At 58.6% G+C, this 112720-nt stretch carries 109 protein-coding genes and 4 tRNA genes (2 of these 113 only partly in view); 57 read left to right on the forward strand and 56 right to left on the reverse strand.

Going from position 1 to position 112720, the window contains the following annotated elements:
* The 4 genes from BM069_RS01645 to BM069_RS01660 form a co-directional block, all read left to right on the forward strand.
* Nucleotides 1-742, forward strand: partial view of an SDR family oxidoreductase gene (locus tag BM069_RS01645; protein WP_093319449.1) — the 3' portion only. Its footprint begins 38 nt before the window's first position; the window shows 742 of its 780 coding nt (coding positions 39-780); its start codon lies beyond the left edge, outside the window; its stop codon occupies nucleotides 740-742.
* Nucleotides 743-752: 10 nt separating this feature from the next.
* Complete coding sequence (locus tag BM069_RS01650) at nucleotides 753-1907, forward strand: DNA alkylation repair protein (protein WP_244503495.1); 1155 nt, start codon at nucleotides 753-755, stop codon at nucleotides 1905-1907.
* A gap of 93 nt (nucleotides 1908-2000) precedes the next feature.
* Nucleotides 2001-3383 carry an SLC5/6 family protein gene (locus tag BM069_RS01655; protein WP_093319454.1) on the forward strand — a complete coding sequence of 461 codons (1383 nt, stop codon included), beginning with the start codon at nucleotides 2001-2003 and terminating at the stop codon, nucleotides 3381-3383.
* Between the two features lie 50 nt (nucleotides 3384-3433).
* On the forward strand, nucleotides 3434-4531 hold the full coding sequence (locus BM069_RS01660; RefSeq protein ID WP_244503496.1) for an ABC transporter ATP-binding protein: 1098 nt from the start codon (nucleotides 3434-3436) through the stop codon (nucleotides 4529-4531).
* Here BM069_RS01660 and BM069_RS01665 read toward each other — a convergent pair.
* Complete coding sequence (locus tag BM069_RS01665) at nucleotides 4528-5202, reverse strand: helix-turn-helix transcriptional regulator (RefSeq protein WP_093319456.1); 675 nt, start codon at nucleotides 5200-5202, stop codon at nucleotides 4528-4530. The genes BM069_RS01660 and BM069_RS01665 overlap by 4 nt on opposite strands.
* A gap of 181 nt (nucleotides 5203-5383) precedes the next feature.
* On the opposite strand from BM069_RS01665, the gene BM069_RS01670 reads away from it, so the two are divergent.
* The 4 genes from BM069_RS01670 to BM069_RS01685 all read left to right on the forward strand — a co-directional run bounded on the left by BM069_RS01670 (nucleotide 5384) and on the right by BM069_RS01685 (nucleotide 8038).
* On the forward strand, nucleotides 5384-5602 hold the full coding sequence (locus tag BM069_RS01670; protein ID WP_093319459.1) for a twin-arginine translocase TatA/TatE family subunit: 219 nt from the start codon (nucleotides 5384-5386) through the stop codon (nucleotides 5600-5602).
* Nucleotides 5603-5618: 16 nt separating this feature from the next.
* Nucleotides 5619-6122, forward strand: coding sequence for a Sec-independent protein translocase protein TatB (gene tatB / locus BM069_RS01675; protein WP_093319461.1), 504 nt, complete (start codon nucleotides 5619-5621; stop codon nucleotides 6120-6122).
* Nucleotides 6119-7069, forward strand: a complete 951-nt coding sequence (tatC, locus tag BM069_RS01680) for a twin-arginine translocase subunit TatC (RefSeq protein ID WP_093319464.1) — start codon at nucleotides 6119-6121, stop codon at nucleotides 7067-7069. The genes tatB and tatC overlap by 4 nt, the downstream gene beginning before the upstream one ends.
* A gap of 123 nt (nucleotides 7070-7192) precedes the next feature.
* On the forward strand, nucleotides 7193-8038 hold the full coding sequence (locus BM069_RS01685; protein WP_093319466.1) for an ATP-binding protein: 846 nt from the start codon (nucleotides 7193-7195) through the stop codon (nucleotides 8036-8038).
* Between the two features lie 10 nt (nucleotides 8039-8048).
* On the opposite strand, the gene BM069_RS01690 is transcribed toward BM069_RS01685, so the two are convergent.
* The 21 genes from BM069_RS01690 to BM069_RS01790 form a co-directional block, all read right to left on the reverse strand.
* A complete protein-coding gene (locus BM069_RS01690) occupies nucleotides 8049-9197 on the reverse strand; it encodes a LysM peptidoglycan-binding domain-containing protein (RefSeq protein WP_244503497.1) in 1149 nt (382 codons plus the stop codon).
* A 154-nt stretch (nucleotides 9198-9351) separates the two neighbouring features.
* The gene (locus BM069_RS01695) at nucleotides 9352-10008 is read right to left on the reverse strand and encodes a protein-L-isoaspartate(D-aspartate) O-methyltransferase (RefSeq protein ID WP_093319469.1); all 657 of its coding nucleotides are present in this window, start codon (nucleotides 10006-10008) and stop codon (nucleotides 9352-9354) included.
* Complete coding sequence (surE, locus tag BM069_RS01700; protein WP_093319471.1) at nucleotides 10005-10787, reverse strand: 5'/3'-nucleotidase SurE; 783 nt, start codon at nucleotides 10785-10787, stop codon at nucleotides 10005-10007. The genes BM069_RS01695 and surE overlap by 4 nt, the downstream gene beginning before the upstream one ends.
* A gap of 80 nt (nucleotides 10788-10867) precedes the next feature.
* Complete coding sequence (locus BM069_RS01705) at nucleotides 10868-11827, reverse strand: hypothetical protein (RefSeq protein ID WP_139216116.1); 960 nt, start codon at nucleotides 11825-11827, stop codon at nucleotides 10868-10870.
* A gap of 67 nt (nucleotides 11828-11894) precedes the next feature.
* Nucleotides 11895-12539 (reverse strand): SDR family NAD(P)-dependent oxidoreductase, encoded by a 645-nt coding sequence (locus BM069_RS01710; RefSeq protein WP_093321206.1) that lies wholly within the window; start codon nucleotides 12537-12539, stop codon nucleotides 11895-11897.
* A 57-nt stretch (nucleotides 12540-12596) separates the two neighbouring features.
* A complete protein-coding gene (locus BM069_RS01715; RefSeq protein ID WP_093319476.1) occupies nucleotides 12597-12857 on the reverse strand; it encodes a hypothetical protein in 261 nt (86 codons plus the stop codon).
* A gap of 131 nt (nucleotides 12858-12988) precedes the next feature.
* Nucleotides 12989-13552 carry a DUF2199 domain-containing protein gene (locus BM069_RS01720; protein WP_093319478.1) on the reverse strand — a complete coding sequence of 188 codons (564 nt, stop codon included), beginning with the start codon at nucleotides 13550-13552 and terminating at the stop codon, nucleotides 12989-12991.
* A gap of 2 nt (nucleotides 13553-13554) precedes the next feature.
* Nucleotides 13555-15084 carry an amidophosphoribosyltransferase gene (gene purF / locus BM069_RS01725; RefSeq protein WP_093319481.1) on the reverse strand — a complete coding sequence of 510 codons (1530 nt, stop codon included), beginning with the start codon at nucleotides 15082-15084 and terminating at the stop codon, nucleotides 13555-13557.
* Between the two features lie 378 nt (nucleotides 15085-15462).
* The gene (locus BM069_RS01730) at nucleotides 15463-15732 is read right to left on the reverse strand and encodes a GlsB/YeaQ/YmgE family stress response membrane protein (protein ID WP_093319485.1); all 270 of its coding nucleotides are present in this window, start codon (nucleotides 15730-15732) and stop codon (nucleotides 15463-15465) included.
* Between the two features lie 42 nt (nucleotides 15733-15774).
* Nucleotides 15775-17037 (reverse strand): TAXI family TRAP transporter solute-binding subunit, encoded by a 1263-nt coding sequence (locus BM069_RS01735; RefSeq protein WP_093319487.1) that lies wholly within the window; start codon nucleotides 17035-17037, stop codon nucleotides 15775-15777.
* A 118-nt stretch (nucleotides 17038-17155) separates the two neighbouring features.
* Nucleotides 17156-17710, reverse strand: a complete 555-nt coding sequence (locus BM069_RS01740) for a CvpA family protein (protein WP_093319489.1) — start codon at nucleotides 17708-17710, stop codon at nucleotides 17156-17158.
* A 42-nt stretch (nucleotides 17711-17752) separates the two neighbouring features.
* The gene (radA, locus tag BM069_RS01745; protein WP_093321209.1) at nucleotides 17753-19123 is read right to left on the reverse strand and encodes a DNA repair protein RadA; all 1371 of its coding nucleotides are present in this window, start codon (nucleotides 19121-19123) and stop codon (nucleotides 17753-17755) included.
* Nucleotides 19124-19140: 17 nt separating this feature from the next.
* Nucleotides 19141-19566: a paraquat-inducible protein A gene (locus tag BM069_RS01750; RefSeq protein WP_093321211.1), complete on the reverse strand. Its 426-nt coding sequence runs from the start codon at nucleotides 19564-19566 to the stop codon at nucleotides 19141-19143.
* A 189-nt stretch (nucleotides 19567-19755) separates the two neighbouring features.
* Complete coding sequence (locus BM069_RS01755; protein ID WP_093319491.1) at nucleotides 19756-20145, reverse strand: hypothetical protein; 390 nt, start codon at nucleotides 20143-20145, stop codon at nucleotides 19756-19758.
* 86 nt (nucleotides 20146-20231) lie between these two features.
* Nucleotides 20232-20978 (reverse strand): ABC transporter ATP-binding protein, encoded by a 747-nt coding sequence (locus tag BM069_RS01760; protein WP_093319494.1) that lies wholly within the window; start codon nucleotides 20976-20978, stop codon nucleotides 20232-20234.
* Nucleotides 20975-21760 (reverse strand): MlaE family ABC transporter permease, encoded by a 786-nt coding sequence (locus BM069_RS01765; RefSeq protein ID WP_093319496.1) that lies wholly within the window; start codon nucleotides 21758-21760, stop codon nucleotides 20975-20977. The genes BM069_RS01760 and BM069_RS01765 overlap by 4 nt, the downstream gene beginning before the upstream one ends.
* Nucleotides 21757-22794, reverse strand: a complete 1038-nt coding sequence (gene alr, locus BM069_RS01770) for an alanine racemase (protein ID WP_093319499.1) — start codon at nucleotides 22792-22794, stop codon at nucleotides 21757-21759. Before alr ends, BM069_RS01765 begins: the two co-directional genes overlap by 4 nt.
* Nucleotides 22795-22923: 129 nt before the next feature.
* Nucleotides 22924-24414, reverse strand: a complete 1491-nt coding sequence (locus BM069_RS01775) for a replicative DNA helicase (protein ID WP_093319501.1) — start codon at nucleotides 24412-24414, stop codon at nucleotides 22924-22926.
* A 240-nt stretch (nucleotides 24415-24654) separates the two neighbouring features.
* Nucleotides 24655-25335, reverse strand: a complete 681-nt coding sequence (locus tag BM069_RS01780; RefSeq protein ID WP_093319504.1) for an orotate phosphoribosyltransferase — start codon at nucleotides 25333-25335, stop codon at nucleotides 24655-24657.
* A gap of 25 nt (nucleotides 25336-25360) precedes the next feature.
* Nucleotides 25361-26404: a dihydroorotase gene (gene pyrC / locus BM069_RS01785; protein WP_093319507.1), complete on the reverse strand. Its 1044-nt coding sequence runs from the start codon at nucleotides 26402-26404 to the stop codon at nucleotides 25361-25363.
* Nucleotides 26405-26463: 59 nt separating this feature from the next.
* On the reverse strand, nucleotides 26464-27408 hold the full coding sequence (locus BM069_RS01790; protein ID WP_093319509.1) for a phosphoadenosine phosphosulfate reductase: 945 nt from the start codon (nucleotides 27406-27408) through the stop codon (nucleotides 26464-26466).
* Between the two features lie 191 nt (nucleotides 27409-27599).
* On the opposite strand from BM069_RS01790, the gene BM069_RS01795 reads away from it, so the two are divergent.
* The 7 genes from BM069_RS01795 (at nucleotide 27600) to BM069_RS01825 (ending at nucleotide 35797) form a co-directional block, all read left to right on the forward strand.
* Nucleotides 27600-28508: an AAA family ATPase gene (locus BM069_RS01795; protein WP_093321214.1), complete on the forward strand. Its 909-nt coding sequence runs from the start codon at nucleotides 27600-27602 to the stop codon at nucleotides 28506-28508.
* Between the two features lie 60 nt (nucleotides 28509-28568).
* Nucleotides 28569-29828, forward strand: coding sequence for a vWA domain-containing protein (locus tag BM069_RS01800; RefSeq protein WP_093319513.1), 1260 nt, complete (start codon nucleotides 28569-28571; stop codon nucleotides 29826-29828).
* A 62-nt stretch (nucleotides 29829-29890) separates the two neighbouring features.
* Nucleotides 29891-30859: an XdhC family protein gene (locus BM069_RS01805; protein WP_093319515.1), complete on the forward strand. Its 969-nt coding sequence runs from the start codon at nucleotides 29891-29893 to the stop codon at nucleotides 30857-30859.
* Entirely contained in the window at nucleotides 30856-31869 is a 1014-nt protein-coding gene (locus tag BM069_RS01810; RefSeq protein ID WP_093319517.1) for a molybdopterin-binding protein, read from the forward strand. The genes BM069_RS01805 and BM069_RS01810 overlap by 4 nt, the downstream gene beginning before the upstream one ends.
* A gap of 168 nt (nucleotides 31870-32037) precedes the next feature.
* Complete coding sequence (locus BM069_RS01815; protein ID WP_093319520.1) at nucleotides 32038-32523, forward strand: (2Fe-2S)-binding protein; 486 nt, start codon at nucleotides 32038-32040, stop codon at nucleotides 32521-32523.
* Between the two features lie 111 nt (nucleotides 32524-32634).
* Entirely contained in the window at nucleotides 32635-34998 is a 2364-nt protein-coding gene (locus BM069_RS01820; protein WP_093319523.1) for a xanthine dehydrogenase family protein molybdopterin-binding subunit, read from the forward strand.
* Nucleotides 34999-35011: 13 nt separating this feature from the next.
* On the forward strand, nucleotides 35012-35797 hold the full coding sequence (locus tag BM069_RS01825) for an FAD binding domain-containing protein (RefSeq protein WP_093319526.1): 786 nt from the start codon (nucleotides 35012-35014) through the stop codon (nucleotides 35795-35797).
* 99 nt (nucleotides 35798-35896) lie between these two features.
* On the opposite strand, the gene BM069_RS01830 is transcribed toward BM069_RS01825, so the two are convergent.
* From BM069_RS01830 to infC, 4 genes are all read right to left on the reverse strand, one after another.
* Entirely contained in the window at nucleotides 35897-36433 is a 537-nt protein-coding gene (locus tag BM069_RS01830; RefSeq protein WP_093319529.1) for a hypothetical protein, read from the reverse strand.
* Nucleotides 36434-36496: 63 nt separating this feature from the next.
* Complete coding sequence (locus BM069_RS01835; protein ID WP_139216117.1) at nucleotides 36497-37033, reverse strand: hypothetical protein; 537 nt, start codon at nucleotides 37031-37033, stop codon at nucleotides 36497-36499.
* Nucleotides 37034-37162: 129 nt separating this feature from the next.
* Nucleotides 37163-37762 (reverse strand): SAM-dependent methyltransferase, encoded by a 600-nt coding sequence (locus tag BM069_RS01840; protein WP_093319534.1) that lies wholly within the window; start codon nucleotides 37760-37762, stop codon nucleotides 37163-37165.
* Nucleotides 37763-37829: 67 nt separating this feature from the next.
* Nucleotides 37830-38375 carry a translation initiation factor IF-3 gene (infC, locus tag BM069_RS01845; RefSeq protein ID WP_093319537.1) on the reverse strand — a complete coding sequence of 182 codons (546 nt, stop codon included), beginning with the start codon at nucleotides 38373-38375 and terminating at the stop codon, nucleotides 37830-37832.
* Nucleotides 38376-38573: 198 nt separating this feature from the next.
* Here infC and BM069_RS19605 point away from each other — a divergent pair, with 198 nt between their 5' ends.
* Complete coding sequence (locus tag BM069_RS19605) at nucleotides 38574-39206, forward strand: hypothetical protein (RefSeq protein ID WP_139216118.1); 633 nt, start codon at nucleotides 38574-38576, stop codon at nucleotides 39204-39206.
* A 118-nt stretch (nucleotides 39207-39324) separates the two neighbouring features.
* On the opposite strand, the gene BM069_RS01850 is transcribed toward BM069_RS19605, so the two are convergent.
* From BM069_RS01850 to BM069_RS01880, 6 genes are all read right to left on the reverse strand, one after another.
* A complete protein-coding gene (locus tag BM069_RS01850; protein WP_244503498.1) occupies nucleotides 39325-41208 on the reverse strand; it encodes a DUF3604 domain-containing protein in 1884 nt (627 codons plus the stop codon).
* 255 nt (nucleotides 41209-41463) lie between these two features.
* Complete coding sequence (locus BM069_RS01860; RefSeq protein ID WP_093319544.1) at nucleotides 41464-42312, reverse strand: ferredoxin--NADP reductase; 849 nt, start codon at nucleotides 42310-42312, stop codon at nucleotides 41464-41466.
* A 120-nt stretch (nucleotides 42313-42432) separates the two neighbouring features.
* Nucleotides 42433-42840, reverse strand: coding sequence for a DUF934 domain-containing protein (locus BM069_RS01865; protein ID WP_093319547.1), 408 nt, complete (start codon nucleotides 42838-42840; stop codon nucleotides 42433-42435).
* Nucleotides 42837-43634: a phosphoadenylyl-sulfate reductase gene (locus BM069_RS01870; RefSeq protein WP_093319549.1), complete on the reverse strand. Its 798-nt coding sequence runs from the start codon at nucleotides 43632-43634 to the stop codon at nucleotides 42837-42839. Before BM069_RS01870 ends, BM069_RS01865 begins: the two co-directional genes overlap by 4 nt.
* On the reverse strand, nucleotides 43624-45291 hold the full coding sequence (locus tag BM069_RS01875; RefSeq protein WP_093319552.1) for a nitrite/sulfite reductase: 1668 nt from the start codon (nucleotides 45289-45291) through the stop codon (nucleotides 43624-43626). The genes BM069_RS01870 and BM069_RS01875 overlap by 11 nt, the downstream gene beginning before the upstream one ends.
* Before the next feature lie 21 nt (nucleotides 45292-45312).
* Complete coding sequence (locus BM069_RS01880; RefSeq protein WP_093319555.1) at nucleotides 45313-45615, reverse strand: DUF2849 domain-containing protein; 303 nt, start codon at nucleotides 45613-45615, stop codon at nucleotides 45313-45315.
* Nucleotides 45616-45754: 139 nt separating this feature from the next.
* On the opposite strand from BM069_RS01880, the gene BM069_RS01885 reads away from it, so the two are divergent.
* Complete coding sequence (locus tag BM069_RS01885) at nucleotides 45755-46216, forward strand: Lrp/AsnC family transcriptional regulator (protein ID WP_093321216.1); 462 nt, start codon at nucleotides 45755-45757, stop codon at nucleotides 46214-46216.
* A gap of 19 nt (nucleotides 46217-46235) precedes the next feature.
* On the opposite strand, the gene BM069_RS01890 is transcribed toward BM069_RS01885, so the two are convergent.
* On the reverse strand, nucleotides 46236-47417 hold the full coding sequence (locus tag BM069_RS01890; RefSeq protein WP_093319557.1) for a cytochrome P450: 1182 nt from the start codon (nucleotides 47415-47417) through the stop codon (nucleotides 46236-46238).
* A gap of 111 nt (nucleotides 47418-47528) precedes the next feature.
* Here BM069_RS01890 and BM069_RS01895 point away from each other — a divergent pair, with 111 nt between their 5' ends.
* From BM069_RS01895 to BM069_RS01910, 4 genes are all read left to right on the forward strand, one after another.
* The gene (locus BM069_RS01895; protein WP_093319560.1) at nucleotides 47529-49292 is read left to right on the forward strand and encodes a sensor histidine kinase; all 1764 of its coding nucleotides are present in this window, start codon (nucleotides 47529-47531) and stop codon (nucleotides 49290-49292) included.
* The gene (locus BM069_RS01900; RefSeq protein WP_093319563.1) at nucleotides 49289-50515 is read left to right on the forward strand and encodes a sigma-54-dependent transcriptional regulator; all 1227 of its coding nucleotides are present in this window, start codon (nucleotides 49289-49291) and stop codon (nucleotides 50513-50515) included. Before BM069_RS01895 ends, BM069_RS01900 begins: the two co-directional genes overlap by 4 nt.
* A 7-nt stretch (nucleotides 50516-50522) precedes the next feature.
* Nucleotides 50523-50939: an ACT domain-containing protein gene (locus BM069_RS01905; protein WP_093319565.1), complete on the forward strand. Its 417-nt coding sequence runs from the start codon at nucleotides 50523-50525 to the stop codon at nucleotides 50937-50939.
* Nucleotides 50940-51031: 92 nt separating this feature from the next.
* Nucleotides 51032-52195 (forward strand): MFS transporter, encoded by a 1164-nt coding sequence (locus BM069_RS01910; protein WP_244503499.1) that lies wholly within the window; start codon nucleotides 51032-51034, stop codon nucleotides 52193-52195.
* Nucleotides 52196-52225: 30 nt separating this feature from the next.
* On the opposite strand, the gene BM069_RS01915 is transcribed toward BM069_RS01910, so the two are convergent.
* Nucleotides 52226-53311 carry a fatty acid desaturase gene (locus tag BM069_RS01915; RefSeq protein ID WP_093319568.1) on the reverse strand — a complete coding sequence of 362 codons (1086 nt, stop codon included), beginning with the start codon at nucleotides 53309-53311 and terminating at the stop codon, nucleotides 52226-52228.
* Nucleotides 53312-53664: 353 nt separating this feature from the next.
* Between BM069_RS01915 and BM069_RS01920 the strand changes: the two genes are divergently transcribed.
* From BM069_RS01920 to BM069_RS01930, 3 genes are all read left to right on the forward strand, one after another.
* Nucleotides 53665-54669 (forward strand): DctP family TRAP transporter solute-binding subunit, encoded by a 1005-nt coding sequence (locus BM069_RS01920; RefSeq protein WP_093319570.1) that lies wholly within the window; start codon nucleotides 53665-53667, stop codon nucleotides 54667-54669.
* A 97-nt stretch (nucleotides 54670-54766) separates the two neighbouring features.
* Nucleotides 54767-55432, forward strand: a complete 666-nt coding sequence (locus BM069_RS01925; protein ID WP_093321221.1) for a TRAP transporter small permease — start codon at nucleotides 54767-54769, stop codon at nucleotides 55430-55432.
* Nucleotides 55432-56811: a TRAP transporter large permease gene (locus BM069_RS01930; protein WP_093319574.1), complete on the forward strand. Its 1380-nt coding sequence runs from the start codon at nucleotides 55432-55434 to the stop codon at nucleotides 56809-56811. Before BM069_RS01925 ends, BM069_RS01930 begins: the two co-directional genes overlap by 1 nt.
* 128 nt (nucleotides 56812-56939) lie before the next feature.
* Here the strand turns inward: BM069_RS01930 and tpiA are convergent, their stop codons facing one another.
* Nucleotides 56940-57689 carry a triose-phosphate isomerase gene (gene tpiA, locus BM069_RS01935; RefSeq protein ID WP_093319576.1) on the reverse strand — a complete coding sequence of 250 codons (750 nt, stop codon included), beginning with the start codon at nucleotides 57687-57689 and terminating at the stop codon, nucleotides 56940-56942.
* A gap of 120 nt (nucleotides 57690-57809) precedes the next feature.
* Here tpiA and BM069_RS01940 point away from each other — a divergent pair, with 120 nt between their 5' ends.
* Nucleotides 57810-58727, forward strand: coding sequence for an isopenicillin N synthase family dioxygenase (locus BM069_RS01940; protein ID WP_093319579.1), 918 nt, complete (start codon nucleotides 57810-57812; stop codon nucleotides 58725-58727).
* Here the strand turns inward: BM069_RS01940 and BM069_RS01945 are convergent.
* The 5 genes from BM069_RS01945 to BM069_RS01965 form a co-directional block, all read right to left on the reverse strand.
* A complete protein-coding gene (locus BM069_RS01945; RefSeq protein WP_093319581.1) occupies nucleotides 58724-59119 on the reverse strand; it encodes a HesB/IscA family protein in 396 nt (131 codons plus the stop codon). The genes BM069_RS01940 and BM069_RS01945 overlap by 4 nt on opposite strands.
* Before the next feature lie 108 nt (nucleotides 59120-59227).
* Nucleotides 59228-60436, reverse strand: a complete 1209-nt coding sequence (locus BM069_RS01950; RefSeq protein WP_093319584.1) for a glycerophosphodiester phosphodiesterase family protein — start codon at nucleotides 60434-60436, stop codon at nucleotides 59228-59230.
* A gap of 101 nt (nucleotides 60437-60537) precedes the next feature.
* Nucleotides 60538-60906 carry an SUF system Fe-S cluster assembly protein gene (locus BM069_RS01955; RefSeq protein ID WP_093319587.1) on the reverse strand — a complete coding sequence of 123 codons (369 nt, stop codon included), beginning with the start codon at nucleotides 60904-60906 and terminating at the stop codon, nucleotides 60538-60540.
* 188 nt (nucleotides 60907-61094) lie between these two features.
* Nucleotides 61095-61370, reverse strand: a complete 276-nt coding sequence (locus tag BM069_RS01960) for an NfeD family protein (RefSeq protein ID WP_093319589.1) — start codon at nucleotides 61368-61370, stop codon at nucleotides 61095-61097.
* A complete protein-coding gene (locus BM069_RS01965; protein WP_093319593.1) occupies nucleotides 61370-62257 on the reverse strand; it encodes an SPFH domain-containing protein in 888 nt (295 codons plus the stop codon). Before BM069_RS01965 ends, BM069_RS01960 begins: the two co-directional genes overlap by 1 nt.
* Before the next feature lie 176 nt (nucleotides 62258-62433).
* Between BM069_RS01965 and tgt the strand changes: the two genes are divergently transcribed.
* The 6 genes from tgt to BM069_RS01995 all read left to right on the forward strand — a co-directional run bounded on the left by tgt (nucleotide 62434) and on the right by BM069_RS01995 (nucleotide 67865).
* Complete coding sequence (tgt, locus tag BM069_RS01970) at nucleotides 62434-63564, forward strand: tRNA guanosine(34) transglycosylase Tgt (protein WP_093319596.1); 1131 nt, start codon at nucleotides 62434-62436, stop codon at nucleotides 63562-63564.
* Between the two features lie 10 nt (nucleotides 63565-63574).
* Nucleotides 63575-64123 carry a hypothetical protein gene (locus BM069_RS01975; RefSeq protein WP_093319598.1) on the forward strand — a complete coding sequence of 183 codons (549 nt, stop codon included), beginning with the start codon at nucleotides 63575-63577 and terminating at the stop codon, nucleotides 64121-64123.
* Nucleotides 64124-64411: 288 nt separating this feature from the next.
* The gene (gene lon / locus BM069_RS01980) at nucleotides 64412-66814 is read left to right on the forward strand and encodes an endopeptidase La (protein ID WP_093319601.1); all 2403 of its coding nucleotides are present in this window, start codon (nucleotides 64412-64414) and stop codon (nucleotides 66812-66814) included.
* 207 nt (nucleotides 66815-67021) lie between these two features.
* Nucleotides 67022-67543, forward strand: coding sequence for an HU family DNA-binding protein (locus BM069_RS19970; protein WP_244503500.1), 522 nt, complete (start codon nucleotides 67022-67024; stop codon nucleotides 67541-67543).
* A gap of 19 nt (nucleotides 67544-67562) precedes the next feature.
* Nucleotides 67563-67637: transfer RNA gene (locus BM069_RS01990), tRNA-Val, on the forward strand.
* Between the two features lie 152 nt (nucleotides 67638-67789).
* Nucleotides 67790-67865, forward strand: a tRNA-Val gene (locus BM069_RS01995).
* Between the two features lie 124 nt (nucleotides 67866-67989).
* On the opposite strand, the gene BM069_RS02000 is transcribed toward BM069_RS01995, so the two are convergent.
* Nucleotides 67990-68172: a hypothetical protein gene (locus BM069_RS02000; RefSeq protein WP_093319603.1), complete on the reverse strand. Its 183-nt coding sequence runs from the start codon at nucleotides 68170-68172 to the stop codon at nucleotides 67990-67992.
* Nucleotides 68173-68405: 233 nt separating this feature from the next.
* On the opposite strand from BM069_RS02000, the gene BM069_RS02005 reads away from it, so the two are divergent.
* The 3 genes from BM069_RS02005 (at nucleotide 68406) to BM069_RS02015 (ending at nucleotide 70022) form a co-directional block, all read left to right on the forward strand.
* Nucleotides 68406-68482, forward strand: a tRNA-Asp gene (locus BM069_RS02005).
* A gap of 51 nt (nucleotides 68483-68533) precedes the next feature.
* Nucleotides 68534-68610 (forward strand) — tRNA-Asp (locus tag BM069_RS02010).
* A gap of 170 nt (nucleotides 68611-68780) precedes the next feature.
* On the forward strand, nucleotides 68781-70022 hold the full coding sequence (locus BM069_RS02015) for a TolB family protein (protein ID WP_093319606.1): 1242 nt from the start codon (nucleotides 68781-68783) through the stop codon (nucleotides 70020-70022).
* Nucleotides 70023-70102: 80 nt separating this feature from the next.
* On the opposite strand, the gene BM069_RS02020 is transcribed toward BM069_RS02015, so the two are convergent.
* Entirely contained in the window at nucleotides 70103-71476 is a 1374-nt protein-coding gene (locus BM069_RS02020) for a M20/M25/M40 family metallo-hydrolase (RefSeq protein ID WP_093319609.1), read from the reverse strand.
* A gap of 254 nt (nucleotides 71477-71730) precedes the next feature.
* Between BM069_RS02020 and hemA the strand changes: the two genes are divergently transcribed.
* The 3 genes from hemA (at nucleotide 71731) to ispG (ending at nucleotide 75493) form a co-directional block, all read left to right on the forward strand.
* Nucleotides 71731-72966, forward strand: coding sequence for a 5-aminolevulinate synthase (hemA, locus tag BM069_RS02025; protein WP_093319612.1), 1236 nt, complete (start codon nucleotides 71731-71733; stop codon nucleotides 72964-72966).
* A 113-nt stretch (nucleotides 72967-73079) separates the two neighbouring features.
* Nucleotides 73080-74279, forward strand: coding sequence for a helix-turn-helix domain-containing protein (locus tag BM069_RS02030; protein WP_093319614.1), 1200 nt, complete (start codon nucleotides 73080-73082; stop codon nucleotides 74277-74279).
* An 83-nt stretch (nucleotides 74280-74362) separates the two neighbouring features.
* Complete coding sequence (gene ispG, locus BM069_RS02035; protein WP_093321226.1) at nucleotides 74363-75493, forward strand: flavodoxin-dependent (E)-4-hydroxy-3-methylbut-2-enyl-diphosphate synthase; 1131 nt, start codon at nucleotides 74363-74365, stop codon at nucleotides 75491-75493.
* A gap of 169 nt (nucleotides 75494-75662) precedes the next feature.
* On the opposite strand, the gene BM069_RS02040 is transcribed toward ispG, so the two are convergent.
* Nucleotides 75663-76409 carry a DsbA family protein gene (locus BM069_RS02040; protein WP_093319617.1) on the reverse strand — a complete coding sequence of 249 codons (747 nt, stop codon included), beginning with the start codon at nucleotides 76407-76409 and terminating at the stop codon, nucleotides 75663-75665.
* A gap of 13 nt (nucleotides 76410-76422) precedes the next feature.
* Nucleotides 76423-77757, reverse strand: coding sequence for a M48 family metalloprotease (locus tag BM069_RS02045; RefSeq protein WP_093319619.1), 1335 nt, complete (start codon nucleotides 77755-77757; stop codon nucleotides 76423-76425).
* 56 nt (nucleotides 77758-77813) lie between these two features.
* On the opposite strand from BM069_RS02045, the gene BM069_RS02050 reads away from it, so the two are divergent.
* The gene (locus tag BM069_RS02050; RefSeq protein ID WP_093319622.1) at nucleotides 77814-78959 is read left to right on the forward strand and encodes a pyridoxal phosphate-dependent aminotransferase; all 1146 of its coding nucleotides are present in this window, start codon (nucleotides 77814-77816) and stop codon (nucleotides 78957-78959) included.
* A gap of 86 nt (nucleotides 78960-79045) precedes the next feature.
* Here the strand turns inward: BM069_RS02050 and BM069_RS02055 are convergent, their stop codons facing one another.
* The gene (locus BM069_RS02055) at nucleotides 79046-80857 is read right to left on the reverse strand and encodes a GGDEF domain-containing protein (protein WP_093319625.1); all 1812 of its coding nucleotides are present in this window, start codon (nucleotides 80855-80857) and stop codon (nucleotides 79046-79048) included.
* A gap of 152 nt (nucleotides 80858-81009) precedes the next feature.
* On the opposite strand from BM069_RS02055, the gene BM069_RS02060 reads away from it, so the two are divergent.
* The 8 genes from BM069_RS02060 to BM069_RS02095 all read left to right on the forward strand — a co-directional run bounded on the left by BM069_RS02060 (nucleotide 81010) and on the right by BM069_RS02095 (nucleotide 90662).
* A complete protein-coding gene (locus tag BM069_RS02060; RefSeq protein WP_093319627.1) occupies nucleotides 81010-82230 on the forward strand; it encodes an N-acetylmuramoyl-L-alanine amidase in 1221 nt (406 codons plus the stop codon).
* Between the two features lie 65 nt (nucleotides 82231-82295).
* Nucleotides 82296-82730, forward strand: a complete 435-nt coding sequence (locus BM069_RS02065) for an NUDIX hydrolase (protein ID WP_093319630.1) — start codon at nucleotides 82296-82298, stop codon at nucleotides 82728-82730.
* Nucleotides 82731-82784: 54 nt separating this feature from the next.
* Complete coding sequence (locus BM069_RS02070) at nucleotides 82785-83516, forward strand: hypothetical protein (protein WP_093319632.1); 732 nt, start codon at nucleotides 82785-82787, stop codon at nucleotides 83514-83516.
* 112 nt (nucleotides 83517-83628) lie between these two features.
* A complete protein-coding gene (locus BM069_RS02075) occupies nucleotides 83629-86178 on the forward strand; it encodes a penicillin-binding protein 1A (RefSeq protein ID WP_093319635.1) in 2550 nt (849 codons plus the stop codon).
* A gap of 94 nt (nucleotides 86179-86272) precedes the next feature.
* Complete coding sequence (locus tag BM069_RS02080) at nucleotides 86273-86971, forward strand: heparin lyase I family protein (RefSeq protein WP_139216119.1); 699 nt, start codon at nucleotides 86273-86275, stop codon at nucleotides 86969-86971.
* A 147-nt stretch (nucleotides 86972-87118) separates the two neighbouring features.
* A complete protein-coding gene (gene prfB, locus BM069_RS02085; protein WP_093319640.1) occupies nucleotides 87119-88243 on the forward strand; it encodes a peptide chain release factor 2 in 1125 nt (374 codons plus the stop codon).
* A 78-nt stretch (nucleotides 88244-88321) separates the two neighbouring features.
* A complete protein-coding gene (locus BM069_RS02090) occupies nucleotides 88322-89737 on the forward strand; it encodes an amidase (RefSeq protein WP_093319643.1) in 1416 nt (471 codons plus the stop codon).
* Nucleotides 89738-89828: 91 nt separating this feature from the next.
* Nucleotides 89829-90662, forward strand: a complete 834-nt coding sequence (locus BM069_RS02095) for a DUF2189 domain-containing protein (protein WP_170846651.1) — start codon at nucleotides 89829-89831, stop codon at nucleotides 90660-90662.
* Here the strand turns inward: BM069_RS02095 and BM069_RS02100 are convergent.
* From BM069_RS02100 to BM069_RS02110, 3 genes are all read right to left on the reverse strand, one after another.
* Nucleotides 90659-90871: a hypothetical protein gene (locus BM069_RS02100; RefSeq protein WP_093319645.1), complete on the reverse strand. Its 213-nt coding sequence runs from the start codon at nucleotides 90869-90871 to the stop codon at nucleotides 90659-90661. The genes BM069_RS02095 and BM069_RS02100 overlap by 4 nt on opposite strands.
* Nucleotides 90868-92031, reverse strand: a complete 1164-nt coding sequence (locus tag BM069_RS02105) for an aromatic ring-hydroxylating oxygenase subunit alpha (RefSeq protein WP_093319648.1) — start codon at nucleotides 92029-92031, stop codon at nucleotides 90868-90870. Before BM069_RS02105 ends, BM069_RS02100 begins: the two co-directional genes overlap by 4 nt.
* A gap of 103 nt (nucleotides 92032-92134) precedes the next feature.
* Complete coding sequence (locus BM069_RS02110) at nucleotides 92135-92950, reverse strand: helix-turn-helix domain-containing protein (protein ID WP_342028831.1); 816 nt, start codon at nucleotides 92948-92950, stop codon at nucleotides 92135-92137.
* 224 nt (nucleotides 92951-93174) lie between these two features.
* Here BM069_RS02110 and BM069_RS02115 point away from each other — a divergent pair, with 224 nt between their 5' ends.
* Nucleotides 93175-93555: a S1 domain-containing protein gene (locus BM069_RS02115; protein ID WP_093319651.1), complete on the forward strand. Its 381-nt coding sequence runs from the start codon at nucleotides 93175-93177 to the stop codon at nucleotides 93553-93555.
* Nucleotides 93556-93625: 70 nt separating this feature from the next.
* Here the strand turns inward: BM069_RS02115 and ilvN are convergent, their stop codons facing one another.
* The 4 genes from ilvN to BM069_RS02135 all read right to left on the reverse strand — a co-directional run bounded on the left by ilvN (nucleotide 93626) and on the right by BM069_RS02135 (nucleotide 98573).
* On the reverse strand, nucleotides 93626-94189 hold the full coding sequence (gene ilvN, locus BM069_RS02120) for an acetolactate synthase small subunit (RefSeq protein WP_093319654.1): 564 nt from the start codon (nucleotides 94187-94189) through the stop codon (nucleotides 93626-93628).
* 11 nt (nucleotides 94190-94200) lie between these two features.
* On the reverse strand, nucleotides 94201-95955 hold the full coding sequence (locus BM069_RS02125; RefSeq protein WP_093319656.1) for an acetolactate synthase 3 large subunit: 1755 nt from the start codon (nucleotides 95953-95955) through the stop codon (nucleotides 94201-94203).
* A gap of 528 nt (nucleotides 95956-96483) precedes the next feature.
* A complete protein-coding gene (locus BM069_RS02130; RefSeq protein ID WP_093319658.1) occupies nucleotides 96484-97143 on the reverse strand; it encodes a response regulator transcription factor in 660 nt (219 codons plus the stop codon).
* The gene (locus BM069_RS02135; protein ID WP_093319659.1) at nucleotides 97140-98573 is read right to left on the reverse strand and encodes a cache domain-containing protein; all 1434 of its coding nucleotides are present in this window, start codon (nucleotides 98571-98573) and stop codon (nucleotides 97140-97142) included. Before BM069_RS02135 ends, BM069_RS02130 begins: the two co-directional genes overlap by 4 nt.
* A 249-nt stretch (nucleotides 98574-98822) precedes the next feature.
* On the opposite strand from BM069_RS02135, the gene BM069_RS02140 reads away from it, so the two are divergent.
* The 3 genes from BM069_RS02140 (at nucleotide 98823) to BM069_RS02150 (ending at nucleotide 103315) form a co-directional block, all read left to right on the forward strand.
* Nucleotides 98823-99905 carry a TRAP transporter substrate-binding protein gene (locus tag BM069_RS02140; protein WP_093319661.1) on the forward strand — a complete coding sequence of 361 codons (1083 nt, stop codon included), beginning with the start codon at nucleotides 98823-98825 and terminating at the stop codon, nucleotides 99903-99905.
* A 123-nt stretch (nucleotides 99906-100028) separates the two neighbouring features.
* Nucleotides 100029-100943: a TRAP transporter small permease subunit gene (locus BM069_RS02145; RefSeq protein ID WP_093319663.1), complete on the forward strand. Its 915-nt coding sequence runs from the start codon at nucleotides 100029-100031 to the stop codon at nucleotides 100941-100943.
* 17 nt (nucleotides 100944-100960) lie between these two features.
* Nucleotides 100961-103315 (forward strand): TRAP transporter large permease, encoded by a 2355-nt coding sequence (locus BM069_RS02150; RefSeq protein ID WP_093319666.1) that lies wholly within the window; start codon nucleotides 100961-100963, stop codon nucleotides 103313-103315.
* A gap of 148 nt (nucleotides 103316-103463) precedes the next feature.
* Here the strand turns inward: BM069_RS02150 and BM069_RS02155 are convergent, their stop codons facing one another.
* The 3 genes from BM069_RS02155 to BM069_RS02165 all read right to left on the reverse strand — a co-directional run bounded on the left by BM069_RS02155 (nucleotide 103464) and on the right by BM069_RS02165 (nucleotide 105355).
* Nucleotides 103464-104285 (reverse strand): arginyltransferase, encoded by an 822-nt coding sequence (locus BM069_RS02155; protein ID WP_093319668.1) that lies wholly within the window; start codon nucleotides 104283-104285, stop codon nucleotides 103464-103466.
* A 106-nt stretch (nucleotides 104286-104391) separates the two neighbouring features.
* On the reverse strand, nucleotides 104392-104841 hold the full coding sequence (locus BM069_RS02160; protein ID WP_093319671.1) for an RDD family protein: 450 nt from the start codon (nucleotides 104839-104841) through the stop codon (nucleotides 104392-104394).
* Between the two features lie 88 nt (nucleotides 104842-104929).
* Nucleotides 104930-105355: a DUF2852 domain-containing protein gene (locus tag BM069_RS02165; protein WP_093319672.1), complete on the reverse strand. Its 426-nt coding sequence runs from the start codon at nucleotides 105353-105355 to the stop codon at nucleotides 104930-104932.
* Between the two features lie 318 nt (nucleotides 105356-105673).
* Between BM069_RS02165 and BM069_RS02170 the strand changes: the two genes are divergently transcribed.
* The 6 genes from BM069_RS02170 to BM069_RS02195 all read left to right on the forward strand — a co-directional run bounded on the left by BM069_RS02170 (nucleotide 105674) and on the right by BM069_RS02195 (nucleotide 111804).
* Nucleotides 105674-106060: a nuclear transport factor 2 family protein gene (locus tag BM069_RS02170; protein ID WP_093319674.1), complete on the forward strand. Its 387-nt coding sequence runs from the start codon at nucleotides 105674-105676 to the stop codon at nucleotides 106058-106060.
* 83 nt (nucleotides 106061-106143) lie between these two features.
* A complete protein-coding gene (locus BM069_RS02175; protein ID WP_093319677.1) occupies nucleotides 106144-108933 on the forward strand; it encodes a bifunctional [glutamate--ammonia ligase]-adenylyl-L-tyrosine phosphorylase/[glutamate--ammonia-ligase] adenylyltransferase in 2790 nt (929 codons plus the stop codon).
* 22 nt (nucleotides 108934-108955) lie between these two features.
* Nucleotides 108956-109225 (forward strand): hypothetical protein, encoded by a 270-nt coding sequence (locus BM069_RS02180; RefSeq protein ID WP_093319679.1) that lies wholly within the window; start codon nucleotides 108956-108958, stop codon nucleotides 109223-109225.
* Nucleotides 109226-109362: 137 nt separating this feature from the next.
* On the forward strand, nucleotides 109363-110019 hold the full coding sequence (locus tag BM069_RS02185) for a DUF6778 family protein (RefSeq protein WP_212611503.1): 657 nt from the start codon (nucleotides 109363-109365) through the stop codon (nucleotides 110017-110019).
* A 49-nt stretch (nucleotides 110020-110068) separates the two neighbouring features.
* Nucleotides 110069-111268, forward strand: coding sequence for an RSP_2647 family RNA methyltransferase (locus tag BM069_RS02190; protein ID WP_093319682.1), 1200 nt, complete (start codon nucleotides 110069-110071; stop codon nucleotides 111266-111268).
* Nucleotides 111265-111804: an RSP_2648 family PIN domain-containing protein gene (locus BM069_RS02195; RefSeq protein WP_093319684.1), complete on the forward strand. Its 540-nt coding sequence runs from the start codon at nucleotides 111265-111267 to the stop codon at nucleotides 111802-111804. The genes BM069_RS02190 and BM069_RS02195 overlap by 4 nt, the downstream gene beginning before the upstream one ends.
* Before the next feature lie 15 nt (nucleotides 111805-111819).
* Here the strand turns inward: BM069_RS02195 and BM069_RS02200 are convergent, their stop codons facing one another.
* Nucleotides 111820-112512: a M48 family metalloprotease gene (locus tag BM069_RS02200; protein WP_093319687.1), complete on the reverse strand. Its 693-nt coding sequence runs from the start codon at nucleotides 112510-112512 to the stop codon at nucleotides 111820-111822.
* A gap of 174 nt (nucleotides 112513-112686) precedes the next feature.
* Here BM069_RS02200 and BM069_RS02205 point away from each other — a divergent pair, with 174 nt between their 5' ends.
* Nucleotides 112687-112720: the beginning of a hypothetical protein gene (locus tag BM069_RS02205; RefSeq protein ID WP_093319688.1), read on the forward strand. It continues 428 nt past the right edge of the window; the window shows 34 of its 462 coding nt (coding positions 1-34); its start codon is at nucleotides 112687-112689; its stop codon lies beyond the right edge, outside the window.

The following is a 112720-nucleotide window of genomic DNA, read 5'->3' on the forward strand; positions in this document are numbered from 1 at the left end:
CGCATCGTCAAAAGGTTTAGGGCTTGGCTGTGCCCGTGCTCTGGCGGCAGAAGGCGTGGATCTGATCATGAATGCGCGTGGCGTTGACGCGCTTGAAGCCTCAGCTACGTCTATCCGGCAAGAATTCGGCGTAGATGTCGTGACGCTTGCCTGCGACGTGACATCGGAGGACGGGCAGGCAGCGCTGATTGAGGCGGCACAAGGCGTTGACATCCTTGTGAACAATGCTGGCGGTCCGCCTCCTGGCATGTGGACAGATTGGGACCGTGAAGATTTCATTTCCGCGCTTGATGCCAATATGCTGGCGCCAATTGCGCTGATTAAGGCTCTGGTGCCGGGAATGATGGATCGAGGCTGGGGGCGTGTGGTGAACATCACGTCGGTGTCGGTCAAATCCCCGATTCCTGTTCTTGGCCTATCAAACGCCGCGCGTGCGGGTCTGACCGGATATGTCGCCGGAACATCTCGGCAGGTGGCCGGATCCGGTGTGACCATCAACAATTTGCTTCCGGGTATTCATGCGACAGATCGTGCGATTTCGCTGGATAAGGGCGTGAGCGACCAGCAAGGCATCACAATGGAAGAAGCCAAAGCGCAGCGTGCGGCGACCATTCCGGCGGGGCGCTACGGCACCGCAGATGAGTTTGGCGCAACCTGTGCCTTCCTGTGCTCGCAGCATGCCGGCTTTATTGTTGGTCAGAATGTGTTGCTGGACGGCGGGGCGTTTTCTTCGGCGATGTAGGAGTTTTCGCGTGGCGAGAGGTGTCGGTGTGTCTCAGGGTTTTTCTCTCAAGGATCAGTTGTTTAACGCGGAATCCTTGCGTGATCTCGCAGAGGAATATGGCCGTGGGATCGACGGTTTTGATGCCGATGAATTCCACACCGACGTCGTCGCTGGCCTTCAGGGCCGCGAACTTATGGAACGGCTTGAGTGGATCGCTGACTGTGTTCAGGCGCGGCTGTCTGATCATTTTCCCACTATGGCTGATCAACTTGAGTCGGCGATGCCGCCCCCGTTGGATCCGACGCTTGCGGATGATGATTTTGGGCGATTCATTCATGCGGTGCCTGGAATCCTCGCGGTGCGGCACGGATTGGAAGATCACCGAGAACGGTCACTGAATCTGCTTTATGAGGCGACGCAACGGTTCTCGATGGAGTTTTATATCCGTCCGTTTCTGAACCGCTGGCCGGAAGAAACTTTCCAGCGGCTGCATCAATGGGCGGAGGATGAAAATTATCATGTCCGACGCTTGGTCAGCGAAGGCACACGTCCGAAATTGCCTTGGGCCAAAAAGGTCGACATCGATTTGCTGTCGCCATTGCCATTGTTGGACAAATTGTACGGCGACCCGACACGGTACGTGACCAGATCGGTCGCCAACCATTTGAACGACATATCAAAAACCGAGCCTGACGTTGTGACGGACCGTCTGAAACGCTGGCAAGCCAAGGCCCAGCAGGCGCCCAAAGAGCTCGGGTGGATGACGCGTCACGCGTTGCGCACGGCCGTTAAATCGGGGCATGAAGGCGCGTTGGCTTTGCTTGGGTTTCATGCGGATGCGCCAGTGACTTTGTCGCAGCTGACGATCAAGTCAGACCAGGTTGCGATTGGCGGCGCGCTTGAGTTTGAGTTGGCTTTGGCCACCCAAAGCGAGGCGGATGTTGCGGTCATGGTGGACTACGAAATGCGGTTTTTTCGTCCCAATGGGCGCGGCGGCAAAAAAATCTTCAAACTTAAACAAAGCGTGGTGCCTGCTGGTGGCCAACTGGTTTTGCAAAAACGCCACCTTCTCAAGGGAAATGCCACAACTTTCAAACTTCACCCAGGCCCACACAGTCTCGCGGTGCAGATCAACGGCAGGCAATTGGGCGAGATCAGCTTCGACGTGATTTCCCCGTCGTAAGTCTCTGACATCTCATCACGTTTTCGTGGAGCTTCTGTTGACACCCGGTTCTGTTTGATAGGCGGTTTTACCAAACGCGGACAGGGACGGACGATGCAAACCACAATTCTCGCGCTTTTTGCGCTTATTCTTTTTGCCAGCTTTCTTGCGGCTCCGCGTCAAGCGTCGGTTGACGGGTTTTTTGACGGCCAAACGGACCAAGGTGGGCAGCCGGGACTGTGGACCCTGGTTTTCAGCCAAGTCACGACGTGGATTTTTGCTCGTTCCCTGATGAATGCGGCAATCCTTGGGTTCTACTATGGTTTTGCAGGCGTTTTGGCCTATGCGGCTTATTACGGCTCCTTTTTGACCGGCGGATTTATCGTGGGGAGGCTGCGCACCGCGGGCGCCTCGTCGGTTCAGGATTGGCTTTCCGCGCGTTTCGGCAAGATCGGATCAACGTGTTACAACGCGATCATCGCGCTCCGACTGTTGTCGGAAGTTTTTGCCAATCTGATTGTGGTGGGGCTGATATTTTCCGCAGTTTTGCCGGATGTGGCTTTTGCCAATGAAGGGGCCATCGTGCTGGTAGGCGGCGTTGCTTTGGCCTATTCGGCCTGGGGCGGTCTGTCGGCTGCCTTGCGCACGGATGTGATGCAAATGTCGGTGTTTTTGCTGGTGTTTTCTGCAGCCTTCGCAGCGCTATTGCTACGACCCGGGTTTGATGTGTCGGCGGTCGTCACCGCACAAGGGGCTTCGGGCGCGCACAATGGTTGGGTGCTTTTGCTGGTCGCCGCGCTGCAGGTGTTTTCTTATCCGGTGCATGATCCGGTCATGATGGATCGCGGGTTTATTGCTGATCAGGAAACCACACGCAAAAGTTTCCTACATGCGTTCTGGATTTCAGCGCTGTGCATCTTGGGGTTCGGCTTATTCGGCGTGCAGGCCAGTCTTGAGGGGGCGGCGTACGAAACCCAGTTGATCGGAACTTGGGCCGTAATGTTCCCAAGCTGGGTGTTTGTCGCGCTGATGGTATCTTTGTTGGTGTCGGCTCTGTCGACACTGGATTCCGCATTGTCGTCTGCTGCACGGCTGGCGGTAGTTGAATGGCGCATCTTGCCGCGCAATTTGGCAGGAGGGCGCATTGCGATGCTTGCCTTTGCCGTGGGGGGCGGGGCTTTGACCTTTTGGGGCAATCAGACACTGTTTGATGCCGTGGCCGTATCAGGCACCGCCTCGATGTTTTTAACGCCCGTATTGCTGGGGAGCCTGATTGCAGGGTGGCATGTACCTGTCTGGTCCTATCTGGTGAGTTTCACCGCCGCAGTGGCAGGGGCCGCCGCGTATATGTTCCGAGGCACTGACGCTATGGGCGCAATCTTGTATGACGGACACAAGTACGAACAGCTTTTGCAGATTTGTGTCGTCGTGCTTTTGGTCGGTCTTGCCGCGGTGTTTCTGGGCGCACGCAGGGTTGAAGCGCGGGTAGGTGGCTGATACATCTCGCGAAACCCGAGGCTTTCTCTCGGAGTTGGTGAGGGACAGGCGTGAACTTGCAAACTGGCATCGACGCTCCAAGGTTGGAAATCCGCAACTTGCGTAAACGGTTCGGCAACCGCCAGGTTGTGGACGACGTGTCGCTTTCAGTAAAGCCGGGTCAGGTGACGTGTTTGCTGGGTCCGTCAGGCTGCGGCAAATCCACGACGCTGCGTATGATCGCGGGCGTGGATATGCAGGACAGCGGAGAGATTTACGTCGACGGCAATTTGATATGCGATACCTTGTTTCGCATCCCACCAGAGCGACGCCAAATTGGCCTGATGTTTCAGGACTTTGCCCTGTTTCCTCATATGAGCGTTGCGGACAACGTGGCCTTTGGCCTGAGGGGGGCGACGGCTGATAAACGCGCCCGCGTTGAGGAGTTGTTGGCTAAGGTTAATCTGAGCTGGGCGATCGACAAATATCCGCATGTTCTGTCTGGTGGTGAGCAGCAACGGGTTGCCCTTGCCCGTGCCTTGGCACCGCGACCCCGCATTATGCTGATGGACGAGCCATTTTCAGGACTCGACAACCGGTTGCGGGATGGCATTCGCGACGAAACCCTCGCGGTTCTCAAAGAAGAAGACACGGCCGTTCTGCTGGTGACACATGAGCCGGAAGAGGCGATGCGCATGGCGGACGAAATCGCGTTGATGCGCGACGGGAAAATCGTGCAGCAGGGCGCGCCCTACAACATTTACAACGCGCCTGTCGACAAACAGGCAGTGGCGTTTTTCAGTGACATTAACGTCATCCGCAGCCGCTCCAACGGAGCGTTGACCGACACACCTTTCGGTCAGTTCCTGACACCCGGATTTCAGGACGGTGAAGCCGTCGAAGTGGTGATCCGCCCGCAGCACATCAAGCTGGATTTTGACCGTGAAGGTCGCGGTCCTTTGCCGACACCAACCGATGGCGTTGCGGCGCGGGGCAAGGTGAAACGGGCGCGGTTTATGGGCAATGAGAGCTTGGTCGAGTTTGTCATGGAGCATGACGACTCCGAGTTGCATGTCACTGTTCCCAATGTCTTTTTGCCAAAACCCGACACGCCGCTTTGGTTGACGATCCGGCGCGACCGCTGTTTTGTTTTTCGCGCCGAGGTTTAGCGTCCGCCATAGTCCTCGAGCCGCTTACCGGGCTCATCGACAAACAGCCCAGGCAACAGGTCGACCGACGCGATGCGATCCACGCGGATCTGGAGAAAATCCCTGTCTGTTTCGTTCCAGACCAGCAGTGACCAAACCCGTCCCCAATAGTCGAGCTTAAGGGGGCGAACGTCCAATGCTGCGCCATCCTTGAGGCGCAGCGCCAGTTTTTGACGCGATCGGACCGAGGACCGCAGGGTCTCCAAGTGGCGCAGGCCATCGGCGGCGTCGGCAAAGGGATAAACCGCAAAGCCGAAGTTTTGACCGATAGTGCTCGCGTCTTCGGGGAGGACGGCATCAATTTTGGCGCTTAGACTTTCTGCAGCATCGCGCAGATCACCCTCCATCCCGTTGCCGACCACAGCCAAACCGATGTGTAGCGCCTCAAGTTCGGCGTTGGACAAATTCAGCGGAGGCAGGGAAATGTCGGCACGGGCGCGATATCCCGCACCGCGCTCGCCAGAGATAGGCACACCGCTGGCCATCAATGTGTCCATGTCTCTGTAGATTGTACGCAACGAGACATTGAGCCTTTCTGCAAGGTCTTCTGCACGATGAAGCGCGCCGTCCTTGAGAGTTTCGACGAGATGATAGAGCCGGTCCGAGCGTTTTGAGGGCGATTTGGCGGGCATGAGTCGCGAACTTCCTGACAAAATAGTGGCACCTGACAGAATAGTGACAAAACGGACATGGAAAACCCGTCATCTGTAGAAAAACACGGGTGATTGATGCTTTTTCGTGGGCCGTTGAGGCGCTAGGACTAGGGCAGATCATATAAACAGGTGCCAACGCACCTTAGACTGGAGAAGAAACATGGGTATTGGAAACATCGGTCTGCCGGGCATTCTGCTGATTGCGGTTGTTGTGTTGGTTCTGTTTGGGCGCGGCAAAATCAGCGGCCTGATGGGCGAAGTTGGGCGTGGTATCACCTCGTTCAAAAAAGGCATCAACGAAGGCCAAGAGGAGCTTGAACAGGAAGCTGCTGACGTCGCCAAAGACGTGACTCCCGAAGACGAAAAAGACAAAGCCTGATTGGGGCTGAGACAATATGTTTGATTTGGGGTTGCCCGAGCTTCTGGTGATTGGCGTTGTGGCGTTGATTGTTGTGGGGCCCAAAGATTTGCCGGTGATGTTCCGCACTGTGGGGCGTTTCGTTGGCAAAGCCAAAGGTATGGCGCGGGAGTTTTCCAGCGCCATGAACCAAGCTGCCGATCAGGCGGGGGTCAAAGACGTCACCGACGGTTTGAAATCCGCGACGGATGGGCTCAACAAAGTGTCCAACCCGATGAAAGCGGCGACGGATGCGCTTAAGGACACAACTGACGACTTCAAAAAGTCGATGAGTTTTGATCCGGACAGCGAAACCGGAAAGCTGGCCGCTGAACGAGCTGAGGCTGTTGAGAAAATTCGCCAGCGCACGCAAGAGGTTGGTCAGGCAAAGTTGGATGCAGAGGCCAAGGCACGCGCTCAAGAGGCGCAGGATGCGGCCGAAATGACGCCCGACCACGGTGACCCCGAGGCGCCCCAGACTGCGAAGAAGGACGAGGCATGAGCCAGACGGAAGAAATTGAAGACAGCTCCGCCCCGTTGATCGAACATTTGGCGGAATTGCGCACCCGACTGATCCGGTCGGTGTTGGCTTTTGTCGTCGCCATCAGCTTTTTCTTTGTGCCGATTGGCGGTCAGTTCATCGCAGAACATGTGTTGCACTTTCTGGTGTCTCCGATTGTAGAGGTGCTGCGCGCGCTGGGTGATCCGTCACCAACGTTGCAGTTCACGTCGCCGCAAGAGTATCTGTTTACGCTATTCCGCATTTCGATGGTCGGCGGATTTGCCTTGGCGTTTCCCGTCATCGGCTTTCAGATGTGGCGTTTTGTGGCTCCGGGTCTCTATAAGAACGAACGCGGCGCCTTTATGCCATTTATGATTGCTTCGCCGTTCATGTTCCTGTTGGGGGCAACATTTGCACAGTTGGTGGTCACACCTTTGGCAATGCAATTCTTCCTGGGATTTGCCGACGTGGCATCGGTGTTTGCCAACATCTTGGCCCCCGCTGTCGAGAATGTGCCGGGTGACGTGGCTCCTGTTGTACCTGAAACAGATCAAGGTGTGCAGATCACATTCTTCGGTAAGGTCAACGAAAGCCTTGATATCACACTGAAATTCATCATGGCCTTTGGGCTGTGCTTTCAGCTTCCGGTGCTTTTGACCCTTATGGGCAAGGCCGGATTGGTGAGCGCTAAAGGGCTCGGATCAGTGCGCAAATACGCAATGGTTGGCATTCTGGTGCTGGCCGCGCTGGTGACGCCTCCGGATGTGGTGACACAGTTGATCTTGTTCTCGGTGGTCTATGGCCTTTACGAGATTTCTATCCTTTTGGTGGCCCGCGTGGAAAAGAAACGCATCGCTCAGATGAAAGCGGATGGCACATGGTTTGAGGATGAATTGGACGACGAAGAAGGGGATGATCTGGCCGAGCATGGCCCAGACAAAACCTAAGCCTCGCAAGTGATGAAACGACAAAGGCGCATTCGGTTGGATGCGCCTTTTTCTTTTGCTCCCAGCGCCTTGCCGTTGCTGCGAGATCGTGGTTTTTTGCCGCCAACACCACAGGAGACTCTTATGTCGGACTTTGACTTGATCCGCATCGCAGACGCGCTTGAGCGCATGGCACCCGCGCCACAGGCCGCGCCGGATTTCGGGGCAGCAGACGGTTTTGTCTGGCACGTGGAGCCGGACAGGCTGGAGCCCGTTGTCAATATCAACCGAGTGGATCTGGACCTGCTGGTCGGGGTGGACCGCTCGCGCGATACGCTTTTGCAGAACACCCGCCAGTTTGCCTCGGGATTGCCAGCCAACAACGCGCTTTTGTGGGGCGCGCGGGGGATGGGCAAGTCGTCTTTGGTGAAAGCTGTGCATGCTCAGGTCCTCTCCGAAGGGCTGGGTCTAAAGATTGTTGAGTTGCAGCGCGAAGACTTGCCATCTGTGGCGCGGTTGTTGAACCTGTTGCGCGGCCGTGAGGAGCGATTCCTGTTATATTGTGATGACCTGAGTTTCAGCCACGACGACCAGCACTATAAATCGCTTAAGGCGGTGTTGGACGGCGGCATTGAAGGGCGACCCGAGAACGTGGTGTTTTATGCCACTTCAAACCGCCGGCATTTGATGCCGCGCGATATGATTGAAAACGAACGGTCCAGTTCGATCAATCCATCCGAGGCGGTTGAGGAGAAAGTCTCCCTCTCGGATCGTTTTGGCCTTTGGCTTGGGTTCCACCCGTGCTCGCAGGATGAATATCTCGCGATGATCCGCGGCTATTGCACAGCGCACGGGGTCGAAATCGACGACGACACCCTCAGAGCGGAAGCCATTGAATGGCAGGCCACACGCGGCGCGCGGTCCGGCCGTGTGGCATGGCAGTACTTTGTAGACCTAGCAGGGCGCAAGGGTGTAGCGATAAACGACTGATTTCAGGTCGTTATTGCAGGTATGGCATGGGGTCGACACTGTCGAACCCCTTGCGCACCTCAAAATGCACAAAGCTGTCTTTGGCCGGTAGCGCGGCGATGGACTGACCGCGTTTCACCTGTGCGCCCTTGGTCACTTTCACATCCGCAACATTATAATAAACAGTCATCAGATTGTTGTCGTGACGCACCACCAGAATGGTGATGTTGTCCCCGTCTGTCGTGATCGCTGCGACTTTGCCCTTGGCTGCGGCTTTGACCGGATCACCGCCTTTGCCAGCAATATCGATGCCGTTGTTTTTGCCTTTGGAGTAGGGACGGATGATTTTTCCATCCACCGGAAAGCCCATGGCGGCCGTGGACGCGCTTTGCGAGCTGCCCAGATTGTTTTCTGGCGGCTTGGCGGCTGCGGCGGAAGTGTCTTTGGGCAGGGGCTTTGTCGAACTTGGTGGCGTTGGTGTGGGGGAACCCTGTCCTGGCTGGGTGGTAACGGCGCCTGCGGCCACTGCGGCGGATTTTTGTGCCGCGTCGTTGGATGTGGTGGGCGGGATCAGAAGGATCTGGTTTTCGCGAATGGTGTAGTCGCTGCCCAAACCGTTCCAGTCGGAAAGTGCGCGCACGGAGACATTGTACAGGCGTGCAATGGTAAAGGCGGTTTCACCGCGTTTGACCTTGTGCTGGATCGGTTCAGCGCCGGTTTGAACGGGCGCGGGTTTGGAGGTGGACGCGGCTTCAAGTGTTTCGGTTTCCACGTCTGGTTGGGCGCGGTCGATGGCGCCTCCGGCCAGCGAGGCGATGTCAACGCCGTCCGTGCCGGCGGGGGCTTCGTCCACGCGGTAGGGCAGGGCCAGAATTTCGCCTTCGCGCAGCGAGGTTTCCGGCTTGATGCCGTTATAGACGCCAAGTTTGTCTGCGGGCACGCCTACTCTTGCCGCAACGTCGTTCAACGTGTCGCCGCGTTTGGCAACTGCGACCTGATAGCTTGGGTATGAAATAACGCCCCGCGCATCGGGGTTGGGGCGTTTAGCGGTTGCTGATTGAGCTGCCGACGTCGTGTCTAACCCGCCGCCCAGGTCGCTGCGCAGGTCAAAATCCAACCCGTCAGAGCAGCCCGCAAGCAGCGCAAGCACAAGACCTGTACCGGTCGCGCGCAGAGTCATTGAAGGAAGTTTTCCCATCTCGATGCCCTCGTTTGCAGCCTTTTTGGTTCGGTCTTTCGCCGTGGCCGCTGTCGTTGAATGCCCCACATTTGAGGCCAATTGGTGCTCATTTGGCGTCAACTGTCCCGTTTGCCAAGGGGAAAGCCGCACAAATTTATTCAGTTTCCCGCGCAACGCCTTCGACAAGTGGCACAAACCGCACGGAGCGCAATTCGTCATAGTCAAATCCGGTTTCGGTCCGTCGCACGCGGATCAGGCTTTGCACCGCGTCCGATTGGCCCACCGGAACCACCATGATACCGCCGATCTTGAGTTGCGCCAAGAGGGGGCCCGGAGGGTCCTCGGCGGCGGCGGTCACGATAATGCGGTCAAAGGGGGCTTGATCGGGCAGGCCAAAGCTGCCGTCCGAAATAAAGGAGGTCACATTGACCAGCCCCATAGCATCAAAAACCTGCTTGGCCTCGCGGACCAGACGGCGGTGGCGTTCCACCGTGTACACACGCCGCGCAAGGTGGCTGAGAATGGCGGCCTGATAGCCGGAGCCCGTGCCCACTTCCAGAACGCTGTCGCGCGGGGATACCTCGAGGGCTTGCGTCATCAACCCGACAACGGAGGGCTGCGAGATGGTCTGACCGCAGGCTATGGGCAGCGGCGTGTCCTCGTAGGCGCGTTCGGCAAAGAGGCCACGCACAAAGGGGCCGCGGTCAACTTTTTCCATCGCAGTCAGCACCGCAGGATCGGTCACGCCTTTGGAGCGCAACGCAAAGAGGAACTGCATTTTGCGTTCGGCAAGGGCGTCCTGTTCGGTCATTCGATGCCTTTCAGGGCGTCCAACACATCGTGGGCGGTCAAATCCGCGCGCATGGGCGTGACGGATATATAGCCGTCCAGATTGAGCGCGGCATCTGAACCGGGGGCTGTGGCGACCTGTTGGTTGCCACCTCGCGCCCAGAGGAAGCGGCGCCCAGACGGCGCGTTGTGGGGCTCGACAGAGAAGTAAGTTCCCGCACGCCGTCCCTGCGTGGCAACGCGGATGCCTTTTACATCTGCGGCCAAAACCGGTGGGACATTGACGTTATAAAACAATTTGTAGTCGCCGTTGTTGGCAGGGCCGGCAGCAAGGATCTTGCGCACAACCTCGGCGCCAAATTTGGCGGAGGCTTCAAAGGGGTCCTCGGCTGTGTAGTTGGCGGGGCCAAGGTATTGGGAAATGGCGATCGAGGCGATGCCTTGCAGCGCGCCTTCGATTGCGGCGCCGAGCGTGCCGGAATACAGGGCATTTTCTGCCGAGTTGTTGCCGCGGTTCACGCCGGACAGGATCAGGTCGGGTGGCGTGTCTTTCATCACGTCATGCACCCCTGCCAGAACACAATCCGCGGGGCTGCCTTCTGCTGCAAACCGCCGCTCGCCCATCTTGGCGATCATGGTCGGATGCGTGTAGCTGATGCAATGTCCGACGCCGGATTGCTCAAAGGCTGGGGCGACAACCCAAACCTCACCATCGGGCCCTGCGACCTCATGGGCGATTGTTTCCAGTACCTTGAGCCCTGGGGCGTTGATGCCGTCGTCATTGGTCACCAGAATACGCATGTTGGTCAGCCCTTTTGCCGTGTTGTCTCTGTCTAGTAGAGCAGGGCAGATGGAGCAAGCATTGAAGGGGTTTCGCCTGACTATGGTTTGGGCTGCAGGCTGGTGCAGACCGCCGCCAGATGCATATGGCCAATGCCAGGGAATGCGATCAGGTTATGGGACAGGCGGCATCCGTCGGTGAAACGGACCATGGACCAGCCGCTGACGGGTTTGCTCTGAGCGTTTGTGCCTTTGGCTTCGAGGCGAAAGCGGCCAACGGCGGGCAGTCGGACATTTTGGGCGCCGGACACATAATCCGTCACCTTGTAGATTTTCCACTCAATTTGATTGGAGCCGAAGTCCGGCACAACAGCCACGTCATAAGTGTTAAGGGAGATGGCCGCTTGGCCGGCGCTGGTGATTTCTGAAGTCGCACGTGCGTTGATAACGCCCCATGGCGTCGCGTGAAGCCATTTGCCCGCGTGTCCTGCCACCACCATGAGCATTTCGCTCCCGCGGGGGATGTGCAGGGGGGGCGCGATCTTGTTGCCGCTCGCATCTCGTGCGCACCCAGTGATCGGGGCGTTCACATACTCAATTCCGATGTTCCCGCCAAATCCGTTGCGCTCAACACCCACTGTCTCATAGCGCAGTTTGACAGTGACGTCCCCAGCCGGAGAGGTTGTCAATTCGAGGTCATTTCCCCCCACGGGCATGTTGATGAGTTCGGCAGGCGCGGTGGTCGATAACCTTATGACGCTGAACGCGTTGTGGGCTGCCTTGTGTTGAAACCGGTAGTCGCCGCTTTCAAGCTGATACCCCGAGCAATCGCCGAAAAGAAACCAGTCATCGCCAAGCTGTGTTGAGGTGCAGGAAGCAGGGACGAGGCCAGGAAGTTCGTGCTGCGTGTGGGTGGCCTCGGGAACGGGGCGCCAATAGCCGCAGAATTTGTTGCTGTCGATGTTCAGTGTAACGAGATCAGCATCGCCACCTGCAAAAGACGGGCCGGCAAAAAGAAGGCCGGCCACCATTCCCCAAAGAGCTTTCCCCAACGAAGTCATCGCCAATCCCTCCTGACAAGCGGCGGGATCAGGCTAGCGCAATTCTACCTTTGCGCGAAATGAAATCTTACAGCTCAAGCTTCGCAAGTAGCCGTTTGGCTTCATCTCTGGGGCTTACCAAGGTATCTCGCGGCTCGCCCGGGAAAAAACGCGCGCGGGTGCCGGTGGGCATACCTTTGGGCGTCAGAATGCTGACCTTGGGGCCGTTGGTGGCGGTCTCAAGTTGCCAGCTACGGGCCAGAGCGATTTGGGCGGCCTTGGTTGCGCCGTAGGAGCCAAAGAACTTTTCGCCACCGCGCGGGTCGTCAAAGAACACGGCTTGGCCTTCTGTGCCCAGAAGCGGCGACAGGAAAGGGATCAGGCGGCCGACGGCATCCAGATTGATCGCCACGGACTTGGACCAGTCTTTCTGGTCGATGTGGTCCGCAGGGGTCAGGGGCGCGCCGTGGGCCGCGGTGTGCAGCCAGAGGTCCACCTTGCCCCAGCGGTCATAGATCGAGCGGCAGAGTTGCGCCATGGCGTCCGCGTTGGTGATGTCCATCGGGGCCAAAGTGGCAGCGCCGCCCTTGGCCTGAATGCGGTCGTCCAACTCTTCGAGCGCGCCGGTGGTGCGGGCCACAGCCACGATGTGGTGGGTGTCGCTTAGGGCCTCGGCAAAGGCAGCGCCTAGGCCGCGGGAGGCTCCGGTGATCAGGGCAATTTTATCGGTCATGCGCCCCATGTGCGAAAATTGCGGCGCAAGGTCAAGGGACAAGCGGTCGCGTGTGGCTTAGCCCGGGATTTGCAGAGTGGTGGTGCGCCCGCCGCCTTGCAGGACAATGGTATCATCCCCGATCGCGGCAACCTTGCCGCCCGGCGTGTTGTCGCCAATTTTGACACGCAGCGTGCGGCCCGACGTGGTCATCAGGATCGCGCGTGGCGCGGCTTTGGATCCCATAACCCCCAAGAGCGTCAAGCGGGGGCGCTGTTTGAGCACACCCTTGGAGGTGGCGGTATCCGCGACGTGTTTGGGGGTTTTGACATTGGACATCGGACACTCACTAAATCTGGCATGACGCAGACATTTCCGGCGTCAGTGGTCGGTAAACCCCTGTGTCCGGATTGCCAAACCGATAGTTGGGAACTGGCAAGAATGCGCTTAGCAAGCGCGCTGGCGATGGCTCAGCCGTTCAGGTGGGGACGGACATCGGTGCCGGTGGCGGCATAGATGTCCAGCAGCTCATCAAAGCTGATCCCGTCGGTCTGTGCACGGGCGAGGGGACCTTGGCGTGCAAAAAGTTGAGGGCGTTGGCCGTCAGGACCGCCACGCAGGTCACAGGCCGTGACGTCGTCGCTTTCAAATCCGGGCAGGTCATTCATGAGAAAGCCAGCGCCGCCTGCAAACGATGCGACCGCGCCCGTGGCGTGGTCGATGTAGGCATAGAACGTTTCGGACTCGACCGCAGCCCAAGGGCCGAAGTTGAAAACCTCGTCGCTGCCTTTTATGGGGAGAGGCAGGATGCAGTGAACAAAGCGCGTGTCTTCAAGGCGGCAGAGATCGGCGGACAATTTGTCATCGCCGACGGCCACCTCGGCCGTGCCCGCGTCGCGCGGGATGGCGTGTGGCCAGCTGTCGGGGGCGTCATAGCCAATGTCAAAGACGCCGGAGAAGCTTTTGCCGGACTGCGAGCAAACGTAGTCCGGATCGTTGAAGCGACGCCATCGGCTGTCCAGAGCGAGCAACATCCTTAGGTCGTCGGCTCGGCAAGGCGGGCACCGTTCCAGCTTGCGCCGGGGGTGGGGGCCTCTTCGATTTTTTTGCTGACGCGGGTGCTGGTTTCCAGATTGGCGAGGTATTCTGCGGTCACGCCGCCTGTGACGTAGTTGCCATCAAAACAAGAACAGTCAAACTGTTCGATCTCGGGGTTGCCTTCTTTGGCGGCCCAGACGAGGTCGTCGAGTTTCTGATAAAACAGCGCATCCGCACCAAGTTCTTCTCGGATTTCTTCGATGGTCAGACCATTGGCGATAAGCTCGTGTTTTGTAGGCATATCAATGCCATAGACGTTCGGATGCGCGACTGGAGGCGATGCGGAGGCGATGTAGACTTTCTTGGCGCCTGCCTCGCGGCACATTTGCACGATCTTCTTGATGGTGTTGCCGCGCACAATCGAGTCGTCGATCAGAAGGATATTGCGCCCTTCCATTTCACGCGGGATCGCGTTGAGTTTGCGGCGCACGGATTTCTGGCGCTCGGCCTGTCCGGGCATGATGAACGTCCGGCCCACGTAGCGGTTTTTCACCAGCGCTTCGCGATAGCGGATACCGGTCACGTTGGACACTTCAAGCGCGACAGGGCGGGCGCTGTCAGGCACAGGGATCACGGCGTCGATGTCCAGACCGCTCTCGGCGATCTGCTTGGCCAGCGTTTTGCCCATGCGGATTTGCGATTGATAGACGGACACGCCGTCCAGCACGCTGTCGGGGCGGGCGAGGTAGACATATTCGAAGATGCAGGGGGTCAGTTTGCCTTCAACCGCTTGGAATTCGTGCAGATTTCCGTCGAGATCCACCAAAAGCGCTTCACCGGGTTTCACATCACGCAGCTTGGCAAAGCCGTTGATGCCAAAGGCGACGTCCTCGGAAGCAAAGGCATAGTCGTCGCCTTCGCCATCGGCGTCGCGTTTGGCCACAGACAGCGGGCGGATGCCGTGCGGGTCGCGGAAGGCGAGCATGCCCACGCCGGCGATCAGGCAGATCACTGAATAGGCGCCTTGAACGCGCTCCATTGTCATCTTCACACCAGCAAAAATGTTGCGGATCGCATCGTCGCTGCCGTTGACCTTGATGGCGTCGGCCACTTTGTCTGCCAGAACATTCAGCAGAATTTCACTGTCCGAGGTGGTGCGCAGGTGGCGGCTGTATTTGCCGGTAACCTTGGCGCGCTGTGCCTCGGTGTTGGTGATGTTGCCGTTGTGTACCAAATAGATACCGTAAGGCGCGTTGACGAAAAACGGTTGGGCCTCGGAGGCGGACAGCGAGCCGGCTGTGGGGTAGCGCACATGGCCCATGCCCACGCGGCCGGTCAGGGTATCGGCGTCAGAGGGCTGGAAGACGTCCTTAACCAGACCGTTGGCTTTGCGTTCGCGGAAAAAGCCGCCTGTGTAAGTCACGACGCCGGAGGCGTCCTGACCACGGTGTTGCAACATCAGAAGGCCGTCATAAATCTCGGCAAAGACATCGTGATTGCGATTGGCGATCCCCAGTATTCCGCACATCCGCAGGCTCCTTTGTCAGGCTTGGAAAAATTGGTGACGTTTCGACAGGGCGGGCTGTGAAACGATGGTCGCTCGGGAGAGGGTGCGTGTGGACAGACCGCGATTGGCGGTTTTGATATGGGCAGGTTGTATGCCGCTGTCCACGTGGCTGGCTCCGAATCCTGAGTCGTGCTGAGCCCCTCTTAAGGGGTCACAAACCGTATGTCACGAAAGGATGACACACGACGCAGCGAAGTTGCGCCCACATTGAAAAATGTCGCGCTAATGCTGTTCCGGCGATCAAGGAAGGCGTTCGTCGCTTGTACGGTGCCGAATCTCTGGAAGTTTCACCCTAGCGGCAGGGTGTTAACAGCCGAAAAGGGCACCGAACGGTGGGCTTCAGACCTGTTTGATCATTCGGATAATGACAAGCACCACCGCTGCGCCAATCATGGCGGAGAGAACGGAGCCGAAAAAACCGGACCCAAAACCCAGACCGAGAAGCGGCAGAGCGAAATTCGCCAAAATGGCCCCGCCAATGCCAAGGATGACATTGCCGACCAGACCAAAGCCACCGCCCCTGACAATCTTGCCAGCGAGCCAGCCGGCCAAACCGCCAATCAGGATGGCAGAAAACAAACTAGAGAATAGGGAGGTGTCGGCTTCCATGGGATTTCCTTTCGGTTTGATTGAGTGGGGAGGTGTCCGGTCTCATCCGTGCCCGGACTGCCTGTCGCGGATGCGTTTGCGCACGAGATCAATGTGCATACGCGCCTGATAGGCCGCCTGACGATAGGCGGCAGGCAGGCCGAGTTGGGATATGCGTTCGTCCATGCCCAACAATTGTTTGTCCATTTCGGCCAAAGAATCCGCGTCGGGGCGCAGGGTCAGCTCGTCTTCGATCTGGCGGATCAAGGGATAGTATTGCCAAACCCGCCACCCCATAAAATAGGCGTAAATTGACGGCAGAACGCGGAACATCGGCACCACAAAAAGCAGGATCGGTAAGGTCAGAAGCAGCAGTCGGTTGACCTGGGCCGCAACCCAATAGGGAAGCAGGTCGTGCCACGTGGAGGGGCCCTCCTGAATAAGTTGGCGCGACACTGAATTCACCGTCATCCCCGTGCCTTCGACCGTTGGGAAGGTGTGGCGGCCGGTGATGATGTCGCGTGAAGCATGTAGTTCCTTGGCGGCCATGGTCAGCCGGTTGATCAGCGCGGGGTGCAGGTCAGGCACCATGGCGAGGCGTGTTTCCAGAGCCAGCACCTTTTGTGGTGCGGGGGGGATGACATTGGTCAGGGAAATCGCGCCGCTCGGGACCGTCGCAATGGTCGTGTAGTCAAGCCGGCGGGAGATGGCGTCAAGATAAACCAGCGGCAGAAAGGAAAGGTCTGGCGCACTGAAGGCCTGCTCGAGATATGGTGCGTCAACAGTGGTCACAAACACAGCGACGTCGACCACCTTGTTGCGCAGAGCGTCAACTGCGTCGGCATAGGCAAGCGAGAGAAGAATATTGTCCACTGGGTCGAGTTCCACAGCGGCCTGAAAATCTGCAAATGCGGCGGCGGTGCCGGATCCCTCTTGTCCTGCAGTGATGCGCAGCCCCTTCCAGTGCGCTGGGTTTCTTGGCACGTCGGTCTGGGAGCGCACCAAGAACAGCATGGGTTCAAAAAACAGCCCGCCAATGGCTTCTGCGCTGTGTTTTGGCACCGGAATGCCGCCCTGAAGCAATGCGACATCAATCTCGCCGGTCTGCAGCAGGTCGACGTTTTCAGCGGACCCGTTGGAGTAACGGATGTCGACCTCGATGCCGTCGCGGGCCAGAATATCGCGGTATTGCGTCGCAACTTGCGCGTAGGCGCCGTTTTCCGGACCGGCCGCCAATGTCAGCGATTTGGGCGGCAGCAGCAGCACAAGTACAAGCCCCAGAGCAATCAGAAATGTGATCGCAAACAATCCAAGCCACCAGCGCATACAATACCCTCAATCCAATCCCTGACCAAACGCTAGCCCCGTCTGGCGATTGCGACAAGGTGCCAAAAGAAAAGCCCGCCGGAAAGGCGGGCTTTGTAAAGACCTGAGAAGCAGATGATCAGCCTTCGCAGACGTTCATCAGCTCTTCGTATTTGGCTGTGACCCAGCCCAATGCCTGCGCCGGATCGCGGTCGTCGATTTTGCCGGTCACGCGGCTGAAGACTTCGGCGGAGCGGCTGTCATCCACCATGGCAAAGCTTTGCGAGGTGATGACGGTTTCATAGACAAAAAAGGCGATCGCCACGAGCAGGATGCCACGCAAGGCACCAAAGATGAAGCCAAGCGCCTGATCCAGACCGCCAAGCGCGGAGCGTTGCACAATTGACGAAAACAGCGGCGTGAAAAGCGATACAATCACAAGGGCCAGAGCAAACACGCCGACAAAGGATGCGATCATCGAGAGATCACAGCTGTCGCCGAGATAGTCACCCAGAACCGGCACTTCTTTGACAAGAGGTTGAAATTGAGCGGCAAACATAAAGGCCAGCACGGCGGCTGCGACCCAACCTGCAATGGCCATGGTTTCGCGTACGACGCCACGGCTGTAGGCCAGCAATGCCGAGATGATGATGACGCCGGCAACGACGCCGTCAATGATGGTGAAGCCTTCCATTAGTCCCCGTTTCCTTTCGACCGCCCCCGGTCAATCTTTGGCTTATTGGTTCGCTCCAAATACTTCTCCCACAAAGCTTGCCAAATCTCCAACACGGTTGAGGTTTATTCCCTCAACGGCCGGAGCCTTGCCACCTTTCGGAGCGAGTGCCGTTGTGAAACCAAGTTTTTGCGCTTCTTTCAACCTATTTTCCGTTTGCGCCACCGAACGTAAGGCGCCTGAGAGGCTAATTTCCCCAAAAACCACCGTATCGGCGGGCAGAGCGGAATCTTCGCGGGCGGATACCAATGCGGCGGCGACTGCGAGATCTGCGGCAGGTTCGGAGACTTTCATGCCGCCTGCGACGTTGAGATAGACATCAAGGCCGGTGAAAGGAACGCCGCAGCGGGATTCGAGCACGGCAAGGATCATGGCAAGGCGGCCGCTGTCCCAGCCGACCACGGTGCGGCGAGCCTGCGGGGTGGGGCTGGGGGCGACAAGCGCTTGAAATTCGACCAGAACGGGGCGGGTGCCCTCGATGCCGGCAAAGACCACACTGCCCGCTGAGGGCTTGCCGCGATCCGACAGGAACAGGGCCGACGGGTTGCCGACTTCGGCCAAACCACGACCGGTCATTTCAAACACGCCAATTTCATCTGCTGGGCCAAAGCGGTTTTTCACGGCGCGCAGAACGCGGAATTGGTGGCCGCGTTCGCCTTCGAAATATAGCACGGTGTCGACCATATGCTCGACCACGCGCGGGCCTGCGATCTGGCCTTCCTTGGTGACGTGGCCAACAAGGATGATCGCGATGCCCTTGCGTTTGGCAAAGGCCGTGAGTTCGTGGGCGGCGGCGCGGACTTGAGAGACGGAGCCGGGCGCCGAGGAGACCGTGTCTGACCACATAGTCTGGATCGAGTCGATGATCGCCAGTTGCGGGCGTTCGGCCTCAAGAGTTGTCAGGATGTCGCGCAGGTTGGTTTCGGCGGCAAGCATCACGGGTGATTGCGTCAGACCAAGGCGTTGGGCGCGCATGCGAACTTGGGCCGCGGCTTCTTCGCCGCTGACGTAGATGGTTTTGACCCCTTGGCGGGCAAAGCGCGCTGCGGCCTGTAAAAGAAGGGTTGATTTGCCAATTCCGGGGTCGCCGCCAACCAGAATTGCACTCGCAGGAACCAGCCCGCCGCCCAGGACACGGTCCAGTTCCTTGACGCCCGAGATGGTGCGCGGGGTGGGGGCGTCCTCGGTGCTGAGGTCGCTGAGCTCGATGGTGCGGCCTTTGTGAGTGCCAAGGGAGGAGCCGGAGGGGCCAGCGCCAAAGGGGGCCTCCTCAACTATGGAGTTCCATTCGCCGCACGCTTCGCAGCGGCCAGACCATTTGGTTGAGGTTGCGCCGCATGCGGAGCAGGTGAATTGGGTTTTGCTCTTTGCCATGTTCTCGTTTTGGACCACTAACGCTTGCGCGTCAAATGGCTAATCGCGAGAGAGGCCAGAATGCAGCCGGTGAAGAGATACAGACCATATGCTGTTTCGACTTTCACATAGCCTGCGCCTTTGACGATGACGATGTAGAGCGCGATCAAAAAAACGTCTGCCATCGCGAGTTTGCCGAGAACTTCCAACACTGGCAGGACTTTACGGCGCAGCAGGCCGAATTGAATCAGGGCGATGCCGATGACTTTTACATAAGGCGCGAAAATCGCGAAGAAGGTCACGAGGAGCGCGAGACCGACATCGGTTTGCCACAGTGATTGCAGGCCGGAAATGACGGAGATTTCCGAAAGGCCAAAGATCGGCAAGATGCCCGCTCGCATCAGGGGGGCAAACCAGGCGATGGGGAAGGCGATCAGCAGGGCAAGGTTGGCGAAGCGGAGCAAATTGGACATGACAGTAGAGCTAGGGCGTTTTGCACACGCTCGCAAGTTTTGCGGGCGAATCGGGTGTTAACATTCTGAGAATGCGGGATTTTTGGAGAGCTGCAAAACGTCGGTATCACGTCGGTATTGCGTCGGTGCGATTTCGGGTTCGGACAGATGTGAACGCAGCGCGCGTTGCGAGTGCGAAGGTCAAATGGAATAGCTGAGCTGCGAAAGGACGAGGAAAGAAAATGCCGCAAGAGCCCAGAGAATCGCGGCAGATATGGTTGTCCACTTGCCACGAAGGCCTGCGGGCCAGCGGACCCACGACAAGATGTGGATGATCAGCAGCAGGAAGGCCACGCCGAGGGTTGCAGCTTCGGCGGCGGCGCCCGATGGCATCCAAGTGATGTCGGGCAACTCCAGACCGAGGTCATAGCGAAATTCAAACATCAACATCGTGAGGAGGAGTGCAATGAGCAAAAACAGAGTCCCAGACAGCAGGGGACGTGTTCTGAGCAAAACAGCCGCTGTCGCAAGTGTCATTGTTGCGGCGATGATCGGACCAAAAAGCGTGAAAAAGGCCAGTAGTAGGAACATGGAATCCTCCGTTTGGGAGAGGGTAGCATGCGATGTCCGCGATTGCCTCACATTCGTGGCGGTTGGCCCATCGGCAGTGATGCGTGCTAGCGCACTGCCTCGATCGGGCCGTCGGCACTGCCGGAGATGAATTGTGTGAGATACGGATCACCCGAGGCGTCCATCTGCGCCACAGGGCCGGTCCATTGGATCACCCCGCCGTGCAGCATGGCGACATTGTCTGCAATGGCCCTCACAGACGTCATGTCGTGGGTGATTGTCATGGCGGTGGCGCCCATTTCCGTGACGATCTCGCGGATCAAATCGTTGATGACGCCGGACATGATCGGATCAAGGCCCGTTGTGGGTTCGTCAAAGAAGATGATCTCGGGCTCGGCGGCAATGGCGCGGGCGAGGCCGACGCGTTTTTGCATGCCGCCTGACAGTTCCGACGGGAAGAGGTCGGCCACATCCGGCGTCAGGCCAACGCGGCGCAGTTTTTCCACGGCGATTTCGCGGGCTTCTTGTTTGGGGCGCTTGAGGCTGCCGCGCAAGAGGCGGAAGGCGACGTTTTGCCAGACAGGCATGGAGTCAAAGAGCGCGCCGCCTTGGAACAACATGCCAAAGCGGGCGAGGAAGGCGTCGTGGTCGCCCATGGTGGCGTCTTTGCCATCAACAAGGATGGTGCCTTGTTCCGGGGTCACGAGGCCAAGCACGGATTTGAGAAGCACAGATTTGCCGGTGCCAGAGCCGCCGATGATCACCATGGAGGTGCCTTTGGCGATCTTCAGATTGACGCCTTGCAGCACCTTCTTGGGGCCGAACGATTTATGGACGTTGTCGAAGGTGATCATGTGGCGAAAAACAGCGATGTGAGCAGGAAGTTGGCGGCAAGGATCAGCACGGCAGCGGCTTGCACGGAGCCTTTGGTGGCCTGACCGACGCCCTGCGCGCCGCGGCCGGAGTGCATGCCGAAGTAGCAGCCCATCAGTGCGGCAATGCCGCCGAAGGCTGCGCCTTTGACCAAGGACGACAGGATGTCGTTGAATTGCAGGAAGTCCACTGTGTTGCGGATGTAGGTCGCGGGGTTGAAACCGAGTTGTTCGGTGGCGACCGCAAAGCCGCCGTAGATGCCGATGATGTCGCCGATGCCCACCAGAACCGGCACCACAAGGATGGCGGCGATGAAGCGAGGCACGACGAGATATTTCAGCGGGTCCGTGGACAGGGTTGTGAGCGCGTCGATCTGCTCGGTGACTTTCATCGTGGCGATTTCGGCGGCGATGGAGCTGGTGACGCGGGCGGCGACCATCAGGCCGACCAGCACGGGACCAAGTTCGCGCACCATGCCGATGGCGACGATCTGCGGCACGACGCTTTCGACAGAAAACCGCGAGGAGCCGTCATAGATTTGCAGGGCCAGCGCGCCGCCGGTAAAGATGGCGGTCATGCCGACAACCGGCAGCGACAGCCAACCGATGTTGAAAATGGCGGTCAGGAATTCGCGGCCATAAAACGGCGGGCGCAGCATGTGGCTTAGGGTTTGTGCGAAAAAGATCGCGAAGCGGCCCACCATGGAGAGCAGCGCCAGAGTCTGGCGCCCGATCAGGGCAAAGGGGGCAAGCAGCGCATTCATGCGCTTTTGTAGCGGCGGTAGTAGCGCGCGCCAAGCGACGTCAGGATTTCATACCCAATGGTGCCAGCGGCGTCGGCCACAGAATCGACCGACTGGTGTTGGCCCAGAAGCTCGAGAGTCTTGGGTTCTTGCGGCGCGTCGGTGACATCGACCGTGATCAGGTCCATAGAAACGCGGCCAATGACCGGACAGCGGGTGTCTTCGGCAAAGACATCAATGCCGGCGCTCATAGCGCGGATGAGCCCGTCTGCATAGCCCGCGGAAATTGTGGCGACGCGGCTGTCGCGTTCAGCCATCCAGCTATTGGCGTAGCCGACGGTTTCGCCCGCGGCCACGTCGCGGATTTGGATAACCGGAACGGACAGGCCAACAACGGGTGTCGCCTCAACAAAGGGCATACCGCCGTAAAGGCCAACGCCAGGGCGAGTGAGGTCGAAGTGGTAATCGCTGCCCAGAAGGATGCCACCGGTGGCGGCGAGGCTGCGGGGCACCGAGATGCCGTCGGTCAAACGCTTGAAGGTGGCAAGTTGTTGCGGGTTCATCGGGTGCTCGGGCTCGTCCGCGCAGGCGAGGTGCGACATCACCAGCGAGGGTTTGCGCGCCAGAACGGTTTCAGCGACGGCGGCCCATTCGGGTTCTTCCAGACCAAGGCGGTTCATACCCGTATCGAGTTGAATGCCAAAGGCGTGGTTGGGCAGCGCCTCAAGGTGGCGCACGATCTGGTCGATCGAGTTCAGCATCGGTGTGAGCTGCATGTCGGAGATCATGTCAGTGTCGCCGGACATGTGGCCCGCAAAGACGTTGATTTCCGGTTTTGGGCCAATGGCTTGGCGCAACTCGGCGCCTTCTTCGGCGACCGCAACAAAAAAGCGGGTTACACCTGCGCGCATCAAGGCGCGGGCCACACGGTCGGCGCCGAGACCATAGCCGTCGGCTTTGACCACGGCGGCGGTTTGCGCGGTGCTGAGGGCATCAAGGGCGCGCCAATTGGTCGTCAGCGCATCAAGGTCGATCGTCAAAGTCGCAGTAGCCATGGGGCGTTTGTTGTAGCTCTGTGAAATAGGGTCAAGGGGAAAGCGAGAAACAGGCGCAGAGGAGCGGAGTTTTTGTGGAAAATACACGGTGTGCTGGCATGTGTCGGCAGAGGCTCACGGGCCGGGACGTCAGAACTCGCTGTCATCCCCGTCGTTTTGCCATGGCTGCACAAGGTTGCCAAAGCGTGTGAAGCGGCCTTCAAAGCTGAGATCGACAGTGCCGATGGGGCCGTGACGCTGTTTGCCGAGGATCACTTCGGCGCGGCCATGCAGCCGTTCCATGCGTTCCTGCCACGCGGCCATTTCGTCGAGTTTCTCGTCGGAGGGTTTTTCACGTTCCACATAATATTCCTCGCGGAACACGAACATGACCACGTCGGCGTCCTGTTCAATGGAGCCTGATTCCCGCAGGTCAGACAGCTGCGGGCGTTTGTCGTCGCGGCTTTCCACGGTCCGGCTCAGCTGGGACAGGCCAATCACGGGGATGTTGAGTTCCTTGGCGATGGCCTTCATGCCCATCGAAATTTCGCCGATCTCCTGAACCCGGTTGTCGGCGGTGCCGCGGCAGAGTTGCAGATAGTCGATGATCAAAAGGTCCAGACCATGGGTGCGTTTCAGGCGACGGGCACGGGCGGCGAGTTGGGCAATGGGCAGGGCAGGCGTGTCGTCGATATAAAGAGGGCAGGCTTCGAGCGATTTGGCGGCTTCGACAAAACGGCGGAATTCGGCCTCGGTCATGTCCCCTTTGCGGATCTGTTCGGAGGGGATTTCTGCGGCCTCTGAGAGAATACGCGCGGCAAGCTGTTCGGCGCTCATTTCCAAGGAGTAGAAGCCGACAACGCCGCCTTCGACCGCGCCTTCAGAGCCGTCGGGTTTGATGCCCTTTTTGTAGGCTTTGGCGACGTTAAAGGCGATGTTGGTGGCGAGCGAGGTTTTCCCCATCGAAGGGCGACCAGCGAGGATCAAGAGGTCCGAAGGGTGCAGGCCGCCGAGTTTTTTGTCGAGATCAATCAGGCCGGTGGAGATGCCTGCAAGACCGCCTTCGCGCTGATAGGCGGCGTTGGCGGTGTTAACAGCTTCGGTTACAGCCTTGAGAAAGCTCACAAAACCGCGTTCGGTCTGGCCTTGTTCCGATAGTTTGTAGAGCGCCTGTTCGGCCTCAACAATCTGCTCTTTGGGTTCCAGTTTGACGTCAGCCTTGCGCGCCTTGGTCGAGATGTTGTCGCCAAGACCGATCAGCTCGCGGCGGATCGCCATGTCGTAGATCATCTGCGCGTAGTCACGTGCAGCGAAGGCCGAAATGGCAGCACCAGCGAGGCGTGCGAGGTAGGCTGGGCCACCGAGTTCCTTGAGGCCTTCGTCGTCCTCAAGGAAGGCCTTGAGCGTCACCGGCGAGGCAAGGTTGTTTTTTGCGATGCGGGCGGCGGCAACTTCGTAGATGCGGGCATGCACGGGGTCATAAAAATGCTCTGCCGTGATCACAGAGGCCACGCGGTCGAAAATGTCGTTGTTGGTCAGAATTGCACCGAGAAGCTGCTGTTCGGCCTCAATCGAATGGGGCATCGGGTCTGCTTCGGCTGCCTCGGGGGCAGGAGCGTTGAGAGGTGCGATTTCGTTCATAACTGTCCCTGAGCCGGACGTTCTGGCGCCCGTGTTCTGAATCGGTGTTCTGGCCTGCGAAGTGATGCAATGCGTTCTAAGCTATGCCCTGCAGGCAGGGCAAACTGTATGTTTATGTGGAACGCCTGTGGATAACTTTGCCCGCCCTGATTTTGTCAGAGCGGGCAGGGATGCGTCAACATCTTGTGTCTGGGAGGCTGTTTTGGCCTGACAGACGTGGTCCATTTTTTGCCGGCGGGCTTAGGCGCCCTTGCGGGCTTCCTGCCATGCGCGCGGGTCGTTGAGGAATTTTTCAACTTCCGCGAGGGTCTCGGCAGAGAAGGCGTCCTGCGCGCGGGCTTCGGCCAGAACATCCCACCACGTGCAGAGATAGTGCAGGGCAACGCCGTGGTCGCCGAGGGTTTTTTCTGTCTCGGGGAAGATGTCGTAGTAGAAAATCACCGCCGTGTTGCCGCAGGTCGCGCCGGTTTCTCGGATCGCATCGACAAAGGAGAGCTTGGAGCCGCCATCGGTGGTGAGGTCTTCGACCAGCAGCACACGCTCGCCTTCGCTCATGGCGCCCTCGATGCGGGCGTTTTTGCCATAGCCCTTGGGCTTTTTGCGCACATAGGTCATCGGCAGCGCCATACGCTCGGCCACCAGTGCGGCGAAGGGGATGCCAGCGGTTTCGCCACCAGCAATGTTGTCGAACGCCTCAAAGCCCGCTTCGCGCATCACAGTGACGGTCATGAAGTCCATCAGCGTGGCGCGGATGCGCGGGAAGGAGATCAGTTTGCGGCAGTCGATGTAGCTTGGCGACGGCAGGCCTGAGGCCAGCGTGTAGGGCTCATCGGTGTTGAAGTTCACAGCGCCAATTTCCAGCAGCATACGAGCGGTCAGACGGGCGATTTCTTCTTTGGGCGGGAAAGCTGTGGGGATCATGGTGTGTCCTTTGGAAAGCAGGGCGTCAGCGGGCGACGGACCAGTGGATAGGGTAGCCGGGGTCAAAGACCGTGACGGGGCCGTTTTCGGTGTCGATTTTCTCGGGGAACTGAGTCGCGGTGTCGGATTTCACCAGCGTCAACTTGGCGTCGTTGACGGGCAGGCCGTAGAACGCCGGACCGTTGAGCGAGGCAAAGCCCTCCAGTTTGTCGAGAGCGCCGTCTTCTTCAAACAAATGCGCCAGAAGCGGCATGGTGTTGGTGGCTGTGAAGCAGCCGGCACAGCCACAGGCGGCGAGCTTGTCGCCATCCAGATGCGGCGCACTGTCAGTGCCAAGGAAGAAGCGTTTGTCGCCGGAGGTGGCCGCTTTGCGCAGGGCAATGCGGTGCTCTTCGCGTTTGGCGACGGGCAGGCAGTAGTAGTGCGGTTTGATCCCGCCCACGAGGATGTGGTTGCGGTTGATGATCAGGTGGTGCGTGGTGATCGTCGCGCCAAGGTCGCGGTCCTGCGATTTCACGTAGTCTGCCGCGTTGGCGGTGGTGATGTGTTCCATCACAACCCGCAGACCTGGGGTGGAGCGGCGGATCGGATCCAGCACACGATCAATGAACACTGCTTCGCGGTCGAAGATGTCGATGTCGTGGTCGGTGACTTCGCCATGGGTGCAAAGCGGCAGGCCGATCTCGGCCATTTTCTCGAGCACGGGGCGCACGTTTTCAAAATTACTCACGCCCGAGGCGGAGTTTGTGGTGGCGCCTGCGGGATAAAGTTTGACGGCCTTGACCAGACCGGACGCGTGCGCGGCGGCAACGTCTTCAGGATCGGTGTCCTCGGTCAGATAGAGCGTCATCAGCGGCGCAAAATCTGCGCCCTCGGGCAGGGCGGCAAGGATGCGGTCACGATAGGCCGCGGCCTGCGCACCAGTAACTACCGGCGGCACCAGATTGGGCATGATGATCGCGCGGCCAAAATCTCGCGCGGTTTCGGGCAGAACAGCGGCCAGCATCGCGCCATCGCGCAGATGCAGGTGCCAATCGTCGGGGCGGGCAATCGTCAGGCTTTGGGTCATGGGGGCCGATTACACAAAAGCGCGCGCGCAATCCAGCCCTGTTGCGTTCGCAGGGGGGATTAACTGGCGAGACGGCCTTCGTCAGCGGCCTGGACCAGCATGTCGAGCTTGCGCATAAAGCGGGGTTCGCGCAGGCGTTTGGCGACGTTGGCACAGAGTAGCGCCTTCATGTAGGGGCGCTTTTGGGTCTCGATGTCGCCAAGGAGGCGGTTGAGATAGCGCACATGATTGCGCCGCGCTCGAAAGAGTTTGTAAAATGCCTGCCTGTCGAGTTTGCCTGCGCCTGCTTTGGCCAGCATGCGGAATAGGATCTGCATTTCCAGCAAATGCGGTTCCGGCAGGGCGCCCAAACGCCGCGTTGGCAGAAGCTCCACGTTGCGGCGGCGGAAAAGTGCGGCATGCATGGCATCGAGGTCTTCGAGCGGATCGTAGATGATGAACGCCTTTTCGGCACCGCCCAGCATGTCAGGCGCATACCCATAGCGCCCTGCGAAAGATTTCCGCCGTCCGGCTGGAAAGCGGCGATCCCATCCGGCCAAGTCCGGGGCGAGGGTGGCTTGGGGTTTGACCGCGATCACTGTGGCACCAGGGGCCACAAGAGAAAACGCAGCCGCCGCGTAGCCACAGGTGCCCGCGCCGTAAAAAATCACCTGATCAAAATCGTCAAAGAAACCATCATCCGAAAGGCGGTCGAAATAGGCGATGACTTCGGGGTCGCGGTACCAAGTTTTGCCGTCACAGAGGACGCAAAGATGCGACCATCCCAATTCGCGGACGAGTTCCCACCCCAAAGGCTGTCCGGTATCGCCGCGTTGCTGGATGCTCTGCATGGTCTCAAACGTCACCAGCAAAACGGGTTTGTCTTCAATCAGCGTGGCGCAGTGGCGCGCGCCAAGTGGCTGGAAATGGCCGTGCTCTTCGGCAACGTCCTCGAGTTTGGCCAGCCATTCGGCCTTATTAAGGCCCAGCATCGGCGTGTCAAAGCCGTTGGGGGAATCCTGCATGCTCTCAATCCTTTGTACCCTGCGTTGCGGCCTAAACCGCCCGCGGTCACTTGTTATTGAGCAAAACCTAGCGGGGATTTGCGGCAAAAATTGGGAAGTGACGCGGCTTTCTACAACTTTTGTCGCGGGGGGGGGCGTATTGACCTTTGAGGGGCGTCATGTGCAGCCTGACGCTCAAAGGGGAGGTCGCAATGAGCAAGATGGAAAGCATCGATCAGGTGCAGGAAATGCTGTCGGGCGAGGGGTATGTCTGCGGGCGCGATCTGGCGACGGTGACGTTTCTGGCGTTGCGGCTGGGGCGGCCGATTTTCCTTGAGGGAGAGGCCGGCGTCGGCAAGACCGAAATTGCCAAGGCGATTGCCAGCGGGCTGGGGCGCGATCTGATCCGGCTGCAGTGTTACGAAGGACTAGACGCGGCGAGCGCGGTTTACGAATGGAACTTTGCGGCGCAAATGGTGGCGATCCGCACGGCGGAGGCCAGCGGTGGCGCGGACCGGAGTGCCTTGCAGGAAGAACTCTTCGGGCCCGACTATTTGGTGGAGCGGCCACTTCTCAAGGCGATGCGCCCTAACGAGCGCGGCGCACCGGTCTTGCTGATTGACGAGCTGGACCGCACGGATGAGCCGTTTGAGGCGTTTTTGCTGGAAGCGCTGAGCGACTTTCAGGTGACCATTCCGGAGATCGGCACCATCAAGGCGCCGGAACCGCCGATTGTGATTGTGACCTCCAACCGCACCCGCGAAGTGCATGACGCGCTGAAACGGCGGTGTCTGTATCATTGGGTCGACTATCCTGATTTCAACCGTGAACTGGAAATCCTGAAATCCCGCGCACCGGAGGCCGCCGAAGCGCTGAGCCGTGAGGTGGTGGCTTTTGTGCAGGCCCTGCGCACCGAGGATCTGTTCAAGAAACCTGGTGTGGCGGAGACCATTGACTGGGCCAAATGCCTGTTGGCGCTGGATGTGCTGACGCTGAGCCCCGAGGTGATTGCCGACACATTGGGCGCGGTGCTGAAATATCAGGATGACATTGCGAAATTGCAGGGCTCGGAGGCCAAGCGGTTGCTGGATGAAGCGCGGGCCACTTTGGAGCCTGCCTGATGTCTTTTTGTTCCCGAAATACCTCGGGGGGTGCGGGGGGCTGGCCCCCCGTCCAAAGCCATGCCTGAGTATCTGCCGCTCGACATTCCAGACGATCCCAAGCTGACGCAGAACATCACTTGGTTTGCGCGCGCTTTGCGCAAAGCAGGCTTACCGATTGGACCGGGACGGGTGATTGATGCGATCCGCGCGGTGGAGGCGGCAGGGTTCACGTCAAAGCGGGATTTTTACTGGACGCTTCACGCCTGTTTTGTGTCTCGGCCCGAGCACCGCACCGTGTTTTCACAGGTCTTTCGGCTTTACTGGCGCGATCCACGGTATCTGGAGCACATGATGGCGATGATGTTGCCGGCGGTGCGCGGCGTGCAGGAAGAACGCGCGGGCCAAGCCGGAGAAAAGCGCGCCGCGGAGGCCTTGCTGGACGGGGCCAACCGCGATGTGCCGGAGGCGGAGCAGGAAAGCGAGGAGGGCACCGAAATCGAGGTGGATGCCTCGATGACGATCTCGACCGAGGAAAAGCTGCGTACGCTGGATTTCGAGCAGATGAGCACGGATGAAATTGCGCAGGCCAAGCGCATGCTGGCGCGCATGACATTGCCGGTGGAGCCGATCAGATCGCGGCGCACCAAGGCCGACGCACGGGGCGCGCGGGCGGATTGGCGGGCGACGATGCGCAACTCGATGCGCCAAGGCGGGGAGTTGCAGGTCTTGGCGAAGAAAAGCCCGCGCATCCGTTGGCCGAACCTTGTGGTGATCTGCGATATTTCAGGCTCCATGAGCCAATACAGCCGAATGGTTTTGCATTTTCTCCATGCTGTTGCGAACACCAAGGGCGCCGGTTGGGCCCGTGTGCATGGGTTTACCTTTGGCACGCGGCTGACAAACATCACGCGACATCTGGCCACCAAAGACGTGGACGCGGCGTTGGCGGCGGCCGGAGCTGAGGCGCAGGATTGGGAAGGGGGCACGCGGATCGGCGAGTGCCTGCATGATTTCAATCGTGACTGGTCGCGGCGGGTCATGGGACAGGGCGCGGTGGTTCTGTTGATTTCGGACGGTCTTGACCGTGGCGAGCCCGAAGCGCTGGCAAAGGAAATGCAGCGGCTGCATTTGTCGAGCAAGCGGTTGATCTGGTTGAACCCGCTGCTGCGCTGGGAAGGCTTTGCCGCCAAGGCGCAGGGGATCAAGGCGATGCTGCCGCATGTGGACAGCTTCCGCGCAGGACATTCGATTGCCACCTTGGAAGAGTTGGCTGAGGCGATTTCGAGGCCGGATGATCTGGGAGAGAAGGCGCGGCTGATGGCTGGCATGGACGGGTGAGAACGGCTTGAGCTTTGCGTACGTGCGGCCCATCTTGCGGGCAAGGGATTTGGAGAAGACACATGGCTGACAGTTTGCAAGGCGCGCCGGAACTGGCGCTGGAATGGCACCGTGCCGGACGCGGCGCGGCTTTGGCCACGGTTGTTCAGACATGGGGCAGCGCGCCGCGAAGGGTGGGCGCTCAGATGGTGGTGTCTGGTGACGGCCAGCTTGAAGGCTCGGTGTCGGGCGGCTGTGTCGAAGGCGCGGTGATGCTGGAGGCCATGGAGAGCCTTGAGACGGGCAAAGGCACGTTGTTGGAATTTGGTGTCAGCGACGGGGATGCGTTTGCCGTGGGGCTGGCCTGCGGTGGCACGATCAAGGTTTTGGTGGAGCCTGTTGGTGCCGTCCTCAGCGAAGAGGTTCTGATGGAATTGGTGGCGGCGCGGGCGGCTCGTAAGGCGGTGGCTTATATCTGTGACGCGGAAACCGGGGGCGGCACTTTGACGTCGGAGGGGTTTGAAGAGCGCTTTCGCATGGATCGCTCGGGTGTTGAGGAAGACGGGCGGTTTGTGGCCATTCACAACCCGCCTTTGCGGATGGTTGTGGTCGGCGCGGTGCACATTGCACAGGCTTTGGTGCCGATGGCACGCATTGCGGGGTTTGATCCGATCATAGTGGACCCGCGCAGTGCGTTTGGGTCCGAGGCGCGATTTCCTGGCGAGACAATCGTGGATGAATGGCCGGATGAGGCAATGCAGCAGATCGAGCCGGATGCGCGCACGGCGCTGGTGCTTTTGACCCATGATCCGAAGTTGGACGATCCCGCGTTGCATATCGCATTGAAATCGAAGGTTTTCTATATCGGTGCGCTGGGCAGCACGCGAACCCATGGCAAGCGAGTTGAGCGGTTGACGGAGGCGGGGTTTTCGGACGCTGAGATTGCGCGCATTCACGGGCCGGTTGGGTTGGACATCGGAGCGGCATCGCCAAGCGAGATCGCGGTGTCGATCTTGGGAGAGACGGTGCGCGTGCTGAGGAAAGGCGCATGAAGTTCGGGCCGGTTCCCGTTGCAGAGGCCGCAGGCGCGGTGCTGGCGCATTCGCTTGAAGCAGGGCAGAGACCGTATGACCTGCAGATGTCGTATCGCATCCCGAAGGGGACTTTGCTGAATGCCGATCACATTCAGGATCTGATCGAGGAAGGGCACGATCAAATAACCGTCGCACGGTTGGAGGCGGGCGATGTGGCCGAAGACGCAGCAGCGGCGCGATTGGCGGCGGCTATGTTGGAAGGCGTTGCGCGCCTTCGGGCGACGGGCGCGGGTGCCGGGCGGGTGAACCTTTATGCCGAGGGCTGTGGTTTGATCCGCGTGGATGCGGAGATCATTCACAAGATCAACGCGGTGGACCCGATGATCACCATTGCCACAGTACCGGATTATCACCGCGTGGATGCGGGCGGGATGATCGCGACGATCAAGATCATTTCGTATGCGGTGAGTGAAGAGGCTTTGGCGGCGGCTTGTTCTTTGGCTTCGGGCGGGGTCAGCTTGTTGGCACCGGTGTATGGATCGGCAACGCTGGTAGAAACCACCATTGGCAAGCCGATGCCCGACAAAGGCTGGCGGGCCATGGTGGGGCGCGTGGAGCGTATGGGCATGATCATGACCGAACGCGCTCTGGTGGCGCATGAGGTCGCGCCGTTGGCGGAAGCGATTGCCGAAGCGCCGGGGGAAGTGGTCTTTGTGCTGACCGCCTCGGCCACCTCGGACGTGATGGATGTGGCACCGGAAGCGCTGCGGGCCGCGGGGGGTGTTGTGGAACGGTTCGGGATGCCGGTAGATCCGGGGAACCTGCTGTTTCTGGGCAAGCTGGGAGAAAAGCCGGTGATTGGCCTGCCGGGCTGTGCGCGCTCGCCTGCGCTAAATGGCGCGGATTGGGTGCTGGAGCGGGTGATTTGCGGGCTGGAGGTCCGCCACGCGGATATAGCAGGCATGGGCGTAGGCGGGTTGCTGAAGGAAATTCCGATCCGGCCAAGGCCTCGGGAAAAAGGCGTTTGATATCGTTGTAAGGGGGAGAGCGGCACGCTTGGCCTGCTCTCTCTGCACCCGCAGCTACGACCAATGTCTACACCCCTCAGGAGAAATGTCATAAAAACCTGCTTCCCCTGTGGCGGGTCGGCTGCTTTACTCTGAGCCAATGACAATAGCCAAAAACGGGAGGAGCCAATGTCACAGGTCAAGTTGACCGTGAATGGCAAGGAGATGTCTGGAGACGCCGAAGGACGCACCTTGCTGAGCACATTTCTCAGAGAAACTTTGGGCATGACCGGAACGCACGTAGGCTGTGACACCAGCCAGTGTGGTGCCTGTGTTGTGCATGTGGACGGGGTTGCTGTGAAATCCTGCACCATGCTGGCCATGGAAGCGGACGGAGCTGCGGTATCGACCATTGAAGGTCAAGCTGCGGATGACGGCACGCTGAACACATTGCAGCAGGCGTTTCAGGATCATCACGGGCTTCAGTGCGGGTTCTGCACGCCAGGTATGATCATGTCGGCTGCGGATCTGCTCAAGTCCAACCCCAAGCCAAGCGAAGCCGAAGTGCGCCATCACCTTGAGGGCAATATCTGTCGCTGCACGGGGTATCACAACATCGTCAAGGCGATCATGGCCGCAAGCGGTCAGGATGTGAGCAACATCGCAGCTGAATAAGACCTGTTCCCGCGCAGAGGAGGCGTGGGTGCGGATTTTATCGATCACGGCCAGCGGCGTGAGGCCAGTCAGAACGACTGAGGCCCGCCTTGGCCTATAGGGAGGAAAGACATGCCCAAAGACAGCGGCATCGGCGCCAGCCCCAAGCGGCGCGAAGATATCCGGTTCCTGAGTGGGACCGGCAATTACACCGACGACATGAACATCAACGGTCAGGCTTATGTGCATTTCCTGCGCTCTGACGTGGCGCATGGTCGGATCAAGTCGATCAATCTGGACGCGGCGAACGCCATGCCCGGTGTGGTCAAGATTTTCACCGGCGCGGATTTCGAAGGCGTGGGTGGCATCCCCTGTGGGTGGGAAGTGACCGACAAACATGGTCAGCCCATGCAGGAACCGGCACACCCCGTTCTGGCACAAGGCAAGGTGCGTTACGTAGGTGACCAAATCGCGGCTGTTGTGGCCGAGTCTGTAGAGCAAGCGCGGGATGCGGCGGAGGCCATTGAGGTCGACATTGAAGAACTGCCCGCTGTTGTGGACATGAAAGCCGCTCTGGAAGAGGGCGCAACCAAGGTTCACGACGATCTGACGTCTAACCTGTGTTACGACTGGGGCTTTGTTGAAGAGAACAAGCCAGCGGTTGAGGCGGCCTTTGCCGAAGCGGCGCACGTCACCACGCTGGAGCTGCGCAACAACCGTTTGATCGCCAACCCGATGGAGCCACGTGTGGCAATCGGTGATTTCGAGCGTGCCAGCGGTAACTCGACGCTGTTCACCACCAGCCAGAACCCGCACGTGATCCGTCTTTTGATGGGTGCGTTTGTTCTGGGCATCCCCGAGCACAAGCTGCGGGTTGTGGCCCCTGATGTGGGCGGTGGCTTTGGCACCAAGATTTTCCACTATGCCGAAGAAGCCTTCTGTACCTTCGCAGCCAAGGCGCTGAACCGTGCGGTCAAATGGACCTCCACACGCTCTGAGGCGTTTATCTCGGATGCACATGGACGGGACCACGTGACCACCATTCAGTTGGCGCTGGATGCGGACAACAACTTTACTGCGGTGCGTACTGACACACACGCCAACATGGGTGCTTATCTGTCGACCTTTGCGCCGTCGGTTCCGACATGGCTGCATGGCACGCTGATGGCGGGCAACTATAAGACACCACTGATCTATGTGAACGTCAAAGCTGTGTTCACCAACACCGTGCCTGTGGACGCATACCGTGGCGCTGGGCGTCCGGAGGCGACCTATCAGTTGGAACGTGTGATTGACAAAGCTGCGTTGGAGTTGGGTGTGGACCCGATTGCGCTGCGTCGTCAGAACTTTATCACCGAGTTCCCCTATGCCACGCCTGTGGCGGTGGAATATGACACCGGCGATTATCACGGCACTATGGATGCGCTGGAGAAGATGGTCGATCTGTCCGGCTTTGAAGCGCGTCGCAAGGAGAGCGAGGCGCGGGGCAAACTGCGCGGCTTTGGTGTGAACTGCTATATCGAGGCTTGCGGCATCGCGCCGTCTAACCTTGTTGGGCAGCTTGGCGCACGTGCCGGTCTTTATGAGAGTGCCACCGTGCGCGTGAACGCCACCGGTGGTCTGGTTGTGATGACCGGTTCGCACAGCCACGGGCAAGGGCATGAGACGGCCTTCCCGCAGGTGATTGCCGAAATGATCGGGATCGATGAAAGCATGGTCGAGATCGAGCATGGCGACACCGACAAGGCTCCGATGGGCATGGGCACCTATGGCTCACGTTCGCTGGCTGTTGGTGGCTCTGCCATGGTGCGGGCAACCGAGAAGATCATCGCCAAGACCAAGAAGATCGCCGCCCACTTGCTTGAGGCCGCTGAGGCGGACATCGAGCTTAAGGATGGTGCGTTCTCGGTCGCGGGTACGGACAAGTCCGTGGCCTGGGGGGATGTGACGCTGGCTGCTTATGTGCCGCACAACTATCCGCTGGAGGACATTGAACCCGGTCTGGAAGAGACAGCGTTCTATGATCCTGCCAACTTTACCTATCCGTCGGGTGCTTATGCCTGTGAGGTTGAAGTGGATCCCGAGACCGGCAAAGTCACCATCGAGTCGTTTAACGCGGCTGATGACTTTGGCAACATCGTGAACCCGATGATCGTTGATGGTCAGGTACATGGTGGTATCGGTCAGGGCATCGGTCAGGCTTTGCTTGAAAACGCCTCTTATGACGAGAACGGTCAGCTGCTGAGCGCGTCCTACATGGATTACGCGATGCCGCGCGCTTCTGATGTGCCGTTTTATGGTGTGGATCATTCCAGCCAAACACCGTGCACGCACAACCCGTTGGGTGTGAAGGGCTGTGGTGAGGCCGGCGCGATTGGTTCGCCACCTGCCGTTGTGAACGCTGTGGTGAACGCGTTGCGTTCGGGTGGGCATGACATTACCCATATCGATATGCCAGTGTCGCCGCAGCGCGTCTGGCAGGCCATGCAGGGCTGAGGGAGGAATAGCTATGTATAACTTCGAGTTTGAGAAACCCTCGACCACTGCCGACGCGGTTGCCGCGCTGGCGGATGAGGACGCATCGGCGCTGGGCGGAGGGCAGACGCTTCTGCCGACCATGAAGCAGCGTTTGGCCAGCCCGAGCAAGGTTGTCAGCCTGACCGGTATTTCCGAAATGCAGGGTGTCTGTATGGGCGATGACGGTTCGGTCTGTATTGGTGGCGCGACCACCCATGCGGCCGTGGCGGCGGGGGCTTCGGCCTATCCGGCGCTGGCGGCTTTGGCCGGTGGCATTGGTGATCCCGCGGTGCGTGCCCGTGGCACAGTTGGCGGCTCGCTTGCCAACAATGACCCTGCGGCCTGCTATCCTGCGGGTGCGCTGGGTTCTGGTGCAACGATTGTGACCAATGCGCGGGAAATCGCGGCGGATGATTACTTTCAGGGCATGTTCACCACAGCGCTCGACGAAGGTGAGATCATCACCGAGGTGCGGTTCCCTGTGCCGGAGGCGGCGAACTATCAGAAGTTCGAACAGCCTGCGTCACGGTTCGCCTTGGTTGGCGTCTATGTGGCCAAATACGCGGACGGTGTGCGCGTGGCGGTGACGGGTGCGTCTGAGGAAGGCGTGCATCGCTGGACCGCAGCCGAAGAAGCGCTGTCGGCGAACTTCTCGGCGGATGCGGTGCCAGCAGCGCCGGGCGCGGATGGTATGATTGCCGATCTGCACGGCACTGCCGAGTATCGCGCGCATCTGGTGGCGGTGCTGACCAAGCGCGCCGTGGCTGCGGCAAGCTGAGCCTTAAGGGCAGCGCCCATATGGGCGCTGCCTGCGGCGCAGGTATTTATGGCAATAGGAAGGGGCGGGGCGTATGCGCCGCCCTTTTTTGTTGTCGATTTAGAGAGCCTGAGCAGGCGTGATGTCGTGGATGGACGCCGTTATCGGGCGGCGGAAGTCCCCTCTGGTTTCGGACACGATTTTCTGGAACCACGGAAAAACAAATTTGGACAGATTCAGATCGTCTAGCGGCTGGTGCAAGGCAACCTGCCGACCCCATTTGGGGTCGGTTTCCCAAATTAGATAACGGTCCATTTCGGTGTTTGTGACGATTGGCCAGAGCTGATCGATCGTGTCGTTCAATGCTTGAACAGGTTCGGGCGCGTCTGACGACATATTGGCTGCGTCAAAGGCAAAAACGCGAAACGAGAAAGCCGGATCGTCCAGAAAGATTCCTATGTGCAGCCTTTGGGCAGCGTCAGGGAGTCCCGTTTTGAACATATCGGAAAAGGCGTCGCGCACCGCTGGGAAAAAGGCATCCATACGGTCCGTAAGAAAGTCTTCGAACGCGATTAGAAGCTCTGCCTCTTGCCCGCTGCCTGTTGGGGGTGCGGTCCTGTCTGGCGCGGTAAACAGGGACTTCAGCCACTGGATCATGGTTGTCAATTCTTGTTCAAAAGGAAAAGTTCAGAGGCCGCAAACGCATCTCAGTCGATTTGCCTAGAAGGTCTCCATACAGTCCTGCGCGCGGTTGATCGCGTTCTGGGGGGTTTTGAGTTTGACCGTGACAGCATGGGCCGTGTCATTGAAGGCAATGAATTCGCGGGCTTCGACGAGGTCGGCGGTGAACTTTGGATTGTCAAAAACGATGTAGCCGCCTTTGAGTCCGCCAGACAATGTCCGCGATACGGTGGTCGAGCTGCCCACATAGAGGTTGCCATTTAACGAGATTACGATCTCGTGCTCGCCCTCTGCAGGCTCATAGTTTTTTACAAAGGCGCCAAGGTATCCGGCGTCCAGCATCTGCGTCAAACCCGCCTGGACCACGCTGTTTTCGCTGCGCCATTCGATGAAGCAAGATTGGCGCGTCGAGTTCTTGAAGATGGTCCAGTATTTGGCTTTCCAGAAGGTTTCGATGGCGTCACCCTTTGTAGGCAGGACATTGTCGTCCGCGGCGAAACCGGGCGAGGTGGTCAACATCATGATGCCTGCTGCCATTGCGGCGAGAATTGTTTTGTATGCTCTTGGTTTTTTCATTGGCCTGAAATTCCTCAGTAAACGCGGCGCGGTTTGATCGCCTTGATAAACGTGTCGACTTTGGTGGTGTGTGGTCAGGCTAAGAGAAAGGCCGTGTTGTGTCTATTGTCGGCTTGGGACAAGGGCCAGCTATTCAGGCTTCCGTGCCACGAAATCAATCAGAGCTGACATGCCGGAGTGGCCGCGGCCTTCCTGGACTTCGCGTTCGTAGGCGCGGCACTCAAGAATTTCCCAGCCGACAAAGGCGGCGCGCAGGATGACGTCGGTGTACATGTTTTCACGAAATGGCGGGCCGCCGGTGCCAAATTCCAGCTGTTCGGGCGTGTAGCCGTGCAGCATGACGAGGCCGCCGGGTTTTGTCGCCTCTTTCATCCGCTGGAATTGAATGCGGCGATCGTCGGGGCCGACGAACTGGACAAAGATGCCAGCCACGAGGTCATAGGTTTGCGCGGGCCATGGATCACGCAGCACGTCGGTTTGGCGGATGTCGAGGGAAACGCCTTTGGCTTTGGCTAGCGCATGGGCGCGGGAGATGGCTGTGGGGGCGAATTCGAGGGCGCTTACAGATAGGCCCTTTTGCGCCATGTAGACAGAATTGCGGCCCTCGCCATCTGCGACAGAGAGTGCGGTGTGCCCTGCGGTCAGGTATTGGTCGTGGTCGAGAAGAAACTGGGCAGGGGCGGTGCCGAAAACGTAGTCATCGGAGCCTGAATAACGCTCTTCCCACATAGGACACTCAAATCATTTTGGACAAAGAAAAACCCCCGCTCAAATCTGGGCGGGGGCTTGGGAATGCTTATTTGGGAAGCGGGCCGATCATCATGATCATTTGCCGACCTTCCATCTTTGGCATGTTTTCAACCTTGCCGGTTTCCTTGATGTCTTCGGCCACCCGTTCCAGCAACTCGCGGCCGAGGTTTTGGTGCGCCATTTCGCGGCCACGGAATCGCAGGGTGATTTTCACCTTGTCGCCGTTTTCGAGGAACTTGAACACATTGCGCATTTTCACGCCGTAGTCATGCACGTCCGTGTTGGGACGGAACTTGACCTCTTTGACCTCGATCGTCTTCTGCTTTTTGCGGGCTTCAGACTCGCGCTTCTGCTGTTCATATTTGAACTTGCCGAAGTCCATGATCTTACACACGGGCGGGTTCGCGTTCGGAGAGATCTCTACGAGGTCGAGACCAGCATCATTGGCCATGGACATGGCTTGAGCTGGGGATACGACGCCGACGTTTTCGCCTTCTGCACCGATCAGCCGGATTTCCGGGGCGCGGATACGTTCGTTGACACGGGGGCCGGTATCGCGCTGGGGCGGTGCGTTGTGGGGTCTGCGGGCTATGGTTTTGTTCCTTCAATAGCGGATGTGTATGCGGCAGCAATTTATTCGCGGTTTACCGCCGTTACAACAGCCGATTTGCGCGGGATTGAGCCATTTGTTGCCAATTTCCCCCTAGAGACTCGCCAGAAAGCCGTCGCATGTGGATCCTATGAAAGCCGGGAAGGGTTAACCGGGCAGGAAGCAAGGGAGTTTTTGCTTATGAAGAATCTGATTGTAGTGATTGTTTTGGTCGCGGCGGCAGCTGTGGCGTATTTTGTATTTACCGGTCAAGAAGCGGAAGAACCTTCTGCGATGAAGGACGCGATGTCCGACGCCGCTGAGGCCGTAACCGAGGCTGCTGAGAGCGCGGTCGAGGCGGCTGGCGACGCCGCCGAAGAGGCTGGCGCAGCGGTGGAGGCTATGACTGAGGCCGCGGAAGGTGCCGTTGAGGCGACGACCGAGGCAGTGGAAGGCGCAGCGGATGCAGCCACCGAAGCCGCAGAGGGTGCAGTAGAGGCGGCCACCGAGGCGGCAAGTGACGCCGTTGAGGGCGCAAGCGACGCTGTTGAGGGTGCAACCGATGCGGTGACAGAGGCTGCCACCGAAGCCGCCGAAGGCGCGACAGAAACCGCAACCGAGGCCGTTGAAAGCGCCACCGAAGAGGCTGGCAGCATGATGGATCTGCTGACACCTGAAGGCTTTGATTTTGACAAGGTCGTAGAGATTGTGGACGGCTCCGATCTGGACCCGCTGAAGAAAACCACGCTGAAGACCGCCTTGGAGAGCGCGAAGGACAATCCTGAGCTGCTGTCGTCTGTTCTGGACCAGATCAAAGGCGCGCTGGGTCTGTAAGGACTGCGTGTTGAGAATAAGGCGCCCCTGACCGCGAGGTTGGGGGCGTTTTTGTTTGGGGCGAATCCTGTGCGGTGCCGATGGCGATTTTTGGCCAGCAAGCGCACGCGACGAACGTTCAGTTGTTCGGTGTGTACCAAATAGGAGAGGTGTATGCGCGTTCTTGCGTTGTCATTGTGACATCTGACGCCATTTCGACCCCGTATTTAACCGCATCGTACGCAGTCCATCTTGGAGTTGGGATTTCTATCACGCGGGCATAGTAGAAAGCGAGTTCTGTGGGGTCGAAGTCCGGGTCGGTCCAAACAGTTCCCAGCTCTGACGCGCCTATCGTGTTTGTCCAGGATGGAATGGACAAATCGACCGTGCTTCCAACAGGTGGCAGCTTACCATCCTTGCCAGCGCTTCTATCTCCCCCCCATGCCACGTCATAGACTTTTTCTTTGGTTTCACCGGTGTCTGCATCGATCCAACCTTTGACAATCTGGATACGGTCAAGGTTTGCGCCAACGGGGTCGCGTAAAGAATAGACCAAAAAGTCCGGTGCCTCGCCTGCTGCGACGGTAAGGTCACCGCCCATCGGCACGCCTCCACTGTAGCCGATCCGTGCGAGATCGCGCCGTGTCATAGCGTCTTTGGAATAGTCCCCACCGAAGAAACGGACGGTCATGCGCGGACCTGTGGTGCCGTATGCCTCCCGACGTTCCATCGCGTCGAAAATGGATGTGCGTGTGTTTTCCTGTGCCCACACCGCGGTTAGGCCTGCGGCATTGTAGCCCCAACCGTAGTAGGCGACGTCGCCATTGGAAAAGGATTTTCCGACGTGGCTAGCGCGTTTTGCGCTCGGCTCGTAGGCTGTGTGTTTGCCAAAAAAGTTGTCTTCCGCGACGGCTGACAAGGCAGTGTGGGTGTCTGTGGCCGCGCTTGCCCCGAATTTATAGGGATTTACCCCAAGCTCCGCTTGAAGAGCGAGGCCGCGCAACAGTCCAGACCGTGCATACTCTCCCGGCAACATCTCCGGTGTTTTAGGAACAGTGGCATCAAGATTGCCAAAATCCCATGTCTCGAAATCGGCAAACTCATCTTCTGTCGACAAGAATGGGTGCGCCTCCCCATCGCCTTTAATTTGTGACCATTCATAGAGCGGTTCCCACTTCGCGCGGGCTTCAGCATAGGCGCGGTCCAGCGGCGGCTTGCCGTCTACAAAGTCATCAACCAATGAAAACACCCAACCATTGGACAGGTTGCCATTGTGCGCAATCGCGAGGGCGTCACCGCCCGTAGTGTCCTCAAAATTCTGAAGCCAGGCATAGAGGTCACGCGGATTGGATGAGCCTATCGGCGGCGTGGTTGTATAGGGCAGTATCTTGCGCGCGACGTCAGGCCCATCGCGCAGGATCACATTGCGATGAAGGTTGTTGCCTTGGACAAGTGAAGTCCATTCGAAAGCGATGAAAGTCGTAAAAACACCGGGATTGTTAAACTCTTCCGCGGCATCAATAATCTCGCCCCAGACTGTCGCAAATGCCGGATTTCCGGGTTGATAATTGAGCGCGGGGGAGACCGTACCTTGAGCAAAACTTGCAATCAGTTGTTGCATGGCTCGCAGGGCTTCTTCGCCGCCGGCATTGAAGGCATTGTGCATCGCGAGGCCTTGCTCATCGGCCAGAATGTTGGGGGCGCCCGAAATAATGTCTGTGATTGCTCCCATCGCGTCGGAATGATCAGTAACCATGTAAAAATCAAAAGGACGAAACAGTTTTACGGGTTGTCCAGTGTTTGATGTTACCTGTTCACCGCGCGCAAACCGATACGCGTCGCGCGGCATCAAGCGTGTTCCACCGCCGCCCGCATCTGCTGATAGTCCAGTATGTACGTGGGTGTCCCCAAAAAACACATGCTCTGGATAGGCGCGATCTGCGTAGGGCGAATAAGCTCGCCCTTTTAGAACCGTATTGCTGGCGTCAGGTGGTGTGACTTGCGCAACGGGTGCCGTCCCCATGATCAACGCCGTGCACAGTGTTAGAAACGAAATCCGCATATTGGAAATTCCTCGTGTTTCAAAACTGGTCTAAAAACCTGATTGTATCCAGCCAAACGGCCCAAAGCCACCACTTCATAAAAGACGGCTTTGTCCGTAAAATTGACTTTGGTTTGCATCGTGGCCCTGATTTGGTCCCGCTCGTCCAATCGCGCGCCGCAAACAAAAGTGCCCCCGATCATGGATCGAGAGCACTTGAACAGTTTTTCGTAAGTCTCAGTCGAGGAACGCTTTTTCCACCACGTACTGCGCGGGTTTGGAGTTAGCGCCTTCTTCCAGGCCAGCCGCTTCCAGCATGTCCTTGAGCTCTAAGTTGAACGCCAGGTTGCCGCAGATCATCGCGCGGTCGTTTTGCGGGCAGAGCGGCTCCACGCCGAGGTCTTTGTAGGCTTCGCCGGAGTTGATCAGGTCGGTGATCCGGCCCATCTTGGCGCTCTCTTCGCGGGTGGTGGTCGGGTAGTATTTGATCTTCTTCCAGAAGCCTTCGCCGATCACCTCGTTCAGAAGCTCGTCTTCCTTGAGGGACTCAATGATGTTGCGGCCGTAGATCAACTCGTCCGCCTGACGGCAGGTGTGGGTGATGATGATCTCGTCGTAATCTTCATAGGTTTGCGGTTCGCGCAGCAGCGAGGCAAAAGGGGCAAAGCCGGTGCCGGTGGCAAAGAACCACATGCGTTTGCCGGGGATCAGGGCGTCATGCACTAGCGTGCCGACGGGTTTGGGCTTGAGGAAGATCTCGTCGCCCACCTTGATGTGCTGCAGCTTGGAGGTCAGAGGACCGTCCTGCACTTTGATCGAGTAGAACTCCAGCTCTTCGTCCCAGCTGGGCGAGGCGATGGAGTAGGCGCGCAGCAAGGGAACCTGTTTGCCGGTTTTGGGGTTCACGTCGCCCATCAGGCCAATCATCACAAATTCACCCGAGCGGAAACGCAGCGACGCAGGGCGCGTGCATTTGAACGAGAACAGACGGTCGGTGTAGTGCTTCACCTCGGTTACGGTCTCGGTGTTGGGCAGTTTCGGGGCCTTGGCGGCGGGCGCTGTTGTCACGGGAGTTTGCTCGTTCATGTCACATCTCGGGCAGGAGTAACCCTTGCCACTCATCTAGCAGGTTCGGGTCGCATTTAAAGGAATATCGGCAATGCGACATTGACATAACGCAAGGTCGCATAAGGTTTTTGCGATGTGTCAGCCGCGCATCCGCGACTGATAGTCATGCGCTTGCCAGTCGGCGCGGAAAGTCCATTCGCTTTCGGGCTGGCGTTTTGCCAGATCTTCAGAGATTTCCACCTCGTCAAAACCAACGCGGCGCGCCATGGCGTATTGATCGGAAATCACGTGGCCACGTGCGCGCAGGCGGCCGGTGTAGCCATTGAGGCGCAGGTGGCGGGCGATGGTGAAGCCACGGCCGTCCGCAAAAGACGGAAAGTCGATGCGGATCATTTCCACTCCGGACAGTTTGTCGGCCAAGCTGGCGGGGTCGGTGTCAGATGGCACATCCAGCGCGTTCACGTCGTTTGCGACTTCGTTAAGCGGCACAAAGACCCCTGCGAAATCATCTGCGCCAAAGCCGGTATCGGTTACAATCACACTCATGCTTTTTCTCCTGAACGCACCATTTTGCCGTTTTCAAAATGAATGCCACATTCTTCTTTGTTCTGTCCGCGCCACCGGCCCGAGCGGGGGTCTTCTCCGTCCGCCACCTTGGATGTGCAGGGGGCACAGCCGATGGACGGGTAGCCCTGAGCCACCAGCGGGTGACGGGGCAGGCGGTTCTCAATCATATAGGCCTGAACATCTTCAGGCGCCCAATGGGCCAGCGGGTTGACCTTGATGCGGCCGGTGAAGTCTTCGACCTCAAAAAATTCCAGCGCGGCGCGGGTGCCGGATTGAAACCGTTTGCGCCCCGTGATCCAGCCGTCATAGCCGCGGAGCGCCTTTTGCAGCGGGCGGGTTTTACGCAGGGAGCAGCAGGCGTCGGTGTCGCGTTGGTGCAACGTGTCGTCGTTGTCCTCGGCGGCGATGCTGGCGTCGGAGGCGCGAATGACCTGCACGTTTGTTAGATGCAGGCGTTCGGCCAGTTCCTGTTGATAAACCAGTGTCTCGGTAAAAAGCATTTCGGTATCAACAAAAAGCACCGGGATGTTGCGATCGACAATGGCGGCCATGTGCAAAAGCACCACAGATTCCGCACCAAAGGACGACACTAGCGCCAGCTTGCCCGCCTGCGGATCGCGCAGGGCTGCGGCCATAACATCGGTGGCCGAGTGGTGCCGGTAGCGCGCATTGAGCGCGTCGACCTTGGCTTTGAGTGGATCCACGCGTTTCCCGTCCGGCGCGAGGCCGGTGATCAGGGGGGACTTGAGCGGGGATAGCCCGTCATGCTGCATTGGCCTGCGCCTCTGGGTAGAGGAAGGGTTTGAAAGCAGCCAGACCCAAACGTTTGTAGGCAGCGAGGAAGGTTTCCTCGGGCCCGTCGCGCAGTTCCAGATAGCCGTTGACCAGACGTTCGATGGCCGGAACGATCTCGTCATAGGCAAAGCCGGGACCGGCACGCTCGCCAATGGCTGCATCCCAAGTGGCGTCGCCGCCAAGGGTGATCTGGTAGTTTTCCACGCCTGCGCGGTCCAGACCCAAGATGCCGATGTGACCGACGTGGTGGTGCCCGCAGGCGTTGATGCAACCCGAGATCTTGACTTGCAGATGTCCGATGTCGTGCTCAAGCTTAAGCTCTTCGAAGCGCTCGGCAATCTTCTGGGCAACCGGAATGGAGCGCGCCGTGGCCAGTGCGCAATAATCCATGCCGGGGCAGGCGATGATGTCGCTGATCAGGCCGATGTTGGCAGTGTGCAGATCGGCCTCGCGCAGGGCGGCATAGATCGCGGGCAGGTCCGATTTGTGGACATGCGGCAGGATCACGTTTTGCTCGTGGCTGATGCGCAGCTCGTCATGGCCGTAGGTGCGGGCGATCTCTGCAAGGGTGCGCATTTGTGCGGAGGTGGCGTCCCCCGGGGTCTCGCCGTGCTTTTTCAGGCTGACGGTGACGATGGCGTAACCATCGACGCGGTGCGCGGCGAGGTTTGTGTCGGCCCAGCTGCGGAACATCGGGTTGGTGTCATAGGCGCTGTCAAATTCCACGGTGGGCGCGTTGCGGAAGGCAGGCGCGGCGAAGTGGGCTTTGATGTCTTCAAACAGCGCCTGATCCACGCCGGAGAACGTCGGGCGGATTTGTGCGAAGCGCTCGTCGACGCGGGCGCGGATGTCGTCAAGGCCATGCTCGTGCACGGTGATCTTGATGCGCGCCTTATACTTGTTGTCGCGGCGGCCGATCTGGTTCCAGACCGACACGGTGGCTTCGATGAAGGGCAGCAGGTCTTCGCGTGGCAGGAAGTCGTGCAGGATTTTCCCGATCATCGGGGTGCGGCCAAGGCCGCCACCTACGAGGATCTGGTAGCCCGTTTCACCTGCATCGTTTTTCACGATGCGCACGGCGAGGTCGTGGGCTTTCAGAACGGCGCGGTCCTGTGCGCCTGCGGAGACGGCGATTTTGAACTTGCGGCCCATGAACTGAAATTCCGGATGGTCGGTGGACCACTGGCGGATCAATTCGGCAACAGGGCGAGGGTCTTCGACTTCATCCGCGGCGGCACCGGCGAAGTGGTCGGCGGTCACGTTGCGGATGGTGTTGCCGGATGTCTGGATGGCGTGCATGCCAACCTCGGCCAGCGCGTCGAGCATATCCGGCACGTCGGTCAGCTTGGGCCAGTTGTATTGAATGTTCTGACGGGTGGTGAAGTGGCCGTAGCCCTTGTCCCATTTGTCAGCCAGCAGGGCGAGCGTGTCCATTTGGGCGCTGGATAGCGTGCCATAGGGGATCGCCACGCGCAGCATATAGGCGTGCAGTTGCAGATAGAGGCCGTTCATCAGGCGCAGGGGCTTGAATTCATCCTCGGTCAGGTTGCCGGCCACGCGGCGTTCTACTTGGGCGCGGAACTGGCGGTTGCGCTCTGCAAGGAAGGCTTTGTCGAAGTCGTTGTAATGATACATGGGTGCGCTCCTGCGTGCCTGTTACTGGCCGACGGCCTGTTTGCCGTGGAAATAGTTGGAGGGGCCGGTGCGGCGGAAGTCCTCGCGGAAATGGGTGGGCGCGGGGCCCTGATCGCTGGCTTTGGCGTCGGCGAGATAGGCGCCGACGATCACGTCAGGTTGCTGTTCCGCCTCGAGCAGACGCAACTGGGCGTGGGCCTCATCGGTCAGAAGCTCGGCCTGCGCCAATTCACGGGTCCAACAGTTGTCTGCGGTCAAATAGATGACGTCGCCCTCAATCAAGGCGTTTGCGGTGACAACTTTGGGTGTGAATGCGCGGGGCATTGGCTTTCTCCGAATTTGAACTTGAGTGACATATAGGAAATATTCCCGTATGAGCGCTAGATATGTGGAGAAATAGAAACGGTTGTTCTTCTGGTTTCGCCGTGTTAGGCCGGAATTCCAAAAAGACGAGGGAATTGGGATGGCATTGCGCATCGACGACATGGATCGGAAAATTCTCGGCGAATTGCAGCGCGATGCAGCGCAGTCGCTGGATGAAATCGCCAAACGCGTGGGGTCAAGCAAGACTCCGGTGTGGAACCGGATTCGCAAATTGCGCGAAGCGGGGGTGATCAAGCAGCAGACAGTGTTGCTGGATGCTGAGGCGCTCGGGTTTGAGGCCTGTTTCTTTGTGCTAATCCGTACCAGTGAACATGAGGCTGATTGGCAGCAGAAGTTCCTGACCGCGCTGCGCGAGCGGCCGGAGGTGCAAGAAGCGCACCGTTTGGCAGGCGATATCGACTATATCCTGAAGGTGCAGGTCCAGAACGCGCGGGCCTATGACCAATTCTATCAGGCGCTGATTTCAGAGGTGAAAGTGCACAACGTGACCGCGCTTTTGTCGATGGAAGAGATCAAATCAACGGCAATGTTACCCCTCTGAAAGGGGCAGATGTCTGACCTCAGGTGGTGACCATCAGTTGTTCTAGCCCGTGGAAGTGATAGGCGTTGGCGTATTGCGGTTTGTCGGCCAATGCCAGATCGGGGCAGCGCTCAAACAGGATGGGCAGGGCGATTTTGAGTTCCAGTCGCGCCAGCGGTGCGCCCACGCAGAAATGCAAACCGCCACCAAAGGCTGTGTTGGTCTTGATCGGACGCGTGGGATCAAAGGTGTTCGGATTGTCCCATCCGGCAGGATCGCGGTTGGCGGCGCCGAGCATCAGGGCTATCTGGTCGCCGCGTTTGAATGTGTGGCCCGCGACCTCGATGTCTTCATAGGCGTAGCGGGTGAACATGTGCAGCGGCGGATCAAAGCGCAGGATTTCCTCGACGGTTTGGTCAATGCCCTCCTGTGTCATCCATTCGGGACGCAGACCCGTTTCCAGCAGGGCTTTGATGCCATTGCCCATGGTGTGCACGGTGGCCTCATGCCCCGCGTTCAGCAGCAGAACGCATGTTGTGATGAGTTCCTCAGTCGAAAGTTTTTCGCCTTCTTCCTCGGCTGCAATCAGGCGCGAGATCAGGTCGTCAGACGGCGTTTTGCGGCGTTCGTTGATGTAGTCCGTCAGGTAGGCCGTAAAATCACGGGCGGCGGTGTTGGCGGCGACCTCATCCGCGTGGGTGCGGCCGGCGGTGTACATTTTCACCATGTCGTTGGACCAGTTCAGGAACTGGGGTGCCATGTCGTCAGGCACGCCAAGCAGGCGAGCGATGGTGATGACGGGAACTTCGGTGCAGTAGGCGGGCAGGAGGTCAAATTCACCGGTTGGGAAGCGGTCGATCAATTGATGGCAAAGCGCGGCGATGCCTTCCTCAAGCGCGGCGATGGAGCGGCTGGTGAAGGCACGCAACACGAGGCTACGCAGGCGGGTGTGGCGAGGCGGTTCCAGCTCCAGCATCGAGTGGGCTTCGACCGCGTAGAAATCTTTGACGTGTTCGGGGATCGCAGGCGCCATTTCCGGAGGCACTTCGCGGCCGAATTTGCGGTTCTTGAAGAGCGTGCTGACCAGATCGTGGGACATGGCCGCAGGCATGGCATAGTCGTCCCACATAACAAGCGGGCCGGCGGCGCGGGCGCTGTCATAAAAGGTGTAGGGGTTTTGCACGAAGTCGGGCGCGGTCGCGGATTGTGTCATAGTCTTCATGGCGCAAGCTTTTGACCAAATGGACAGAGATGGCAAGGGCGTGTTGGGCAACATTCGCCGCAAATCGGCTGGTGACTCGCGAGGAAAAAGAAACTCCGCTAGGTTGCCGACATGACGACTTGGATCAGGCACCGCGCGGCGATTCTGCTGTTTTCCCTGCTGGCAATTGCCGCTGTGGCCGGAGGCGTTTGGCGGTACGGAATTGGGCAGGCGCTTGATCAGTTGCACCGCCGTGGCGAGGCCGATCTGGCGTTGGCGGCTGATAACCTCACCGCGCAATTGCAGCGATATCAGGAGCTTGCGGTGTTTTTGGCCGAGCATCCGGCGTTGCTTGATCTGGCGGAAGGGCGCGGGGATGCGGCAGAGGCCACGGCGTTGCTTCTGGAGGCGGCTGATAAAACATCGGCATTGGATTTGATTTATGCGGACACTCGCGGGCAGGTTTTGGCGTCGGCGAGGTCGGTGGATGTCGCGGCGCCGCCGGTTTCCGGCACCCTCTATTTTGAGCGGGCTTTGCATGGCGCCTTGGGCGCGCATCATGGCGTGGATGAGACCTATGGCACCCGCGCATTTTATTTTGCCGCGCCAACGTTTGGGTCGGACCGGAAAGTGCGCGGCGCGTTGGTTGTTGTTGTCGATGTGATCGTAGTGGAGGAAAATTGGCGCGGGGACGGTCCGGCGGTGGTTTTCACCGATGAGGAGGGGCTGGTCTTTATTTCCAACCGGTCCGAGTTGTTGCTTTGGTCGCGCGATCCAGGCCAAGTCGGGTTGCGCCCGCCGGAGGGAGAGGCGCCCAGTTTCTCCGCCACTTGGCAAAGCGGTTATGAAATTTGGCGGCTTAAGTGGGGGCCGTATCTGCCGGAGCACGGATTGCACATTGTGCGGGATTTGCCGGTGATCGACATGATGGGCGAAGCGATCGTCGATGTGGCGCCGGCGCGAAGGCTGGCGGGGTTGCAGGCCGGTTTTGTGGCGGCTGTGGCTTTGGCTTTTGGCTTGATGCTTTGGCTGGCGATGGAGCGGCGGCGTGTGTTGGCGGAGGCAAACGCGGAGTTGGAGGCGCGGGTGGATGCGCGCACCAAAGCCTTGAGCCAAACCAACGCGGCCCTGCGCCGCGAAGTCACGGAGCGCGAAGAGGCAGAGGCTGCGTTGAAAAAGGCGCAAGCGGATCTGGTGCAAGCCGGCAAGCTGAGTGCTCTGGGGCAGATGAGCGCGGGGATCAGTCACGAGTTGAACCAGCCACTGATGGCCATTCAGACGTTTGCGGAAAACGGGGAGCGGTTTCTGGAGCGGGGAAACGAAGCCAAGGCGGGCGAAAACCTCGGGCGGATCGGCCAGATGGCGACGCGGATGGCACGGATCATCAAAAACCTGCGGGCTTTTGCGCGCAACGAGAGCGAGCCAATGGGCAAGGTGGACCTTGTCAGTGTGATTGATCAGGCGGTCGAGTTGACGGGATCGCGGCTGCGTCAGGACGGGGTGACGATCAGTTGGCATGGAGGCGCGCCTGTCTATGCTTTGGGCGGCGAGGTGCGGTTGGGGCAGGTGTTTGTGAACCTGATCAACAATGCTGCGGATGCCATGGTGGGACGCGACGCGCGTCATATTGAAATTGTGCTTGAGGCCGAACCGCGCCTTGCGGTGCATGTGATGGACAGCGGGCCGGGTATCGATGAGCCGGACCGGATTTTTGATCCCTTCTATACCACCAAGGAGGTCGGCTCCTCAGAAGGCATGGGCTTGGGATTGTCGATCAGCTATGGCCTTGTGCAGAGCTTTGGCGGCAATATTCGCGGTGCAAACCGGCCTGAAGGCGGCGCGGTGTTCACTGTGGAGTTGGATCGCTGGGACGAAAACAGGGAGAGCGCGGCATGACGGCGCCGGTGTTGGTGGTGGATGATGATCCCGTGGTGCGCGAGGCGCTTGGGCAGACGCTGGAGCTGGAGGATATTCCGGTGATTTCGGCAGGCTCATTTGTCGAGGCCAAAGACCACATCGTGCCGGCATTTGGAGGAGTGATCCTGTCGGATATGCGCATGCCGGGGCGGGACGGGTTCCATTTGCTTGAGTTTGCGCGCGGCGTCGATGCAGAGCTGCCGGTGATCCTGCTTACGGGTGAGGGCGACATTCCTATGGCGGTGAAGGCCATGGCGCAGGGCGCCTTTGGGTTTTTGGAAAAACCCTGCGCACCGGCGCAATTGGTTGCGGTCATTGAGCGCGCGCAGAAGGCGCGGGGGATGGCGCTTGAGAACCGCCGGCTGAAGACGCAGCTTGAGACCGGAGATGCGGCGGCTCGCTGGTTGTTTGGGACATCCGCACGGGCGGAAGCATTGCGCAAACAGGTGCGGCATGTAGCGCGGATCGGGGCGGATGTTTTGGTCACGGGCGCTCCGGGGACGGGGATTTCCAAAGTGGCCGAGGTCATCCATCTGTGTTCAGCGCAAAGCGAGGCGGCGTTTGGAAAACACACCGCTGCGGGCATGGATGTGGCGCGGTTTGACCAGGCGTTGGCCGATGCCAGCGGCGGCAGCCTGTTTCTCGACGAAATTCAGGCGATGCCGATGGAAACCCAGTTTGCCCTGATCGGCGCAATGGAGCGCGGTGGGCATCCGCGGCTTATTTTTGGCAGCGCCGCCAATCTGGAGCATGCGGTTGAAGCGGGGCAACTGCATGCGGACCTGTTTTATAGGCTTGATGCGTTGCAGGTGCGGATTCCGTCATTGTCGGAGCGGCCCGAGGATATTCCGGTTTTGTTTCGGCACTACGTGTCGCAGGCGGCGGAACAGGCGGGCGTTGTGGCGCCGGACGTCACGCAGGACGTGGTGTCGGGGTTGATGGCGCGTGACTGGCCCGGAAATGCGCGTGCTTTGATGAGCGTGGCGATGCGGTTTGCGCTCGGCCTGCCAGGAGAGGAAGCACGCGACGAGGGGCTTGGCCTGGCCGAGCAGATGGCACAGGTCGAACGCACCCTGTTGAGCGAGGCGTTGCGCAAACACGAGGGCAAGGCGGCGGCGGTGGCGGCGGCGCTCAAACTGTCGCGGCGCACGCTTTATGACAAACTTGAGAAATACGGGCTGCGGCCGGAAGATTTCCGATAGGAACAGCATGGGACAACTGGCAAAAAGCGCACAGGACATGATTTCAGGCATGACGCCGCACCTTCAAAGTGAGGTCTATGTCTTCGTGACCAAGCAATATCCCTGTGATGTGTCGCGATACATTGAACAGGCGCTGAGCATTTTTGAAGAAGATGAGGGCGTGTCGATGATCATGTCGGTTTCTGCCGCGCAGAGCCGAGGTTTTCCCATTGAGCAGCCCATGAGGTGTATCACGCTTAAGGTGTTTTCCGCGCTGGACGGCGTGGGGCTGACGGCGGCGGTGTCGGGGGCGCTTGCGTCGGCGGGGATCGCCTGCAACGTTGTGGCAGCGTTCCACCACGACCACCCTTTTGTGCCTGAAAGCCGTGCCGAAGAGGCTATGGGTATTCTAAAGGCGCTTCAGGATCAGGCCAAATCTGACTAAGGCGGCACGGCGGTGAAGTGGCGCGGGCTGGACTCTGTGGGAATTTGCAGAGAGAAACACCGGCAAACAGAGTGCATTAGGGCAGGCGGAACGTGAGCCATCACAACGAAGAAGTGACCGCAAAGGCGCGTTCCACGCATTGGCGTGCCGTGGCCTCGATGTTTGCGCTCAATGGCGCCTTGTTCGGTGTCTGGGCTTCGCGCATTCCTGCGGTTAAGGACTTGCACGGACTAAGCCATTCGGCGCTTGGCGGGTTGCTTTTGCTGATGGCTGCGGGTGCGATTGTCGCTTTTCCGATTGCGGGATGGCTGAGTGATAAGCGCGGAGCAGCGCAGGTCACGCGGATTTTGGGCGTTCTGAATGCTCTGGCGCTGTTCGGACTTTCGGTGGCTCCGGGGCCGTTGGTTTTGGGGCTTGTTTTGCTGGCGTTCGGGGCGTTTCACGGCGGCATGGATGTGACCATGAACGGCTGGGGCGCCGAGGTTGAACGCTGGGCGAAGCGCTCGCAGATGTCGACCTATCACGCGATGTGGTCCTTGGGGGCGGGCATTGGCGCGGGCACGGGGTATCTGGCAATCACGTTCGGGTTTGGCCTGTTTTGGCATTTTCTTATGGCGGGCGGCGGATTGTTGTTTGCGGCGCTTTTGTTTTCGCAGGACGGATGGGTGTCCAAGCCCAACACAGAGTCCCGCGGGGCGGTGTTTTCCTTTCCCAAGGGTGCATTGATATTGGTCGGCTTGCTGGCGATGTGCGCCTCGATGGGCGAAGGGGCCATGGCGGACTGGAGCGCGATTTATTTGCGTGACGAAGTTGGCGTGCGGCCGGAGTGGGCGCCGATCGGCTATGCAATATTCTCGATCGCCATGGTGGTCACGCGTCTGTCTGGCGGATGGGTCAACCGATTGGCGCCACCACAGAAAGTGGCGCGGGTGGCTGGACTCGTGGCTTGTGGTGGCATGGTATTGGCGATCCTCAGCCCCGCCGTGCCGGGGACTTTGGCGGGGTTTGTCCTGTTTGGAATGGGATTGGCGTTGATGTTCCCGCTGGCCTTTAGCCGCGCGGCGAACGATCCCGATGTTCCGCAGGGGCAAGCCTTGGCCGGCGTCGCAACGTTGGGCTATGGCGGGATTTTGTTGGGGCCGCCGGTGATGGGGTTCATCGCCTCGGCCACGTCATTGACGGTGAGTTTTGCGGTTCTGGCGGCGATGGCCTTGATGATCACGGTGCTGTCTGGCGCTTTGAAAGTACCCGAATAGTTCTCTTGCCCGAGTCGCGAAGCGGTCGGGCTATTGGGTCTTGCCCTCACAGCGCGCCAACTGATCCACTTTGTGCATCTCCAAGTCACGGCTGGGTGTAAATCCGCCCCGCACGTGGTCCCACCATGCGCCGACGTAGCTCTGTTCTGCCTCAGCATGAAACACCTCGGGCGCAACACGGTGCAGGGTGGGCAGGCGGGTCCATGGCACGTTGGGGAAGCTGTGATGCTCGTTGTGATAGCCGGTATTGAACAGCAGCCAGTTGATCGGTCCGTAGTGGCTGCGGGTGGGGTTTTCCAAGTCGGTGCCGGGATGTTCGGTCAGGGATTGGCCAAGGTTGGTGATTCCGAGCTTTCCCAGAAACAGCGACAGCGACCAGATGTGATAGAGCAGCGCCCAAGGACCAAGCAGGGCAAGCATCAGAAGGTTTGAGATCAGGCTCACCAAGATATAGGGGCGGGCCTCGGTTGCTGTGGGGCTGGTGCCTGTGAAACGCGCGACGGGGTCGCGGTTAGGACGACCGGAAAGGTGGCGGTAGACGCGCGGCATGATCTGACCTGCGAGGAACACCGAGCCGAGTGGTAAAGCGTGAATGAACAGCGTGAGTGCGGTCAGGAACGGCTGCCACGTTGGGTGAGCGCGGAACACGGATTGGCGGGCCTGAAGGGCGCAGATGTCTTCATGTTCGTAGTCGTTGTCATAGTCGCCCACAAAGGGGTGGTGGCTGGTGACATGCTGATGTTGGTATGTCAGCTGTTTGCCGTAGCTGGTAAGGATGAATTCGAGGCCAAGGTCGAATGCGAGCTTGGGACCGGCGTCGCGGAAGATCAGCTTGTGGCAGGTTTCATGGATCAGGGAACTGGCCGAGTGATAGACCAGTTGGCCGATCAGGAAAGCTGTGAGGCCGATGACCCAAATGGGTTGATCTGAGACCAGCCAAGCAATGCCCCAATGGATCACGAGCAACACCGGCAACGCCAGCACGGTGAGCGGCTGGGGTTTGGCGAGATCGGCGAGTTCGGGATGCGCTGCAAGGGCTTCTTTGCGCATCTCGTTGTGGCGGCGAGATTGCGGGGAAATACCTTTGGGGCGTTGTGGCGCGGCGGACATTGTCATCTGAAAACGCTTCGTTTTTGCAATGAGCTAACAGTAGCGCTGTCCTGCGTCGGGTCAATCTGGCGAATCGTGCTGAGCATAGCGCCGTCGCGTTTCTGGCTGAAAGTGATGTGCGAAATTTCGCACAAATCCCGTGGCAGGGCGTGCGGAAAATCGCACGATGCCAATTTTTTAGCGGTAGGTGTGCTGTAGGAATGCGACGTAGATATTTGAAAATGAAAGTAAATTCCGGAAAATTCACGATCAATCAACAAAACGTTGAGCGCGCTCGGCGCTGCGGTCACTCTTGCCGACATACGGCGCTGGGAGGCGTCCGACTAATTATGACTACCTAACTCTGGGAGGAGACATCCATGAAATTCCTGACCACTGCCGCCACCGCGCTGGCGCTGACTGTCACCGGCGCAACTTTTGCCGCAGCGGGCTGTGATGATGGCGAGATCGTCGTCAAGTTCAGCCACGTGACCAACACCGACAAGCACCCCAAAGGCATCGCGGCCTCGCTGCTTGAGCAGCGTATCAACGATGAGATGAACGGCACCATGTGCATGGAGGTCTTCCCGAACTCCACGCTTTATAACGACAACAAAGTTCTGGAAGCGATGTTGCAGGGCGACGTGCAACTGGCCGCGCCGTCGCTTTCGAAATTCGAAAAATTCACCAAACAGTTCCGCATCTTTGACCTGCCGTTCATGTTCAAAGACGTGAATGCGGTTGATGCGTTCCAGGCCTCTGACGCCGGTCAGGATCTTCTGGATAGCATGCAGCGTCGTGGTCTGCAGGGTCTGGGATATTGGCATAATGGCATGAAGCAGATGTCGGCGAATGTGCCGCTGGTTGCGCCAACAGACGCAAACGGCCTGAAGTTCCGTGTACAGTCCTCTGACGTTCTGGTTGCACAGATGGAAGCCATCGGTGGTTCGCCCCAGAAAATGGCCTTCTCCGAAGTTTACGGCGCGCTGCAGCAGGGCGTTGTGGACGGTCAGGAGAACACCTGGTCCAACATCTATGGCAAGAAGTTCTTCGAAGTTCAGGACGGTGTGACCGAAACCAACCACGGCATCATCGACTATCTTGTTGTGACTTCGGTTGACTGGCTCGACAGCCTTGACCCGGCCGTGCGCGACCAGTTCCTGACCATCCTTGGTGAAGTCACTGACGTACGGAACAAAGAGTCGACCGCTGTGAACGAAGCTGCCAAAGCCTCCATCGTCGAAGCTGGCGGCACCATCCGCACCCTGACCGCAGAGCAGCGTCAGGACTGGGTCGAAACAATGATGCCTGTCTGGGACAAGTTCTCCAAAGACGTGGGTCAGGAAAACATCGACGCAGCGCAAGCGATCAACGCGAAGATGTAAGGCGAAACGCCTGATCTGAAATGACAATTCAGGACGGGCGCGTCGACAAATGGCGCGCCCGTTTTGCAAGAAAACTCACAAAAACGGGATACGGGACATGCAGACCAAGCATAGTTTTGTGGACCGGATCGAAGAGACGCTGATTGCGGCTCTTCTGGGGCTCATGACATTGGTGACGTTTGCCAATGTGGTGGCCCGGTTCGGCTTCAACTCCAACATTCTCTGGGCGCTGGAACTGACCGTGTTCCTTTTTGCCTGGCTGGTGCTTCTGGGCGCCTCTTATGCGGTGAAGAAACATAGCCATTTGGGCGTGGATGCAATCATCAACATTTTGCCGGCTCCGGTGGCGCGCATGGTTGGGCTGTTCGCGGCAGCCTGCTGCCTGCTGTTCAGCTTTTTCATGCTGAAGGGAGCCTATGATTACTGGGCGGTGTTTGCCGACCTGCCGCCGACCTCGGGCCGCTGGTTCCCGACCGGCTTTGCCGATAAGTTCCGCAGCCAGTCGTTCTATGAGGTGCAGGACATTCCGATGATCGGGATATTCAACTTCCTTGAGGGGCTGATCAACTACGGCGACGAATACGAAAAGCTGCCGAAGGTGGTGCCCTATATCGTTCTGCCGGTGTCGATGTTCCTGCTGTTGTTCCGTTTTGCGCAGGCCTCTGTCGCGATCTGGAAAGGCGAGACCGACCGCTTGGTGGCGAGCCATGAAGTTGAAGATGAAATTGAAGAAGTTCGGGCATTGCAGGGGGAGCATGACTGATGGAAGTGGTCCTACTCTTTTCTATGGTGATCGGCCTGTTGCTGATCGGGGTGCCGATTGCGGTCAGCCTTGGTCTCAGCTCGATCCTATTCCTGTTGTTCTTCTCGGACGCCACGCTGGCATCCGTTGCAGGCACTCTGTTTGAAGCCTTTGAGGGGCACTTTACCCTGCTGGCGATCCCGTTCTTCATTCTCGCGTCGTCTTTCATGACGACCGGCGGTGTGGCGCGGCGGATCATCCGGTTCTCGATTGCCTGTGTGGGGCATTTGCCCGGCGGTCTGGCGATTGCGGGTGTCTTTGCCTGTATGATGTTTGCCGCTCTGTCGGGCTCTTCGCCGGCGACCGTTGTGGCGATTGGGTCCATCGTGATCGCAGGCATGCGTCAGGTGGGCTATTCCAAGGAATTTGCCGCTGGCGTGATCTGTAACGCGGGTACGCTCGGCATCCTGATCCCGCCGTCCATCGTGATGGTGGTTTATGCGGCGGCTGTTGAGGTTTCTGTGGGCCGGATGTTCCTGGCCGGTGTTATTCCGGGCCTGATGGCCGGTCTGATGCTGATGATCACCATTTACGTGATGGCAAAGGTCAAGAACTTGCCGAAAGGCGAGTGGAAAGGCTTTGGCGAGATCGTGGAAAGCGGCATGGAAGCGGGCTGGGGTCTGTTCCTGATCGTGATCATTCTGGGTGGCATCTATGGCGGTGTGTTTACACCGACCGAAGCGGCGGCTGTGGCGGCGGTTTATGCCTTCCTGATCGCCTGCTTTGTCTACAAGGACATGGGGCCGTTGTCGGCGGAGAATAACGATGGTGAGAAGGTGTCTTTGCTGAAGAAGCCGCATGCGTTGATCACTTCGTTCTTCCACGCAGACACCAAACACACGCTGTTTGAGGGCGGTAAGCTGACGGTGACGCTGTTGTTTGTCATCGCCAACGCCCTGATCCTGAAGCACGTTCTGACCGAGCAGCAAGTACCGCAGCATATCGCGGGTGCGATGCTGGATGCGGGCTTTGGTCCGGTGATGTTCCTGATTGTGGTGAACGTGATCCTGCTGATCGGTGGTCAGTTCATGGAGCCCTCGGGATTGCTTGTGATCGTTGCGCCGCTGGTGTTCCCGATTGCGATTGAGCTGGGTATTGATCCGATCCATCTGGGCATCATCATGGTGGTGAATATGGAAATCGGGATGATCACGCCGCCTGTGGGGCTTAACCTCTTTGTGACCTCGGGCGTGGCTGGCATGCCGATGATGGGTGTTGTGAAGGCGGCGCTGCCGTTCCTCGCTGTGCTCTTCGTTTTCCTGATTATGGTGACGTATATTCCGTGGATTTCGACCTTCTTGCCCAATGCGGTGATGGGGCCTGAGATCATAACGAAATAGACGCGGAGGGAGGCGGCGCGCTCCCGCGTGCTTACTTCTTAAAAACTAAAAAGGCGACGCTCCATTTGGGGCGTCGCTTTGTTTTGTTGGGGTGGCGGTAGTTTCTGAACCGCGCTCGACAGACAGCTTTAGGACGCGGCCAGCGCGTCGATGATGTCTTGGAAGTCCGCCGCCTTGAGGCTTGCGCCGCCGACAAGCGCGCCGTCAACATTGGAGACCGAGAAGATTTCGGAGGCGTTGGACGGTTTGACGGAGCCGCCGTAAAGCACAGGAACCGTGCGCCCAATACCTTCGCCGAAACGACGCTCAAGGCGCATGCGGATGAAATCATGCACTTCGCCGATTTGGGACAATGTCGGCACTTTGCCCGTCCCAATGGCCCAGACGGGTTCATAGGCGACCACAAGGTTTTCACCGGTGGCGGCATCGGGAATGGAGCCGGCGAGTTGGCCGCCGATGATGTCCAAGGTGTTGTCTGCCTCGCGCTCTGACAGGGTTTCACCAACACAGACCACTGTCACGAGGCCAGCGTTCCACGCCGCTTCGGCTTTGGTGCGTACCTGTTCATTGCTTTCGCCATGGTCTTCGCGCCGCTCGGAATGGCCGAGGATCACATGGCTGGCGCCTGCGTCTTTGAGCATCTCTGCGCCAATGTCGCCGGTGTGGGCACCGGAGGCGGCGGTGTGACAGTCCTGACCGCCGATGGAGACATGGCTGTCTTTGGCTGTGTCGGCCGCGCGCGAGATCAGCGTGGCGGGCGGGCAGATGAGAACGTCGGTGCCGTCGGCGACAGCAACCTGGGTTAGCGCCTCGAGTTCGGCCAGCGCAGCCGAAGTTCCGTTCATTTTCCAGTTTCCGGCGGCCAATTTGCGACGCATCTCATACCCTCGTGTTGCTTGATGCGCCTGTTGTCGGAGGTCGTGCCGATAACGTCAAGTCTTGCTTGCGTTTAGGGGGCTTGGTGCGCGACATAGGGCGCAAATCTGGGAGATTGGAATATGGTGCCAATTTTGGATGCAGCGGCAATTGCGCAGCGCGACGGTAAAGCTCTGGCAGCACTGCGACGGGCGGTGGCTGAGGACGGGTTTCTGGTGGTTGAAAACACGGCTATTTCAAAGGCGCGCGTGCTGGAGGTGATCGCGGCTTATCGTGCATTCTTTCACCTGCCGGAAGCGGCAAAGGCGGCCGTGGATATGGCCAAAACCGGAAGCAATCGTGGCTGGGGAGCGAGCGGGTCGGAACAGGTCGATCCCGAAGCAAATCCGGATTACAAACAAGTGTTTGATTGCGGATTTGAATTGCCGGCCGGAGATCCGCTGCGGGCCGAAGGGCTTTCGGTTTATGCCGACAACCTTTGGCCGCAGGTGCCTGATTTTCGGGAAACGGTTCAGGCCTACTATACAGATGCACTTGGTGTGAGCTTGTCGCTTTTGCAAGGGATTGCCGCGGCGATTGGCCAGCCGGAAAGCTATTTTGATGCGGCTTTTTCAAAACCCATGGCGTTGTTGCGCGGTAACTTTTATCCGCAGCGTCTCGAGTGGGCGACGGACAAGGATTTCGGAATCGCGGCGCACACGGATTATGGCTGTTTGACGCTTTTGGCGACGGATGGGGTGCCTGGGCTTGAGGCGCAGACGCGGGCCGGTGCGTGGGTGCCGGTGGAGGCCGCGCCGGGATCGTTCATCATCAACTTTGGCGAAATGCTTGAGATGTGGACCGAGAGCGCGGTGCGCGCGACGCCGCATCGGGTGATTGGTACCAACAAGGAACGGATTTCCGTTCCTATGTTTTTCAATCCAAACCACAACACCAATGTCGCTCCGATCGGGTCAGAGCGGGTGATTTTGGCGGGGGATCATCTGAAGAAACGGTTTGACGAAACCTATCTGCATTTGCAGCAAGCGGAGCCCGCTTAAACCAGTTTGGGCGCCCCATTGGGGTGCTCGGCTGACAGCTCTTCGACGTCTTTGAACTTGATCGACTCGCCACAGCCGCAGGCGTCGGCCACGTTCGGGTTGTTGAATTTGAACCCGCTTTCCAGAAGCGAGGTTTCATAGTCGATTTCCGTGCCAAAAAGGAACATCTGCGCCATTGGGGCAATCATGATGATAGCGCCGTCCTGTTCCACGACTTCGTCGTGTTCATTGGTCTCGTCGACGTAGTCCATGGTGTATTCCATGCCCGCACACCCGCCTTTTTTCACGCCGATACGCAAGCCGGTATGGCCTTTGCTCGCCATCAGTTTGGCGATTTGCGCTGCCGCTTTGGGGGTCATTGTGACCGCTTGTTTGCCGGGGATGCCGAACATGGTGTTTCCTCTTCGCTTGGATCTCAAAATAGGCCGCTGAGGCGGGGGAAACAAGATGGCCCGACGGGTTTTCCGCCGGACCATCAGGATTGTGATGCCGATTGGGGGTCAGGACGCGTCAGCCATCATGCAGTTTGCATAGTAGGTGACGGTTGCCGGCCAGTCGGAAAAGATACCTTCGATGCCCACGTCCTGTGCCAGGACATGCAGCAGTTCAAAGTACATTGCATCGCTGTTGGTCACGTCTTTGATTGTCTGGAAGTACCAGCCGCCGCCGTTCTCAAGCGGTCCGGAGCGCTCCAGCGTCCAGGTGATCAGCTTCAGGCCAGCTTCTTTGGCCTTGATGGTGTAGGCGGATGGCACGATTTCACCGTCTTTTGCGGCGACCAGCATCCACATCGGCGGGGCGATGTAGTTCACGCCTTTTGCTTTCAACTCGGCAAAATCATGAGGGAAGGTGGTGGCGTCGTCAGGGTTGAAGCCTTCGATGTTGTAGGACGCGTCGAGAAAGACGGCTTGTTTGCCGAATTCCGGTTCATTTTCAATCCAGTAAAGAACGTCGTCAAGGTTGAAGGACTGGGCCCAGACATCAGAAGCCGGAATGCCGGCGGCCTTGTATTCGTCGATCATTTTCTGGGCATAATCGGCTTGGGTGAAGCCTTCAAACGGCATTTCGACCGACGGCGATTTCAGCTCAGGCGTGAACTTGGCACCAAGCTCTTTGAAGAGCGCAATCGACTCCGCGTGGGTCATGAGAGTGCCGTGGGTTGCGTAGAGGTCGGTGCGCCAGCCTGTGGTGCCGTCCAGATACTCGGCGACAGTGGTCGCGGCGCTGTTGGCGGCATCCATTTTGCCGTTGAGGCTGCGATAGTCCGCCAGCGTAATGTCGGAGGTTCGGCATTCGGCTGAGGCTTTGGTATCGCCGGACGCAGGCGAAAAGCCTGCGGTGCATTTTTTGGCGAGATCGGTGGCGAGAATATTGGTTGTGGTGTGCAGGTCGTTTTGCGCGTGGCGGCAGACGAGTTCTTTGTCTTTGGTAAAGGTCACGTCACATTCAAGGATCGCGGCCCCCATGCGCGCGGCGGCGCGGTTGGATTGAACGGTGTGTTCAGGGAACATCATCGGCGCGCCGCGATGCCCGATCGAAAAGGGGTGCGGCTGCATCGTCATGTCTTGGCAGGATTGCAGTTTGGTTTTCAGAGGCCCATCGGCCATCTGATCAATCAAATAAAAGGGGCGGGGGCCCAGTTCGACCTCGGCGGCGGTGGCAGCCAGTGGGGTCAGTGCCAGAGCGGCGAGAAAAGTCGTGCGCAACATGCGATCACTCCCGTTGGTTGGTTTACGGGAGTGAAATCGCTTGGCAGTGTGACGCGCCCATGCAGGTCGCGTGACGGATTTTTAAACTTTAGGTGACGGAATTACATAAAGCCGAGTTCAAGACGGGCTTCGTCGCTCATCATTTCCATGCCCCATGGGGGTTCCCAGACCAGCGCGACCTCGACGTTGCGGATACCGCCGACGCCGGCCACGGCTTCTTGTACCCAGCCGGGCATTTCTCCGGCCACAGGGCAACCTGGTGCGGTCAGGGTCATGATCACGTTGACGTCGTTTTCGTCATTGATGGCAATGGTATAGATCAGGCCGAGGTCATAGATATTGACCGGAATTTCAGGATCATAAACGCTGCGGCAGGCCTCTACGAGCTGCTCATGCAGCGGGTGATCCACGCTGGAGGGCGCAATCAATGGTGTGCCTTCGACTGGGTCCTGATCTGGCGCATGTGTCATTGTAATTCCGTGTCATCCTAATTCCTGAGAGATTTATATAGGAAATAAGACTGATAAGGTCCAGAGGGGGAATGGTGCCAAAATCACCGCCAGCATGTGTTTGGGGGAAAGGATAAAAAAGGGCCCAAACCCCGATGGGATTTGAGCCCTGTTCGATCTTACTAGGAAACGCGTCCTGTGGCGTGCCCTTAATCGTTGATGTCGTGATCGAAGGTTTTGACCTGACCGCCCGGCAATTCAAAGACGCGTCGCAGGACAAGCCATGCGACCAATGACAGAGCCGCAAAGATCAACAGGATCATCGGGATCGACAGTGATTGACCTGCAACCAAGAGGATCACACCCATCACTGCCGCGCCAATGGCAAAGCCGAGGAACACAAATCCCGGTGCCAGCACTTCCAGAATGGCGAGCACCAAAGCGGCGGCGAGCCAGACCCACCATGTTGCCATCAGGTCTGCCATCAGGAGCCTCCCTTGAGAAGTTTGAAGGCGTCGCCAAAGGCTTCAAGCGCGGCGGCGGGCAGGACGATGGTTTGTTTGCCCTCACCATTGCCAAGCGCATTCAAGGCTTCGACCTGCTTCAAGGCGACCTGATATTGCGCGGCTTCAAGACCGTTTTCCTTGATCGCTTTGGCCACAACTTCGGTGGCGTAGGCTTCGGCCTCCGCGCTGATGCGGCGGGCTTTGGCGGTTTGTTCGGCCGCGTAAAGCTCTGCGTCGGCGGCCAGTTCCACGGCGCGGCGGGTGCCTTCTGCCTCTGTCACCTGTGCGCGGCGGGCGCGTTCGGCGTTGAGCTGTTGCAACATGGCGTCGCGGGTGGCTTGGTCGAGGTTGACGTCGAGGATTTCGGCGCGGGTCACTTCGATGCCCCAGTCATCCACAGCGGTTTCGACCATGGATTGAATGGAGGCAATCAGGCTTGCGCGGTTGGATTGCACCTCATCAAGGTCCATTTTGCCGATTTCCGCACGTACGATGCCGGCCACGGTGGTGGCAATGGCGCCGTCGACGTCTCGGATACGGTACACGGTCTTTTCGGGCTCAAGAATGCGGTAAAAGACCGAGGTGTCGATTTGCACCAGCACGTTGTCTTTGGTGATTGCATCCTGCGTTGCATTAGGCAACTGGCGCTCCAGAATGGAGATTTGGTGCCGCACAACGTCCAGAAACGGAACGATAAAATTGATGCCAGGGCCAAGCACAGAGTGCAAACGACCGAAGCGTTCAACAACGTGCTTTTCGGACTGGGGCACGATGCGCACGCCCTTGAGAATGATGACGATCAAGAAGACCGCCGACAAAATTAGGACGATATTCTGTGACAGGAGGCTGAAAATCAGATCTTCCATAGAGTCTCTCTGTTTTGTTGGAATTGTTGTTGTGTTTTCATGACTTAGTATGTGGCCTATGGCCAGTGTTTTACAAGGTCGCGACAAAGGCGTAAGGAGGGGAAACCTGACCGGAAATCCCCTTGAACGGAGCGGTTTCCCTGAAATTTTGCCCATTCTAGCAGTTTGTGACCGTGATGACCGAGAGATTTTCCTTTGCCTTGAATGCCACCGACGGGAAGGCCCGTACGGGTGTGATTTCCACACCTAGGGGCGACATCCGTACGCCGGCGTTTATGCCTGTGGGGACGGCAGCGACCGTCAAAGCGATGATGCCCGAAAGCGTGCGGCAGACGGGGGCGGACATATTGCTTGGCAACACCTATCACTTGATGCTGCGTCCGACGGCGGAGCGGATTGACCGGCTTGGCGGCTTGCACAAGTTCATGAACTGGGACCGTCCCATCCTCACGGATTCAGGCGGGTTTCAGGTGATGTCATTGGCAGAGCTTCGCAAGCTGACCGAGAAGGGTGTTACATTCAAAAGCCATATCGACGGCTCCAAACACGAGTTGACGCCAGAGCGGTCGATGGAGATCCAGAAGCTTTTGGGCTCTGACATTGTGATGTGCTTTGACGAATGTCCTGCGTTGCCAGCAGATCGTGACCGGATTGCCGAAAGCATGCGCTTGTCGATGCGGTGGGCCAAGCGCAGCCGCGACGCGTTTGGGGATCGCCCTGGGCACGCGCTTTTTGGCATTCAGCAAGGCGGCCTTGAGAAGGACTTCCGCGAAGAGTCTGCGGAGGCTCTCAAAGAGGTCGGATTTGATGGCTATGCCGTAGGCGGCCTTGCTGTGGGCGAGGGGCAGGAGGGCATGTTCGGGTGTCTGGACTATGCGCCTGATATGCTGCCGGTGGACAAGCCGCGTTATCTTATGGGGGTCGGCAAGCCAGATGATATCGTCGGCGCGGTGAAGCGTGGGATCGATATGATGGACTGTGTTCTGCCCAGTCGGTCTGGTCGTACGGGGCAGGTGTTTACCCGTCATGGTGTGGTCAACATCAAGAACGCGCGGCATCAGGATGATCCGCGGCCTTTGGACGAGCAGTGCAGCTGTCCGGCGTGTCGCGACTATTCGCGGGCCTATCTGCATCATGTGTTCCGCAGCAACGAGATGATTTCGGGCATGCTGCTGACCTGGCATAACTTGCATTACTTCCAAGAAATCATGCAAGGGATGCGCGACGCGATTGCGGCGGGCACTTTTGCGGTTTGGGAAGCGGACTTCCATGCGCAGCGGGCGCAGGGTGACATCGAGCCAATCTAAGGTGACGACAATGAAACGGTTTTTTGCGATTGCGGTGATGGCGCTGGCGCCCGCCGGAGCGTGGGCGGAGGGGTTCTGTGGAGTCACTGAACCGGCCGAAGTTTATGAACGGCTCGCGGGCAACTGGGTGCGCGAAGGCAGCACGTCGGTTGAAGGCGCGGACACGTCTTTCGTGCGTCCGGCGCGGGCATTTGGCACAGCAATCAGCGCGGAAGGTGCGTTTCAGTCCGGTTTTGTAGACAGTATCATGGGCGAGCCGGTTGAGATGCGTTGGATGACACCCAAGCCCTATGACGTGGATCGGGTGGATGACATGCTCGACACTACAGAGCGCGCAGATATTGCCGATCTGTTGAGTGACACGTTGTGCGGCCCTGAAGATCTGCCGCAATTGCAGATCGATCTGCCCGAGTTTGAAGGCGGCGTTACAGTCTATGGAACGATCACCTTGGTGCCGTATTTCGACGATCGGGTTCTGGAAATCTCTGAGCTGACCCTCAAAAGCCCTGAGACTGTGTTGTTTATGGTCGAGACCGCCATTTTACGCCCCGCAGAGTGACGGGGACGGCGCCCTGCCAAGAGCAGGGCGCGATGGTTCCCGTGCCGTTGTGCCAACGCCACCGGTCAGGATGCTTTTGACCTGACCGCAGCCAAAATAAATTCCAAATAGTCCGCTTTCGCGCCTTGTTCCTTTGGTCCGGTAAAGGCATTGTGGGAGCCAACAAAAATTCAGGCTGTTGAAACGGGCGGTTCATACCCCCATTTCAGTAAGCCGAGGAAACGGAAAGCGGACGAGCGGTTGCCTAGAAGAGGGACCCGGATCGCTTTGCTAGAACAAGGAATACTCATGTTAGAGCCTCTTAATCCTTCATATCCTGTCCTGCCGCTGCGCGATATTGTGGTCTTCCCGCATATGATCGTGCCGCTGTTTGTGGGGCGGGACAAATCGGTCCGCGCGCTTGAAGAGGTGATGGCCGATGACAAGCAAATTCTGCTGTCGAGCCAGGTGGACCCCGCTGAGGATGATCCCGATGCCGACGGCATTTACCGCACAGGCGTGCTGGCGAATGTGCTGCAGCTTCTGAAGCTGCCCGATGGCACCGTTAAGGTGCTGGTGGAAGGCCAGAGCCGTGTGAAGATTGTCGATTACATCGACAATGACGACTATTTCGAAGCGCGTGCCGAGCGTCTGGAAGAAATGCCCGGCGATCTGGCGACCATTGAAGCGTTGCTGCGCTCGGTGGGCGACGAGTTTGAGCGCTACGCCAAGGTTAAGAAAAACATCCCCGAAGAGGCGCTGAGCGCTGTCGAGGACGCGGAAGAACCAGCGCGCTTGGCAGATCTGGTGGCGGGTCATCTCGGCATTGAAGTTGAGCAGAAGCAAGACCTGTTGGAAACGCTGTCGGTCAGCGAACGCCTTGAGAAGGTGTTTGGCCTGATGCAGGGCGAGATGAGCGTTTTGCAGGTCGAGAAAAAGATCAAAACCCGCGTCAAAACCCAGATGGAGAAGACGCAGCGCGAGTACTATTTGAATGAGCAGATGAAGGCCATTCAGAAGGAACTTGGCGACGGCGAAGAGGGCGAGGGCGAGATTGCCGAGCTTGAGGAGAAGATTGGCAAGACCAAGCTCTCCAAAGAGGCCAAAGAGAAGGCTGAGGGCGAGCTTAAGAAGCTCAAGAACATGTCGCCGATGTCGGCCGAAGCCACGGTTGTGCGCAACTATCTGGATTGGATGTTGTCCATTCCGTGGGGCAAGCGCGGTCGCGTGAAGAAAGATTTGAACGCTGCGCAGTCGGTTCTGGATACGGATCACTATGGTCTGGAGAAGGTCAAAGAGCGCATCGTTGAGTACCTTGCTGTTCAGCAGCGGTCTGCGAAGCTCAAGGGCCCGATCCTGTGTCTTGTGGGCCCTCCGGGTGTCGGTAAGACCTCGCTTGGTAAATCCGTGGCCAAAGCAACTGGACGCGAGTTCATCCGCATTTCGCTTGGTGGCGTGCGTGACGAGAGCGAAATTCGCGGCCACCGCCGGACCTATATCGGCTCTATGCCCGGTAAGATCATTCAGGCGCTGAAGAAGGCGAAAACCACGAACCCGCTGATCTTGCTCGATGAAATCGACAAGATGGGGCAGGACTTCCGTGGTGATCCGGCGTCGGCAATGCTTGAGGTTCTGGACCCCGAGCAGAACGGCACCTTTGTGGATCACTATCTTGAGGTGGAATACGACCTCAGCAACGTGATGTTCCTGACCACGGCGAACTCTTACAATATGCCGGGTCCGCTTTTGGACCGGATGGAGATCATCTCGCTGGCTGGCTACACCGAAGACGAGAAGCGCGAGATAGCGCGTCAGCACCTGATCGATAAGCAGATCAAGAATCACGGTCTGAAGAAGGGCGAGTTCGAAGTGTCGGACGAAGCCATCCAAGAGATCGTGCGCACCTACACCCGCGAGGCGGGCGTGCGGAACCTTGAGCGTGAGTTGGCGAAGCTGACCCGTAAGGCCGTGACCAAGATCGTCAAAGGCGATGCGGAAACCGTTTCTGTGACCGAGGACAATCTGGATGATTTTCTTGGCGTGAAGAAGTTCCGCTATGGTCTGGCCGAGGACGAAAATCAGGTGGGTGTTGTCACCGGCCTCGCGTGGACGTCTGTGGGCGGCGATCTGCTGCACATCGAAGGTCTGAAGCTGCCTGGTAAGGGGCGGATGAAGACCACGGGTAAGCTTGGCGATGTGATGAAGGAATCCATCGACGCGGCCAGTTCCTATGTGCGGTCCATCTCGCCCCAGATCGGGGTGAAGCCGACGCTCTTTGACAAGATCGACATCCACGTGCATGTGCCCGATGGCGCGACCCCCAAAGATGGGCCGTCTGCCGGTCTGGCGATGGTGACGTCGATTGTGTCGGTGCTGACAGGCATTCCGGTGCGCAAAGATATCGCGATGACTGGCGAAGTCTCCCTTCGCGGCAACGCGATGCCGATTGGCGGTCTGAAGGAGAAACTTCTTGCGGCGCTGCGTGGTGGCATCAAAACGGTGCTGATCCCGCAGGAGAACGAGAAGGATCTGGCGGATATTCCGGATAACGTGAAAGACGGGTTGGAAATCATTCCGGTCAAGCATGTTTCCGAAGTTCTGAAGCTGGCTTTGGTTGAAGAGCCCGAAGCGATTGAGTGGGACGAGGCCGCTGAAGAAGCCGCCGCCGCCGCGCTCAAGGCGGAGCAGGGGGCCTCTGCGACCGCGCACTGATCATCGGACTAGAAAATGAATGCGGAATGCGCCTCCTATTGGGGGCGCGTTTTGCGTTTTGGGGATGGCTCATTTTGTGTGTCTTGTGGCTGTGATCGACAAGGGTTTGTAATTTCAGTGGTTTTTTTCGGGTTCGCCTGATAGGGTAGTGCTGAGCAGTAATGATCGGTCGCAGAGGTATGCGACGGACAAAAGAGTGAGGACAAAATGGCAAAAGCACCCTCCACCAGCACGCGCAAATCCACCGCGACGCGCAGCAAGACCACGACCACCACCAAAAAGACCACGTCCGGTCGCAGCACGACCAAAGCGTCGATGGTTGGCAAAACCGCCAGTTCTGGCGCGTCAGTTTCCGCGCCATTGCCCAAAACCACCACACGTCCTGTGGCGGGCGCCGCTGAAAAGGACGCAAAACCTGATACATCGGTGGTGTCCGAGCTTCCGGATATGCGCAAACGGGAATTGGTAGATGCGGTTGTGGACCGGTCCGGCATCAAGAAGCGCTATGCCAAGCCGGCGATCGAAGCCGCGTTGGCAATTCTCGGAGAGGTTCTTGAAGAGGGACGATCCTTGCAGATGCCGCCTTTGGGTCGTGTAAAAGTGCAGCGGACCAAGGCGTTGGCGGACGGGCAGGTCATCGTTGCCAAGCTGCGCCGCAAGCACGTGAACGAGGCTGCGGAAGACGACGCAAAAAGTGACGATGAGGCTCTTGCGAAGGCTGCTGAGTGACGCTAGACAGCGCGGCACCGGGTGATTAGCTCAGTGGTAGAGCGCTTCGTTCACATCGAAGATGTCAGGAGTTCAAATCTCTTATCACCCACCATGTTACGCAACGGGCGCTCCCTGAAAAGGTTGAGCGCCCGTTGTCGTTTTGGCTGTCGGGCTGTTGGGAAAACGGATTTTTTTGCCAAGAGGAATTTTTCTTCAAAAAGCCTCTTGCGCTCCCCTTTGGACAGGTTTAAACGCTGCTCCACCGGGTCGTTAGCTCAGTTGGTAGAGCGCTTCGTTTACACCGAAGATGTCGGGAGTTCGAGCCTCTCACGACCCACCATTCCCCCGCTTTCAATCTGTTACAGTTGGTTCTCGCGACGCAGGTCCGCTTTGTTTTTTGTGCGAGCACGCAAACAAAAAGGCGCCCCGCAGGGCGCCCTCGTCGTTTCGTGTTCGATGGGCTATCAGGTCGCCGGTGCGCAGGCTACGGAGCCTGTTTCGGTTGTGACCAGAGCATAGCCTACGTCACAGCTGGCGTTGCCGGCTTTGTCGAAGTTTGGCTGCATATAGACGGGGGTCGGCTCGGGCTGCGAGCAAGCGGCCAGTGTGAGGCCTGCGAGGCAGAGAGCGGCGTAGATCGGTTTCATGGCAGTAAATCCTTTGAAAAGTGACTCGTTTCAGTAACCATATCTAAACACATCCTTTTCAGTTCTCAAAGTCGTGAGCAGGAGTTTGCTCATCATTGAGCTGACCCTGAGCGGCGGATTTCAGTGGTCAGAAAAAATCTTTGATTTGGGTGTTGATATGCGCTTGACGCGCAAGAGCGCTCAGCATAAACCACGCCACACGCTGACGGGCACACGCCCAGACGCGGCAGCGAGCGGTTGTAGCTCAGTTGGTTAGAGTACCGGCCTGTCACGCCGGGGGTCGCGGGTTCGAGCCCCGTCAACCGCGCCATCGCTGCCAGCCCTGGACCCGGGTTATAGGGACACGCCGAAAGGCAAAAGCGCGGTTGTAGCTCAGTTGGTTAGAGTACCGGCCTGTCACGCCGGGGGTCGCGGGTTCGAGCCCCGTCAACCGCGCCACTTTCTCTCTCTTTTCAGATGGTTAATGTCAAATTTGAGCACTGCTCAAATGCTGATCAAACACGTTTTGCGTGTTGGGTCGCGGTCGGAGTCGCGCGTTTTCTTGACAGATTGACGTCCTTTGACGGACCTTGGCAGGGCATAGGGCTTTGTTTGGGAGGTAACGAGGGATGTGGTTTAAAGGTTTAGCAGCGGCTGGTTTTGTATTGGCGGCAACGCAGGTGAGCGCGCAGGCGTATCATTTTGAGACGTCCAAATTCATCAAGCCGCTTGCCCCCAACGAGGAGCTTCACGCGCTGAAGGGATGCGACAGCGGGGCGTTGGTTTCAGGCGGTTTTCAGATTCTCAACAACGCCAACCGATTTGCCGTGACCAAGAGCTATCCCTCGCATTTTGCCCTGACGGACCAGTGGCGGGTGGATGTGCGCAATATCAGCGACAGCGTGGCCCAGGCAGTGGTGCAGGTGCATGTTGTCTGCACCGGTGCAAAGGCCAAGGTCGACAAGGTCAATGCCAATGAACGCATTTTCTTTTCTGCGGTTAGCCACGTCGCGCCAAACGGGCGGGCGGTGCAGAACATCTTTGCCAGCAAAGCCGACGGAACCGCAGCGGGGGCGATCACCAGTTCCGCGCCGGACAAAGAATGGGACAACTTCGATGCGCGAATTTCGCCGAGTGGTGATCGGATGGTCTTTGCTTCGATGCGGCACAGGGACGATCCGACTTACGGAAACGAAACGGAGCTTTATCTCGCAGATTCGGACGGCAGCAACGAGGTGCGCCTGAGCGCCAATTTCGAAGTCTATGAGGAAAGTCCCAGTTGGTGCGGGGCGGATCGCATATTGCTGTCTCAAGGGGGGGATATTGTCGAAATCGATGCGGCGGACTCGGACGGGGACATGCAAGGCGACAACCATAGTGTCGTTGTTGCCTCTCCTGCCGATGAATACGCGCCGGATTGTAGCCCAGACGGGCAGCAGATCGTCTTTCTGCGCCAAGACGGGCCGTTGGACCGCAAAATCATTCTAGGTAATCGTGACGGCAGTGGTCTGCTGTCGCTCGGCGGCGTCGCTGCGTTGAACGAGATGCCAAGGTTTTCACCGGATGGCAGTATGATCGCTTTTGCCTCCAACCGCGACAATGCCAATACTGGCATCCGCGATATTTACGTCATGGATGCGCAGGATCAGGATGGAGATGGCGTCGGAGACAATCTGCGGAGGTTGACCATCTCGGCTGCGGGCAGCGGGGCTGTGCAGCCTGTATGGGCGCCAGATGGCAGCAAGATTCTGTTTCTGGATATGACCGGTGCGTCGGCTACGCTCCATACCGTGGATGTGGCAACAACGGGCGTGAGTGCGCCGATTACCACGGGGCTGATGCTGCCCTTCGCCAGCGATTGGATCGACTAGAGCGATCGGTCTGGCACAAAAAGAAAAGCGCGCCGGAACGGGCGCGCTTGTTGTTTGTAAAAGGGCGGCTTTCGTCGGTGTCAGGCGCTGAGTGCATCCAGAATGCGGGCCCAAGAGCGGATACCTTTGTGAAAGCTCTCCAGATCGTATTTTTCGTTGGGAGAGTGGATCTGGTCATCATCCTTGCCAAAGCCAACAAGCATGGCATCCACGCCCAGCAGATCCTTGAAGAAACCGGCAATCGGGATTGAGCCGCCGCTGCCGACATAGGCCGCAGGATAAGGCCATTCGTCAGACAGGGCCTTGCGGGCCTTGTCAAAGGCCGGATTGGCAATAGACATCTGCGAGGCCGGCGAGCCCTTTTCGGTGCGGTAGTCCACGGTAAAGCCTTCGGGCATGTAGCTTTCGAGGTGTTTGCGGAAACTCTCGCGAATCTTGTCCGGATCCTGTTGTCCGACAAGGCGGAAAGAAACTTTGGCCGAGGCTTCGGAGGGGAGAACGGTTTTGAAACCGTCGCCCGTATAGCCGCCCCAAATGCCGTTCACGTCACAGGTGGGGCGAGACCAGATTTGCTCAAGCGGGGTGCGGTCCTTCTCGCCCGCGGGGGTTGTGAGGCCAACGTCGCCAAGGAAGGTGGCGTGGTCAAAGCCGAGGCTTTGCCATTGCGCGCGCACTTCGTCCGGCAATTCGGGAACGTCGTCGTAAAATCCGTCCAGAGTGACGGCGCCGTTTTCGTCATGCAAATCGCCAAGCGCTTTGGTCAGGACGCGGATCGGGTTCATCGCCACGCCGCCATACATGCCGGAATGCAGGTCACGGGTGGGGCCGGTGATGGTGAAATCCTCGGCCAGTAGGCCGCGCAACATGGTGGTGATGGCGGGCACTTTGCTTTCGTGCAGGCCGGTGTCACAGATCAGGGCGATGTCAGTGGTCAACTCGTCGGCGTTTTCCTGCATGAAAGGCACGAGAGACGGCGACCCGCTTTCTTCTTCGCCTTCAAAAAAGAAGGTGATTTTGCAGGGCAGGGTGCCGTGAATGGCTTTCCATGCGCGGCAGGCCTCAACAAAGGTCATGAGCTGGCCTTTGTCATCGGACGCGCCACGGGCGCGGATCACTTTGCCAGCCGGGGTGTCTTGCAGTTCCGGATCAAACGGGTCGCGATCCCAAAGTTCGATCGGGTCGATCGGTTGCACATCATAGTGACCGTAAAACAGCAAATGCGGGCCGTCGCCGTCGACATGACCCACAACCATCGGATGCCCCGGGGTGACACGTTTTTCCGCCGTTGCCCCAATGCTTTGCAAGTCCGCAACCAACCAATCCGCGGCAGCATCGCAATGATCCTTGTAGGCGGGGTCAGTGGAAACCGACGGGATGCGCAGAAGCTCGAATAGGCGGTCGATGGCTTCGGGCATATCCTGATCGATTCTGGCAAGTATTGCGTCAAGCGACATGGCGGTCTCCTTCGTGGGGTTGGTCACGCACCGTTAACCCTTTGGTGCGACGATTTGCGGGAGCCTATCACCGGGTTTTGCACTGTCCAGCCTCGCAAAAGAGGAATTTGATCGATATCAAGGCCCTTAGTCGATCTGGTAAGCAATTTGTTGCTCGGAGAGAGGGTGTGGCGTTACACTGGGTGTCGTTGCATCAGCCAATATGAAGGTCAGCGTGAAAGCTGTGCCGGACAAGATAGCGAAGGGAAGCCCCTGTGGAGCACAAAGCAGAGTTCACGGCGAAGCTGGATAAAGCGCTGAACGATCTTCATGAGGAAGGTCGGTATCGCACGTTCATCGACATTGAACGCCAGCATGGCAATTTCCCACACGCCACCTGGACCCGTCCTGATGGCACGTCGCAGCCGATCACCGTTTGGTGTGGTAACGATTATCTTGGAATGGGGCAGCATCCGGTTGTGACTGCGGCCATGCACGAAGCGATTGATGCCACCGGCGCCGGTTCGGGCGGTACTCGCAATATTTCGGGCACTACGGTTTATCACAAACGGCTTGAGGCCGAACTGGCAGATTTGCACGGCAAGGAAGCGGCGCTTCTGTTTACCAGCGCTTACATTGCCAATGACGCAACCCTGAGCACGTTGCCCAAACTGTTTCCTGGCCTGATCATATATTCGGATGCGTTGAATCACGCGTCCATGATTGAAGGCGTGCGCCGCAATGGCGGAGCCAAGCGGATTTTCCGTCACAATGATGTGGCCCATCTGCGCGAGCTTCTGGAAGCGGATGATCCGCAGGCGCCCAAGCTGATTGCCTTTGAATCGGTCTATTCAATGGATGGCGATTTCGGCCCGATTGAGGAAATCTGTGATCTGGCGGATGAATTCGGTGCGCTGACCTATATCGATGAGGTACACGCGGTGGGCATGTATGGCCCGCGTGGCGGTGGTGTCACTGAGCGTGACCGTCTTGCGCATCGCATCGACATCATCAATGGCACCTTGGCCAAGGCCTATGGTGTGATGGGTGGTTATATCGCTGCGTCGGAAAAAATGTGCGACGCCGTGCGGTCCTATGCGCCGGGTTTCATTTTCACCACGTCGCTGCCGCCGGCGGTGGCCGCAGGGGCGGCGGCGTCGGTCGCGCATCTGAAGAAAGATCAGGATCTGCGCGACCAGCATCAGACTCAGGCCAAAATCCTGAAACTGCGTCTCAAGGGACTTGGTCTGCCGATCATCGATCACGGCAGCCACATCGTTCCGGTGATTGTTGGCGATCCGGTACACACCAAAGTTCTGTCCGATCACCTGTTGTCGGATTACGGAATTTACGTGCAACCTATTAACTTCCCGACGGTGCCAAGGGGCACAGAACGGCTGCGTTTCACTCCGTCGCCGGTGCATGGTCCGAATGAAATGGACAAGCTTATCAATGGGATGGACGCTCTGTGGAGCCACTGTGCGCTGAATCGTGCCGATATGGCGGGTTGATTTACCGCGCCCTGTGATTTTTACGATTTTCTGTTAGGATCGTGGTAACAACAGGGACCGGTCCGAATCGACGATATAGGCAAACGGATCGGCATTACGATGGGGCGTATGGCATGATCGGGCGCAAGGCGAAGCGCAAAACCGAAGACGTAGAAACACGGCCCAAGGGCTATGACGACTTTGATGTTCGTCTGGGCGATATGATGCGCGGTGAGCGTGCGACGATGGGGAAATCGTTGCTGGATGTTCAACGGGAATTGCGCATTCGCGCCGCATATGTCGCCGCCATCGAAAATTGTGATCCTTCCGCCTTTGAAACTCCGGGGTTTATTGCAGGTTACGTGCGGTCCTACGCGCGGTATTTGAACCTCGATCCTGAACAGGCGTTTTCCCAGTTTTGTGAAGAAAGCGGCTTTTCCACGGCGCATGGCATGTCGGCTGCGGCCTCGACCATTCGCAAGCGCGAGCCGGTGGTGGCCACTGGCAACGGCGCTGATCCTTTTGCCACTCCGAACACGCCCTTTGCGCCGATGCAGGATTCGATCCTGTCCCGCGTAGAGCCGCGCGCCATCGGATCGTCCTTGGTTCTGGTCGCGTTGATTGCGGCCATCGGCTATGGCGGTTGGAGTGTTCTTAATGAAATTCAACGCGTTACCCTTGCTCCGGTAGAGCAGGCGCCAGTGGTTCTGGCGGATCTTGATCCGGTTGAAACTGCGCGTGCGGATGTTGATCGTCCGCAGCAGGACGCCACGCAGGCAGCAGGACTTTATACGCCTCCAAGCGAAGCGCTGGATCGGCTGTATCGCCCGCAAGCGCTGGATGTGCCTGTGCTGGTTGCGCGGGATGCGCCGATTTCACAGCTGAGCCCCGACACGTTGGGGTTGTTCACACCGGAAACCCCTGTGCTTGCAGAGATTTCGCCGGAACCGGCGGGTATCATCGTGCCGCAGGTTGTGGCTGACGGAACGCCTGATGTTGTGCTGATGGCGGTGCGCCCTGCGTGGGTGCGTGTGCGCTCGGCTGAAGGCACGGTTTTGTTTGAGAAAATTCTGGATGCCGGAGAAGAATATACCCTTCCTGCAACCGAAGATGCGCCGACGCTGCGCGCGGGCATGTCGGGGTCGGTGTATTTCAAAATTGGCGGCCAAATCTATGGTCCGGCCGGTGAAGGCACAGGAACGGTTCGAGATTTGGCTTTGGAACTCAATAGTTTGCAGCAGGATTTTGAGGTCGCGGATCTGAACAGCGATCCTGAACTGGCGCGGATTGTGGCGCTGGCTGCCGCGCAGAACGTGATTGTCGAGGACGAGTGACACGCCCGTGATCACACGGCGCATTGCACCCAACAGCAACAGAGATTAGACAGGCCCCAAACCCAATGGTGAGGGGCTTTTTCATGTCTATGAACCACATTCGACCCTGGCGGAATATCGAGCGGCGCAAGTCACGGCAGATTATGGTCGGCAATGTGCCTGTTGGAGGCGACGCGCCGATTGCGGTGCAGACCATGACCAACACCGACAGCGGCGACGTAAAAGCCACGCTTGGTCAGGTACTGGCCGCGGCAGAGGCCGGCGCGGATATTGTGCGCATCTCTGCTCCGGATGTGGCGGCGACCACCGCGCTGAAGGAAATCTGCAAAGAAAGCCCTGTGCCGATCGTGGCGGACATCCATTTCCACTACAAACGCGCCATCGAGGCGGCAGAGGCCGGAGCGGCCTGTTTGCGGATCAATCCGGGCAATATTGGTGATGAGAAACGCGTCAAGGAAGTCATCAAGGCGGCGCGCGATCATGGCTGTTCGATCCGGATCGGGGTGAATGGCGGATCGCTGGAAAAGCATCTGTTGGACAAATACGGCGAGCCTTGCCCCGACGCGATGGTCGAAAGCGGGCTGGATCATATTAAGATATTGCAGGACAATGATTTTCACGAGTTCAAGATCTCGGTGAAGGCGTCGGATGTGTTCATGTCCGCGGCCGCGTATCAGATGCTGGCGGACGCCACTGATGCGCCCATACACCTCGGGATTACCGAGGCTGGCGGCTTTGTCAGCGGCACGATCAAATCAGCGATCGGGCTGGGTCAGCTTTTGTGGATGGGCATTGGTGACACGTTGCGGGTGAGCCTGAGTGCGGACCCTGTGGAAGAGGTCAAAGTCGGTTTTGAAATCCTCAAGAGCCTTGGTTTGCGCCACCGTGGGGTGAACATCATCAGCTGCCCGAGCTGTGCGCGGCAGGGGTTTGATGTGATCAAAACGGTTGAAGCCCTGGAAGAGCGACTGGCCCACATTCACACGCCAATGAGCCTGTCGATCATCGGTTGTGTGGTCAACGGACCAGGTGAGGCGCTGATGACCGATGTCGGGTTCACCGGCGGCGGCGCGGGGTCGGGCATGGTGTATTTGGCGGGCAAGCAAAGCCACAAGCTGAGCAATGAGGCGATGGTGGATCACATCGTTGAGCAGGTCGAAGCCAAGGCAGCGGAAATCGAAGCGGTAAAAGCGGCGGAAGATGCTGCTGAGTAACGCTTTAAGTTTCAGTCATTAACAATCTGAAAATCAAAGAAAAACCACTGTCGGTGCTGCGTCGGTAAAACGTCGGTATTGCGTCGGTGCGTTTTGGCGCTCGGGCGTTTGTGAAGGCATCGGTCGGGCGTTGGTGTTGGGGGCGCGCAGGACGCACCCCCGTAGGATGTCAGCCGCGTTTGTCGGCGACCAGAGCGCGCATGTTTTCCAGCGGCAGATAGCCGCGCAGCAGCTCGTCCTTCATGACAAATGTCGGCGTGCCGGAGATTTGCAGGGCGCGGGCCAGTTGCTGCGTTGCGGCCAGTTCTGCGTTGACCTCTTCGCTTTCCATACGGGCAATCACCGCATCGCCGTCAAATCCGAGGCTGGTGGCGAGTTTGGACAGGGTGGCGTCAGACGGGTCTTTGCGCATGGTGATGAGGGCATCATGCGCCTGCTTGTAGGCCTCAGCCCCGTGCAGCTGCTTCATCGCGATGGCAAAGCGGGAGGAGGCGACAGAGGCCTCGCCCAGAATCGGGAATTCCTTGACAATCAGCTTGATGTTGCCATCCGATTTCACGAGTTCAGCAACTTCGTCATGGGCTTTGCGGCAATACCCGCAGCGGTAGTCGACAAATTCAACCAGCGTGATGTCGCCCTCTGGATTGCCGCCGACCCAGCTAAAGCCGTCGTTGAAAATCTGGTCGGCATGGGAGGACACCAGCGCCACGTCCCCCGCGGCCTGTGCAGCGGCCTGGCGTTCCTCAAGAACAGCGACGGCTTCCATGATGACCTGTGGATTGTCCAGCAAGTAGGCACGGACTTCGGCGCGGAAGGCGGCACGCTCTTCGTCTGACATGGAGGACAGATCAAAGGCGGCAAGAGGCGCTGCGGCGATGGACAGGGCCAAGGCGGATGTGGCGAGGATACGTTTCATGGGAACAACTCCGTTATCGTTTTTTAGCTTTGGCACGCTTGGCGGCGGCCAGAATGTCATCAGCACGGCGATAGGCGCTTGAGCCGCGCGGCAGAAGGCCCAAAGCGCGTTGGGCGTGAATTTCGGCGTCTTCGAGCCGACCTGCAAGGGCATAGCGTTCCGCGGTTGAGACCGACGCCATACCGTTGTTTCCAACCTGCGCATAGGCCAATCCGAGGTCGCGCAGAACGCGCATGTTGCGGAAATCGAGGTCGCGGGATTTTTCCAGATAAGTCAGCGCTTCTTTGTTCTGGTCCACGGTCATCAGCGCGCGGCCCAGATTACCGAGGATGAGGCCGTCGCGCGGAGCCAGATCAGCGGCTTTGCGATAAGCTGTGACCGCGTCTTGGAATTGGCGGGATTGCAGGTGGATCTGACCCTTGAGGTCGTAATATTGCGCATCCGTGGGACGCAGTGCGATTGCTTTTTCGATGTGGTTGAGTGCCTTGGCGCGGTCCTGCTGACGGTGATAGGCTACCGCAAGGCGCATGTGACGGACATCCTCGTAGGGGCTTTCGCTATAGCGTTGGAATGTCCATTTCACGGGGCGCTTGAAGGCGGTAACCTTGGCGCGGGCGCGTTCGTACCAGTAGTCCAGTTCCGGTTGCGGTTTTGACTTGCCCGAGTAGGCCGCCACAAAACGCTCGGTGGCGCGAATGCGGTCCCGCGTCAGCGGGTGGGAGCGCATGTAGGGATCCTGACGGGTGACGTTGAGGTGTTCCTGACCTTCAAAGATTTTGTGAACCGCAATCAGGCCGCTGGGGTCAATGCCGGCGGAAGCCAGATAGCGGATGCCGGATTGATCGGCGGAGGCTTCTTCGGCGCGGGTGTGTGCGAGGAACTGGCGTTGAGCGGAGGTTTGCGTGCCAAGAGCAAGGCCCGCAGCCACGTCGCCGCGGCCCGTTGCGGCCGCCACGGCGAGTGCCAGCGCTAGGCCAAGCCCTGCGGCGGTGCGGGCGCTGTCGAGATTGGCCATGCGACGTGTTAGATGGCCGTTTGCGATATGGGCTGCTTCATGCGCAACCACCCCCTGAAGTTTTTCAGGCGTGTCGAGGCGCATCATCAGGCCGGTGTGAATGTAGATATGCCCGCTGTCGATCACAAAGGCGTTCAGGCTGTTGTCGTCGATGAGCAGGATTTTAACGGTTCCACCGAGCCCTGAGGCCCGCAAAACGGGGGCAGCCATGCGAGCGAGCGCATTTTCGATGTCGCTGTCGCGGATCAGCGTTGCGGCGCGGGCTGGTGCTGTGGTCCAAACAAGCAAAAGCGCGGCGACCAAAGTGGTCACAAAAGCAGGCAAAGCGCGCATTGACGGCGCAGGTGTTTTTGGATGAAACCACATGAGGGCCAATAGGGAGCAAAACGATGCGGAACTCAAGGCGTGGGGCGGTTGATCCCTTCATTGTGATGGATGTGATGGAAGCGGCGCGTCAGGCAGAGGCGGACGGGCGTCGGATTGTCCATATGGAGGTGGGCCAGCCAGGCACAGCAGCGCCGAAAGGGGCGCAGGCCGCGCTGGCCGAGGCGATGGGTGATGACGCCTTGGGATACACGGTGGCGCTGGGGCTTCCGGCGTTGCGGGCGCGAATCGCGCAGCTTTATGGCGACTGGTATGGTGTGGATCTGGATCCGGCGCGGGTGGTGGTGACATCTGGCAGCAGCGGGGCGTTTTTGCTGGCGTTTACGGCGTTGTTTGACGCGGGTGACCGCGTGGCCATCGGGGCACCGGGTTATCCGAGTTATCGCCAGATTTTGAAAGCGTTGAGTTTGCAGCCGATTGACGTGCCAAGCGTGCCGGAAAACCGGTTGCAGCCGGTGCCGGATGATTTGCAGGCAATGGGTTTTGAGGGGCTGATGGTGGCGTCACCTGCCAATCCGACAGGCACGATGCTGGATCGTTCGGCTATGGGCGCGCTGATTGATTTGTGCCGCGAGAAAAATGCGGCGTTTATCAGCGACGAGATTTATCACGGCATTGAATACGAGGCGAAGGCGGTGACGGCGCTTGAGCTGACGGACGACTGTTATGTGATCAACTCGTTTTCCAAATACTTCAGCATGACCGGCTGGCGCGTTGGCTGGATGGTGGTGCCACAGGATCATGTGCGCAAGGTGGAGCGGTTGGCGCAGAACATGTTTATCTGCGCGCCCCATGCCTCGCAGGTAGCAGCCTTGGCGGCAATGGAGTGTCACGAGGAGTTGGAGGCCAATATGGCGGTCTATCGCGCCAATCGCCAGCTGATGATCGAGGGCTTGCCAAAGGCGGGATTTGACAAGTTCGCGCCGCCGGATGGGGCATTCTATTTTTACGTGGATGTGAGCGATTACACCGACGACAGCCGCGCCTTTGCGCGCTGGATACTGGACGAGGCCGGTGTTGCCGTCACCCCGGGGTTGGATTTCGATCCCGTGCGCGGGGCGACCACGTTGCGGTTTTCATATGCGCGCGCGACCGAGGACATTGCCGAAGGGTTGGCACGGCTGGGGACTTTCATGTCTAAGGTTCGATAAATTATCTAATTTCAGATAGTTACAGGGATTTTCTGATGTGAGTTTGCGCGTCGGATTCGGCTTGGGCAACGGATACTGGAAGCCGGTTAGGGGCGGCCTGAGCAGGTCTCGACTCGGTTTCTGCCATTGGCTTTGGCGGAATAGAGCGCGGCGTCTGCGCCGTTGAGCAAAGTTTCGGCGGATTTGGTGAAGTTGCGGTTGGTTGCGGCAACACCGAAGCTACAGGTGACGGAGATTTGCGGATCATCCAGCAATGGGCGGCTGGCGATGGCGCTGCGCAGGCGTTCCGCGGTGGCGACACCTTCGGCGGTACTACAATTGGGCAGGATCAGAGCAAATTCCTCTCCGCCATAGCGGCAAAGGCGATCGGTTTTGCGCAGATCGAATGCGGTGAGCCGGTGGGCCAAAGCCTTGAGCACGGCATCTCCGGTCGGATGGCCGTAGGTGTCGTTGATGGATTTGAAGTGATCAATATCAAACAAAACAACGGTGAGTGGTTGTTTGGTCTCAACTGCATCCAGCCAGTTCCGCGCCCAATGGTGGTCAAAGGATTGCCGGTTCAGAAGGCCTGTGAGGTGATCGTGGCGTGACATGTAGATTGCGTCGTTGCGGTCTCGCGACAGTTGCTCTTTCTCGGCTTCCAAAAGGGCGGTTCGGGCGATGGCCACCGAGGCGCGGTTGCCGATGATCTGGCTGAGGATCATCATCAGATACACCACGCTGAGTGGGATTAGGAAGGCTCCGTAAGTATCGCTGACGGAAGCATAAATGTCGTTCATGCCCGCCCCCAGACAGAGCAGTGTTGAGATGCCCAGAATACGGGCTTCGCGATTGCCGGATCTGAGGGCAGAAGCGATATGAAGAACGCCGGGAATGAAGCTGACTACGGCGGCGATCTGGGCGACAATGAGCACATCAGAAATGCGGTCCAGCGGCACCAGTAGCGCTGTGGCGCCGATCAGGTGCAGAACAACGTGCAACAGCCGGCGCGGCCGGCGGCGGGTCGGGCGCGGAAACAAAACCTCAAGCATGATCAGAACCCAAGAGGCCAAAACCGGCACCAGCCCAATCTCTATTCGCATGCGCAGGCCATGCCATTGCGCCCCAAAGAACATTTCTGGAAGATTTTCGACGGCGAGCGCGCGCAAAATAACAAAGAACGTGATCGTAGCCAGCAATCCTGCGGCGGGTTCGCGGAGTTTGGAGGCATAAAGCATCACGTTTCGCAGCATGATCAGAAGCAACATCCCGATCGTCAGACCGGCAAGCAGCGACCGGCGGTTGTTCGAAAGCTGTGCAGTGGTCGCACGAGCAACAAAGGGCGCCTTTGAGATGCCGCCCCAAGCAAACATGGTTTTTCGCACATGAAACACCAGAAAGCCGTCACCTGAGACCGGCAAAGCGTGGTTTAGAAACCGTTGGGCGGCCAGCGCGTCGCCGGTGAGGTTGCCCTCCTGCGCGATCAGGACCGCGTTGTGAGGGGTGTCCGCAGGTGCCCAAAACACTCTGTAGGCGTCGTGGACGACGCCCATACTCAATGCCAGATCTGCCTCTTGGATTTCGGGAAGAGACAGCGCCGCGACGAAGGTTGCCACGCCGTGATCGCGCGGATTGGTCGCGTCCTTGGGAAGTTTTCCTGCCCAGTTGGACGGCACAGGCATGACCGGATAGGCCTTGTCCTTAAAGCTTTGGACGGCTTGTTCGGGGGGCAGGAGTTGGTTCCATGCGAACATCCAAGGGCCGTTAAGAACAAGCGTCGCGGTGCTGTCATCAAGCAGGCCAGTGGCGTCAAAATTGGCGTAGTCTGCCCGTGCCATGGTTCCGGATCCGGCCAGAAGCGCGGCGAACAACGACACGCAGAGAATCGAGAGCCATTTTCCCATAGGTCGACGGGCCATTAATCTGTCTGTTTCAGGTTCGGCATAGAACGGATTGTTTAGGGGGCGGTTAACGCCAACGGATTTGTGCGGGCCTCTTGTGGAGTGGTGTCGACAGGGGAGGTCGTGTAGGCTGCGCCAAACTGCCCGTTAGAGGTTTGACGAGAGGGATCATGAGCAAATTCTTTGCACTGGTGATGGCTGTGTTGCTGGGGGCTGCGGCCCATGCGCAGGAGTTTTCCGCCTTGGCGCGGCTGGATGCCAACAAAAGCGGTCTGACGGAGGGCTGGCGCGGAGCGGTGACGCTTGAGCTTGGTCTGAGCCAAGGGGTGCCTTGGCGAATGTTTCATCTGGATGAGCCGCGACGCTTGGTTCTGGATTTTCGAGAAGTGGACTGGGGAAGCACCGAAGCGGCGGACCTTGGATCAGCTCAGGGTGTGGGCGCAGTGCGCTTTGGTGGCTATCGACCGGGCTGGAGCCGGATGGTGCTGGATCTTGAGGCGCCTTTGATGGTGCAAAGCGCCGAGATGGCGGTTCAGGATGGCGCAGGGGCTGCGGTTCTGACGGTGACGTTGGAACCCGGGACGGCGGAGGACTTCGCAAAGGGTGCAGGCGCGCCTTATGATCCGCGTTGGGATTTGCCAAAACCGGAAACCGATGGTGTTGCCAGTAGCACCAAGCCGGAATGGGCGCCGACGGTTGTCTTGCTGGACCCCGGTCACGGTGGCATTGATCCCGGGGCCGAGCGGGATGGGGTTCAGGAAAAGGCGCTGATGTTGAGCTTTTCCCGAGAGTTGCGAGACACGCTGCGCCGTGCGGGTGGCTTTGAAGTGCATGTGACGCGGGATGCGGATGTATTTGTATCGCTGGAGGGCCGTGTAGCGCTGGCGCACCAGCTTGGCGCAGATGTGTTTATCTCGCTGCATGCGGACAGCCTAAGTCAGGGCCATGCGCAGGGGGCAGCGGTTTATACTCTGTCCGAAGAGGCGTCTGACGCGGCTTCGGCGCTTTTGGCAGAGCGCCACAATCGCGCGGATATTCTGTCGGGTGTGGACCTGTCGGGCGCGGATGACGAGGTGACGGACATTTTGCTTGATCTGGCGCGGCAGGAAACCGAACCGCGGACAGAAGTTTTGGCCAATCTGATGGTGCATGGCATCAAAAACGCCACAGGATCGGTAAACAAAAAGCCGCGCCGAGAAGGGGCGTTTTCCGTGTTGAAGGCGGCGGATGTGCCTTCGATCCTGATCGAATTGGGTTTTATGTCGTCGGAAAAAGACCTTGCCAATCTGCTGGATCCCGGTTGGCGGGCCTCGATGGCGGCGGGTATTCGCGACGGGCTTCAGGCGTGGGTGATCGAGGACAAGGCGAACAAAGCGCTGGTGCGGCAGTAGAAAATTAACCCTGCCGTGCACATCTGGGAGGCAGTGCGGCAGACATGAGATGGTGTGAGGGTGCGATGCGCGATTTTAGCGACTTTGACGGGGCCAAGGTGGCGATCCTTAAGGGGGCGCGACTGGTGACGATCTTGCGCGATGATACGCCTGACATTCCTTTTCCGAACATGTGGGATTTGCCCGGAGGCGGGCGCGAGAGCGGTGAATCCGCCGAGCTTTGCGTATTGCGGGAATTGCGCGAGGAGCTGGCGCTGCGGCTGGAGCCGGACCAGCTGACGTGGAAGAAACGGTATGCCGAAGGGCGGCAGGGAGAGCATGTCACATGGTTCTTTGTCGCGGAAATGCCCGATCTTGACGAAGGCGGGTTGCGCCTTGGCAGCGAGGGGCAGGCGTGGCGGATGATTGATACAGAGCGGTTTTTGCGGATGGAAAATGCGGTGCCGCATCTGAAGGCGCGGCTGGCGGAGTATCTTGGAAGTCGCGCACGCGGGGGTTGATTTTGACGCCCGTTTCATTGCCAGATACCCATAATTGGATTGAGGATATTTGGCATGTGGCGGTTTTTTGCCGGTTTGGTTTTGTCCCTCGGGGCTTGTGCGCCTGTGGATTACGACTCGGTCAGCAGGGGCGAGTTTGAAGGGCTGGTGCAGCTTTTCTGGGTTGGCGGGGCCCTTGGATCGCCACAGGGGGACGGCAAGTTTCTTTACGTGCCCCACGCCACCGCTCCGCTGCGTTTTACCAGCAAGAGCCTGAAGGATCCGGACGGGGATGCTTTGGTGATTGAGCCTGCGGCTTTCTTTACGGACGGCGGGTCTGTGCCGCGAATGGTGCAGGGGGTTCCGGGGTTCAATGCATGGGCGTTCGGGTCGGCATATGTCATCCACGATTGGGTCTTTGAAGCGCATAGGTGTTTGAATTACGCCAAGAAACGCCAAGGCCGCCTGCCGGAATCCGATACGCCGACTGAGGAAATGAAAGCCCTGAGCAACATGACATTTGCGCAAAGCGCCCAGTTGATGGCGGAAGGGATCAAGACGCTTTTGGATGGCGAAGTCTCCGGGGGACCCGGAGGGGTGATCGCGTCGTTTACCGCCGGTCCGATCAGTCACGCCCTGTGGCGGGAGGAAAAATCCTGTGAGGAAATCCGTGCGCCAAAAGATCCCGCACCTCAGGAAATCGAGGCACGCATGCGCCAAAAGAGCCTATCGCAGGCCCAGCGTGACAGCTTTGTTCTCAGGGACGGACGGCGGGTGAAATTGCTGGGACTTTATAAGGTTCCATAGGGTCTTTGGTGGGGAAACCGTCAAACTCGGCGTGACGCGCGGTATCGTGTTTTGATCCGCGCGGTGAACAGGTATAAGAGACACTCAAAACGCTCAATTGAGGGTCGCGCGCGTGCTGAGATTCATTGCTTCGTTCTTCGGAACGATCTTCACCTTTATCACTATGGGACTGTTCGTCGTCGCGTTGTCGATCGGCGGCATTTTCTGGGTGTACGGTCAGGAACTGCCAAGCCACGAAAATCTGGCACAATATAAGCCGCCGACTATCAGCCGGATTTATTCCGGTGAAGGTGAGATTATCGACGAATTCGCCAAGGAGCGTCGCCTTTTTGTACCTGCGGATGAAATTCCCGATCTGGTGAAGCAGGCGTTCATTTCTGCCGAGGACAAGAATTTCTACGAACATGGCGGGTTTGACGCGCGTGGTATTGCGGCAGCGGCCTATGAGGCTGTGGCGTCGCGTGGCGAAAGCGTGCGCGGGGCGTCCACGATCACCCAGCAGGTTATGAAGAACTTTCTGTTGTCCGGTGATCGCAGAATCGAACGTAAAATCAAGGAGATCATCCTTGCGACCCGCGTTGAGGAAACCCTGAGCAAGGACCAGATTCTCGAGCTGTATATGAACGAGATTTTCCTTGGTCAGAACTCCTATGGTGTGGCCGCGGCCGCGCAGACGTATTTCAACAAGAACCTGGATGATTTGGCCCCGCATGAAGCGGCGACCTTGGCGTCTATGCCCAAAGCTCCGGGGCGGTTCCATCCGGTGCGCAACATGGAGCGGGTTATGGACCGCCGGAACTATGTTCTGCGCGAGATGAGCCAGAACGGCTACATCACCGAAGAGGTGTATCTGGCAGAACGGGAATTGCCGCTGCGGTCGGTGCAGAATGGCGATTTTGACAGCTTCAAGTCGGCTTTGCCGCCGCGGGACTACTTTACCGACGAGATCCGCCGTCAGTTGAGCCGCGATTTTGGTGAAGAAGAGTTCTTCACAGGCGGGATGACAGTGCGGGCTACCGCAGATCCCGAGATGCAGAAGATTGCGGCGAGGGCCTTGCGCCGTGCGCTTGAGAAGTATGACCGCTCGCGTGGCGTCTGGCGCGGCACCGGTGAGGTGCTGCCGCTTGAGGTGCTTGAGGATGAAACCGCGTGGCGTGAAGCACTGGCCAGTGTGGGAGTGCCGCGTGATGTCGACCTTGAGGGGCAATGGCATCCGGCAGTGGTTCTGGCCGTGGGCAACAACGATGCCCGCGTTGGCATCGAAGGCATCGATGAGGTCGAGGGCGGCCATTGGGTGCCAGCCAAAGACGCGCAATGGGCGCGCAAGCAGCTGGAAGATGGCGCGCTTGGGCGCAAAGCCAAGGTGGCCGGTGATCTGGTTGCGAAGGGCGACGTTGTGCTGGTGCGTGCGATCACCAAAGATGACGGCGGCGAGTTTGTGCGCTGGTCGTTCCGGCAGGTGCCGGAAGTGCAGGGCGGGTTCATGGCAATGGACGTCAACAACGGCCGTGTGATCGCGATGCAGGGTGGCTTTAGCTATCAGGACACGGTGTTCAACCGCGCCACGCAGGCCAAACGCCAGCCGGGTTCGAGCTTTAAGCCGTTTGTTTATGCCTCGGCGCTGGACAGCGGCTATAGCCCCGCGACGATCGTGATCGACGCGCCGATTGAAATCGACACGCCACAGGGTGTGTGGCGGCCGAAGAACTCGACCAACAAATTCTATGGACCGACCCCGATGCGAACCGGCATCGAGATGAGCCGGAACCTGATGACCATCCGTCTGGCGCAGGAAGTCGGGATGAACACCGTGGCCCGTTATGCGGAGCGGTTTGGGGTGTATGAGAACATGGGTCAGTTCCTTGCGAACTCGCTTGGTGCGGATGAAACTACGCTTTATCAAATGGTTGCGGCCTATGCGATGTTCGCCAACGGCGGCGAGCGGGTGGAGCCGACGCTGGTTGACCGTGTACAGGACCGCTATGGCAAGACGATCTATCGCCATGATCAGCGCGACTGTGCCGATTGTGCTGATCCTGCCATTCCCGAGACCCGCAGCCCGCGCATCGTGACCAACCGCGAGCGGGTGATGGACCCGATCACCGCCTATCAGCTGACCTCGATGATGGAAGGCGTTGTCACACGCGGCACGGCCAGCAGTCAGATCAAGTTGCCGGTGCCTGTTGCGGGTAAAACCGGTACAACCAACGAAGCCAAAGACGTCTGGTTTGTAGGCTTTACCTCCAACATCGCGGCGGGCTGTTATATCGGTCACGACCGACCGCGTCCGTTGGGCCGTGGCACCTATGGTGGCACGACCTGTGGTCCGGTGTTTCAGGAGTTCATGGAAGAGGCGATCAAGAAATATGGTGGCGGTAAATTCCGTGTGCCGCCCGGTGGCCATTTCATCAAAATCGACCGGTACACAGGCGCGCGTTTGGACAATGATGCCAGCGGCGCGCATGTGGTGGCGGAGTACTTCCGTGATGGCGAGGAGCCTGTGTTTGGTATCACTTATGACGGTGGTTTTGGCATGGGGTCGAACCTGCCGCTGTTTGACGAGGTTAGCCAAGGGCGCGAAGTCACAACGTCGAGCGGCCGCGAGGTGATCGTGGGGCCGAAGGCTGACTTTGGCACGGTGAGTTCGGGCGGGTTGTATTGATCTGAGAGAGACGTGTTTCACGCGGTGGATTTAGACTTGAAATCAACGCGTTAAGTTGCGCAAATACCTCCTGTTTTGTCAGGAGGTATTTGTTTTGAAGGTATTGCGTTTGTGGCTTCTTGTGGTGTTTGTCGCGATGCCTTTGGGCAGCATCGCCAAGGATTTTGGGACCGATTTTTCCCGTGGGTCTTCGCAGATGAAAGTCCCGCACCGGCATAACACAACGGCAGAGGCTGCAACGCGTGCAGACGGTGTTTTGACGATGACCGTACACGCGGGCATGCATGGCGCCAGCAGTGATCAAAAAAACGGCAAAGAGCGGGCCGAATACGGGGTTCGTTTAAACGACAAGGATGTCGTTGTTCGTCAGTCGTTTCGGGTGCGCGCGGTGAGTGGGTTTCCCACCAAGACCCGGACAATGATTGCGCAGATCAAGTTCAGCGACACTCCGCGCGGAACGGGGTCACCTCCGGTGGCAGTTTACATGTCCGAGAGCGGCGCGGCTAAATGTAACGGTTATGGCAGCGGGCAAGCGAAAGCGGATCATCGTCGGTTGAAAGGTGTCAAACTGGATGATGGTCAATGGCATGATGTTATGATGGAAGTTGTTCTGTCGGACACCAACGGCACCTGTCGCGTGTTTGTCGATGGCCGCAAGGTGATTGAGCAGACAGGTCTGGATACGCATCAGAATGGCAAAGAGCTTATGGCGCGGATTGGTCTTTATCGGGATGCGATGGCGACCACGCAGGTTGTTCAATTTGATGACTGGAAAGTAAGTTCGTCGCGCTAAGGAGGGGCTGTCTCGAACTGAGGCCAACTATGGAGTGATATCCGGTGTCTCCCTACAGCAAAGGCGGTTGCTTGAGCGCTGGCACCTTGCCCCCCTTTGCACACTGGTTTATCACCCTGATCTGAACCGACAGAAGCAGGATGGACCATGCGCGCTGAAGCACAGAACCTTGTGGCAGATATCGAAAAATCGCTGGAGCTGTTGCGCCAGCGGATGAATTTTGAGACCGCTGCCTATCGGCTCGAAGAGTTCAACGCGCGGGTGGAAGATCCCGATCTGTGGAACGATCCGGCGGCTGCGCAGAAGCTGATGCGCGAGCGTCAGTTGCTTGTGGATTCGCTGGACACCGTGAAGGCCATCGAGACCGAGATGAGCGATAACGTTGAGCTTATCGAGTTGGGCGAGATGGAAGAGGACGACGAGGTTGTTGCAGAGGCCGAAGCAGCCTTGGCGACGCTGAAGGAGAAAGCCGCAAAGAAAGAGCTTGAGGCGCTTCTGAACGGTGAGACCGATGGCAACGATGCTTTCCTTGAGATCAAATCCGGCGCCGGTGGCACCGAGGCCTGCGACTGGGCCAGCATGTTGGCGCGGATGTATGTGCGGTGGGCCGAGAGCCGTGGCTTTTCGGTGGAGTTGCAGGAAGAGCAGGCTGGCACGGAGGCTGGCATCAAGTCTGCGACCTATCAGATCAAGGGCCACAACGCCTATGGCTGGCTGAAGTCGGAAAGCGGCACACACCGCTTGGTGCGGATTTCGCCGTTTGGCAAAGGCACGCGGGAAACGTCGTTTGCCGCCGTTGGGGCCTATCCGGTGATTGACGACAACATCGAAATCGAAGTGAACCCCGCGGATATCCGGATTGACACCTACCGCTCTTCCGGTGCCGGTGGTCAGCACGTGAACACCACCGACTCGGCTGTGCGGATCACGCACCACCCGACGGGGATTGTGGTGACAAGTTCCGAGAAATCGCAGCACCAGAACCGCGACATTGCCATGAAGGCGCTGAAGTCGCGGCTTTATCAAATGGAGTTGGACGCGCGCAGTGCCGAAGTGAATGCGCTTCATGAGGCCAAGGGCGACGCGGGCTGGGGTGCGCAGATCCGGTCGTATGTGATGCAGCCCTACCAGATGGTGAAAGACCTGCGCACGAACTATGAGACCGCCGACACCAAGGGTGTGCTGGATGGCGATCTGGACGAGTTTATGGCGGCGACACTTGCGATGAACGTGGCTGGCAAGAGCCGCGCGGACGCGCAGAGCGACGAATAAGAGCGCTTGCCTGACGCGCTTCGCGCTTGATTCCGAGCCTGAGTGCGATAGCGTTTCCCCAACTCTGGGGAGACAGACATGAGCGATTTTCTGGATTGGGATGCGGTTGAACTGATTGCCGCGCTGCAGGGCGGGAGCCTGAGCGCGGTGGAGGTCATGCAAGCCACCTTGGCCCGCATTGGTGAGCGCAACATCGCGGTGAACGCGATTGTCGATCTACGTGCCGATGAGGATTTGTTGGCAGAGGCCAAAGCGGCGGATGCCGTGCCCGCGGACAAGCGTGGCAAGCTGCACGGGGTGCCGATTGCGATCAAGGCGCTGGCGGATGTCAAAGGCACGCGCAACACGCAGGGATCGCCGCTTTTTGCGGACAATATCTCTGAGGCAGACAACCGTTTTGTGGCGTTAATGCGGGCGCAAGGCGCTATTTTTATTGGCAAAACCAATGTACCGGAATTTGGGCTCGGCTCTCATAGCTATAACCCTGTGCACGGCGTGACACGCAATCCTTATGGGCATGATTTCACCGCTGGTGGCAGTTCCGGCGGCGCGGCGGTGGCCTTGGCGACGGGGATGGTTGCGCTGGCGGACGGCAGCGACATGATGGGCAGCCTGCGCAATCCGGCGGCGTGGAACAACGTCTACGGCTTTCGGCCAAGCTGGGGCGTGGTGCCGCGAGAGGTCGGGGCTGAAAGCCATTGGCAGCAGTTGAGCACGATTGGCCCGATGGCCCGCAGTCCGCGCGATATGGCGGTGATGCTGGATGTGATGGCGCAGCCCGAGGCTGGCGTGCCGTTCAATATGGCGGCGCAGGATTGGGATATTCCCGATCAAGGTGCGGCAGCCGGCCGGAAGATCGGCTGGCTTGGCGACTGGGGCGGGGCGATGCCGATGGAGGCCGGTGTGCTGGAGCTTTGTCGCGCAGGTTTCGATGTGCTTGGCGGCTTGGGCGCGGTGCTGTCTGATCAGGTCTCGCCGTTTGATGCAGAGGCGATTTTTGAAAGCTGGGCGGATCTGCGCTCCTTTGCTTTGGCAGGGGAGCTTGCGCCGCTTTATGAGGATGAAACCAAGCGGGACCGGTTGAAACCTGAGGCGCAGTGGGAAGTGAAGCGCGGGATGGAGATGGCGGCGATGGATTTACATCGCGCGACCAAGGTGCGCTCGGCCTGGTTTGCCGCCGCGGCGGAGATGTTTGAGACCGTAGATGCCGTGGTTTTGCCCGTGGCGCAGTGCTGGCCGTTTCCGGCGGAGTGGGACTGGCCCAAGGAGATCGCGGGTGTGGAAATGGACACTTATCACCGGTGGATGCAGGTGATGGTGCCCGCGAGTCTGTTGGGGCTGCCAGCGGTGAGCGTGCCAGTTGGATTTGGCGAAAACGGATTGCCGATGGGCATGCAGATCATCGGCGCCAAGGGCACAGACCGCATGGTTTTGGAGATCGCGCAGGCCTATCATAAGGCGACCAACTGGACGGGAAAACGACCTGCCACATAAGAGCGCAGGAAACTTTGCTTTATCAATGACTTGATTGGCGTCGCCAAAGCGGGTTTGATCACCTTTGAGGAGATCAAAGGGAGAGGCAGCTATGGCGCAAGAGGCGGCAGAGCCAACAAGCGAGCAGGCAGATACGCCCGAATTGGGTGTGCCACCATTGGGTGCGGCCGAGATGCCCATGTTGAAGGAGGCTCTGCGCAGAGGTGCCAGAGACTTTGTGAAGAAGCCGCTCTATGGCATTGCTTTTTCATTGTTTTATGTGATCGGCGGGTGGGCGATGCTTTGGCTCACTTGGGCCAGCGGGCAGAGCTACTGGCTGACATTTGCGGCGATCGGGTTTCCCCTGATTGGGCCATTTGCCGCCGTTGGGCTTTATGAGGTGAGCCACAGGCTTGAGAATGGCACAGAGATGAGTTGGGGTGACATCACCGGTGTTGTGATGCGTCAGAGCAAGCGGCAGTTGCCGTCAATCTGTGCAATCATCATCATTGTGTTCCTGTTTTGGTTTTTCCTTGCCCATATGATTTTCGCGCTGTTTCTCGGGTTGTCGACGATGACCAATGTGTCCAGTTCCCTAGATATCTATTTTACCACCAACGGGATCCAGATGCTCGTTATGGGATCGGCAGTCGGGGCCGGATTCGCGCTGTTGCTCTATATGATCACGGTGCTGAGCCTGCCTTTGTTGCTGGATCGGGAGGTGGATTTTGTCACCGCCATGATCACCAGTTTCAAATTCGTGCAGGAGAACTTCAAAGTGATGTTTGTCTGGGGCGTTCTGCTGGCTGTGCTGACTTTTGTGGCCATGATGCCGGGGTTTTTGGGGCTGTTTGTCGTGCTGCCGATACTGGGGCACGCAAGCTGGCACTTGTATGCGCAGGTGAAGGCAGCGGGCGAGGTCGCGCGAGAGGCGGGCGCGGTTTAATCACGCCCCATGGCCTTTAGTTCAGCCCGCAGCCTTTCGGCGCGGGCATCCCCCGATTCCAAAGCAAAAACATAGGCATGAGTGAGGTAGAAGCCGCGCGCCGTGTTGTTTTGGGCGCTGTGTGCGGCCTCTGAATACAGTCGGATCAGCGCGCTTTGGTCGTGGGCCGCGTGTGCAGCCAGCAGGCGGGCTTCGAGTGTTTCACTCATTCCGCGGCGTCGGCCTGCGTGGCGCGATAAAGTTGCAGGCGTTGAGCAACCCAGTCGTGGAAGCAATGTGTCGGTCCGTCCATTGCGGGCGAAAAGCGGCCCCCGTCAAAATCAGGAGCATGTCGGCCGCGTTGCATGCCTTCGACGACAAAGACGTCTTCTTCGAAGACCTCTTTCCATTGGGCCGTGTTTTTGGCGCGCAAGTCGGCGTCTGTTTCCTCGGACGCATAATAAAGGTGGATATGTTCCACAGTGTTTTCTGTGTCCACGGGTTCCAGCACGATGGCAAAGGCGTGGTCGCGTTGCGCGCCCAAAAGGACGTTGGGATAAACCGCGATGTATTCCGCGCCTTCATTCCAGAACTCAGACAGGCCGGCAAAGTCGGGGAAGGATTCGCCGCCTTCGCCGGTGAGTTGGCGATAGACGAGGGTGCCTTGACCTGAATAGAGGCCCATCTCGGCAATGTTGTAGTGATCTTCGAGGCGGGAATAGCTGTTGAGGCCGGGATGGACCCAAGGCAGGTGATAGCTCTCGCAGTAGTTTTCGACCGCGAGTTTCCAATTGGTTTTCACAGTCAGTTCAAAGCGGCTGTCAGGCCCACCGTGGTGGTGGGGTTGGTCGAACTCTTTCCAGCGATCCAGCAGCTCTGCATGGACGTCTTCGAACGCCGGAGCGTCGCCTGAGATGTTCACAAACACCACGTCGCGCCAGATGTGGCTGCGGACCTCGATCAGGCCAAGTTCGGAGCGGTTCATGGCCTCATGGGAGTTTTGACCGGGGCCACCCACGTGGGGCGTCGTGACCAGACGGCCGTCGGTGGCATAGCACCAGCTGTGGTAGGGACAGCGGATGGCGCCTTCGATTTTGCGCGGCTCTTCGACGAGGATCATTCCGCGGTGGCGGCACGTGTTGTTGAAAACGCGCACGACGCCCTCGCGGTCCCGCAACAGAAGCAGCGGCATCCCCAGAAACGAGATCGGCTTGGCATCGCCGTTCTCCGGCACGTCTGCTGCGACAGAGAGGCCGGCCCATGTGGACAGCAGGGCCGCCTTGGTTTCTTCGGCAAAAACGGCGGGGTCGGTATAATGCGGGTTGGGCAGACCCTGAGCCTGCGCAACGGGACGGCGGACGGCGTCGAGGTCTGTGGGGTGGCTGGTCATGGCGATTCTCCGCGTTGGCTTGGTTAAGCCTAAGCGCGCGAGCGGGCGGTTCACTTGTCCAAGAGCGACTTGTGGTGACGCGGAGCGGCCTACGGGGCGGCGATCAGGAGAAGGGACGCCCAAGTTGCAGCAGTTTGCGGTGGCTGGGCGGGATTTCGTCCGGATGCCGGAAGCCCGTGTTGCGTGCAATTTGGAGCACTGTGCCAAGATCATGGCCAAGGTGTTCATAAACCAACCGCGCGGCGCGGCGACCAGTGACGGTTTCACGCACGGTTCTGGTGGCATAGCCCGCCCAGAAGTGGTTTTGAAAACTGGCGACGCGGCTGAGATAGTTGAAGGATGTCGCCATCGTGTGACGATGGCTGAGCATTGCCGCAACCCCGTCTTCCTGAGGCATCACCACGCCACGATATTCACGAATTGGCGCGTCCGTGGGCAGGCCTTGCTCGCGCATGGCCTGTTTGGATTCGTAAGCCCGCGCAAAGCAGTGGTTGTCCTTGCGGAAAACATAAATCAGGCCGGAGATGATCAGGTCGGTTTCGATAAAGCTGCGGCGGGAGAAATGGTAAAACCCGTCCGGAAACACCTCTTGCGGGATGTCGTTCATGCCCGAGCCGACATAGTCCGCAAGATAGGGATGGTTCAGAATACCGTGGTCGGGCTCGATCTGGTCCAGAGGTTCAAGCAGGATCCGCGCGTCTGTGCCGAAGAACTCGCAAATGCGATAAAGCACGTCGGGACGCGGGAAGCTTTCTCCGGAAAGGTAGCGGTTGAACTGCGTGCGGTTGATGCCGAGGTCCCGACACAGCTTGGAAATCGACGGATAGTCGCGTGACAGGCTGCGCAGGTTTTGCCCGAACATCTGACGCAACTCTGCCGGTGATTTGCCGTTGCCATGAGTCCAAAGAGGGTCTGCCACCGATCGCTTCCTCCGCGCGTGTAACGTCTTGTTTTCCCGTCAGGGTTTTATCGTTTCTGAGTAGCGTCGGATACTGACGCTAACTGGCGTCATTGTGACGCAACCTCGCGTCTATGCCAAGAATTTTCGACACAATTTCGTTGGGTTTGTCCGTCAATTAACCATGTTCCGCGTCACCGACATTTGTGAAAATCCATAGTTGGGGAAAAGGAGAGACGGATCAAATGCTTGGAGTAGTTTTGTGGCATGATCAGGAGAGCAACAGAGCTCTGATCTGGTGCGAAGATCAGGGCGATTTGGCCTATTTCAACGGCACAGAGGACTTGAAATCCCGTGAATTTGCCCAGTTGGGCGAAGGGGATCTGGTGCGCTTTGACGTCAGTGAAGGACATAATCGACGCTATGCCAGTAACCCGATGCCGGTTGATCGCGGCCAGTATGCCAGTTTGCCGGACATTTTGCGACAAAACGGGCGCGATACGGGCCTTCAAGGGCACGCCGGAGACGACACAAACACGCGGGTCTCAAGGCCGGTTGCCAAACGGCGCGGATCCAACGTGGTGCCGTTTCCGACAAATGGATATGCGCTGGCTGCGGTTGAGTAATTCGCCGAAAGCGATGGCATGAAAAAGGGGTCGCCGGCTGGGCGACCCCTTTCACGTTGCTAATACTGCTTTACTCAGCGCCGCGCGACAAAGCGGCAACGCCGGTGCGGGCGACCTCGATCAGGCCCAACGGGCGCATCAGATCGGCAAAAGCGTCGATTTTTTCAGGAGCGCCTGTGAGTTCGAAAATAAAGCTTTCCAGTGTGCTGTCCACGGCGTTCGCGCGGAAGATATCGGCCAGACGCAGGGCTTCGACGCGTTTTTCGCCGGCACCCGCCACTTTGAAGAGCGCGAGTTCACGCTCTACGCTTGCGCCTTCGACCGTGAGGTCGTGTACCGCATGAACAGAAACGATACGGCCAAGTTGCGCTTTGATCTGTTCGATGACCTGCGGCGTGCCGGTGGTCACAACGGTGATGCGTGACATGTGGCCGGTGTGGTCGACCTCGGCCACGGTCAGGCTTTCAATGTTGTAGCCGCGACCTGCGAAGAGTCCGATCACGCGCGCCAGAACGCCAGGTTCGTTGTCCACCAGAACGGCCAGCGTGTGGGTTTCGGGCTCGTCCGAGAAGGTCGGGCGCAGGTTGTAGGCGGAGTGGCTCGTGGAGCCTTTTTTGATTTTTAGAGCAGACATCGTTGTTCTCCTTACACCATCACCGCGCCGCCGGCCTGAATCACGCCTTGCGTGTTGGCCTCGCCCAGAAGCATTTCGTTGTGCGGCTTGCCCGACGGGATCATCGGGAAGCAGTTCTCGTGTTTTTCCACCAGACAGTCAAAGATCACCGGACCGTCGTAATTGATCATTTCCATGATCGCGTCGTCCAGATCGTCGGGGTCGGAGCAGAGAATGCCTTTGGCGCCAAAGGCTTCGGCGAGCTTCACAAAGTCGGGCAGGGCCTCGGACCAGCTGTGGGAATAGCGTTCGCCGTGCAGAAGTTCCTGCCACTGGCGCACCATGCCGAGGCGCTCGTTGTTCAGGATAAACTGTTTGACCGGCAGGCGGAATTGCACCGCGGTGCCCATTTCCTGCATGTTCATCAGCCAGCTGGCTTCGCCTGCGACGTTGATCACGAGGCTGTCGGGATGCGCCATCTGCACACCGATGGAGGCGGGGAAGCCGTAGCCCATGGTGCCCAGACCGCCGGAGGTCATCCAGCGGTTGGGATCCTCAAAGCCGAGATACTGCGCGGCCCACATCTGGTGCTGGCCGACCTCGGTCGTGATGTAGCGGTCATGCTCTTTGGTCAGCGCCTCAAGACGCTCAAGCGCATATTGCGGCTTGATGGTTTTGCCTTCCTGAACGTACTTGAGGCATTCCACTTTGCGCCAATCGGCGATCTGTGCCTGCCATTTTGCAATAGCCGCTTTGTTGGTGCGTTTGCCCTGTGCCTTGAACACTTTGAGCAGGTCCGTCAGCACCGAGGTCACATCGCCAACAATCGGAATGTCGGCCTTGATCACCTTGTTGATCGAGGACGGATCAATGTCGATATGCGCTTTCTTGGAGCCCGGCGAGAAGGCGGAGATCAGGCCGGTGATGCGGTCGTCAAAGCGTGCGCCGATGTTGATCATCAAATCACAGTCGTGCATCGCCATGTTGGCTTCGTAAAGGCCGTGCATGCCCAACATGCCAAGCCAGTTTTCACCAGACGCAGGGTAGGCACCCAGCCCCATAAGGGTCGACGTGATCGGAATGCCTGTGGCCTCAACCAATTCGCGCAGCAGTTTGGAGGCTTGTGGGCCGGAGTTGATCACGCCGCCGCCGGTGTAGAACACAGGGCGTTCCGCTACCGCGATGGCCTCTACCAGTTCGTTGATCGCTTCGATGTCGCCCTTGGTCTGCGGCTGATAGATCGTGGTGTCGGCCTTTTTGGGCTCCGTATAGGTGCCGTTGGCGAACTGCACATCCTTGGGGATGTCCACAAGCACGGGGCCGGGACGGCCCGATTGGGCGACGTGGAACGCCTGGTGCAGGGTTTCTGCAAGCGTGTCAGTGTCTTTGGCCAGCCAGTTGTGTTTGGTGCAGGGGCGGGTGATGCCCACGGTGTCGGCTTCTTGAAAGGCGTCAGAGCCGATCATGAAGGTCGGCACCTGACCGGTCAGAACCAGAATTGGAATGGAGTCGAGCAACGCATCCGTCAGGCCGGTCACAGCGTTGGTGGCACCAGGGCCCGAGGTCACAAGCGCCACGCCAACCTTGCCGGTCGAGCGGGCATAACCTTCGGCGGCGTGCACCGCGCCCTGTTCATGGCGCACCAGAATGTGACGGATATCGTTTTGCTGAAAAATCTCGTCATAAATCGGTAGGACAGCGCCTCCGGGGTAGCCAAAGACTGTGTCCACACCCTGATCCTTCAGGGCCTGCACCACCATTTTTGCTCCGGTCATTTGACGTGTCATCCGTGTTCTCCGCTTATCGACGTCGTCTTTATCTGATCCATAAAAAAGCCCCCGCTTTTCGGCGAGGGCGCATGGGGTACCGTTATGGTGTCCGTTACCGGCCCATGCGCCATTTTTCCACAATTACGACTAGCGTCCGCATCGTCGGGGTCCTTTAATGGGTTCGAACCGGACCTTATGGGCGCTGCAACGCGGCGTCAACAGCGAAACGAATGCAAAAACATGGTTTTGGGCACATTTTCTTTGCGAATGTTGCGTGTGGTGGGGTTGTTTGTGAAATTTAAGCAATTTTGTGGGGTGAGTTGCGACTGAAACAGTTCACGCCATTCGTGCCATGCAGCAATTTGGCGCGTCAGATCGGATTTTATCGCGATGTTCTTGGGTTTGAGGTCGGATTTCAGGCCCAGATTTGCGCCACTTTGTGGCGGGATGGCGTGGTGCGCAGTCGGGAACGCTTTTTTTACCCTGGACAGGGTTTTGCCGGCGCAGTTTGCCGAACCTCAATGCCGCAGAAACCGTATGTCCGGACTAAAGACCTACGCCTGTACCTTGCAGAACCCCGTGTTCCATCGCGTAGCGGGTCAGGCCGGCGGTAGAGGAAATGCCGAGTTTGCGTTTGATGTTCTTGCGGTGTGTTTCCACCGTGCGCACGGAGATATTGAGCTCAAGCGCAACTTCTTTGTTGGATTTGCCCTGCGCCAGTTGCAACAGGACGGTTTGTTCGCGGCTGGTGAGGGGCTCGCGATCGTTGCCTTCGGGTGGCTCCAGCGAACCTTTGGCACCGGTGCAGAGATAGCGGTTGCCGATCATCACTTCGTCGATCGCGGTCTTGATCTCTTCGGTTTGCACATCCTTGAGAATGTACCCCATGGCGCCGTGGCTGAGGGCAGTTGAGATGTATTCGGGGCTGTCGTGCATGGACAGGATCAGGACGCGCAGATCCGGATCCTGTTCCAAAAGCATTTCCGTCGCGGTCAGCCCGCCGATTTCGGGCATGTTGAGATCCATCAGCACTACGTCAGGGCGCAGGCTGGGCAACTGATCCACTGCTTCGCGGCCATTGGTCAGGGTGCCGACCACAGAGATGTCGTCGTAGCTTTCCAGAATGGACTGGATGCCTTCGGCAACCATGGGGTGATCGTCGACAATGGCGACGCGGATGGGGGAGGCTTGGGCATCGAGTGTCATGCGCTGGCCTTTCTTGATGTGTCCGAGCCGTCCGACTCTGGCTTGAGAATGTGGCTCAGCGGCACTTCTGCCACGATCACTGTGCCGCTGCGAGAGGAGAAAATGCGCAGGGTGCCGTCGAGCTGTTCGACCCGTTCTTGCATGTTGCGCAGGCCAAGGCCGCCGGCGTTGCGGTTTTCGTTCTGACTGTCTTGGGGCAGGCCCTGACCATTGTCGGCGATGCGCATGGTGGCGCCGCGTTTGTGGCCACGCACGTCGATTGTGACCCGCGTGGCGTTGGCGTGACGCTCGATGTTGGTCAGTGCTTCCTGTGCGATGCGGTACAGGGCGATTTTGCTTTCCTGATCAAGGCGGTTGCGGAAAACAACCGTGTTGAAGTCGGTTTCAATGCCAGTGCGTTCGCCAAAGTCTTCGGTCAAAGCCTTCAGGGCAGGGCCGAGGCCGAGGTCATCCAAAACACCAGGGCGCAAGTCGCGGGAGATACGGCGCACCTCCTGAATGGCGCCGGAGAGGTGTTCGATGCCTTTGTCCAGACTGTCGAGCCCGCGCGCGTCTCCGGTTTTTAGCCGCCGGTGCGCGCTGTCGAGCGCATAGCGCACCCCGACCAGAAGCTGGGAAATCCCGTCGTGCAGTTCGCGCGCGACGCGGCCGCGCTCTTCCTCCTGTGCGTCAAATACCCGTTGGGTCAACGCCTTGAGTTTGGCATCGGCCAGCCTGCGTTCGCGCACGGTGATGACAAAGCCGGACAGGAACACCAGCGTCAGCGCGGCAACAGTGATCACCAGAATATAGAAAGATGTGCGTTGCACCCGTGTTTCCACCTCGGCGCGGGCGCTGGCGACCGTATCAAGGACATCATCAATAAAGATGCCGGTGCCCACGGCCCATTTCCAGTCCTGCAACCCGACCACATATGTCACCATGCGCGCGGTTTCGCGGGTGCTGGGCTTGGTCCAGTCAAAACTGTGATATCCGCCACCATTGCGTGCGATTTCGATCAACGGGTCGGTGATGGAAATCCCGTTCAGATCCTCAAGACCCCGCCAGTTTTTGCCGATAAGATAGGTCTGGCGGGGGCTGACGAGGTTGTTGCCGTCATAGTCAAAAACAAAGAAATAGCCGTCCTGACCGTAGAGCATGGAGGACAGGATCTGGGTGACGGCCAGTTTGGCGTCATCGTCATCAGGCGCGGCGCGGCCGTAGATGTTCACAAAGGCCGTGCGGGCAATGGAGATATAGTTCTTCAGCTCTGCCTTCTTGGCCTCGATCAGCTGGGTTTCCAGCGCGGCGATTTCGCGTTCGGCCAACTGCCGTGACTGGTTCGCCACGAGCACAGAGATCGCCGCCACCGCAAGCAAAAGCGGGACGGTGGCCAGCAAAAACAGCTTTTGGCCATAAGACAGGCCCAGATGCGGAAAAAAGCGGCGCATGGCGATTCGTTACGGAAGATTTAAGGCGAATCATAGGTCCGAATCGCGAAAACCGGAGATGTGAGCGCTAAATACGCAGTTTTACGCAGGGAATTGGTCTGAAAATCTACCCAGCTTTCGGGTTTCTACGCGGTAGTGGGTATTCCATGACGCAGGGGCGGCGGCTAGGGTTTGGGCACTGAAACGATCCGCTCGGATTCTCTCTGGAGGGAGAGAGGCGGGCTGAACAATTCTGGGAGGAATACCTTTATGGATCGTCGTTCTTTTTTGAAAACCACTGCACTGGGCGGCTCGGCCGCTGCTGCCACCACTCTGGCGGCTCCGGCATACGCTCAAGGCAAGCGCACCCTGACTATGGTGACTTCTTGGGGTCGCGGTCTGGCTGGCGTTTTTGACGCGGCACAGTATGCAGCAGACACCATCACCGCGATGTCCGGTGGCGACCTGACCGTTGAAATCAAAGCGGCTGGCGAACTGGTTGGCGCGTTTGAAGTGTTTGACGCCGTGACCGCAGGTCAGGCTGACATGTATCACGCGGCTGACTACTACTTCACCGGTCAGCACCCTGCGTACCAGTACTTCACCGCAGCTCCGTTCGGCATGACCGCTCAGGAGATGATGAACTGGTACCACCACGGCGACGGCATGGCGCTGCATGACGAACTGGGCGAAATCTTCGGCCTGAAATCCTTCCTCGCGGGTAACACCGGCGCACAGGCCGGCGGTTGGTACCGCAAGGAAATCAATGGCCCCGAAGACTTCCAGGGTCTGAAGTTCCGTATGCCCGGCATGGGTGGTCAGGCGCTCGGCAAAATGGGTGCATCGGTTCAGAACCTTCCGGGTTCCGAAGTGTACCAGGCGCTGGCATCTGGCGCGATCGACGGCACCGAGTGGATCGGTCCGTGGGCTGACGAAAAAGCTGGTTTCCAGGAAATCACCAAGTTCTACTACACCGCTGGCTTCCACGAGCCGGGTGCTGCACTGACACTCGCAACCAACCGCGAAGTCTATGACAGCCTGTCTCCTGCACACCAGAAGATCATCGAGACTGCTGCTGCGGCTGCGCACCAGTGGAACCTCGCACAGTTCCTGAACAACAACGGTGCAGCGCTGCAGCGTCTGCAGGCCGGCGGCGTGAAGGTTCTGGAATTCCCTGACTCTGTTTGGGATGCGATGGGTGTTGCCGCCAAAGAAACTCTGGACGGCTACATGGACGACGAAATCTTTGCCCGCGTACGCGCATCCGTGGAAGAGTCCATGGCAGCGTCTTCCGGCTGGATCGTGAAATCCGAAGGCGCATACCGCGCCCAGCGTGACCGCGTAATGGGCTAAGGCCCTCTGCGATCAAGAAAACCTGGCCCTCCGGAATGCTTCGGGGGGCCACTTTCCAAGGGGGAACCTGCGCGCAAAATGACGCGGTTCCGGGGAAACATCTAATAAGGGGATGTGGGGACAATGCTGGACGCAATCGTCTGGTTCTTTTCCAATGTCGGCCAGGCCTTTATCAACACGGGTTACGCGATCACGCACCCGGGCCAGTGGCTGAGCTGGATTGGAGGTCTTGAGACCGTTGAAGACAAGCAGGCACTTATGCGCTTTGTCTACTACGGTGGCTCGGTAGAATTTTTCTTTGTGGTCTTTACGGCCTTTCTGGTGATCACGGCCGTTGGCCTGTGGCGCAACAGCTTTATGTGGGGCTGCGTGCGGGTGCTGGAAGGCTTTGCCAACACGGTAGGCCGCTTCTTTGCCTGGGCAGGTTTGCTCATGGTGTTGCAACAGATCATGATCATCTTCATGCAGCGCATTTTCTCGGTCGCCGAGATTTCGCTGATCTTCGGTGTGGACTGGCTGACGTATGATGTGAGCTGGTGGGCTGAAGAGCTGAAGCTGTATAACGCGATGATCGTGAGCCTGTGTGCGACCTATACCTTTGTGCAAGGTGGACACGTGCGGGTGGATCTCGTGTATTCGGCGATCAGCTATCGCGCCAAGCGGACCATCGACATGTTCGGGTCTCTGGTGTTCATGATGCCGGCGGCGGTGCTGACGTGGATGTATGGCTGGTTCTTCCTGTGGCGTCACCTTGTGACCCCGAAGGTGTCGGCTTCTGACAAGCTGAGCCTGCTGGAGAAAAAGGCACGCATCCTGAAATGGAACGTGGAAACCATCGGCTTCTCGCCGAACGGGTTCAACGCCTATTTCCTATTCAAAGTTCTTCTGGTGGCTTTTGCAGGCATGGTGTTCCTGCAAGCAATCGCCTTCTTCTATCGCTCGTATCTTGAGCGCAAGGAAGGTCCTGAGAGCGAGGGCAAGTATCTTGACCGCGACTCGCTGGGCGAAGGCGAAGAAGCCTATGAAGGCACGCACTGATTTAAGGGGCAGAAACTATGCTATTTGGACTTGATGGGGTCGAAATCGGCCTGATTATCGTCTTTCTCTGCCTCTTCGGGGGCATCCTGTCTGGCTTTCCGGTGGCGTTTGCCATTGGTGGCGCAGGGGTCATCTCGTTTGGCATCATCGCCGCACTGGACAGTGCCGGCATCCTGATCCACCAGGCGATTGACACAAGCTCGGTCCTGTATCGCGACTTGATCGCGAGTGGGGTCAAGGCGGATACGGTCTCGATATTCAGGTATCCTGATCTTCCAACCGTGGCCAAACCGGTGTTTGAAGCCGGTTGGGAAACCGCGATGGACCGCAACCTGAGCTTTATCGTGAACCGGATGAACGAACGTGTTCTTGCGGGTCAGTCGATCGAGACACTGTTGGCTGTTGTGATGTTTGTTCTGATGGGCATCACGCTGGAGCGCTCAAAGATCGCAAACGACCTTTTGACCACTATGGCGCGTGTCTTTGGCCCGTTGCCCGGTGGTCTGGCGGTGTCGGTTGTGGTTGTGGGGGCCTTCCTTGCGGCATCGACCGGTATTGTGGGCGCGACCGTTGTGACCATGGGTCTTTTGTCGCTGCCGACCATGCTCAAGCACGGGTATAACCCGAAGTTGGCAACCGGTGTGATTGCGGCTTCGGGCACGTTGGGGCAGATCATTCCGCCCTCAATCGTGATCGTTCTTCTTGGAACGCTGGCGGGCGACCTTTACTCTGCGGCGCAGGAAAACCGCGCTCAGGTTGAAGGCTGCTCGGATGCGCTGACCTATCTTGGTGAGCCGGCGGTTGTGTCGGTCGGCACGCTGTTTCAGGCAGCGTTGTTGCCCGGTATCATGCTCGCGGTGCTTTATGGGCTTTATGCCTTTGGCTATGCGCTGATTAACCCGAAAGAAGCCCCCGCGGTGGAATTTGGGGAAAGCACGGGCGAAGCCGTGACCAAGCGTGAGAGCATGACGTGGTTCCTGATTGTGCCGGCTGCGCTTATTGGCGGTGTGATCCTGTTGGGTCAGGTCAATATGGTTGGCAACCAGCACATCGTGGTGGACAGCTTCTCGGATGCTGGCAAAACCGCGAGCCTGCGGACAAACGTGGGCGAGGAATGTGCCGGTGCAATGATCGAACTGCATGGTCAGGAAGCCTGGGATACGGCTGTGGCCGAGCAGCAGGCTATTGACGCAGCCGGCGGTGTCGAGCAGGCGCGTGAACTGTCGCCAGAAGAGCGTCAGGAACGCTTTGATGCGAAGGTTGCGGCCGCTGCTCCGATCGGGTCCGGTATTGCAATCGGGTTCCTGCTGCTGGCGTTGATTTTGACGACGGCACGCGGCGTGGCCCCAAGCAAGGATCCGAAACCGCTGTTGATCGGCGGGGCGGGTGTCTTGCTGGCCGTTCTGGTCGACATCGTTTTGATCTCGCCGACAACCACACCCGGCTGGACGCTGATCTATTTGGTGATCCCGATTGTGATGACGCTTTACGGTTGTCGTGAAGCGGCCAAGCGGTTGGGTGAGAATGAACTGTTGCGCGTGGTGTTCCCGCCGCTTGTTCTGATCATCGCGGTGCTTGGGTCGATCCTTGGCGGCATCACCAACCCGACACCGGCGGCTGCGCTGGGTGCGGGCGGCGCGATCCTGCTGGCGGCGTATCGCAAGCTGCAAGATCAGGGCAAATCCGGTGGTACGATCATCTGGTCCACATTCGCGATCATCGTCATGATCCTCGTGGGCGTGAACTTTGACCTGCGGATCAATCAGGAAGATGTGGCGCTTGAGAACATGATCGCCTTTGCGGTTGCCAAAGGGGCCTATCTCTTTGCGATGTTCGGCTTCCTGTATGGGTGCTGGGTTCTTATGCGCGGCAAGGTTCTGACGCCGATTGTGCGCGAAACTGCGAAAGTGACCTCGATGGTGTTCACCATCCTGATCGGCTCGCAGCTTCTCAACCTTGTGGTCATCAGCTTTGGCGGTGAGCATTACATCCAACAATTCCTGCGCTCGTTTGACAACGAGTTGACGGTGTTCCTGATCGTGATGCTGGTGCTGTTTGTGCTGGGCTTCGTGCTGGACTTCCTCGAGATCATTTACATCGTGATCCCGATTGTCGGGCCGGTGATCTATGGCGGCACGTTCGACCCGAAATGGGTGACGATCATGATCGCGGTGAACCTACAGACCTCGTTCCTGACGCCGCCCTTCGGCTTTGCGCTCTTCTATCTGAGGGGCGTGGCACCGAAGGAGGTCACGACCGGGCACATTTATAAGGGCATCATTCCCTTCGTGCTCATTCAGGTCGTTGGTCTGGGGATCCTGTGGTACTTCCCGTCGATCGTGACGATCTTGCCGGCACTGATCGGGAACTGATCCGGAGATAAAATGAGTTTTGAGCGGGGGCCTTCGGGCCCCCGTTTCTGTTTGAGGCTCCAAGGCGGGCAGCGGATGTAAGGGGGCCGACAAGAGGCCACGGCGCATACGGGTTGCGCAGGTGGTCGTGGGGGCGGAGCCGCGGAGATTACTTGCGGGTGCCGAGGATGTCGGGAAGCTGAATATTGGCGACCTGTTCCGCGATTGGCGGGGTGTTGAGCGGGTGCTGGCTGTCTTCAAACCGCGCGGGATCTCCGAGCGGTTGCCATGCGTCGCCTGTGTAAACCTCAAGACCTGCGAAACGGGATTTGTAGTGCATCTTGTCGCTGCCGGGCACCCAGTAACCAAGGTAGACATAGGGCAGGCCGGCCTCGCGCGCGATCTCGATGTGATCAAGGATCAGATAGGTGCCAAGCGATTGCTGATGGCGTTCGGGCGTGTAGAAGGAATAGACCATCGACAGGCCGTCCTCTAGCACATCGGTCAGCGAGACCCCCACCAGATCGCGGCTTTCGCTGTCGGTGTATTCCACAACGCGTGACCGGATCGGGGTTTCTTCGATCATTGCGGCGAATTCGAATACATCCATATCGGCCATGCCGCCATCCGAGTGGCGCTGATCCAGATAGGTGCGGAAGAGGTCGAATTGTTCTTCTGTCGCCCATGGCGATGTTGCGCGGCGTTGCAGCCCGAGATTGCGGCGCATGGTGCGGCGCTGGCTCTTGTTGGGTTTGAACTTGGACACGTCGATACGCGCGGACAAACAGGCCGAACAATCGGTGCAGGAGGGGCGGTAAAGCACGTTCTGGCTGCGCCGGAATCCCTGATGGCTGAGGGCATCGTTGAGCGACGCCGCGCTGTCGCCTTGCAGCGCAGTGAAGAGCTTACGTTCCATGCGTCCGTCCAGATAAGGACAGGGTTGCGGCGCCGTCACGTAGAACTGGGGCGTTAAGGGTAATGTATGGCGCATTGCGCTCCGGAAAATAGGGTCACTTTCCACGATAGCAATAGCTTGTCAGAGCGCCAAGCCCCGGATTCTGACGTATTGGTTAACTCACAAGGATTGCCGGATCGTTTCAGTACCGAGCGGCCTTGTTGATGGCGACTGTGCCGATCATGTGGTCGGTCAAACCCTGCGCCCGCGAGGTGGTCATCATCAGGACAATCGAGATCACTTGCAGCACAAAGAAAGCGAAGCTGACGTGGTAGCCTAGCGTGTGCAAAACCGCGGTCCCAAGATCAAAGCGCGAGCCATCAAGGCGGCGCATTTCAATGGACGCCAGACGCATGCCCCACGTGGCGGAACTGTTGGCGAGCGTGATGGTGCGGTAAGCAAAGCTCACCACGAGCATCAGCATACCAAAAAAGAAAATGCCGGTGAATGCGGTCAGGGGGAGAATGAGAACGCAGAAAACGACAATCAGAATGGTGTCCACGAGCCAGGCCATAAACCGCTTAAACGGAACATCGGCATAGAACTCGGACTGGATTTCGGGATCGGGCAGGGTGAAGCTGCGGTGCGACATTGTCTTTCTCGGTTCCCTCTAGGAGGTTGATAGTAATAAAAAAAGGAGCGGCGGGTGCGCCGCTCCGGTCAGTTTACCTGAATTTGCCTCAGGCGTCTTCGGTCTCTTTCGGTTCAGAGGCCGCCTTGGCGCGGTCGTCCATGAACTGATCGAACTCCGCTTTGTCTTTGGCATCGCGCAGACGTTGCAGGAAGTCCTGAAAGCTGCGTTGCTCGTCTTCCAGACGACGCAAGGTCTCGTCGCGGTAGCTGTCAAAGGCAGAGTTACCTGACGAGTGCATCGTGTGCATGCGGCGGGACCGGCCGCAGCCGGAATGGCGGCTTTTCTTGAACATATCTTTGCTCCAGATCATGTAGAACAGAAGGGCCAGACCTACGGGCCAGAAAAAGACAAAACCAAGGACCATCGCGGCGATCCAAGCGCCTTTGCCTTTGCTGTCGAGCCAGGCCTCGGACTTGCCTAGCCAGCTCATGTGCTGTGTGTCGGCATGTTGGGCGGTAGCGGCAGGTGTCATTTGTATCTCCGGTGTTCGGTGTGACGTTTGATGTAAATCGTGTTTACATACCCAAGATTGGCATTGGGCCGGGGCATTGCAAGGGAGAATGTGAATGTTTTTTACATTTTATTGGGTTCGCCGTTAATTCTTGTTGTTTTGCAGAGGGTTGAGGGGGCTGTATCACGTCGGTATTGCGTCGGTATTGCGACGGTGTGATTGGCGAGAAATGCAAAAATTTGCGCAACGCGCGCAGAGATAGGGGTATTTTGGCAGTTGTCAGGCCGGTAAGATTCGGTCGCTGGCGCTGTGGGCCAAAGAATGGCGAAGGGGACGAGAATGGAAACGTCACAACAGGTGATGGCGGACTTGCTGAAACTGGAAACCCGGGTTTGGGAGGCGCTGGTGTCCGGAGACAAAGCCACGGACGCTGCGCTTCTGACGGAGGATTTTATCGGCGTGTATCCGGACGGATTTGCCGGAAAGGACGCCCATGTCGGGCAGTTGGACGGTGGCAGCACGGTGGCGGAGTACGCCTTGAGCGAAGTGCAGCTGCGCCAAGTGAGCGACGGCGCCGCCATTTTGATCTATCGCGCGGACTATCTGCGGGTTGAAGGGAGCGAGCGCGAGGTGATGCTGGTCAGTTCTTTGTGGGAGCGGCGCGCCGGTGTCTGGGTCAACTCGTTCAGTCAGGACACGCCCTTGACGGGGCAGGGTGTGGTCTAGGTGCAAAGCGGTATTGCGATTTTTGAGCGCTTGCGACCCTAGGGCCGATTGACCTCCTTTGACGGGCTGCGCAAAGTCGCGCCATGACATTTGAAAGCCGCATCTCCCGCCTTCCGCATGCCTTTGATTCCGACCTTGGCCAGGAAGCGTCTGACCTGATCCCGTCGCTGTCCGCTGACCTGAGCAAGCTGGTGGCAGGAACCGCGGGGTCGTCGCCTTACCTGAAGGGGTTGATCACGCGCGAAGCGGCGTGGGTTCCGGAGGCTCTGGATGATCCGGAAACGGCGGTGCGTGCGCTTTATGCGGGATTGAGAGAGACAGCGCCGGACCAGATGCCCACGGCATTGCGGCAGGGCAAGCGACGTGTGGCGCTGCTGACGGCGCTGGCGGATTTGAGCGGTGTTTGGAAACTGGAAGAGGTCACGGGCACGCTGACGGACTTTGCCGATCTGGCGAGCCAGTTGGCGCTTGAGACCACGATCGGCGCGGAGATCCGGCGCAAAAAGCTGCCTGGGGCGACCGAAGACGATATCCCGACCGCTGGCGGGATGGTCAGCCTCGCGATGGGCAAGATGGGGGCGCATGAGCTGAACTATAGCTCGGACATCGACCTGATCTGCCTGTTTGACGAAACGCGGTTTGATCCGGACGATTATCACGACGCGCGCGCCAGTTTCATTCGTGCGACGCGCAAGATGGCGGCGATGCTCAATGACATCACAGGGGACGGCTATGTGTTTCGCACCGACCTGCGGTTGCGGCCTGATCCGGCGGTGACGCCGGTTTGCATCGCGATGGAAACGGCGGAGCGGTACTATGAGAGTCTGGGGCGCACATGGGAGCGTGCTGCCTATATCAAGGCGCGGCCTTCGGCGGGGGATCTGGCGGCGGGCGAGCGGTTTCTGGATACGCTTAAGCCGTTTGTGTGGCGCAAGCATCTGGATTTTGCCGCCATACAGGACGCGCATGACATGCGCCTGCGGATCAGGGCGCACAAGGGGCTTGGCGGGCCGATCTCGCTGGACGGGCACAATATGAAACTGGGACGCGGGGGCATTCGAGAAATTGAGTTTTTCACCCAGACGCGACAGATCATTTCTGGCGGGCGGGATCGCAGTCTGCGCGACCGGCGGACGGTCCCAGCGCTGGGTTTGTTGGCCCAGAAGGGCTGGGTGCCTGAGGATGCGGCAGAGACATTGGCGGATCACTACCGGTTCCACCGCGAGGTGGAGCATCGGGTGCAGATGGTGAATGACGCACAAACGCATCTGTTGCCCAAAACGCCGGATGGCTGGGGCCGGATCGCGGGATTGATGGGGCGCGATGTTCAAGAGGTGCAGGCGGAGCTGCGTGAGCGGCTGACCGAGGTGCATGAGCTGACGGAGGGCTTTTTTGCGCCGGATGCCAGCGGAGAAGTACAAGAGACAAGCGAGGCGCTTGATCAGGCGGTGATCGACCGTTGGGCGACCTATCCGGCGCTGCGCAGCCCGCGCGCGGTGGAGATCTTTGAGCGCGTGAAGCCGGAAATCCTGCGGCGGTTGGCCGAGACAGCGCGCCCTGATGAGGCGTTATTGGCGCTGGACGGGTTTCTGAAGGGGCTACCAGCGGGTGTGCAGTTGTTCTCGTTGTTTGAGGCCAACACACATCTGATTGATCTGTTGGTGGACATTGTCGGCACGGCACCGGCTTTGGCGCAGCATCTGTCGCGCAATTCGGGGGTGTTTGACGCGGTGATTGGCGGGTCGTTCTTTACCGAATGGCCGGGTGTGGACGGGTTGCGCGCCGAGTTGGCGGAGCGTTTGGCGGCGGAAGAGGATTATGAGCATGCGCTGGATACGGCGCGGCGGTGGGGCAAGGAGTGGCAGTTCCGGATCGGGGTGCATCATTTACGTGGCATCATCGACGCGCAGGACGCGGGCAGCCAATATGCAGATTTGGCGCAGTCTGTGGTTGCGGGGGTCTGGCCCACGGTGGTGGCGCATTTTGCGCAAAAGCACGGGCCCGAGCCGGGACGGGGCGCGATGGTTTTGGGCATGGGATCGCTTGGGGCGCGGCGGTTGAATGCCACGTCTGATCTGGACCTGATCGTGATCTATGACGCCGACGGCGTGGATTTTTCGGAAGGCCGGCGGCCTTTAGCGGCGCGGGCATATTATGCGCGGCTGACGCAGGCCTTGGTGACGGCCCTTTCGGCGCCGATGGCGCAGGGGCGCTTGTATGAGGTCGATATGCGGCTGCGGCCTTCGGGAACGCAGGGACCGGTGGCGACATCGCTGGCGTCGTTCAGGAATTATCAGTTGAACGAGGCCTGGACGTGGGAGCATCTGGCGCTGACGCGGGCGCGCCCGATTGTCGGAGATGCGTCTCTTATGGAAGAGGTCGAGGCCTTTCGCCGAGAGGTTCTGGCGCAGGCGCGGGATCAGGCGCAGGTGCGGCAGGATGTGGTGGAGATGCGCGAACGCATTGCGGCAGCCAAGACGCCGGACGGGCCTTGGGATGCCAAGATCGGGGGCGGACGCCTTCAGGACATCGAGTTGCTGAGCCAGACCGGCGCGCTGTTGGCGGGACATGCGCGGCGCACGGTGTCTGAGGGATTGCAGGCCGGTGTCGCGAATGGCTGGCTGAGCGCCGCAGAGGGGGCAGAGTTGATGGCCACATACGGGCTTTGTTGGCAGGTGCAACTGGCGTCCAAGCTTCTGAGCGGGTCGACCATTGTGCCGCAGGACATTGGCGCCGGCGGGCGGGCGTTTTTGTTGCGGGAGACCGGACATGAAGACATTGACGGATTGCTCGCGGATATGGGCGCGGGGGCCGCTGGGGCGGCGGAAACGATCACGAACGCTTTGGAGCGGGCGCCGTCAGGCTCCGCTTGAGGCGGTGGCGAGGAGAGTAAAATTGGGCAAAGACAGGTTTGACCCCAAGGGGCTGATCGCCGAGAGCTATAAGATCGAAGGCATTCAGGCAGGCGAGTGCCGGTCGATTTTCCTTGATTGGGCCCTGAGCCTTGGGGGGGATCTTGATCCCAAAGAGGCCCTGCCGGTGTTGATCTCGCAGTATGCCAAAACCGAGCCGGATCACCCCATGAGCGCAGTTCTGGAAGAAGGCATGGTGCAGATGCAGGCCCCGAAACGCCGTGGCGGGTGGCGGGCGCGGCAGCGCAACTAGGGCCGTAATTTTCGGAAAAATCAGGTCCAATTTGACTAAATTCCCCTGAATCGTCCGGACTGTGACGTATTCCCGCCCCATTTCAAAGCGAACCTCACTGCAGGTTAGCAGAGGCCAAAAGGCCCGAGGAGATGGACATGAAACGTGTTCGACTGATTGCAGCGATGGTTTTGGGAATGAGCGCGGCGGCATGCAGCTCCGTAGATACCGCGTCCCGTAACGCACCGTATGAAACTGTGCCCGCACAAGCGGTGGCACCGGCGCCGTCCTTTCAACTGGCAGGAATGAATGTTGTTGTTCCGACCACTTTGAAAGTGTCTGAGCGCAACAGCTATTACCCTGGTGGCGATATTGTTTGGCGCGGTGACGCCTATGGCAACCGCTATGAGCAGGTGAAATCGATCTTTGAGGACGCGGTCGTTCTTGGTGGCACGCAGGTACAGGGCGAAATCCCTGTGAACGTGAACATCGAACTGAAACGTTTCCACGCCCTGACCGAAAAGACCCGTTATTCGGTGGGCGGCGTACATGCGATTGAATTCGTGATGATCATCACTGATCCGGTGACCGGCGCGGTTCTGCGCGGCCCGAAAGAGATCAAGGCGAGCCTTGTGGGCTATGGCGGCGAAAAAGCGCTGCAGGCCGAGGCACGTGGTCTGACCCAGAAATACCGCATCACTCAGCACCTGGCGCGCGTGGTGATGGACGAGATGACCAAACCGCAGGGCTTTGTTGCCCCCAAGGGTGGCGTGACGGCGCAGGTGGTGCCGCTGGGTCCGGTCAAACCTCTCTGATCTCGGATCACACCTTTTCAGGGACTGCATAATTGAGTAGGAGGGCGGCATGAATATGCCGTCCTCTTTGCCTGTTGTGCGCCTGAAACCGAAAGCCAATGCCCGTGCGATCCGCCACGGGTTTCCTTGGGTTTATGATAACGAACTGGTCACAGACCGCCGCACCAAGGGATTGGAGGCGGGGGCGCTGGCCATATTGGAAGACGACAAGCGTCAGCCCTTGGGCCTTGTGGCAACCAATTCGAACAGCCGTATTTTTTGCCGGATGCTGGACCGCGACGTGGATGCGGTTATTGATCAGGCGTGGTTTGCGGCCAAGATCTCACGCGCTCACGAGATGCGCCAACGTCTTTATGACACTCCATTCTACCGGTTGATCCACGCCGAAGCGGACGGATTGCCCGGTGTCGTGGTGGATCGCTTTGGCGACACTGTCGTGGTGCAGCCAAATGCAGCCTGGTCCGAGATTCTGCTTGAGCCTTTGGTGGCGGCGCTGGTTGAGGTGACGGGTGTCAGCACGGTTATCAAGAACGGATCCGGACGGGCGCGGGGACTGGAAGGTCTTGAAGATGACAGCAGCGTCATGGTTGGTACGGCCCCCGATGCGCCTGTGCCGGTTGTGATGAATGGCGCGACCTATATGGCGGATTTGACAGGCGGGCAGAAAACCGGCCTGTTTTATGATCAGCGTCCCAACCACGGATTTGCCGCCAAGCTTTGCAAAGATGCAAAGGTATTGGACGTTTTCAGCCATGTGGGCGGGTTCAGCCTTGCAGCATTGGCCGGAGGGGCGGCTGAGGCGACGGCTGTGGACGGCTCGGCAGCGGCTTTGGCACTGGCGGAGGCCGGTGCGGCGGCGGCGGGTGTCGCGGATCGATTTGCCACACGCAAAGGCGATGCCTTTGACGTTTTGACGGCGCTGAACGAGGAAGGCGCGACATTTGATGTGGTGATCTGTGATCCGCCCGCGTTTGCGCCGAGCAAACCGGCGCTGGAAAAGGGATTGCGGGCCTATGAACGGGTGGCGCGGCTGGCGGCGCCTTTGGTGGCTGAGGGGGGCTATTTGGGGCTGTGTTCCTGTTCTCACGCAGCTGACGTGGCGCGGTTCCGTGGCGCAAGCCTGCGCGGCATCGGGCGGGCAGGGCGGCAAGCGCAGCTTTTGCACACGGGCTTTGCCGGACCCGACCATCCGTTGATGCCGCAGCTGGCGGAGAGCGGATACCTTAAGTCACTGTTTTTCCGCCTGTGAGGCTTTTGCTGGATACCTGTGTGATCTATCCGACCGTGATGCGGGAGGTTTTGTTGGGCGTGGCTGCGACCGGTGCGTTTGAGCCGCGGTGGTCGGAGCGTATTCTGGAAGAGTGGGCGCGGGCCGCGCGTAAGATCGGCCCGACTGGAGAAGCGCAAGCGCGAGGTGAGATTGCCTTGGTGCAGGCGGCATGGCCTGCGGCGTCGGTGCGCTGGAAGCCCTCGTTGGAGGACCGCCTGTATTTGCCGGATGCAAATGACGTGCATGTTCTGGCGGCGGCGGTGGCGGCATCCTGTGACGCAATCGTTACGGTGAATGCCAAGGATTTCCCCAAACATCTGCTGGCCGAGGAAGGTCTTGGGCGGTTGGAGCCGGATGGGCTGCTGTATCGCTGCTGGCTGGACGATCCCGACGGGGTTGGTGCAGTTTGTGAGGCCGTGCGCGCAGAGGCCGAGAGGCTGAGCGGCAAGCCTTGGGACATGCGTCCGTTGCTGAAGAAGGCGCGGTTGCCGAGGTTGGCGAAGGCTGTGGGCTAGCGTCGCGAAAAGCGATTAAGTGGAGGCAATGCCCCAATCGCTTTCGAGTTTTTCAATCGCTTTTACCCGATCCTCGGACTTGGGGTGGCTGAGCAGCCACGCGGGCGTGGTTGCGCCATGTGCGCCCGTGATGTGGGGCAGACGTTCCAGCAGACTTTTCTGGGCGCTGGTGCCGATGCCGGATTTCACCATCAAAGCCGCGGCATAGGCGTCGGCCTCATATTCGTCGGCGCGCGAAAGACGGGCCATCAGCAGGCTCATGACCGAGTTGGCAATGAGCATACCGACGCCAGGCAAGAAACGGTTGAGCACCATTGCCAGCGCCGTGCGCACTGCGTTTTGTCCGGAAAAGTCGATCATCCGCCGCCGCGTGTGGCCAAGCGCAACGTGGCCCAATTCGTGCGCGATCACTGAGGCCAGCTCGGAAGGCGTTACCTCTCCGGCCTGATAGCGGTCATAAAACCCGCGGGTGAGAAAAATGCGCCCGTCCGGCGCCGCGAGGCCGTTGATCGGTTCGATTTCATAGATGTGCACCTTGATCCGGTCGATATCGAGCGCAGTCGCCATTTTGGCAATCAGCCGGCCGAGATGCGGATCGGCCAGTTCGGTAGAGTTTGCATCCAGCTCCCGGGCCGTGCGCCATGCGGAAAACCGCACCATCATGATGCCGTAGAGCAAGGCCAGTAGAATTGGGACAAGTTTAATCATGTGATCAATATGGTTGATCCTGAAAGAAGAACAATATCGGTAATAGATATAGTACTGGACCTTTTTCCGCGACGGTGGCAGGTATTTTTCCCGATGCCGCCCCAGTTAGGACTTAATTTCGCGGTTGATAGAATTTAGAAGAGAAGTTTCTATTTTAGGTAGTAAGGTCGTTCCATGAATTTTTGGGTTTATCTTGGGTATCGCGGAT

It is taken from the genome of Shimia haliotis (genome assembly GCF_900114415.1).
In the GTDB taxonomy this organism is placed as follows: domain Bacteria; phylum Pseudomonadota; class Alphaproteobacteria; order Rhodobacterales; family Rhodobacteraceae; genus Shimia; species Shimia haliotis.

Coding starts and splice junctions, on each gene's coding strand:
- BM069_RS01885 (WP_093321216.1), top strand. CDS start 45,755: ATGGCATTGCGCATCGACGACATGGATCGGAAAATTCTCGGCGAATTG.
- BM069_RS01825 (WP_093319526.1), top strand. CDS start 35,012: ATGTATAACTTCGAGTTTGAGAAACCCTCGACCACTGCCGACGCGGTT.
- BM069_RS02030 (WP_093319614.1), top strand. CDS start 73,080: ATGATCGGGCGCAAGGCGAAGCGCAAAACCGAAGACGTAGAAACACGG.
- BM069_RS02100 (WP_093319645.1), bottom strand. CDS start 90,871: ATGAGTGAAACACTCGAAGCCCGCCTGCTGGCTGCACACGCGGCCCAC.
- radA (WP_093321209.1), bottom strand. CDS start 19,123: ATGGCAAAGAGCAAAACCCAATTCACCTGCTCCGCATGCGGCGCAACC.
- BM069_RS02130 (WP_093319658.1), bottom strand. CDS start 97,143: ATGACACTCGATGCCCAAGCCTCCCCCATCCGCGTCGCCATTGTCGAC.
- BM069_RS02135 (WP_093319659.1), bottom strand. CDS start 98,573: ATGCGCCGCTTTTTTCCGCATCTGGGCCTGTCTTATGGCCAAAAGCTG.
- BM069_RS01655 (WP_093319454.1), top strand. CDS start 2,001: ATGCAAACCACAATTCTCGCGCTTTTTGCGCTTATTCTTTTTGCCAGC.
- BM069_RS02125 (WP_093319656.1), bottom strand. CDS start 95,955: ATGACACGTCAAATGACCGGAGCAAAAATGGTGGTGCAGGCCCTGAAG.
- BM069_RS01705 (WP_139216116.1), bottom strand. CDS start 11,827: ATGACTTCGTTGGGGAAAGCTCTTTGGGGAATGGTGGCCGGCCTTCTT.
- BM069_RS01760 (WP_093319494.1), bottom strand. CDS start 20,978: ATGATCACCTTCGACAACGTCCATAAATCGTTCGGCCCCAAGAAGGTG.
- BM069_RS01880 (WP_093319555.1), bottom strand. CDS start 45,615: ATGCCCCGCGCATTCACACCCAAAGTTGTCACCGCAAACGCCTTGATT.
- BM069_RS01665 (WP_093319456.1), bottom strand. CDS start 5,202: ATGCCCGCCAAATCGCCCTCAAAACGCTCGGACCGGCTCTATCATCTC.
- BM069_RS01720 (WP_093319478.1), bottom strand. CDS start 13,552: ATGTTGCTCGCTCTGGACAGCCGATGGCGTCGCTTCAACGATCCGGAC.
- BM069_RS01900 (WP_093319563.1), top strand. CDS start 49,289: ATGACGGCGCCGGTGTTGGTGGTGGATGATGATCCCGTGGTGCGCGAG.
- BM069_RS01920 (WP_093319570.1), top strand. CDS start 53,665: ATGAAATTCCTGACCACTGCCGCCACCGCGCTGGCGCTGACTGTCACC.
- BM069_RS01830 (WP_093319529.1), bottom strand. CDS start 36,433: ATGATCCAGTGGCTGAAGTCCCTGTTTACCGCGCCAGACAGGACCGCA.
- tgt (WP_093319596.1), top strand. CDS start 62,434: ATGACCGAGAGATTTTCCTTTGCCTTGAATGCCACCGACGGGAAGGCC.
- BM069_RS02000 (WP_093319603.1), bottom strand. CDS start 68,172: ATGAAACCGATCTACGCCGCTCTCTGCCTCGCAGGCCTCACACTGGCC.
- BM069_RS02160 (WP_093319671.1), bottom strand. CDS start 104,841: ATGTCGCACCGCAGCTTCACCCTGCCCGATCCCGAAATCCAGTCCGAG.
- BM069_RS02040 (WP_093319617.1), bottom strand. CDS start 76,409: ATGAAACGTATCCTCGCCACATCCGCCTTGGCCCTGTCCATCGCCGCA.
- BM069_RS01915 (WP_093319568.1), bottom strand. CDS start 53,311: ATGACAATGTCCGCCGCGCCACAACGCCCCAAAGGTATTTCCCCGCAA.
- BM069_RS01905 (WP_093319565.1), top strand. CDS start 50,523: ATGGGACAACTGGCAAAAAGCGCACAGGACATGATTTCAGGCATGACG.
- BM069_RS02185 (WP_212611503.1), top strand. CDS start 109,363: ATGAAACGTGTTCGACTGATTGCAGCGATGGTTTTGGGAATGAGCGCG.
- BM069_RS02015 (WP_093319606.1), top strand. CDS start 68,781: ATGTGGTTTAAAGGTTTAGCAGCGGCTGGTTTTGTATTGGCGGCAACG.
- BM069_RS02105 (WP_093319648.1), bottom strand. CDS start 92,031: ATGACCAGCCACCCCACAGACCTCGACGCCGTCCGCCGTCCCGTTGCG.
- BM069_RS02065 (WP_093319630.1), top strand. CDS start 82,296: ATGCGCGATTTTAGCGACTTTGACGGGGCCAAGGTGGCGATCCTTAAG.
- BM069_RS01775 (WP_093319501.1), bottom strand. CDS start 24,414: ATGAACGAAATCGCACCTCTCAACGCTCCTGCCCCCGAGGCAGCCGAA.
- BM069_RS01815 (WP_093319520.1), top strand. CDS start 32,038: ATGTCACAGGTCAAGTTGACCGTGAATGGCAAGGAGATGTCTGGAGAC.
- BM069_RS01735 (WP_093319487.1), bottom strand. CDS start 17,037: ATGCGCTGGTGGCTTGGATTGTTTGCGATCACATTTCTGATTGCTCTG.
- BM069_RS01835 (WP_139216117.1), bottom strand. CDS start 37,033: ATGAAAAAACCAAGAGCATACAAAACAATTCTCGCCGCAATGGCAGCA.
- BM069_RS01690 (WP_244503497.1), bottom strand. CDS start 9,197: ATGACTCTGCGCGCGACCGGTACAGGTCTTGTGCTTGCGCTGCTTGCG.
- BM069_RS02115 (WP_093319651.1), top strand. CDS start 93,175: ATGCTTGGAGTAGTTTTGTGGCATGATCAGGAGAGCAACAGAGCTCTG.
- BM069_RS01780 (WP_093319504.1), bottom strand. CDS start 25,335: ATGATCCCCACAGCTTTCCCGCCCAAAGAAGAAATCGCCCGTCTGACC.
- BM069_RS02170 (WP_093319674.1), top strand. CDS start 105,674: ATGGAAACGTCACAACAGGTGATGGCGGACTTGCTGAAACTGGAAACC.
- BM069_RS02150 (WP_093319666.1), top strand. CDS start 100,961: ATGCTATTTGGACTTGATGGGGTCGAAATCGGCCTGATTATCGTCTTT.
- BM069_RS01795 (WP_093321214.1), top strand. CDS start 27,600: ATGAGCAAGATGGAAAGCATCGATCAGGTGCAGGAAATGCTGTCGGGC.
- BM069_RS02070 (WP_093319632.1), top strand. CDS start 82,785: ATGTGGCGGTTTTTTGCCGGTTTGGTTTTGTCCCTCGGGGCTTGTGCG.
- BM069_RS02095 (WP_170846651.1), top strand. CDS start 89,829: ATGGCGCAAGAGGCGGCAGAGCCAACAAGCGAGCAGGCAGATACGCCC.
- BM069_RS01670 (WP_093319459.1), top strand. CDS start 5,384: ATGGGTATTGGAAACATCGGTCTGCCGGGCATTCTGCTGATTGCGGTT.
- pyrC (WP_093319507.1), bottom strand. CDS start 26,404: ATGACCCAAAGCCTGACGATTGCCCGCCCCGACGATTGGCACCTGCAT.
- BM069_RS02045 (WP_093319619.1), bottom strand. CDS start 77,757: ATGCGCGCTTTGCCTGCTTTTGTGACCACTTTGGTCGCCGCGCTTTTG.
- BM069_RS01930 (WP_093319574.1), top strand. CDS start 55,432: ATGGAAGTGGTCCTACTCTTTTCTATGGTGATCGGCCTGTTGCTGATC.
- BM069_RS01840 (WP_093319534.1), bottom strand. CDS start 37,762: ATGTGGGAAGAGCGTTATTCAGGCTCCGATGACTACGTTTTCGGCACC.
- BM069_RS02020 (WP_093319609.1), bottom strand. CDS start 71,476: ATGTCGCTTGACGCAATACTTGCCAGAATCGATCAGGATATGCCCGAA.
- BM069_RS01820 (WP_093319523.1), top strand. CDS start 32,635: ATGCCCAAAGACAGCGGCATCGGCGCCAGCCCCAAGCGGCGCGAAGAT.
- BM069_RS19605 (WP_139216118.1), top strand. CDS start 38,574: ATGAAGAATCTGATTGTAGTGATTGTTTTGGTCGCGGCGGCAGCTGTG.
- BM069_RS01805 (WP_093319515.1), top strand. CDS start 29,891: ATGGCTGACAGTTTGCAAGGCGCGCCGGAACTGGCGCTGGAATGGCAC.
- BM069_RS02175 (WP_093319677.1), top strand. CDS start 106,144: ATGACATTTGAAAGCCGCATCTCCCGCCTTCCGCATGCCTTTGATTCC.
- BM069_RS01875 (WP_093319552.1), bottom strand. CDS start 45,291: ATGTATCATTACAACGACTTCGACAAAGCCTTCCTTGCAGAGCGCAAC.
- BM069_RS01975 (WP_093319598.1), top strand. CDS start 63,575: ATGAAACGGTTTTTTGCGATTGCGGTGATGGCGCTGGCGCCCGCCGGA.
- ispG (WP_093321226.1), top strand. CDS start 74,363: ATGTCTATGAACCACATTCGACCCTGGCGGAATATCGAGCGGCGCAAG.
- BM069_RS02055 (WP_093319625.1), bottom strand. CDS start 80,857: ATGGCCCGTCGACCTATGGGAAAATGGCTCTCGATTCTCTGCGTGTCG.
- BM069_RS01925 (WP_093321221.1), top strand. CDS start 54,767: ATGCAGACCAAGCATAGTTTTGTGGACCGGATCGAAGAGACGCTGATT.
- BM069_RS01710 (WP_093321206.1), bottom strand. CDS start 12,539: ATGACCGATAAAATTGCCCTGATCACCGGAGCCTCCCGCGGCCTAGGC.
- BM069_RS02140 (WP_093319661.1), top strand. CDS start 98,823: ATGGATCGTCGTTCTTTTTTGAAAACCACTGCACTGGGCGGCTCGGCC.
- BM069_RS01965 (WP_093319593.1), bottom strand. CDS start 62,257: ATGGAAGATCTGATTTTCAGCCTCCTGTCACAGAATATCGTCCTAATT.
- tpiA (WP_093319576.1), bottom strand. CDS start 57,689: ATGCGTCGCAAATTGGCCGCCGGAAACTGGAAAATGAACGGAACTTCG.
- BM069_RS01960 (WP_093319589.1), bottom strand. CDS start 61,370: ATGGCAGACCTGATGGCAACATGGTGGGTCTGGCTCGCCGCCGCTTTG.
- BM069_RS02200 (WP_093319687.1), bottom strand. CDS start 112,512: ATGATTAAACTTGTCCCAATTCTACTGGCCTTGCTCTACGGCATCATG.
- BM069_RS02165 (WP_093319672.1), bottom strand. CDS start 105,355: ATGACACCTGCCGCTACCGCCCAACATGCCGACACACAGCACATGAGC.
- BM069_RS01685 (WP_093319466.1), top strand. CDS start 7,193: ATGTCGGACTTTGACTTGATCCGCATCGCAGACGCGCTTGAGCGCATG.
- tatC (WP_093319464.1), top strand. CDS start 6,119: ATGAGCCAGACGGAAGAAATTGAAGACAGCTCCGCCCCGTTGATCGAA.
- BM069_RS01715 (WP_093319476.1), bottom strand. CDS start 12,857: ATGTCCAATGTCAAAACCCCCAAACACGTCGCGGATACCGCCACCTCC.
- BM069_RS01810 (WP_093319517.1), top strand. CDS start 30,856: ATGAAGTTCGGGCCGGTTCCCGTTGCAGAGGCCGCAGGCGCGGTGCTG.
- BM069_RS01865 (WP_093319547.1), bottom strand. CDS start 42,840: ATGAGTGTGATTGTAACCGATACCGGCTTTGGCGCAGATGATTTCGCA.
- BM069_RS01895 (WP_093319560.1), top strand. CDS start 47,529: ATGACGACTTGGATCAGGCACCGCGCGGCGATTCTGCTGTTTTCCCTG.
- BM069_RS02090 (WP_093319643.1), top strand. CDS start 88,322: ATGAGCGATTTTCTGGATTGGGATGCGGTTGAACTGATTGCCGCGCTG.
- BM069_RS01945 (WP_093319581.1), bottom strand. CDS start 59,119: ATGTTCGGCATCCCCGGCAAACAAGCGGTCACAATGACCCCCAAAGCG.
- BM069_RS01790 (WP_093319509.1), bottom strand. CDS start 27,408: ATGCAGGATTCCCCCAACGGCTTTGACACGCCGATGCTGGGCCTTAAT.
- BM069_RS02155 (WP_093319668.1), bottom strand. CDS start 104,285: ATGCGCCATACATTACCCTTAACGCCCCAGTTCTACGTGACGGCGCCG.
- tatB (WP_093319461.1), top strand. CDS start 5,619: ATGTTTGATTTGGGGTTGCCCGAGCTTCTGGTGATTGGCGTTGTGGCG.
- BM069_RS01860 (WP_093319544.1), bottom strand. CDS start 42,312: ATGAACGAGCAAACTCCCGTGACAACAGCGCCCGCCGCCAAGGCCCCG.
- BM069_RS01740 (WP_093319489.1), bottom strand. CDS start 17,710: ATGGAAGGCTTCACCATCATTGACGGCGTCGTTGCCGGCGTCATCATC.
- BM069_RS02060 (WP_093319627.1), top strand. CDS start 81,010: ATGAGCAAATTCTTTGCACTGGTGATGGCTGTGTTGCTGGGGGCTGCG.
- BM069_RS01800 (WP_093319513.1), top strand. CDS start 28,569: ATGCCTGAGTATCTGCCGCTCGACATTCCAGACGATCCCAAGCTGACG.
- BM069_RS01870 (WP_093319549.1), bottom strand. CDS start 43,634: ATGCAGCATGACGGGCTATCCCCGCTCAAGTCCCCCCTGATCACCGGC.
- BM069_RS02145 (WP_093319663.1), top strand. CDS start 100,029: ATGCTGGACGCAATCGTCTGGTTCTTTTCCAATGTCGGCCAGGCCTTT.
- BM069_RS01955 (WP_093319587.1), bottom strand. CDS start 60,906: ATGACACATGCGCCAGATCAGGACCCAGTCGAAGGCACACCATTGATT.
- alr (WP_093319499.1), bottom strand. CDS start 22,794: ATGGCTACTGCGACTTTGACGATCGACCTTGATGCGCTGACGACCAAT.
- surE (WP_093319471.1), bottom strand. CDS start 10,787: ATGCGTATTCTGGTGACCAATGACGACGGCATCAACGCCCCAGGGCTC.
- BM069_RS19970 (WP_244503500.1), top strand. CDS start 67,022: ATGGCAAAAGCACCCTCCACCAGCACGCGCAAATCCACCGCGACGCGC.
- BM069_RS01950 (WP_093319584.1), bottom strand. CDS start 60,436: ATGTTGCGCACGACTTTTCTCGCCGCTCTGGCACTGACCCCACTGGCT.
- BM069_RS02190 (WP_093319682.1), top strand. CDS start 110,069: ATGAATATGCCGTCCTCTTTGCCTGTTGTGCGCCTGAAACCGAAAGCC.
- BM069_RS01890 (WP_093319557.1), bottom strand. CDS start 47,417: ATGAAGACTATGACACAATCCGCGACCGCGCCCGACTTCGTGCAAAAC.
- lon (WP_093319601.1), top strand. CDS start 64,412: ATGTTAGAGCCTCTTAATCCTTCATATCCTGTCCTGCCGCTGCGCGAT.
- BM069_RS01755 (WP_093319491.1), bottom strand. CDS start 20,145: ATGTTCCTACTACTGGCCTTTTTCACGCTTTTTGGTCCGATCATCGCC.
- BM069_RS02050 (WP_093319622.1), top strand. CDS start 77,814: ATGCGGAACTCAAGGCGTGGGGCGGTTGATCCCTTCATTGTGATGGAT.
- prfB (WP_093319640.1), top strand. CDS start 87,119: ATGCGCGCTGAAGCACAGAACCTTGTGGCAGATATCGAAAAATCGCTG.
- purF (WP_093319481.1), bottom strand. CDS start 15,084: ATGTGCGGAATACTGGGGATCGCCAATCGCAATCACGATGTCTTTGCC.
- BM069_RS01940 (WP_093319579.1), top strand. CDS start 57,810: ATGGTGCCAATTTTGGATGCAGCGGCAATTGCGCAGCGCGACGGTAAA.
- BM069_RS01730 (WP_093319485.1), bottom strand. CDS start 15,732: ATGGAAGCCGACACCTCCCTATTCTCTAGTTTGTTTTCTGCCATCCTG.
- BM069_RS01765 (WP_093319496.1), bottom strand. CDS start 21,760: ATGAATGCGCTGCTTGCCCCCTTTGCCCTGATCGGGCGCCAGACTCTG.
- BM069_RS01695 (WP_093319469.1), bottom strand. CDS start 10,008: ATGACCGAACAGGACGCCCTTGCCGAACGCAAAATGCAGTTCCTCTTT.
- ilvN (WP_093319654.1), bottom strand. CDS start 94,189: ATGTCTGCTCTAAAAATCAAAAAAGGCTCCACGAGCCACTCCGCCTAC.
- BM069_RS01850 (WP_244503498.1), bottom strand. CDS start 41,208: ATGGGGACGGCACCCGTTGCGCAAGTCACACCACCTGACGCCAGCAAT.